106 protein-coding genes, 1 tRNA gene and 2 pseudogenes (1 of these 109 only partly in view) are annotated in these 114581 nt (G+C 68.8%); 55 read left to right on the forward strand and 54 right to left on the reverse strand.

The genetic code is table 11. From position 1 onward, the window contains the following. The 6 genes from AWC02_RS12225 to pth all read left to right on the forward strand — a co-directional run. Nucleotides 1-428, forward strand: the 3' portion of a protein-coding gene (locus tag AWC02_RS12225; RefSeq protein WP_085129026.1) for an LpqN/LpqT family lipoprotein. Its footprint begins 232 nt before the window's first position; the window shows 428 of its 660 coding nt (coding positions 233-660); its start codon lies beyond the left edge, outside the window; the stop codon is at nt 426-428. A 58-nt stretch (nt 429-486) separates the two neighbouring features. After that, nucleotides 487-846, forward strand: a complete 360-nt coding sequence (locus tag AWC02_RS12230; RefSeq protein ID WP_085129027.1) for a heme-binding protein — start codon at nt 487-489, stop codon at nt 844-846. After that, nucleotides 846-1115 (forward strand): hypothetical protein, encoded by a 270-nt coding sequence (locus tag AWC02_RS12235; protein WP_085129028.1) that lies wholly within the window; start codon nt 846-848, stop codon nt 1113-1115. Before AWC02_RS12230 ends, AWC02_RS12235 begins: the two co-directional genes overlap by 1 nt. Before the next feature lie 28 nt (nt 1116-1143). After that, complete coding sequence (locus AWC02_RS12240; protein WP_085129029.1) at nt 1144-2016, forward strand: oxidoreductase; 873 nt, start codon at nt 1144-1146, stop codon at nt 2014-2016. A 137-nt stretch (nt 2017-2153) separates the two neighbouring features. Beyond that, entirely contained in the window at nt 2154-2771 is a 618-nt protein-coding gene (locus tag AWC02_RS12245; protein WP_085129124.1) for a 50S ribosomal protein L25/general stress protein Ctc, read from the forward strand. A gap of 12 nt (nt 2772-2783) precedes the next feature. Next, nucleotides 2784-3368, forward strand: a complete 585-nt coding sequence (gene pth / locus AWC02_RS12250) for an aminoacyl-tRNA hydrolase (protein WP_085129030.1) — start codon at nt 2784-2786, stop codon at nt 3366-3368. A 25-nt stretch (nt 3369-3393) separates the two neighbouring features. Here the strand turns inward: pth and AWC02_RS12255 are convergent, their stop codons facing one another. The 3 genes from AWC02_RS12255 to AWC02_RS12265 form a co-directional block, all read right to left on the reverse strand. Then, on the reverse strand, nt 3394-5028 hold the full coding sequence (locus AWC02_RS12255; protein ID WP_085129031.1) for a fatty acyl-AMP ligase: 1635 nt from the start codon (nt 5026-5028) through the stop codon (nt 3394-3396). 251 nt (nt 5029-5279) lie between these two features. Further along, nucleotides 5280-6248 (reverse strand): 4-(cytidine 5'-diphospho)-2-C-methyl-D-erythritol kinase, encoded by a 969-nt coding sequence (locus tag AWC02_RS12260; protein WP_109560988.1) that lies wholly within the window; start codon nt 6246-6248, stop codon nt 5280-5282. Nucleotides 6249-6292: 44 nt separating this feature from the next. Next, complete coding sequence (locus AWC02_RS12265) at nt 6293-7759, reverse strand: PE-PPE domain-containing protein (RefSeq protein WP_085129033.1); 1467 nt, start codon at nt 7757-7759, stop codon at nt 6293-6295. Between the two features lie 165 nt (nt 7760-7924). On the opposite strand from AWC02_RS12265, the gene AWC02_RS12270 reads away from it, so the two are divergent. Further along, nucleotides 7925-8761, forward strand: coding sequence for a serine/threonine-protein kinase (locus tag AWC02_RS12270; RefSeq protein WP_085129034.1), 837 nt, complete (start codon nt 7925-7927; stop codon nt 8759-8761). Here AWC02_RS12270 and rsmA read toward each other — a convergent pair. The 3 genes from rsmA to AWC02_RS12285 form a co-directional block, all read right to left on the reverse strand. Continuing rightward, a complete protein-coding gene (gene rsmA, locus AWC02_RS12275; RefSeq protein WP_085129125.1) occupies nt 8680-9627 on the reverse strand; it encodes a 16S rRNA (adenine(1518)-N(6)/adenine(1519)-N(6))-dimethyltransferase RsmA in 948 nt (315 codons plus the stop codon). The two genes, AWC02_RS12270 and rsmA, sit on opposite strands and share 82 nt — an antisense overlap. Continuing rightward, on the reverse strand, nt 9600-10718 hold the full coding sequence (locus tag AWC02_RS12280; RefSeq protein ID WP_085129035.1) for a resuscitation-promoting factor: 1119 nt from the start codon (nt 10716-10718) through the stop codon (nt 9600-9602). Before AWC02_RS12280 ends, rsmA begins: the two co-directional genes overlap by 28 nt. A 109-nt stretch (nt 10719-10827) precedes the next feature. Then, nucleotides 10828-11682, reverse strand: coding sequence for a TatD family hydrolase (locus AWC02_RS12285; protein WP_085129036.1), 855 nt, complete (start codon nt 11680-11682; stop codon nt 10828-10830). Nucleotides 11683-11700: 18 nt separating this feature from the next. On the opposite strand from AWC02_RS12285, the gene metG reads away from it, so the two are divergent. The 4 genes from metG (at nt 11701) to AWC02_RS12305 (ending at nt 16673) form a co-directional block, all read left to right on the forward strand. Beyond that, the gene (gene metG, locus AWC02_RS12290; protein WP_085129037.1) at nt 11701-13242 is read left to right on the forward strand and encodes a methionine--tRNA ligase; all 1542 of its coding nucleotides are present in this window, start codon (nt 11701-11703) and stop codon (nt 13240-13242) included. A gap of 87 nt (nt 13243-13329) precedes the next feature. Further along, nucleotides 13330-14508, forward strand: coding sequence for an NAD(P)/FAD-dependent oxidoreductase (locus tag AWC02_RS12295; RefSeq protein WP_085129038.1), 1179 nt, complete (start codon nt 13330-13332; stop codon nt 14506-14508). Beyond that, a complete protein-coding gene (locus AWC02_RS12300) occupies nt 14505-15410 on the forward strand; it encodes an RNA polymerase sigma-70 factor (protein WP_085129039.1) in 906 nt (301 codons plus the stop codon). Before AWC02_RS12295 ends, AWC02_RS12300 begins: the two co-directional genes overlap by 4 nt. 12 nt (nt 15411-15422) lie before the next feature. Next, a complete protein-coding gene (locus tag AWC02_RS12305; protein WP_085129040.1) occupies nt 15423-16673 on the forward strand; it encodes an aminodeoxychorismate synthase component I in 1251 nt (416 codons plus the stop codon). Here AWC02_RS12305 and rsmI read toward each other — a convergent pair. Continuing rightward, nucleotides 16643-17479 (reverse strand): 16S rRNA (cytidine(1402)-2'-O)-methyltransferase, encoded by an 837-nt coding sequence (gene rsmI, locus AWC02_RS12310; protein ID WP_085129041.1) that lies wholly within the window; start codon nt 17477-17479, stop codon nt 16643-16645. The genes AWC02_RS12305 and rsmI overlap by 31 nt on opposite strands. Before the next feature lie 24 nt (nt 17480-17503). Between rsmI and AWC02_RS12315 the strand changes: the two genes are divergently transcribed. Both AWC02_RS12315 and AWC02_RS12320 read left to right on the forward strand, forming a co-directional pair. Continuing rightward, nucleotides 17504-19063 (forward strand): dolichyl-phosphate-mannose--protein mannosyltransferase, encoded by a 1560-nt coding sequence (locus tag AWC02_RS12315; protein WP_085129042.1) that lies wholly within the window; start codon nt 17504-17506, stop codon nt 19061-19063. A gap of 26 nt (nt 19064-19089) precedes the next feature. After that, nucleotides 19090-19710, forward strand: coding sequence for an alpha-ketoglutarate-dependent dioxygenase AlkB (locus tag AWC02_RS12320; protein WP_085129043.1), 621 nt, complete (start codon nt 19090-19092; stop codon nt 19708-19710). Here AWC02_RS12320 and AWC02_RS12325 read toward each other — a convergent pair. Together AWC02_RS12325 and AWC02_RS12330 are read right to left on the reverse strand one after the other, a co-directional pair. Beyond that, nucleotides 19707-20363: a DUF5642 family protein gene (locus tag AWC02_RS12325; protein WP_085129044.1), complete on the reverse strand. Its 657-nt coding sequence runs from the start codon at nt 20361-20363 to the stop codon at nt 19707-19709. The two genes, AWC02_RS12320 and AWC02_RS12325, sit on opposite strands and share 4 nt — an antisense overlap. Before the next feature lie 42 nt (nt 20364-20405). After that, nucleotides 20406-21359 carry a GNAT family N-acetyltransferase gene (locus AWC02_RS12330; protein ID WP_165757903.1) on the reverse strand — a complete coding sequence of 318 codons (954 nt, stop codon included), beginning with the start codon at nt 21357-21359 and terminating at the stop codon, nt 20406-20408. A gap of 225 nt (nt 21360-21584) precedes the next feature. Between AWC02_RS12330 and gdhA the strand changes: the two genes are divergently transcribed. After that, the gene (gene gdhA, locus AWC02_RS12335; RefSeq protein WP_085129126.1) at nt 21585-22934 is read left to right on the forward strand and encodes an NADP-specific glutamate dehydrogenase; all 1350 of its coding nucleotides are present in this window, start codon (nt 21585-21587) and stop codon (nt 22932-22934) included. Nucleotides 22935-23025: 91 nt separating this feature from the next. Continuing rightward, the gene (locus AWC02_RS12340) at nt 23026-23355 is read left to right on the forward strand and encodes a DUF732 domain-containing protein (protein WP_085129046.1); all 330 of its coding nucleotides are present in this window, start codon (nt 23026-23028) and stop codon (nt 23353-23355) included. A 20-nt stretch (nt 23356-23375) separates the two neighbouring features. Here the strand turns inward: AWC02_RS12340 and AWC02_RS12345 are convergent, their stop codons facing one another. The 3 genes and pseudogenes from AWC02_RS12345 to AWC02_RS12355 form a co-directional block, all read right to left on the reverse strand. After that, entirely contained in the window at nt 23376-24407 is a 1032-nt protein-coding gene (locus AWC02_RS12345) for an EcsC family protein (RefSeq protein WP_133055637.1), read from the reverse strand. Between the two features lie 20 nt (nt 24408-24427). Beyond that, on the reverse strand, nt 24428-25396 hold the full coding sequence (locus AWC02_RS12350) for an SCO6745 family protein (protein ID WP_237160444.1): 969 nt from the start codon (nt 25394-25396) through the stop codon (nt 24428-24430). A gap of 25 nt (nt 25397-25421) precedes the next feature. Then, a pseudogene (locus AWC02_RS12355) lies at nt 25422-26216 on the reverse strand (metal-dependent hydrolase); the annotation flags it as partial. Nucleotides 26217-26497: 281 nt separating this feature from the next. Between AWC02_RS12355 and AWC02_RS12360 the strand changes: the two are divergent. The 7 genes from AWC02_RS12360 (at nt 26498) to AWC02_RS12390 (ending at nt 32962) form a co-directional block, all read left to right on the forward strand. Continuing rightward, complete coding sequence (locus tag AWC02_RS12360; RefSeq protein ID WP_085129048.1) at nt 26498-27502, forward strand: hypothetical protein; 1005 nt, start codon at nt 26498-26500, stop codon at nt 27500-27502. Between the two features lie 42 nt (nt 27503-27544). After that, entirely contained in the window at nt 27545-28180 is a 636-nt protein-coding gene (locus AWC02_RS12365) for a TetR/AcrR family transcriptional regulator (protein WP_085129049.1), read from the forward strand. 118 nt (nt 28181-28298) lie between these two features. After that, nucleotides 28299-28928: a TetR/AcrR family transcriptional regulator gene (locus AWC02_RS12370; RefSeq protein WP_085129050.1), complete on the forward strand. Its 630-nt coding sequence runs from the start codon at nt 28299-28301 to the stop codon at nt 28926-28928. Beyond that, entirely contained in the window at nt 28925-29749 is an 825-nt protein-coding gene (locus AWC02_RS12375; RefSeq protein WP_085129051.1) for a hypothetical protein, read from the forward strand. The genes AWC02_RS12370 and AWC02_RS12375 overlap by 4 nt, the downstream gene beginning before the upstream one ends. 140 nt (nt 29750-29889) lie before the next feature. After that, nucleotides 29890-30792: an SDR family oxidoreductase gene (locus AWC02_RS12380; RefSeq protein ID WP_419179248.1), complete on the forward strand. Its 903-nt coding sequence runs from the start codon at nt 29890-29892 to the stop codon at nt 30790-30792. After that, nucleotides 30789-31739, forward strand: a complete 951-nt coding sequence (locus tag AWC02_RS12385) for a DMT family transporter (protein WP_085129053.1) — start codon at nt 30789-30791, stop codon at nt 31737-31739. Before AWC02_RS12380 ends, AWC02_RS12385 begins: the two co-directional genes overlap by 4 nt. Nucleotides 31740-31894: 155 nt before the next feature. Next, nucleotides 31895-32962, forward strand: coding sequence for a MinD/ParA family ATP-binding protein (locus AWC02_RS12390; protein WP_419179251.1), 1068 nt, complete (start codon nt 31895-31897; stop codon nt 32960-32962). A 15-nt stretch (nt 32963-32977) separates the two neighbouring features. On the opposite strand, the gene AWC02_RS12395 is transcribed toward AWC02_RS12390, so the two are convergent. The 5 genes from AWC02_RS12395 to AWC02_RS12415 form a co-directional block, all read right to left on the reverse strand. Then, nucleotides 32978-33050 (reverse strand) — tRNA-Ala (locus AWC02_RS12395). A 49-nt stretch (nt 33051-33099) separates the two neighbouring features. Next, entirely contained in the window at nt 33100-34185 is a 1086-nt protein-coding gene (gene sepX, locus AWC02_RS12400; protein ID WP_085129054.1) for a divisome protein SepX/GlpR, read from the reverse strand. Nucleotides 34186-34335: 150 nt separating this feature from the next. After that, a complete protein-coding gene (locus AWC02_RS12405) occupies nt 34336-34998 on the reverse strand; it encodes a GNAT family N-acetyltransferase (RefSeq protein ID WP_085129055.1) in 663 nt (220 codons plus the stop codon). A gap of 10 nt (nt 34999-35008) precedes the next feature. After that, complete coding sequence (glp, locus tag AWC02_RS12410; protein WP_085129056.1) at nt 35009-36277, reverse strand: molybdotransferase-like divisome protein Glp; 1269 nt, start codon at nt 36275-36277, stop codon at nt 35009-35011. A gap of 32 nt (nt 36278-36309) precedes the next feature. Then, nucleotides 36310-37221, reverse strand: coding sequence for a UTP--glucose-1-phosphate uridylyltransferase (locus AWC02_RS12415; protein ID WP_085129057.1), 912 nt, complete (start codon nt 37219-37221; stop codon nt 36310-36312). 94 nt (nt 37222-37315) lie between these two features. Here AWC02_RS12415 and AWC02_RS12420 point away from each other — a divergent pair, with 94 nt between their 5' ends. The 3 genes from AWC02_RS12420 (at nt 37316) to AWC02_RS12430 (ending at nt 39054) form a co-directional block, all read left to right on the forward strand. Then, the gene (locus tag AWC02_RS12420; protein WP_207568053.1) at nt 37316-37915 is read left to right on the forward strand and encodes a 5-formyltetrahydrofolate cyclo-ligase; all 600 of its coding nucleotides are present in this window, start codon (nt 37316-37318) and stop codon (nt 37913-37915) included. A 74-nt stretch (nt 37916-37989) separates the two neighbouring features. Beyond that, the gene (locus tag AWC02_RS12425; protein ID WP_085129058.1) at nt 37990-38340 is read left to right on the forward strand and encodes an FmdB family zinc ribbon protein; all 351 of its coding nucleotides are present in this window, start codon (nt 37990-37992) and stop codon (nt 38338-38340) included. A 66-nt stretch (nt 38341-38406) separates the two neighbouring features. Beyond that, nucleotides 38407-39054, forward strand: coding sequence for an SAF domain-containing protein (locus AWC02_RS12430; RefSeq protein WP_085129059.1), 648 nt, complete (start codon nt 38407-38409; stop codon nt 39052-39054). 4 nt (nt 39055-39058) lie between these two features. Here the strand turns inward: AWC02_RS12430 and AWC02_RS12435 are convergent, their stop codons facing one another. The 6 genes from AWC02_RS12435 to rpmF form a co-directional block, all read right to left on the reverse strand. Beyond that, nucleotides 39059-39517 carry a large conductance mechanosensitive channel protein MscL gene (locus AWC02_RS12435; RefSeq protein WP_336385675.1) on the reverse strand — a complete coding sequence of 153 codons (459 nt, stop codon included), beginning with the start codon at nt 39515-39517 and terminating at the stop codon, nt 39059-39061. Nucleotides 39518-39721: 204 nt separating this feature from the next. Further along, entirely contained in the window at nt 39722-40216 is a 495-nt protein-coding gene (locus AWC02_RS12440; protein ID WP_085129061.1) for a MogA/MoaB family molybdenum cofactor biosynthesis protein, read from the reverse strand. 46 nt (nt 40217-40262) lie between these two features. Continuing rightward, nucleotides 40263-41624 (reverse strand): S1C family serine protease, encoded by a 1362-nt coding sequence (locus AWC02_RS12445; protein WP_085129062.1) that lies wholly within the window; start codon nt 41622-41624, stop codon nt 40263-40265. Nucleotides 41625-41681: 57 nt separating this feature from the next. Further along, a complete protein-coding gene (locus tag AWC02_RS12450) occupies nt 41682-43133 on the reverse strand; it encodes a HAMP domain-containing sensor histidine kinase (RefSeq protein ID WP_085129063.1) in 1452 nt (483 codons plus the stop codon). Further along, nucleotides 43133-43825, reverse strand: coding sequence for a response regulator transcription factor (locus tag AWC02_RS12455; RefSeq protein ID WP_085129064.1), 693 nt, complete (start codon nt 43823-43825; stop codon nt 43133-43135). Before AWC02_RS12455 ends, AWC02_RS12450 begins: the two co-directional genes overlap by 1 nt. 64 nt (nt 43826-43889) lie before the next feature. Continuing rightward, complete coding sequence (rpmF, locus tag AWC02_RS12460) at nt 43890-44063, reverse strand: 50S ribosomal protein L32 (RefSeq protein ID WP_046320862.1); 174 nt, start codon at nt 44061-44063, stop codon at nt 43890-43892. Nucleotides 44064-44288: 225 nt separating this feature from the next. On the opposite strand from rpmF, the gene AWC02_RS12465 reads away from it, so the two are divergent. From AWC02_RS12465 to AWC02_RS12505, 9 genes are all read left to right on the forward strand, one after another. Then, complete coding sequence (locus tag AWC02_RS12465) at nt 44289-46001, forward strand: acyclic terpene utilization AtuA family protein (RefSeq protein WP_085129065.1); 1713 nt, start codon at nt 44289-44291, stop codon at nt 45999-46001. A gap of 11 nt (nt 46002-46012) precedes the next feature. Continuing rightward, complete coding sequence (locus AWC02_RS12470; protein ID WP_085129066.1) at nt 46013-47161, forward strand: acyl-CoA dehydrogenase family protein; 1149 nt, start codon at nt 46013-46015, stop codon at nt 47159-47161. A 70-nt stretch (nt 47162-47231) separates the two neighbouring features. Then, nucleotides 47232-48827 (forward strand): acyl-CoA carboxylase subunit beta, encoded by a 1596-nt coding sequence (locus AWC02_RS12475; protein ID WP_085129067.1) that lies wholly within the window; start codon nt 47232-47234, stop codon nt 48825-48827. Between the two features lie 8 nt (nt 48828-48835). Then, nucleotides 48836-50830 (forward strand): ATP-binding protein, encoded by a 1995-nt coding sequence (locus tag AWC02_RS12480; RefSeq protein WP_085129068.1) that lies wholly within the window; start codon nt 48836-48838, stop codon nt 50828-50830. Further along, on the forward strand, nt 50827-51993 hold the full coding sequence (locus tag AWC02_RS12485) for an acyl-CoA dehydrogenase family protein (protein WP_085129069.1): 1167 nt from the start codon (nt 50827-50829) through the stop codon (nt 51991-51993). The genes AWC02_RS12480 and AWC02_RS12485 overlap by 4 nt, the downstream gene beginning before the upstream one ends. Next, nucleotides 51993-52895 (forward strand): enoyl-CoA hydratase family protein, encoded by a 903-nt coding sequence (locus AWC02_RS12490; protein WP_085129070.1) that lies wholly within the window; start codon nt 51993-51995, stop codon nt 52893-52895. The genes AWC02_RS12485 and AWC02_RS12490 overlap by 1 nt, the downstream gene beginning before the upstream one ends. A gap of 57 nt (nt 52896-52952) precedes the next feature. Further along, a complete protein-coding gene (locus AWC02_RS12495; RefSeq protein WP_085129071.1) occupies nt 52953-53552 on the forward strand; it encodes a DUF1707 SHOCT-like domain-containing protein in 600 nt (199 codons plus the stop codon). A gap of 118 nt (nt 53553-53670) precedes the next feature. Further along, nucleotides 53671-55149, forward strand: coding sequence for a biotin carboxylase (locus AWC02_RS12500; protein ID WP_109560989.1), 1479 nt, complete (start codon nt 53671-53673; stop codon nt 55147-55149). Next, the gene (locus tag AWC02_RS12505; protein WP_237160447.1) at nt 55146-56327 is read left to right on the forward strand and encodes a serine hydrolase domain-containing protein; all 1182 of its coding nucleotides are present in this window, start codon (nt 55146-55148) and stop codon (nt 56325-56327) included. The genes AWC02_RS12500 and AWC02_RS12505 overlap by 4 nt, the downstream gene beginning before the upstream one ends. Before the next feature lie 24 nt (nt 56328-56351). Here AWC02_RS12505 and AWC02_RS12510 read toward each other — a convergent pair whose 3' ends face one another. Then, nucleotides 56352-56987 carry a TetR/AcrR family transcriptional regulator gene (locus tag AWC02_RS12510; RefSeq protein ID WP_085129073.1) on the reverse strand — a complete coding sequence of 212 codons (636 nt, stop codon included), beginning with the start codon at nt 56985-56987 and terminating at the stop codon, nt 56352-56354. A 69-nt stretch (nt 56988-57056) separates the two neighbouring features. On the opposite strand from AWC02_RS12510, the gene AWC02_RS12515 reads away from it, so the two are divergent. The 6 genes from AWC02_RS12515 (at nt 57057) to AWC02_RS12540 (ending at nt 61326) form a co-directional block, all read left to right on the forward strand. Next, nucleotides 57057-57971: an oxygenase MpaB family protein gene (locus AWC02_RS12515; protein WP_085129074.1), complete on the forward strand. Its 915-nt coding sequence runs from the start codon at nt 57057-57059 to the stop codon at nt 57969-57971. Nucleotides 57972-58127: 156 nt separating this feature from the next. Further along, nucleotides 58128-58463, forward strand: coding sequence for a DUF2563 family protein (locus AWC02_RS12520; RefSeq protein WP_237160448.1), 336 nt, complete (start codon nt 58128-58130; stop codon nt 58461-58463). Beyond that, complete coding sequence (locus tag AWC02_RS22175; RefSeq protein ID WP_207568052.1) at nt 58460-59881, forward strand: putative alpha/beta hydrolase; 1422 nt, start codon at nt 58460-58462, stop codon at nt 59879-59881. The genes AWC02_RS12520 and AWC02_RS22175 overlap by 4 nt, the downstream gene beginning before the upstream one ends. Before the next feature lie 65 nt (nt 59882-59946). Then, nucleotides 59947-60183, forward strand: coding sequence for a hypothetical protein (locus tag AWC02_RS12530; protein ID WP_133055638.1), 237 nt, complete (start codon nt 59947-59949; stop codon nt 60181-60183). A 9-nt stretch (nt 60184-60192) separates the two neighbouring features. Then, nucleotides 60193-60699 carry an LpqN/LpqT family lipoprotein gene (locus AWC02_RS12535; protein WP_085129077.1) on the forward strand — a complete coding sequence of 169 codons (507 nt, stop codon included), beginning with the start codon at nt 60193-60195 and terminating at the stop codon, nt 60697-60699. Between the two features lie 21 nt (nt 60700-60720). Continuing rightward, entirely contained in the window at nt 60721-61326 is a 606-nt protein-coding gene (locus AWC02_RS12540) for a class I SAM-dependent methyltransferase (protein WP_085129078.1), read from the forward strand. On the opposite strand, the gene mnhG is transcribed toward AWC02_RS12540, so the two are convergent. From mnhG to AWC02_RS12580, 8 genes are all read right to left on the reverse strand, one after another. Then, entirely contained in the window at nt 61323-61670 is a 348-nt protein-coding gene (gene mnhG / locus AWC02_RS12545) for a monovalent cation/H(+) antiporter subunit G (RefSeq protein WP_085129079.1), read from the reverse strand. The two genes, AWC02_RS12540 and mnhG, sit on opposite strands and share 4 nt — an antisense overlap. 10 nt (nt 61671-61680) lie before the next feature. After that, a complete protein-coding gene (locus AWC02_RS12550) occupies nt 61681-61947 on the reverse strand; it encodes a monovalent cation/H+ antiporter complex subunit F (protein ID WP_085129080.1) in 267 nt (88 codons plus the stop codon). Further along, nucleotides 61944-62471, reverse strand: coding sequence for a Na+/H+ antiporter subunit E (locus AWC02_RS12555; RefSeq protein ID WP_085129081.1), 528 nt, complete (start codon nt 62469-62471; stop codon nt 61944-61946). The genes AWC02_RS12550 and AWC02_RS12555 overlap by 4 nt, the downstream gene beginning before the upstream one ends. Next, nucleotides 62468-64045: a Na+/H+ antiporter subunit D gene (locus tag AWC02_RS12560; protein ID WP_085129082.1), complete on the reverse strand. Its 1578-nt coding sequence runs from the start codon at nt 64043-64045 to the stop codon at nt 62468-62470. Before AWC02_RS12560 ends, AWC02_RS12555 begins: the two co-directional genes overlap by 4 nt. A gap of 17 nt (nt 64046-64062) precedes the next feature. Further along, the gene (locus tag AWC02_RS12565; RefSeq protein WP_085129083.1) at nt 64063-64512 is read right to left on the reverse strand and encodes a Na(+)/H(+) antiporter subunit C; all 450 of its coding nucleotides are present in this window, start codon (nt 64510-64512) and stop codon (nt 64063-64065) included. Beyond that, entirely contained in the window at nt 64509-67403 is a 2895-nt protein-coding gene (locus tag AWC02_RS12570; protein WP_085129084.1) for a Na+/H+ antiporter subunit A, read from the reverse strand. Before AWC02_RS12570 ends, AWC02_RS12565 begins: the two co-directional genes overlap by 4 nt. 222 nt (nt 67404-67625) lie before the next feature. Beyond that, nucleotides 67626-68297 carry a response regulator gene (locus tag AWC02_RS12575; protein WP_234808909.1) on the reverse strand — a complete coding sequence of 224 codons (672 nt, stop codon included), beginning with the start codon at nt 68295-68297 and terminating at the stop codon, nt 67626-67628. Next, nucleotides 68294-69313, reverse strand: a complete 1020-nt coding sequence (locus tag AWC02_RS12580; RefSeq protein ID WP_085129131.1) for a HAMP domain-containing sensor histidine kinase — start codon at nt 69311-69313, stop codon at nt 68294-68296. The genes AWC02_RS12575 and AWC02_RS12580 overlap by 4 nt, the downstream gene beginning before the upstream one ends. Before the next feature lie 328 nt (nt 69314-69641). Between AWC02_RS12580 and AWC02_RS22895 the strand changes: the two genes are divergently transcribed. After that, entirely contained in the window at nt 69642-71000 is a 1359-nt protein-coding gene (locus AWC02_RS22895) for a PPE family protein, SVP subgroup (RefSeq protein ID WP_085129086.1), read from the forward strand. Between the two features lie 28 nt (nt 71001-71028). On the opposite strand, the gene AWC02_RS12590 is transcribed toward AWC02_RS22895, so the two are convergent. After that, on the reverse strand, nt 71029-73038 hold the full coding sequence (locus tag AWC02_RS12590; RefSeq protein ID WP_085129087.1) for a vWA domain-containing protein: 2010 nt from the start codon (nt 73036-73038) through the stop codon (nt 71029-71031). Next, entirely contained in the window at nt 73031-74419 is a 1389-nt protein-coding gene (locus AWC02_RS12595; RefSeq protein WP_085129132.1) for a sigma 54-interacting transcriptional regulator, read from the reverse strand. Before AWC02_RS12595 ends, AWC02_RS12590 begins: the two co-directional genes overlap by 8 nt. Nucleotides 74420-74510: 91 nt before the next feature. Between AWC02_RS12595 and AWC02_RS12600 the strand changes: the two genes are divergently transcribed. Then, a complete protein-coding gene (locus tag AWC02_RS12600; RefSeq protein WP_085129088.1) occupies nt 74511-75542 on the forward strand; it encodes an alpha/beta hydrolase in 1032 nt (343 codons plus the stop codon). A gap of 10 nt (nt 75543-75552) precedes the next feature. On the opposite strand, the gene AWC02_RS12605 is transcribed toward AWC02_RS12600, so the two are convergent. Next, a complete protein-coding gene (locus tag AWC02_RS12605; RefSeq protein WP_085129089.1) occupies nt 75553-76140 on the reverse strand; it encodes a TetR/AcrR family transcriptional regulator in 588 nt (195 codons plus the stop codon). Nucleotides 76141-76143: 3 nt separating this feature from the next. Continuing rightward, nucleotides 76144-77919, reverse strand: a complete 1776-nt coding sequence (locus AWC02_RS12610) for an N-acyl-D-amino-acid deacylase family protein (protein ID WP_085129090.1) — start codon at nt 77917-77919, stop codon at nt 76144-76146. A 154-nt stretch (nt 77920-78073) separates the two neighbouring features. On the opposite strand from AWC02_RS12610, the gene AWC02_RS12615 reads away from it, so the two are divergent. Further along, a complete protein-coding gene (locus AWC02_RS12615) occupies nt 78074-79441 on the forward strand; it encodes a 13E12 repeat family protein (RefSeq protein ID WP_085129091.1) in 1368 nt (455 codons plus the stop codon). Between the two features lie 6 nt (nt 79442-79447). Here AWC02_RS12615 and purH read toward each other — a convergent pair whose 3' ends face one another. From purH to AWC02_RS12640, 5 genes are all read right to left on the reverse strand, one after another. Continuing rightward, complete coding sequence (purH, locus tag AWC02_RS12620) at nt 79448-81013, reverse strand: bifunctional phosphoribosylaminoimidazolecarboxamide formyltransferase/IMP cyclohydrolase (RefSeq protein WP_085129092.1); 1566 nt, start codon at nt 81011-81013, stop codon at nt 79448-79450. Continuing rightward, nucleotides 81010-81636 carry a phosphoribosylglycinamide formyltransferase gene (gene purN, locus AWC02_RS12625; protein ID WP_085129093.1) on the reverse strand — a complete coding sequence of 209 codons (627 nt, stop codon included), beginning with the start codon at nt 81634-81636 and terminating at the stop codon, nt 81010-81012. The genes purH and purN overlap by 4 nt, the downstream gene beginning before the upstream one ends. A 109-nt stretch (nt 81637-81745) precedes the next feature. Next, nucleotides 81746-82216: a hypothetical protein gene (locus AWC02_RS12630; protein WP_085129094.1), complete on the reverse strand. Its 471-nt coding sequence runs from the start codon at nt 82214-82216 to the stop codon at nt 81746-81748. Nucleotides 82217-82302: 86 nt separating this feature from the next. Further along, nucleotides 82303-83766, reverse strand: a complete 1464-nt coding sequence (locus AWC02_RS12635; protein WP_085129133.1) for a cell division protein PerM — start codon at nt 83764-83766, stop codon at nt 82303-82305. Nucleotides 83767-83811: 45 nt separating this feature from the next. Continuing rightward, nucleotides 83812-84714, reverse strand: coding sequence for a DUF5336 domain-containing protein (locus tag AWC02_RS12640; protein WP_085129095.1), 903 nt, complete (start codon nt 84712-84714; stop codon nt 83812-83814). A gap of 156 nt (nt 84715-84870) precedes the next feature. On the opposite strand from AWC02_RS12640, the gene AWC02_RS12645 reads away from it, so the two are divergent. Then, nucleotides 84871-85719, forward strand: coding sequence for an LLM class F420-dependent oxidoreductase (locus AWC02_RS12645; protein WP_085129096.1), 849 nt, complete (start codon nt 84871-84873; stop codon nt 85717-85719). Nucleotides 85720-85722: 3 nt separating this feature from the next. Here the strand turns inward: AWC02_RS12645 and AWC02_RS12650 are convergent, their stop codons facing one another. From AWC02_RS12650 to sucC, 3 genes are all read right to left on the reverse strand, one after another. Continuing rightward, entirely contained in the window at nt 85723-87255 is a 1533-nt protein-coding gene (locus AWC02_RS12650; RefSeq protein ID WP_085129097.1) for an acetyl-CoA acetyltransferase, read from the reverse strand. A 97-nt stretch (nt 87256-87352) separates the two neighbouring features. Then, nucleotides 87353-88255, reverse strand: a complete 903-nt coding sequence (gene sucD, locus AWC02_RS12655; RefSeq protein WP_085129098.1) for a succinate--CoA ligase subunit alpha — start codon at nt 88253-88255, stop codon at nt 87353-87355. 2 nt (nt 88256-88257) lie between these two features. Further along, nucleotides 88258-89433: an ADP-forming succinate--CoA ligase subunit beta gene (sucC, locus tag AWC02_RS12660; protein ID WP_046320253.1), complete on the reverse strand. Its 1176-nt coding sequence runs from the start codon at nt 89431-89433 to the stop codon at nt 88258-88260. Nucleotides 89434-89703: 270 nt separating this feature from the next. Between sucC and AWC02_RS12665 the strand changes: the two genes are divergently transcribed. Both AWC02_RS12665 and AWC02_RS12670 read left to right on the forward strand, forming a co-directional pair. Beyond that, entirely contained in the window at nt 89704-90726 is a 1023-nt protein-coding gene (locus AWC02_RS12665) for a M23 family metallopeptidase (RefSeq protein ID WP_085129099.1), read from the forward strand. 9 nt (nt 90727-90735) lie between these two features. Continuing rightward, a complete protein-coding gene (locus tag AWC02_RS12670) occupies nt 90736-91281 on the forward strand; it encodes a hypothetical protein (protein ID WP_085129100.1) in 546 nt (181 codons plus the stop codon). A 114-nt stretch (nt 91282-91395) separates the two neighbouring features. Here the strand turns inward: AWC02_RS12670 and pcrA are convergent, their stop codons facing one another. After that, on the reverse strand, nt 91396-93714 hold the full coding sequence (gene pcrA / locus AWC02_RS12675) for a DNA helicase PcrA (RefSeq protein WP_085129101.1): 2319 nt from the start codon (nt 93712-93714) through the stop codon (nt 91396-91398). Nucleotides 93715-93964: 250 nt separating this feature from the next. Here pcrA and AWC02_RS12680 point away from each other — a divergent pair, with 250 nt between their 5' ends. The 4 genes from AWC02_RS12680 (at nt 93965) to cysW (ending at nt 98363) form a co-directional block, all read left to right on the forward strand. Then, nucleotides 93965-94228, forward strand: a complete 264-nt coding sequence (locus AWC02_RS12680; RefSeq protein WP_085129102.1) for a chorismate mutase — start codon at nt 93965-93967, stop codon at nt 94226-94228. Between the two features lie 176 nt (nt 94229-94404). After that, nucleotides 94405-96069 (forward strand): glucose-6-phosphate isomerase, encoded by a 1665-nt coding sequence (pgi, locus tag AWC02_RS12685; RefSeq protein WP_085129103.1) that lies wholly within the window; start codon nt 94405-94407, stop codon nt 96067-96069. A gap of 579 nt (nt 96070-96648) precedes the next feature. After that, nucleotides 96649-97536: an ABC transporter permease gene (locus tag AWC02_RS12690; RefSeq protein ID WP_109560990.1), complete on the forward strand. Its 888-nt coding sequence runs from the start codon at nt 96649-96651 to the stop codon at nt 97534-97536. Beyond that, a complete protein-coding gene (gene cysW, locus AWC02_RS12695; RefSeq protein WP_085129104.1) occupies nt 97533-98363 on the forward strand; it encodes a sulfate ABC transporter permease subunit CysW in 831 nt (276 codons plus the stop codon). Before AWC02_RS12690 ends, cysW begins: the two co-directional genes overlap by 4 nt. 28 nt (nt 98364-98391) lie before the next feature. Here cysW and AWC02_RS12700 read toward each other — a convergent pair whose 3' ends face one another. The 5 genes from AWC02_RS12700 to AWC02_RS12720 form a co-directional block, all read right to left on the reverse strand. Next, entirely contained in the window at nt 98392-99141 is a 750-nt protein-coding gene (locus AWC02_RS12700) for an SDR family oxidoreductase (protein WP_085129105.1), read from the reverse strand. Nucleotides 99142-99189: 48 nt separating this feature from the next. Then, the gene (locus AWC02_RS12705) at nt 99190-100053 is read right to left on the reverse strand and encodes an Fpg/Nei family DNA glycosylase (protein ID WP_085129106.1); all 864 of its coding nucleotides are present in this window, start codon (nt 100051-100053) and stop codon (nt 99190-99192) included. 19 nt (nt 100054-100072) lie between these two features. Beyond that, on the reverse strand, nt 100073-100474 hold the full coding sequence (locus AWC02_RS12710) for a phage holin family protein (RefSeq protein WP_085129107.1): 402 nt from the start codon (nt 100472-100474) through the stop codon (nt 100073-100075). Nucleotides 100475-100547: 73 nt separating this feature from the next. After that, on the reverse strand, nt 100548-100838 hold the full coding sequence (locus AWC02_RS12715) for a hypothetical protein (RefSeq protein WP_085129108.1): 291 nt from the start codon (nt 100836-100838) through the stop codon (nt 100548-100550). A 35-nt stretch (nt 100839-100873) separates the two neighbouring features. Next, nucleotides 100874-103603, reverse strand: coding sequence for a LuxR C-terminal-related transcriptional regulator (locus AWC02_RS12720; RefSeq protein ID WP_133055639.1), 2730 nt, complete (start codon nt 103601-103603; stop codon nt 100874-100876). A 252-nt stretch (nt 103604-103855) separates the two neighbouring features. Between AWC02_RS12720 and AWC02_RS12725 the strand changes: the two genes are divergently transcribed. The 5 genes from AWC02_RS12725 (at nt 103856) to AWC02_RS12745 (ending at nt 111179) form a co-directional block, all read left to right on the forward strand. Further along, nucleotides 103856-104758: an AurF N-oxygenase family protein gene (locus AWC02_RS12725; protein ID WP_085129110.1), complete on the forward strand. Its 903-nt coding sequence runs from the start codon at nt 103856-103858 to the stop codon at nt 104756-104758. Beyond that, nucleotides 104755-105471, forward strand: a complete 717-nt coding sequence (locus AWC02_RS12730; protein WP_085129135.1) for a DUF4873 domain-containing protein — start codon at nt 104755-104757, stop codon at nt 105469-105471. Before AWC02_RS12725 ends, AWC02_RS12730 begins: the two co-directional genes overlap by 4 nt. Before the next feature lie 78 nt (nt 105472-105549). Then, nucleotides 105550-106419: a TIGR03619 family F420-dependent LLM class oxidoreductase gene (locus tag AWC02_RS12735; RefSeq protein ID WP_085129111.1), complete on the forward strand. Its 870-nt coding sequence runs from the start codon at nt 105550-105552 to the stop codon at nt 106417-106419. Nucleotides 106420-106825: 406 nt separating this feature from the next. Continuing rightward, nucleotides 106826-108937 carry a cellulase family glycosylhydrolase gene (locus AWC02_RS12740; RefSeq protein ID WP_237160449.1) on the forward strand — a complete coding sequence of 704 codons (2112 nt, stop codon included), beginning with the start codon at nt 106826-106828 and terminating at the stop codon, nt 108935-108937. 130 nt (nt 108938-109067) lie between these two features. Further along, nucleotides 109068-111179 carry a cellulase family glycosylhydrolase gene (locus AWC02_RS12745; protein ID WP_237160450.1) on the forward strand — a complete coding sequence of 704 codons (2112 nt, stop codon included), beginning with the start codon at nt 109068-109070 and terminating at the stop codon, nt 111177-111179. An 8-nt stretch (nt 111180-111187) separates the two neighbouring features. On the opposite strand, the pseudogene AWC02_RS12750 reads toward AWC02_RS12745, so the two are convergent. From AWC02_RS12750 to mdlC, 4 genes and pseudogenes are all read right to left on the reverse strand, one after another. Continuing rightward, nucleotides 111188-112135: pseudogene (locus AWC02_RS12750) on the reverse strand (fumarylacetoacetate hydrolase family protein); the annotation flags it as partial. A 66-nt stretch (nt 112136-112201) separates the two neighbouring features. Continuing rightward, the gene (locus AWC02_RS12755; RefSeq protein ID WP_085129114.1) at nt 112202-112405 is read right to left on the reverse strand and encodes a hypothetical protein; all 204 of its coding nucleotides are present in this window, start codon (nt 112403-112405) and stop codon (nt 112202-112204) included. 19 nt (nt 112406-112424) lie between these two features. After that, a complete protein-coding gene (locus AWC02_RS12760) occupies nt 112425-112850 on the reverse strand; it encodes a tautomerase family protein (RefSeq protein ID WP_085129115.1) in 426 nt (141 codons plus the stop codon). Nucleotides 112851-112853: 3 nt separating this feature from the next. Then, on the reverse strand, nt 112854-114470 hold the full coding sequence (gene mdlC, locus AWC02_RS12765; protein WP_085129116.1) for a benzoylformate decarboxylase: 1617 nt from the start codon (nt 114468-114470) through the stop codon (nt 112854-112856). Nucleotides 114471-114581 lie beyond the last annotated feature (111 nt).

The following is a 114581-nucleotide window of genomic DNA, read 5'->3' on the forward strand; positions in this document are numbered from 1 at the left end:
CGATCCCGACGCCACCGGGCTGGACCAGGAAGGAAAGCCCGATGCTGCCGTCGACCACCTTGGTCCTCGGCAAGGGCGAGAAGTTCCCGCGGGCGATCTTGACTGTGGTCAAGCTCGACGGCAACTTCGACTCGAAGGAGGCCATCCGGCACGGGGTGGTCGACGCCCAGCTCTCACCGAATTTCCGGCTGCTGGACGCCTCCAACGAGGACTACCAGGGTTTCCCGTCCTCGATGGTGCAGGGCACCTACGACATGGACGGTCAGCGCCTGCACAGCTGGTTTCGGATGGTGATCGCCACCGGTTCGGCCCCGGCCGACCAGCGCTACCTGGTGCAGCTGGCGGTCACCGCACCCGCCGACGAGGCACCCAAACACGCCACCGACGTCGAAGCGATCATGAACGGGTTCACCGTGGCCGCCAAGTGAGCGGCATCGACGTTCAGGTCTTGTTACAGTGCGACGCACCTGTTGAAGGGAGCCCACCATGTCTCTCATTCGCCGGTCAGCGCTGAGCCTTACCGGGCTGGCGGCCGTCACCGCCGGCCTGCTGGGGCCCACGGCGACGGCTGACCCCCAACCCGGCTGCACCGCCGCCGATATGGCCAACGTCGTCACCGGTGTCACCGCCTCGACGTCGGGCTACCTCTACGCGCATCCGGACGTCAACGCGTTCTACACCGAGCTGCGCGACCGGCCCGACGACGAGGTGCCCGAGGCGATCCGCAGCTTCTTCGCCGACCATCCGCAGGCCCACGCCGACCTGCGGGGGCTGCGCCAGCCCCTGACCGATTTCCGGGCTCGTTGCGGACTGCCCCAGGCCGAGCACCCGCTGCTGGACCAATGATGACTCGCCGGATCGGGGTCCTCGCAGCGCTGGCGCTGATGAGCCTGCCGGGGGCCGTCGTGGTGTTCACGCCGGCCGGCACCACCACCGCGCAGGGCTGCGTGAGCGTGGGCCGCCGGGTGTATGTCAGCGGTTGCGCCGACCCCGTGCCGCCACCGGCCTACTATGCGCCGCTGCCCGAAGACGTGCCGCCGCCCCCGCCGCCACCGCCACCCACCGTCTGCACGGGTTACAACGGTCGCTGGGTGCACACGGCGAACTGCCACTGAGCGCGCACCTGATCACTAGAGTGTGGCCATGACCTCTTGGACCGCCGGCGAGCTGCCGTCGTTCGCCGGCCGGTCCGTGATCGTCACGGGCGCCAACAGCGGATTGGGCGCGGTGACCGCGCGCGAGCTGGCGCGAGTGGGCGCCGCCGTCACCCTGGCCGTCCGCGACACCGCCAAAGGGCAGGCCGCGGCGGCGGGAATGCCGGGCGACGTGACGGTTCGCGCCCTGGATCTGGCCGACCTGTCCTCGGTGCGCCGTTTCGCCGACGACACGGCGCAGGTCGACGTGCTGATCAACAACGCGGGCATCATGGCGGTGCCTTACGCGGCCACCGTCGACGGCTTCGAAAGCCAGATCGGCACCAACCACCTGGGCCACTTCGCGCTGACCAACCTGCTGCTGCCCAAACTCACCGACCGGGTTGTCACGGTGTCCTCGTTCGCGCACCAGATCGGCCAGGTGAACCTCGACGACCTGAACTGGAAGTCGCGGAAGTATTCGCCGTGGCGGGCCTACGGCCAGTCCAAGCTGGCCAACCTGCTGTTCACCAGCGAACTCCAGCGCCGGCTCGTGGCAGCCGGATCCCCGCTGCGGGCGGTGGCCGCTCACCCCGGCTACTCGAGCACCAATCTGCAGGGCCACACCGGCAATCGGGTCGCCGACCTGCTGACCCGCACGCTCGGCAACTGGACCCTGGCGACCAGCGCGGACTTCGGAGCGCGGCAGACCCTCTACGCGGCGTCGCAGGACCTGTCCGGCAACACCTTCATCGGCCCGCGGTTCGGCCTGCTGGGCCGCAGCGGTCCGGTCGGCCGCAGCCGACCGGCCAAGAGCGGGTCCACCGCCGCCGGGCTGTGGACGCTGTCCGAGCAGCTCACCGGGGTTCAATTTCAGATCTGAGCTGCTGATGCGTTAGCCTGACCGGGCGTCACGGCGAGGGCGGCCCCGTTGGGCTGCCGTTATCGGCGAGGACCTCCTAGGTGGTTGTCGCGATCTGGCCGTGCCTGATGCCCACCCGTACCACCCAAGGAGTTCCCATGGCCAAGAGCCCGACCACCAACCAGCTGACTGCCTCCGTGCGGACCGAGATCGGCAAGGGCGCGTCGCGCCGGGCCCGCCGGGCCGGCCGGATTCCCGCCGTCCTCTACGGTCACGGCACCACCCCCCAGCACCTGGAGCTTCCGGCGCACGACTTCGCCGCCGTGCTGCGCCACTCGGGCACCAACGCGGTACTCACCCTCGACATCGAGGGCACCGAGCAGCTGGCGCTGACCAAGGCGCTCGAGATCCACCCGATCCGTCGCACCATCCAGCACGCCGACCTGCTGGTGGTTCGCCGCGGTGAGAAGGTCGTCGTCGAGGTCAACGTGGTCCTCGAGGGCGACGCCGCCCCCGGCACCCTGGTCACCCAGGACGCCACCGCGGTGGAGATCGAGGCCGAAGCGCTGTCGATTCCCGAGCAGCTGACCGTCTCCGTCCAGGACGTGCAGGCCGGTACCCAGATCACCGCCGGCGACCTGGAGCTGCCCCAGGGCGTGAGCCTGGTCTCCGGCCCCGAACTGCTGGTGATCAACGTGATCGAGGCCCCGAGCGCCGAGGCCGAAGAGGGCGAGGAAGCCGGCGGCGAAGGCGGCGACGCCGCCGCGTCCGAGTAGGCCGAGCGCGGCGTGGCCGAGTCACCCCCGATACTGGTGGTCGGCCTGGGCAATCCGGGCCCGAACTACGCCCGCACTCGGCACAACGTCGGCTTCATGGTTGTCGACCTGCTCGCCGAGCGGGCCGGGTCGGCATTCAAGCTGCACAAGCGCTCCGGCGCCGACGTGGCCACCGGGCGCCTGTGCGGGCGCCCGGTGGTACTGGCCCGGCCACGCTGTTACATGAACGAGTCGGGGCGCCAGGTGGGCCCCGTGGCCAAGTTCTACTCGGTGCCCACGAGCAGCGTCGTGGTGATCCATGACGATCTGGACCTGGACTTCGGCCGGATCCGGCTCAAGCAGGGCGGCGGCGAGGGCGGCCACAACGGGCTGCGTTCGATAGCCACCGTCCTGGGCAGCAAGGACTTTCAGCGGGTTCGGTTCGGAATCGGCCGTCCCCCGGGACGCCAGGATCCGGCCGCGTTCGTGTTGCAGCCGTTCACCGCCCGCGAGCGCGAGGTGCTGCCGACGATCTGCGAGCAGGCCGCCGACGCCACCGAACTGCTGATCGAGCACGGGCTGGAGCCCGCCCAGAACATCGTGCACGCCTGGGGTTAGTGGCACGAGCGACGTGGCCGAGGTTCTAGGTGACCAGGGCGATGGAGTTGGCTCGGCGCAGCTTGCCCGACGGGGTCTTGGGGATGCTGCCCGGCCCGAGCACCACCACGTTGCGGGGCCGCATGTCGACTTCGGTGACCACCTCGTGGGCAACCTGGTGCTCGATGCGGCGCACCTCGGCCGGATCCTGCCAGGCGTTGGATTCGACGGCGACCGCGAACGTCTCCCGGGAGTGCCCGGCATCGAGGCGCACCGCGACCGCGCAACCCGGCCGGACACCCTCGACCCGGCCGGCGGCCCGCTCGATGTCGGTCGGGTAGATGTTGCGGCCCGCCATGATGATGACGTCCTTGACCCGGCCGCACACCACCACGTGGCCGTTCTCCATCTGGTAGCCCAGGTCGCCGGTGTCATACCAGCCGTGCTCGTCCTGCGCCGGCAGGAAGCCCGCCATGGTCAGGTAGCCCGGGGTCACCGGCTCGCCGCGCAACTGGATGACGCCCACTCCGCGCTCCGGCAACGCGTTGCCGTGCTCGTCGACGATCCGGATCTCGATGCCTTCCAGCAGCGGCCCCAGCGAGGCCAGCCGGCGGGTGTTGCCCTTGGTGGCCGGAACCGCGCGGCGCAGGGCGGCCAGCAGGTCGGCGTCGACCTCGTCGACGACCAGACCCGCACCGCACTTGGAGAACGACACCGCCAGCACCGTCTCGGCCATGCCGTAGGCCGGCAGGATGGCTTCGGGCTTGAGGCCGAAGGGCCGGCCCGCGTCGATCAGGTCCTCGACATCGGCCGGCTCCACCGGCTCGGCACCCGAGAGCGCGAACCGCAGCGTGGACAGGTCGAACTGGCCGGGGGTGGCCTGCTTGCGCAGCCGCTTGGCGAACAGCGCGTAGGCGAAGTTCGGGGCCGCCGTCATGGTGCCCTTGTACTTGTCGATCAGCTTCGCCCACAGCAGGGTGTCGCGCAGGAAGTCCATCGGGGTGATCTTGACCAGCTCGGCACCGAAGTACATCGGCACGGTCAGGAAGCCGATCATGCCCATGTCGTGGAAGCACGGCAGCCAGCTGATCATGACGTCCTTTTCGACGTCGTACTCAGCGCTGACGAACATCGCCTCGGCGTTGGAGTAGATGTTGCGGTGGGTGATCTGCACGGCCTTCGGCGACCCGGTCGATCCCGACGTCAGCTGCATCAGCGCCAGATCGTCCTCGCCGGCCTCTTCCGGGTCGATCGGCTCGGCGGCCAGCAGATCGGCGACCGTGACCACCTTCAGGCCCTTGGCGGTCAACACCGGCTCCGCCGCCATGAAGGGCTCGGAGATGATGACGGCCTTGGCGTCGATCATGTCGACGACGGTCATGGTGTCCTCGGCCCAGACCGCCAGGTCGGTGCGCGGGGTGGGCTGGTGCAGCATGGTCAGGCTGGCGGCGCGCATCCAGACGCCCTGGGCCGTGGGGGCGATTTCGACCGGGGCACCGGCGAGCACCCCTACGGCGTCCCCGGGGCCGACTCCGGCCGCGGCCAGTCCGCCGGCAATGCGGCGGGCCCGCTCATGAACCTCGGCCCAGGTGTGCCGGACCGGTGCGTGCGGCTCGCCGGTGACCATCCCTTTGGTGGATTCCCGGGCACTACGGAACATGTTGTCGGTAAACCTGCTCACGACGGCCTCCTAGCCGGCACCAGTACTTTCCATACGGGCTCAGATTTCATGCTCCACCTGCTGGAGACCACTTTGCGAGAGGCACGCGCGCACAATTCGGTGGCGGTTAGATCTCGATACCGTAATGCGCGGCCCACCAGATCGCGAGCGTCTGGGTGGCAGGGATGTCCTGGCCGCAATTAGTCACCGCGGGCCATCTTAAACTCCTCTTAATCCACGGGGCAAATCTGCTCCCGCGTGTCGGGTCGCGGTCAGGCCCCGTTGACCGACGACGGCACCACCCGTGCCCCGTAGACCGGTCCGCTGGCCACCCGCACCGCCCGCCCCGCGCCCAGCGCCGACAGTTCCACGGCGACGTCGGCCGCCGACGCCGCCGAGCCGCACAGGAACGCACACGTCGGCCCGGAACCGGACACCACACCGGCCAGCGCACCGGCCTCCACACCGGCGCGCAGGGTCCGGCGCAGCGCCGGGTTGAGGCTGATCGCCGCCGCCTGCAGGTCGTTGCCGAGCAGTCCGGCCAATCGCTGCGGGTCACCGGCGGCCAGCGCGGCCAGCACCGGCTCGGGATCGCCCGACTCGGGCAGCCGGCGACCCGAGTCGCGCAGCCGGTCCAACTCGGCGAAGACCGCCGGGGTGGACAGCCCGCGGTCGGCGAACGCCAGCACCCAGTGGAACGTCTCCCGGGTGAGCACCGTCGCCAGTTCCTCGCCCCGGCCGGTGCCCAATGCGGTACCGCCGTGCAGCGCGAACGGCACGTCGCTGCCCAGCCGGGCGGCCAGCGCGTGCAGGTCGCGGCGCGGCACGCCGAGCTCCCAGAGCACATTCATCCCGACCAGCACCGCCGCGGCATCGGCGCTGCCGCCGGCCATACCGCCGGCCACCGGAATCGACTTGTCGATGCTGATCGCCACGTCCGGAGCCCGGCCCACGTACTCGGCCATCAGCTCGGCGGCCTGCCAGGCCAGGTTGCGCTCATCGGTGGGCAGCACGTCGGCGCCCTCGCCGCCGACCCGCAGCGACAACACGTCGGCGTCGCGGACCGTCACCTCGTCGACCAGCGACACCGCATGGAAAACGGTGGTCAACTCGTGATAACCGTCCGCCCGGCGGTCGCCGACGGCCAGGTAGAGGTTGAGCTTGCCCGGTACCCGAACGGTGACCGAACCGGTCGGGGACCACTCGGTGGCGGCAGTTCCGTCGGATGCGGTCACGCCGATGAGACTAACGGTCCAGGGCGGCTCGGTGACGGCGGTCGCGCCGGTCAGGAGAACAGATCGGCGAAGTCCTGCTCGATGGCGGCGAAGGCCTCCGCAAACACCGCCGCCTGGAACCCGGCCGCCATGGTGACCAGTCCGGTGGTGGCCGCCAACGGCATGCCGATCGCCCCGATCAGATCACCGGAGAGCAGCTCGTCGAAGAACAGGCTCACGTTGTAGGCCGGCAGACTGGTCACCAGGGAGTTGATGATGTCGGCGGTCGGCAGCAGGGTCGCGTAAAGCGAGGCCGCGGCGCTGCTGAACGCGTTGACGACCTCGCTCAGGCTGGGCAGGGAGAAGTCCGGCATGGCTACGGTGTCCAAGCCGAACCAGTCCGCCACACTGCCCGACGACATCTCCTGCAGGGCGTCGACGAAGTCGGCCCAGCCCTGCTGGGCGCCGTTGCCCAGGGCGGTGAGCACGTCCATCGGGTTGACGTCGGGGAACAGCCCGAACGGCGTGGAGATGTCGGCCGGACCCTGATCCCAGCCGTGCTCGATGCTGCCGTAGCCGAGGTTGACCAGCACCCGCAGCGCGGGCTGCAGCAGGTCGGCGAACGCATCGCCGAATGCGGTGAGACGCAACGGTTCCAGCAGCGGCAGGTTCTCCGCGGGGATCATGAAGTACCGGTTGCTGCCCGCGTAGCCCTCGGAGACGTCCAGCTCGATGGCGGCGGCCAGCTGCTCGTCGGTCAACGACGGGTAATTGCGGTGGATGAACAGGATACCCATGAAGGCGTTGAGGTCGGCCAGGATGTTCAGCGGGTACTTCGGGAAGTCGGCGAACCCGTCGTACTCCTGGATGTAATTGGCTGTCTCCCAAGGTGTCTGGGCGGGCGCGCCGCCACTGAACGTAACGCCCAGGCTGGCCAGGCTCAGCGGGACGCCGGGGATGTCGAAGCGGGGCAGCAGGCCACCGTTGGGGTTGGACGGACTTCCCAAAGTCACGAAGGACAGCTCGTCGGCGGTGGGCCGCAGCTCTTCGGGCAGCGCCAAGAGCTTGTCCATCACCACGCCGTTGATGATGCCGCTCTGCGAATACCCCGCCACGACAAGCTCATTGCCCTTGCGGATCTCCTCCATGATGGTGTGAAACAAGATGGTGGACCCTTGCTGCACCGAGGTGTCCAGCGGCAGCGTTTTCACGCCGGTCAGCGGATAGAGGCCCTCCGGGGTGAACAGTGCGTTGGTGGTGTCCACCGGAAAGATCGGCTGGCCGGGGAACTTGGGGACAACCGGTTCGAGATACCGCTCGGTGAGCGCAATCAGATACTGCGGTGTCGGGATCGGCAGTCCACTGCCACCCATGATCCACGACTCGGTGTCGAGCAGCGTGGTCTGCGCCACCACCGTCGTAGCGGTGGCGGCCACTCCGGGCGCCAGCACCGGCGCGACACCCGATGCGGCGAGAGCGGCCAGTGCCAGCGGCACCGCGCCGAGAGACCGGGGGTTGCGGGTGGCAAGAGATGTCATGGCCGCCTCTCAGGGTGCGGGGTGTGGTGCGGGGACTGGAGTCTGACCATTATTTTTACCAGCGAACCATCATGCTTTTCTACCGCCGCCATCATGTTTGTCTCAGTTATCTGGGGACCGGCGGTAACGGCACCCAACCGGGCCGGGCCGCCCTAGCCTGAGGCCATGACGGGAGCCGGAGTCGGCTACGGCGGCTATGTGATCGACCGCGAGGTCGGCCGCGGAGGGCACGCCGCGGTGTATCGGGCCCATGACCCCGGCAGCCCCGCCCCGCCCGTGGCACTGAAGGTCCTCGACGAGACGCACCGCTCCCCCGCGCAGCAGGCTCGGCTGAGCCGCGAGTTCGCGTTCGCCAGCGCGCTCAAGCACCCCCATATCGTCGCGGTGTATCGGCACGGGCCGTTCTGGCTGGCGATGCAGTACGTCGACGGGGGCAAGGCGACCGGCCTGCGCACGCTCACGGACCGGTTGACCGCGCTGGCCCAGGTGGCCGCGGCACTGGACTACGCGCACCGTCGCGGCATCGTGCACGGCGACGTCAAACCCGCCAACATCCTCATCCCCGCGGACTTCGGCCACGCCGGGGCGGTGCTGACCGATTTCGGGGAGGCCCACGCCGTCGTCGACGACGTCCGCCACCGGCCCCGGCATTCCGGCGCCCTCGAGGTCTCGCTGCCCTACACCGCACCGGAGATCCTGCACGGCAAGGCGCCCTCGGCCGCCACCGACGAGTACGCCCTGGCGTGCACCGCGGTCGAGTTGCTCACCGGGGCGCCGCCGTTCACCGCCCGCGACGCCGCCGATCTGGCCGACGCGCACCTGCGACTACTGGCCCCTGCCCTGTCGGCCAGCCTGGGACCGGGAGCCCGGGCCGCCGACGTGGTGGTGCAACGGGCGCTGGCGAAGTTCCCGGCGAGCCGCTACGACTCCTGCGCCGAGTTCTGCGCGGAGTTGTCGCGAGCGCTGCTGTCGCCCGCCGCCCCCGCCGCATCGGAAACCTGAAGCAGACGAACGAAGTCCGCGATCGCCAGAGTCTCGCCGCGGCGGGCCGGATCGATGCCGGCCGCCTGAAGTAACTCGGCCGAACGCGCTCCGGAGCCGGCCCAGTTCGCGAACGCGTTGCGGGAGGTCTTGCGGCGCTGGGCGAAAGCGACATCGATCAGTGCGAACACCCGGCGGCGGAAATCCTGATCCACCGGCCACGGGGCGGTGTCGTAGCGGTCGATGCGCACCAGCCCGGAGTTCACCCGTGGCACCGGCCAGAACACGCTCGGCGGTACGGTGCCGCAGCGGCGCACCGTGCCGAAGAAGCGCGCCTTGGCGCTGGGCACCCCGTAGTCCTTGCCGCCCGGCTCGGCGGCCAATCGCTCGGCGACCTCCAGCTGCACCATGACCGTCACGGTGCGCAGGGAGTCGAACTCCGACAGCAGGTGCAGCAACGCCGGAACCGCCACGTTGTAGGGCAGATTGGCGACCACCGCCGTCGGGCTGGTCGCGACATCGTCACGGCGCACCGTCAGCACGTCCGCGCCGAGCACCTGCAACCGGGCCGCGTCGGCGGGCGCGTATTCGGCGACGGTGCGCGGCAGCCGGGCGGCCAGCACCGGATCCTTCTCGACGGCGATCACCGTGGGGCCGCGCTCGAGCAGCGCCAGGGTCAGCGAGCCCAGCCCGGGCCCGACCTCGAGGATGTGGTCGTCGGCGGTGACGCCGGCACCGTCAACGATCCGGCGGACGGTGTTGGCGTCGTGCACGAAGTTCTGCCCCAGCGATTTGCGGGGCCGCAGGTCGAGTTCTTGCGCCAGGGCCCTGATGTCACCGGCCCCGAGTAGCCCGATGGTCAGCGCCTCCCGCTGCACACCGGCCAGGCGCCCCAGCCCTGCCGGGCCTGGGTGACCTCCGCAATGGCGATCTGCTCCTCGCGGGTGGCCAGGTCGGCCCGCGGCGCGTACTTCAGTCCACCGTTGGCCACCCAGGTGCCGTAGTCGAACTGCACACCGCCGTAGTAGCCGTTGCCGGTGTTGATCGACCAGTTGCCGTGCGACTCGCAATTGGCGATGCGGTCCCAGGCGGCACCGTAGACCGACGGCGGCACCTCGGTGCCCGGCTTGGCGCCGACCCGCAGCACCGAATCGCGGGCCGCGGCCACCACCGCGTTGGCGACCGGCAGGCGGCCGGTCTCGGCGCCGTTGACCGTGGCAACCGCGTAGGTGACGTCCTGCGTGCCGGGCGTGCCCGGGTCTTCGACCACCTGACGGCTGATGTTCATGGTCGGGTCTTCGATGCGCTGGGCGGTCGGGGGCAGCGGCACCCGCTCGGTGACTTGCTTGACCCGGATGCGCGTCACCTCGATGTGCATGCCCTCGGTGATCGGCGTCGACGCCGCGGGGATGACCTTGTCGGCCTGCTCCAGCGGGGCGCCGTCGGCGGCGAGCAGCTCGGCGACGTTCGGCGCGGCCAGGCGCACGGTGCGGACCTGGCCACCGTCGTCGATCGTGACGGTCTTGGCGCTGACGACCGGCAGCGCCATCCCGGCCAGCGGGACCCGGCTGCCACGAGACGCCGCGGCCGGAGCGGTGTCGGTCATCGACAGCTGGGCCAGCGCCTCGTCCACCGACAGTGCCGTCGTCCAGACCTGCTGCGGCTCGCGGCCGTCCAGGGACAGCTGCAACGGCCGGCCACGGCGGACCGTGATGGTGTCGGCGTCGTGCACCCGCGCGTCGCGGGCGGGGCTCACATCGTCGCGTTCGCCGAGCTCGAAGCCGTTCTCGGCGACCACGTCGATGACCCGCGACCGCATGGTGGTGACGGTGACGGGGGTGCCGTCGACGTCGAGCGTCAGCGTCTTGGCGCTGGCGACGGCGAAGCCGCCCGCGAAGGTCAGCACCAGCAGCAGGGCGCCGACCAGAACCCGCAGCATCGGCGACGGCGCCTGATGCAGTCTGGTCAAAGCGTTCAAAGCACAACCCTTACGACATGGGACTGGGGCCCTTGCGGCGCCCCAGGTTGATAACGAAACGGTAACGAAACTGCCGGCGGTCGGCAACCTCGTGTGACCTGCTCGACCCTCAGTCCAGCCCGTAGACCCGCCGGGCGTTGCGGTTCGTCACCTCCGCCAGCTCGACTGCCGAAGTTCCCAGCAGCTCGGCCAGCGCCCTCACAGTGTATGGCAGACAATAGGGCTCGTTCGGTGCACCGCGGTACGGGTGCGGAGTCAAAAACGGCGCGTCGGTCTCCACCAAGAGCTGCTCGCGCGGGACAACCGCGACAGCTTCACGCAGCTCACGAGCGTTTTTGAAGGTGACCGTCCCGGACAGGCTGACCATCCACCCGGCGTCGGCGCAGGTGTGAGCCATGTCCTTCCCCGAGGAGAAGCAGTGGAAGATCACCGTCTCCGGCGGTCCCTCGGCCCGCAGGACGTCCAGCACGGCGTCGTCGGCGTCGCGGTTGTGGATCATCAGCGGCTTGCCGGTGCGTTTGGCCAGATCGATGTGCCAGGCGAAGGCCTCGCGCTGGGTCTGCGGCGAGGCGCAGCCCTCCAAACGCCCCGGCCAATACAGGTCCACGCCGGTCTCCCCGACGGCCACCACCCGCGGGTGGGCGGCCAGTTCCGCGATCTCGGCGCGGGCGGCGTCGTCGAGCGCGTCGGTCCGGGTGGGGTGCAGCGCCACGGCGGCATAAACCCGCGAATCGGCGTCGGCGGCCCGGGTCACCCAGCGCGCCGACGCCAGATCGTCGGCGACGGTCACCGCCACCTGGACTCCCACCGCGGCCGCGCGATCCATGATCGCGCGCACCGCACCGTCGTCGGCGTCGCCACCGCGGAGGCAGGCATCCAGATGGGTGTGGGCGTCGACCAGCGGACTCAACGGCTCGGGCGCGGGCGGCGCAGCTTTGGCTGATCGTTGGGAACTCACCCGCACACAATAGGGTGAACGGTGATGAAGCCCTTCTACGTCACCACCGCGATCACCTACCCCAACGGTGACCCGCACATCGGTCACGCCTACGAGTACATCGCCACCGACGCGATCGCCCGATTCCACCGGCTCGACGGATACGACGTGCGGTACCTGACGGGGACCGACGAGCACGGCCTGAAGATGGCCGAGACCGCCGCGGCCGAGGGCATCGCAACCGCGGAGCTGGCGCGGCGCAACTCCGATGTCTTCGAGAACCTGCAGCGCAAGCTCAACATCTCGTTCGACCGGTTCATCCGCACCACCGACGCCGACCACCTGGAAGCCTCCAAGGCCATCTGGCAGCGCATGGTCGACGCCGGCGACATCTACCTCGACGCCTACTCCGGCTGGTACTCGGTGCGCGACGAGCGGTTCTTCACCGAGGGCGAGACCCGGCTGACCGATGACGGGTCACGGGTGGCGAACGAAACCGGGGCACCGGTCACCTGGACCGAGGAACAGACCTATTTCTTCCGGCTGTCGGCCTACGCCGACCGGCTGCTGGCGCACTATGCGGCCAACCCGGACTTCATCGCCCCCGACGTGCGCCGCAACGAAGTGATCAGCTTTGTCTCCGGAGGTCTGCGCGACCTGTCGATCTCGCGCACGTCCTTCGACTGGGGCGTGCCGGTGCCCGGGCATCCCGACCACGTCATGTACGTGTGGGTGGACGCGCTCACCAACTATCTGACCGGGGTCGGCTACCCCGACACCGACTCCGAGACCTTCCGCCGGTACTGGCCGGCCGATCTGCACATGATCGGCAAGGACATCATCCGGTTCCACACCGTGTACTGGCCGGCGTTTCTGATGTCGGCCGGTATCGAACTGCCGCGCCGGGTCTTCGCGCACGGCTTCCTGCTCAACAGCGGCGAGAAGATGAGCAAGTCGGTAGGCAACGTCATCGATCCGGTGGCGTTCGTCGACAAGTACGGCGTGGACCAGGTGCGTTATTTCCTGCTGCGGGAGATCCCGTTCGGCCAGGACGGCAGCATCTCCGACGAGGCCATGATCAGCCGGGTCAACGCGGATCTGGCCAACGAACTGGGCAACCTGGCGCAGCGCTCGCTGTCGATGGTGGCCAAGAACCTGGCCGGGGTGGTGCCCGAGCCGACCGCGCCGACCGCGGACGACGCCGAGTTGCTGGCACTGGCCGACGGCCTGCTGGACAAGGTGCGCGACGCGTTCGGCACCCAGGCCATGCACCTGGGACTCGAAGCGATCTGGCTGATGCTGGGCGCGGCCAACCGGTACTTCTCCGCCCACGAGCCGTGGAAGCTGGCCAAGAGCGAGGCCGCCGCGGACCAAGCCCGCTTCGGCACCGTCTTGTACACCACGCTCGAGGTGGTGCGGATCGCGGCGCTGCTGGTACAGCCGGTGATGCCGGACTCGGCGGCCAAGCTGCTGGACCTGCTGGGCCAGCCCGGCGAGCAGCGGACGTTCACCGCCGTGTCCGACCGGCTGACCGCGGGACGGCACCTGCCACCGCCGACCGGGGTGTTCCCGCGCTACCAGCCCTGAGCGCCGGCCGGCCGGCCGGCCCGTGTCACACTTTCGGGTTCCGCGGTGTCTTGAAGGCATAAACACCTTCAACGACAGGAGCCACTCATGACCCGCGTCCAGGTCGTCATCCTCGGCGGCGGCTACGCCGGCACCTTGGCCGCCAACCGACTGCGCCAGAATCCGGCCGTCGACATCACCGTGGTCAACCCGCGGCCGGTGTTCGTCGAACGCATCCGGCTGCACCAGTACATCGCGGGCACGGGAACGGCCACCGTGGACTACTCCGAGCTGCTCGGTGACGGGATCCGGCTGCTGGTCGACTCCGCCACCGCCATCGAGGCCGCGGACCGGCGCATCCGGCTGGCCTCGGGCACCGTACTGCGCTACCACTACCTCATCTATGCGGTCGGCAGCACCGGCGCGATCAGCCCGGCTGTCCCCGGCGCCGCCGAATTCGCGTACTCCATCAGCGAATTCGAGTCCGCTGCGCGGCTGCTGTCCCGGCTCGACGCGGTGGGACGGCAGGCCCCGGTGACGGTGGTCGGCGGCGGGCTGACCGGAATCGAGGCGGCGGCCGAGCTGGCCGCGCCGGGGCGGCCGGTGACCCTGGTCTGCGGCGGGCAGCTGGGACCGTCACTGCACGCCGCGGGCCGCCGCTCGGTGGCCAAGGCCCTGCGCAAGCTGGGGGTCGCGGTGCGCGAAGCAGCGGTGGTCGCCGAGGTGCGCCCCGACGCCGTGGTGCTGGAAGACGGCACGGTGCTGCCCAGCGCGGTGACCGTCTGGACGGCGGGCTTCGGCGTGCCGGATCTGGCCGCCGCCAGTGGACTGGCCACCGACGCGCTGGGCCGGCTGCTCACCGACGAGACCCTGACCAGCGTCGACAACCCGTGGATTGTGGCGGCCGGGGACGCCGTTGCGCCATCGGGCCGGCCACTGCGGATGAGCTGCCAGGCGGCGCTGCCGCTGGGCGCCCAGGCCGCCAGCACCGTGTTGGCCCGGATCGCCGACACCGCACCGGCGGCCCTGGACCAGGCGTTCTCCGCACAGTGCATCAGTGTGGGCCGCCACGCGGCGACGGTGCAGCTGTCGCACCGCGACGACACCCCGATCAAGGCGTTCGTGGGCGGCCGGCTGGGCGCCGTGGTCAAGGAGGCCATCTGCCGGTACACGCTGAAGTGGATTCGGGGTGAGGCGGTCGCTCCGGGCTCGTACCGTTGGATGAAGAGCGGCGCCCGGGCCGCAGCGCCGGTGAAGGGGCCGGGCCGACGAGAGGCGGCGGTGTGAAAGACGAGCACGCCCAACGGTTCACCGAGCTGCGGCCCCTGCTGTTCACCATCGCCTACGAGATTCTGGGCTCGGCGACCGAGTCCGACGATGTGCTGCAGGACAGCTATCTGCGCTGGGCCGAGGTGGACCTGGCCGGGGTCCGCGACGTCAAGGCCTACCTGGCCCGGCTGGTCACCCACCAGGCCCTCAATGCGCTGCGGGCCAGTAGCCGGCGCCGGGAGGAGTACGTCGGCCCGTGGCTGCCCGAACCCCTGCTGCTCACCGAGCAGGATCCCGCCGGCGACGTGGTGCTGGCGGAGTCGGTGTCGATGGCCATGCTGGTGGTCTTGGAGACGCTGAGCCCCGACGAGCGGGCCGTGTTCGTGCTGCGTGAGGTATTCGGGTTCGGCTACGACGAGATCGCGGCCGCGATCGGCAAAACCGAGGCCGCGGCTCGTCAGGTCGCCCACCGGGCGCGCGGCCATGTGCAGGCCCGGCGGCCGCGCTACACCCCGATGGACCCGTCCGAGAGCGCGCGGATCACCACGGAGTTCCTGACCGCGGCGGCGGGCGGCGACCTGACGACGGTGCTGTCGATGCTGGCGCCCGACGTGGCCTGGACCGCCGACAGCGGCGGCAAGGCCAGCGCGGCGAGACGACCGATCCTGGGCGCCGACAAGGTCGCCCGCACCGTCATCGGGCTGCTGCGCCACGGCGCGCAGATGCCCGATGCGCGCGTTGACATGGGGGTCTGCAACTCCGCCCCCGCGGTGCTGCTCTACCGCGCCGACCGCCTGGAGGGCGTGTTCACCGTCGAGATCATCGACGGGCTGATCACGAACTTCTACGCGATGCGCAACCCGGACAAGCTGGCCGCGGTGGCCGCCGCCCGCGAGATCACCCGCGGCGCGGACGTCTGACAAGCTAGTGCCGTGCGGATCGAGCGGCTCGGCGACCTGGGCGCGGCACCGGAGGTGCTGCGCGCGGTCGGTGACGCCACCGGCAGGCGGGGTCTGCCGCCGCCGGCCGCGCTGACCGGCGAATGGTTCGGATCCCAGGCGGTGATCGCGCCGAGCGTGGCCGCCGAACCGGTCGATCCCGATGCGGTGTTCGAGCTGCCCGAACCGGTCGCCGACGCCCCGCCCGGGGCGGTGGGCGGCGGCTGGATCGGCTACCTGTCCTATCCCGACGCCGGCGCCGACGGACGGGGGCCGCGTATTCCCCAGGCCGCCGGGGGCTGGACCGACTGTGTGCTCCGGCACGACGACGAGGGCCAGTGGTGGTTCGAGAGCCTGTCCGGCGCACCCATGCCGAGCTGGCTGGCGCAGGCGCTGAGCACCCCCGCCCCGGCCCGCGAATGCCGCATCTACTGGCAGACGCCGGATCGGCAGGCGCACCGCGCCGGGGTGCTGGCCTGCCTGGAGGCCATCCGGTCCGGTGAGGTGTATCAGGCCTGCGTGTGCACCCGCTTCACCGGAACCGTCAGCGGCGCCCCACTGGACTTCTTCGCCGACGCGGTGGCGCGCACCGGCCCGGCCCGGGCCGCCTATGTCGCGGGCGGCTGGGGCGCGGTGGCCTCGCTGTCTCCCGAGTTGTTCCTGCGCCGACGGGGACAGCTGGTGGCCTCCAGCCCCATCAAGGGCACCCTGCCGCACTACGCCCGCCCGTCGGCGCTGCGCGCCTCGGCCAAGGATGTCGCCGAGAACATCATGATCGTGGACCTGGTCCGCAACGACCTGGGCCGGGTGGCGATCACCGGGACCGTCACCGTGCCCGAACTGCTGGCGGTGCGGCCCGCACCGGGCGTATGGCATCTGGTGTCGACAGTTTCCGCCCGGGTGCCCGAACAGCTGAGCATGGCGGAACTGCTGGCGGCGACGTTCCCGCCCGCCTCGGTGACCGGGACTCCCAAACACCGCGCCCGTCAGCTCCTTTCCACCTGGGAGCCGTCACGTCGCGGGGCCTACTGCGGCACGGTGGGATTGGCGTCACCGGTGGCCGGCGCCGAACTCAACGTGGCGATCCGCACGGTGGAGTTCGACGCCGCCGGCGGCGCGGTGCTCGGTGTCGGCGGTGGGATCACCGCGGACTCCGACGTGGACGCCGAATGGCAGGAATGCCTGCACAAGGCCGCCCCGATCGTCGGCGCCGGTCAGTCCCGGGAACGCAGCACCGCGTCATAGAGCTCACGCCGGGACACCGGCGCCCCGGCAGCGGCGATCGCCTGCGCGCAGGCGTCCTTGACCCGCATACCGTCGGCGGTCAGCCGGTCGACCTCGGCCACCAGGGTCGGCAGATCCGCACGCGGGCTGGCACCGGCGAGCACCACGGTGATCTCCCCCAGCACCTCCTCGGACGCCCACTCGGCCAGCTCGGACAGCGTCCCGCGCAACACCTCTTCGTGGGTCTTGGTCAGCTCCCGGCACACCACCGCGCGGCGTTGCCCGCCGAGTTCGTCGACCGCGTCGCGCAGGCATTGCGCCAGCCGCCGCGGCGATTCGAAGAACACGCAGGTGCGCCGTTCGTCGGCCAGCGACGCCAGCCACGCCCGGCGCGCCGCCGGCCGGCGCGGCGCGAAACCCTCGAAGCAGAACCGGTCCGAAGCCAGCCCGGACACCGCCAGCGCCGTCGTGACCGCCGACGGGCCGGGCAGACACGACACCGGCAGGCCGGCCTCGGCGCAGGCGGCCACCAGGCGGTAACCCGGATCGCTGATCAGCGGCATCCCCGCGTCGCTGACCACCAGCACCGTGGCGCCGGCCTCGATGTCGGCGAGCAGCGCCGGCACCCGAGTCGCCTCGTTGGCGTCGAACAGACTGACCACCCGGCCGGCGATCTGCGCGCCGAGCGCCTTGGCCAGGGTCCGCAGCCGCCGGGTGTCCTCGGCGGCCACCACGTCAGCACTGCGCAGCGCCTCCAGCAGGCGCGGCGAGGCGTCGGCGGGCTGGCCAAGCGGAGTGGCCCCCAGCAGCAATCGACCATCGGGCATGGCGCACAGCCTACGATCGTCTGAATGAGCGCTCCGACCGCTACGAAGCCTGCGGCCGTGCCGGAGCGCGCCGCACCGATGATCAGTCCGGGATTGCTGGTGCCGGTCGCCGATTTCGGGCCGACCGACCGGGCCCGGGGTGTGGCGGTGACCGTGGCGGTGACGCTGTTGGCCGCGGTGACCCGCTTCGCCAACCTGAACACCCCGACCGACGCCGGAACCCCGATCTTCGACGAGAAGCACTACGCGCCGCAGGCCTGGCAGATGCTGCACAACCACGGCGTGGAGGACAATCCCGGCTACGGCCTGGTGGTGCACCCGCCGGTCGGCAAGCACTTGATCGCGATCGGTGAGGCCCTGTTCGGCTACAACGGGCTGGGCTGGCGGTTCACCAGCGCGCTGCTCGGGGTGCTCACCATCGCCCTGCTGGTCCGGATCGTGCGGCGCATGACCCGCTCCACGCTGGCCGGCGGAATCGCGGGGCTGTTGCTGGTGGGTGACGGGGTCAGCTTCGTCGCGGCGCGCACCGCGCTGCTGGACGGCTTCCTGACCTTCTTCGTGGTGAGTGCGTTCGGGGCGCTGATCGTCGACCGCGACCAGGTCCGCATGCGAATGCACACCGTGCTGACCGAGGATCGCTGCGGCGCGACGCCGTGGGGCCCGCGGCTGGGGGTGCGCTGGTGGCGGTTCGGCGCAGGAGTGCTGCTCGGGCTGGCCTGTGCCACCAAGTGGTCGGGCCTGTACTTCGTGGTGTTCTTCGGCGCCATGTCGCTGGCGTTCGATGTCGCCGCCCGCCGGCAATACCGGGTGCGCCGGCCCTGGCTGGGGACGCTGCGCCGCGACGTCTGCCCCACCGCCTACGCGATGCTGCTCATCCCGTTCGGGGTGTATCTGGCGTCCTACGCCCCGTGGTTCGCCTCCGAGACCGCGGTGGACCGCCACGCCGTCGGCCAGTCGGTCGGGTTCGAGAGCCGCTTCCCGGTGCCCGACGCCCTGCGCTCGCTGTGGCACTACACCTACCAGGCGTATCACTTCCACTCCGGGCTGACCAACAGCGCCGGTAACCACCACCCCTGGGAGTCCAAGCCGTGGACGTGGCCGATGTCGCTGCGTCCGGTGCTGTATGCGATCGACCAGCACGATGTCCCCGGCTGCGGCGCGGCGTCCTGCGTCAAGGCGGTGATGCTGGTGGGCACCCCGGCCATGTGGTGGCTGGCCGTTCCGGTCCTCGGTTACGCGTTGTGGCGCAGCCTGGTACGCCACGACTGGCGCTACGCGGCGGCACTGGTGGGCTACTGCGCGGGCTGGCTGCCGTGGTTCGCCGGTATCGACCGGCAGATGTACTTCTTCTATGCGGTGCCCATGGCGCCGTTCCTGGCGATGCTGTTGGCGCTGATCTGCATCGACATCGTCAACGACGGCAGATCCGGCACCATGGAGCGCTGGTCGCTCGGACTGCTCGCGGTGTCGTGTTACCTGGCGCTGGTCCTGACCAACTTCGCCTGGCTGTATCCGATTCTGACCGGCGTGCCGATCTCCCCGGCAACCTGGAACATGGAGATCTGGCTGCCCAGCTGGTCCTAGGGCGCCGGCGTCGAAAATTCGAACGGATGTGCGATAGACTGGGCGCCGTGGCGATACCGGTACAGGAGTCGCTGTTCGACTTCAGCGAGCGTCGGGAACTCGGCCGGGGAGCGTGGCTCGACGTCCGGCCCGGCTGGCTCAGCGATGCCAGCGCCGACCTGCTCGGCGAACTGCAGGCGGCCATTCCCTGGCGGGCGGAGCGCCGCCGGATGTACGACCGGGTGCTCGACGTCCCGCGACTGGTCAGTTTCCACGACCTGTCCGCCGGGGATGCGCCGCACCCGCTGCTGGCCAAGCTGCGCCGCCGACTCAACGACATCTATGCCGGCGAACTGGGCGAGCCGTTCACCTCGGCGGGGCTGTGCCTCTACCGGCACGGAGGCGACAGTGTGGCCTGGCACGGCGACACACTGGGCCGCGGCGCCACCCAGGACACCATGGTGGCCATCGTCAGTGTCGGCGCCACCCGCACGCTGGCGCTGCGGCCCCGCGGCGGCGGTCAGTCGCTGCGGTTGGCCCAACACCATGGCGACCTGGTGGTGATGGGCGGTTCCTGTCAGCGCACGTGGGAGCACGCGATTCCCAAGACAGCGGCGCCCACCGGCCCACGGATCAGCATCCAGTTCCGGCCCCGCGGGGTGCGCTAGTTACGGACCGCCTCCACCGCCGCCTCCAGCAGTTCACGCGCCCGGTCGGTGTCGACCGGGGTGACGGGCTTGCCCGACTGCACCAGGGGGTTGGCGGTCACCAGGACCTGGTAGGGGCCGAAGTATGCGGCGTAGTTGTAGAGCTCGCCGACACGGGGCTTGCCGGCCGCGACCGCCTCGATCACCCGGTGCACACCCATGGTCTTCACCCCGTCGATGCGCGGGGCATCGACCGTCTCGATCAATCCGCGCATCTGGCCGCCCGAGAAGCCGATCCGACGGCAGGTGCGTCCCGGTTCGTTGACCGCAACCGGCTCGGAGGTCTCCAAGGCGATGATGATGAACCGGTTGCCCTTGCCTTCGGCGGCCACCGCCGCCATGTTGCCCTGCATGCCCTGCGGCAACTGCTGGCTGACCGCGAACACCGAGCAGTCGGCCGGGTCGAAGGTCAGGCCCGGTGGCAGCGCGGTGCCCGCCAGCAGCTTGGGGTCGATCCCGGTGCGCGAGGTGGCCCGGACCTCGAACTCCGAACTGAAGGACGACTTCAGTTCGACGACCTTGTCGATGTCGGCGGAAACCTCCGCGGGACTCGGGCTGCAGGCAGCGAGCAGGCACACACAGCCGAGGGCCAGCACCGCACGAAGGGTCAACATCGGAGTCAATTTACCCAACGCCACCAGGGGTGACTGAAGCGGTCACCCTACGGCTTGGATCGCTTGGCGGCCAACCTCTTTGATCCGTTCAGCGGTGGCACGGTCGAACGGCAGCCGGTCGGGGCCCGGAACGTCGAGGACCGTGGTGACCACACCCGGATCGTCGCGCTGCCAATAGGCACCCAGCCGATCGAGGATGGCCCGCATGGATGCGTTCTCCGAGAGCACCCGCGCGGTGAACTTCTCGACGCCCTCGAATCGGGCGATGACCGACACCGCTCCCATCAGATAGGTGCCGATTCCACGGCCCTGATAGCTGTCGCCCACGATGAAGGCGACCTCGGCGATCGTCGGGTTTTGTGGGTCGCGGACGAATCGTCCGTCGCCGACGATCGAACCGTCGGGCTCGGTGACCACCCACACGAAGTGATCGACGTAGTCGACCTCGAACAGGTAGTGCATCAGCGCCGGACTCGGGGTGCGGGTGGTCTGAAAGCGCCGATACAGCGTCTCGCCGGAGAATGTGACATGGCCTCCAACCGTTCGCGCACTGTCGCCGGGCAGCACCGGCCGCAGCAGCAGGGCGGCGCCTTTGCGGTCGCGCATCGGCACGGCGTCGATGTAGGCGGCCAGACGCTGCCGCGCGATGCGCACCAACCGCCCCATCACTTCGGGCACGTGCACCATCTCGTGGAAGGCGTCCTCGTCGCCGATCCAGCCGGTCAGCGGGGTCACGGTGGTGACCGTCGCCGTCCGCAGGCCCTGGCGCAGCAGCGCGATCTCGCCGACCACCATGCCGGCGGTAACCTCGTTGACAACCACGGCGCCGTCGTCGCCGACATGCCTGACCTCGGCCGATCCCGAGGAGATCAGCAGAAACGACAGGGCCTGCTCGCCCTGGCGCATCAGCTCGGCGCCGGCGGGGGCCTCCAGCGCACGCAGCGCGGCGACCAGCGGAACCAGCTGGTCCGCCGAGCACCCGGCGAAGATCTCCATCTCCGCGAGGCCTGCGGCGGTGAACGCTCCATCGGGTGCTGTGGGCACCGGATCGGGGTGCGACTTCGCCATGGACTGCTCCCCCCTGTTCGCCTGTCCAAGGCTAGCCGGTGTGTCCAAAAGGTTAATGATTTAACAATGCCGTAACGGCCAGGATTCGGCGTTAACGATCTGGGCCGATACCCTGTGGCCGCGAGAGCGACACGCGAGGAAGAGATCTCCAACATGAGCGAACTGAACCCGAAGCTGCACGACATCTACGATGAGGTGCTGCGGCGTAACCCCGGTGAGGCCGAGTTCCACCAGGCCGTTTTCGAGGTGCTCAGCAGCCTCGGGCCGGTGGTGAACAAGCACCCCGAGTACGTCAACAGCGCCGTCATCCGGCGCATGTGCGAGCCCGAGCGCCAGATCATCTTCCGCGTGCCCTGGCTCGACGACAACGGCGCGGTGCAGATCAACCGCGGGTTCCGCGTCGAGTTCAACTCGGCCCTGGGTCCCTACAAGGGCGGCCTGCGATTCCACCCCTCGGTCTACCTGGGCATCGTGAAGTTCCTGGGCTTCGAGCAGATCTTCAAGAACTCCCTGACCGGTCTGCCCATCGGCGGCGGCAAGGGCGGGTCCGACTTCGACCCCAAGGGCCGCTCCGACAACGAGATCATGCGGTTCTGCCAGTCCTTCATGACCGAGCTCTACCGCCACCTCGGCGAGTACACCGACGTCCCGGCCGGCGACATCGGCGTGGGCGGCCGGGAGATCGGCTACCTGTTCGGCCAGTACAAGCGCATCACCAACCGCTACGAGTCGGGCGTGCTGACCGGCAAGGGCCTGACCTGGGGCGGATCGCAGGTCCGCACCGAGGCCACCGGATACGGCGCGGTGTTCTTCGCCGACGAGATCCTCAAGACGGCCAAAGACTCCTTCGAGGGCAAGCGGGCCGTGGTCTCCGGCTCGGGCAACGTGGCCATCTACGCGATCGAGAAGATCCACCAGCTGGGCGGCACCGTGGTGGCCTGCTCGGACTCCAGCGGCTACATCGTCGATGAGAAGGGCATCGACCTGGAGCTGCTCAAGGAGATCAAAGAGGTCAAGCGCGAGCGGATCGAGGCCTACGCCAAGGCCCGCGGCGGCACGACGCGGTTCGTCAACGACGGGTCCATCTGGGATGTGCCCTGTCAGATCGCGGTGCCGTCGGCCACCCAGAACGAACTCGACGACAGCCACGCCGCGTCGCTGGCCCGCAACGGGTGCAAGATCGTCGCCGAAGGCGCGAACATGCCGTGCACCCCGGCCGCGGTGAAGCTGTTCAGCGAGGCCGGTGTGACCGTGGCCCCGGGTAAAGCGGCCAACGCCGGTGGCGTGGCCACCAGCGCCCTGGAGATGCAGCAGAACGCGTCGCGGGACTCCTGGAGCTTCGAGTACACCGAGCAGCGGCTGGCGGCGATCATGCAGAGCATCCACCACCGCTGCCTGGTGACCGCCGACGAGTACGGCGCCCCCGGCAACTACATCCTGGGCGCCAACATCGCGGGGTTCATCCAGGTGGCCGACGCGATGACCGCACTGGGCCTGATCTGACGACCGTTGACTCTGCGGCTACCAGGCGATGTTCTCGCACTTGTGCCCGGTAGCCGCAGAGTCAATGTCGATTGGACGTAGCATCGCCGGTATGAAACGGACTCTGGGCGCAGCTTTGCTCGCCGGGACCGCCGCCCTCGCTCTGCTCGGCAGCGCACCGGCCCACGCCGACGACGCCAGCTACCTCGCATCCCTGGACGCCCACGGCGTCTTTCGATCCGGTCCGCCCAACGCGCGCCTGTCGGCCGGGCACCGGTTCTGTAACCAGTTGCGCGACGGCGCCACCGTCGACGACGTCGTGGCCAACTACGTGCGCCGGCCCTCGTTCGGCGGGCCCTCCATGGTCGATGACCTCACCAACAACCTGCGGCCGGTGATCGACATCGCCCAGCACGAACTGTGCCCTGACACGCTGCACTGATCTCCGCCCGGCCCGGCGTGTCAGTCCGGGGCGGCGGCGTCGCCCGGGCGGGCCAACAGCTCGTCGATCAGCGGGATGCCGATGGCGCTGCCCGACGGCACCGCCGGCGCCCACACCCCGGCGTCCAGCTCGTACTTCTCGGTGAGAAACCGCAGCCGATAGGCCCGTTGGGCACGCTCGAACGTTCGGTGGGCGATGCGCGCGTTGAGTCCGCCGTTGACCACCGCACCCAAGACCGGAACGGCCTGCGCGACCTTGTTCTTGGCCAGGCGGAATCCCAACGCCACCCAGACCTGCTGAATCACGTTGTCGGCCTGCTGCGGCGGGATGGGGCGCCACGATGCGCGCCGCATCATCTGCTGGGTCAACCGGGACAGTGACGCCAGGGCGGCGGCCTTCTCCGCGGAGTCGCCGGCGGCGCAATAGGCGATCACCCCGGAGGCGAACGCCTGTTCGTCCGGCTCGCGGACGTCGTAACCGTAGTGCGCCGCAACCAATGCCACGATCCGCCCCATCCCCACCAGCACGGCGGTCACATCCGCCACGACAGCTGAGGCGGCGACCGGCAGCGTGGAACCGGCGGTGACCGCGCTCGACACCGCCGAACCCGTCACCGCCAGCGATGACGCCGCGCCTTCGGCCACCGCCAAGGCGATGTAGCGCTCCCGGCGGCGGGGTACCGAGCGGTCGCAGATCTCCAGGTCCAGACCGCGAACCTGGCCATAGGACCCGACCGACGCGCCGTGCTCGGCGAACATGGCGAAAACGCTGTCCGGTGTGACCGAATGCAGCCCTCGTTGCACCAGCAGGGTGTGCACACCCTCGAGGGCCTTGGTGGTGAGCTGGTCCATCTTGCCGATGGCGGCCGTGGCGCCGGGGACCTGTTGCACCCCGGAACGGACCTGGGAGGCCACGTCTTTGGCTCGGCCGGCGACACCGCGCCGGAGCCCGTCGAACCAGCCGGCCGGCTCGCCGCCGGTCGTCGCGTCAAGCAGCGCGTCCCATTGCGTGCGTTCGTACGGGGACATGTCCGGCTGACCAGACGGGGCCACGAGGCAAATCCTACCGGCCGCTATCGGTCGAGGAAGGGGCGAAGATCGAGTCCCATCGGTGAGTCCAGCGGAATCTCACCGGCCGCCGCGACCGCCCGGGTCAACGGTGCCAGCGCCTGGATCATCTCGCGCAGCTCGGCCTCGGTCAGCGCGGCGTACGCCGGGGCGGCGAGCCGATCGGTCTGCTGCTCGACCTCTTCCTTGAGCCGAACACCTTCTGGCGTGAGTCCGCTTGCATCGGCTAAACCCTTGGCGCGCAGCGTGTCCACCAGCTGATTCCACTCGTCGTCGGCGAAGTCGCGGGCCGCCGCGTAGGTCTGCCGCGGCATCCCGGCGGCCAAGGCGTGCAACACATGCGCCTCGCGACCCGAAATCCCGGCAGCCAGAAGGGCCGCGATGTGGCCGTCGCCGCGATGTTCGCGAAGCACCGTCGCCGCGTGCCACAGCCGCGCCAGGGGTTGTTCCGGCAGTGGCAGAGCATGATTGGCGGCGCCCAGAACACGGCCGGGCAACGGTGCCGCGGCCGCCGCCCGGCAGGCGAGTTCGGCCGCGCGCTGCACCTGCGGACCGTCGGCCAGATCTGCCAGCTGGCGCCGCAACGCCGCGACGGCACCGGCTTGGCGCGCCCGCAGGGCGGCTTCGGGGGGCGCAAACCGCCATGCGGCGGGCAGCGCCCGGGCGACGCGGTCGAAGGCGAAGTTGTAGAACGCCGCGTGCACGACCTCGGCTCCGACCGCCCCCAGCGGCGCGGCGCGGCCCGCGAAGTAACCCATCCAGAAGCCGCGATAACCCGCGTCGCGCAGCGCCGCCAGTGGCTCCGGCGAGAAATAGACGACCGCGTGCAGCGGTTCCAGCAGCCGCCAGGCGTCGCGCACGGCCGACCGCGCGCCGGCGACCGGCGGGTCTGCCGCGGTCACGGCGTGTCCGCTCGGGAAGTCGTCACTGCGCGCATGGCCACTCATGGTGGCCTGCGGCGGCCGAGCGCTCAAGCGACGCGCCCACCGGCCCCGGGCCCTAGCGTTCTGGCGACCCGCCGGTGTACCAGCGCGCCGCGGTGGCTGGCTCCTCGGCGTAGCGGTTCAGCCATCGAGCGGCGAAGGCGGGAATGCTTTCGTGCGCCGGGTTGTGGTTCGGCGTCTGGGACCGGACGAGTCCGGCGAACATGGCCAGCATTTCCCGCCTGGGCACCCCGGCGTAGGTCGACTGACCGGGCGTGGTGAGTTCGCGCGCCGCTGACTGGGCGCCGCGCAGCGCCCGCAACGACAACCCGTCGGGCAGCAGCCTGCCGAACTCGCCGCCGTGGTCTGCCGGCACATGCCGGCGGAAGCCGCCGGAGATGATCGCCAGGATCTCGCTCATGTGCCGGATCACCCCGGGGATGGTCTTCGCCCGGTAGAGGTAACTGTCGTGCACCGCGTTATAGACGATCAGCGCGGAACTGCGGTGCTCGATCTCCTCGACGAAGTGCCAGAGAAACAGCGATGCCACCCGATCGTCGCCGGGCCGGAACAACTTGTCCTCGTGATCGAGAAAGACTTTGAAGTACGGCGTGAAGGTCGCCTCGATGACGGCGGGGTAGGCCAGCCGCCAGGCGATGGGTTTGGTGGCGGCGAGGCGGTCGTAGGAGGCGATCACCGCGTTCACGGTGTCTTGCAGTCCGGGCCAGCGGCGCACCAGCGCCCGGACGTGGGCCTGGTGGGCGGCGGAATGCTGCGCCTCTTGCCGCAGATAGGCCTCGGCTTCGGCGGCCGCGTCCGGGTCCCGTATCAGCGGGATGGCCTCTCGTGTGGCGTCGACGATCAGCTTCTCGAAACCGGGCGCGAAAAACTAGATGGCGTTGCACAGCAGCGCGAAGGCCGGCCGCTCGGGCTGCCACACGAACGGGACGTCGGCGCCGGCGAAGTCGAACCGGACTCGCCTGACCTGTAGATCCGTCACAGGGTCGAGGCTAGTGATGCACCCCCAATCAGACAAGACGTTTCATATAGAACGTATGCCGAGGCCCGCAATCCTCCCAGATATCCTTGACGGCGTCCCGGTGGCCACAATACGTTTAACGCCTTGTCGTCTATTCACTCCAGGTGGGCCGGATGAACCTGATCGTGTTCAACACTCCCGCCGGGCTCCCGTGGCAGACCAATCTCTGGGATGTCACGATGCTGGCGATGTTCGTGGCGGCGGTGGCCTACAGCATCGGTCAGATGCGGCGGGGCCGGCGAATCTACCTCGCGGTGCTGCTGGCGGCGACGGTGTACGGCCTGGTTCTGGAGCTGGCAGGCATGGCCACGCTCGACATGTATCAGCAGGGCGACTTCCTGGTGATGATCAACTGGCCGGCGTTACCCCTGTGGCGGGGCACCACCATGATGCCCGCCTACGTGCTGATCTTCTACCCGGTCTTCCTCTTCACCGGGTTCAAGATCGTCGAGGCATTCGGCATCGAAAAGCGTTGGCACGCAGCGGCCGCCGGCGGACTGTTCATGATCGCACTGGATGCACCGTACGTGATCGAGGGCACTCTCGAGCGCGTGGTGTGGTGGACCTGGGACCCGGGCTTCGAACTGTTTCAGTATTGGGTCGGATGGCCGCTGATCGACTTGTGCTGGCAGGGAATCTGGGATGCGCTGTTCCTCTACCTGATGATGTGGGCCCGGCCGCGAATCGACGGCGTCGGCGCCGCGGCGCGCTGGTCGCCTGCCAAAGCGCTGGGCGCGTTCCCCGCTCTGGCCGCCGTCGCCGTCCTGGTGGCGGGTCCAATACTGCTGGCGCCGGTGACAATCGTGACTTTGCTCGGCGGGCCGCAGTGGCCGCTGGCGGCCCTGCTGGCGGCGGGTTACGCCGCGGTCTCGCTGTGGGCTCTGCGCTCGGCCGCACCGCGGCCGGAGCCGTTCACGCTCGGGCTGGCGATCGCCTACGTCGTCAGCCTCGGAGCCATGGTGATCGCCAATGTGGGCTACGAGGGTGGGCTCACCGGCTACAGCGCGGTCCAGTCCGCCGGCCTGATCGCGGTCACCGGATTCGCCGTGCTGCCGTGGATCATGCGGCGCAGCACCGCACCCCGTGACCGACTACTCGCGCCTGCCGGTCGCTGCTAGACCGCGAATCGACCAGCCCCGTGCCCGCCCTACAGTTCGAACATGCGTAGTCACGGCTGGTCCGGAAACACCCCGTCCAGCGACCAGGAGGCCATCGACCGGATTCTCGACGCCGCGGACCGCATCGTCGCCGAGCGGGGTACGGCGCTGCGCCTCGCCGATGTGGCCCGCAGCCTGGGGGTGACCCGGCAGACGGTCTATCGCTACTTCCCGGGAACGGAAGCGCTGATGATCGCCAGCGCTATGCGGTCGGCGCATGGCTTCCTCGACCAGCTCGCTCAGCACCTCGGCGGCCTGACCGACCCGGTCGACGCCCTCGTCGAGGGGGTGGCTTTCGCCGTCGAGAGCCTTGCCGAGGATCGCCGGCTGGCCGATCTGCTCAACAGCAGGGCACGCGACGGCAAGGTGGTCTCGCTGACCTCGGACACCGCGCGCACATTCTCGCGCTCGCTGCTTCAGCGACTCGACGTCGACTGGAGCAAGCACGGATTCGACGGCCCCGCGCTTGATGAGCTGGCTGAGATCGGCTTGCGCACAACGCAGTCCCTGCTACTGGACCCCGGCGATCGGCACAACGACGGGGCGGCTCTGCGTCGCTTCATCGCCGGCTGGATCGGTCCGGCGATCGCCTACCCCCGCATCGCCGAGGCGATGAGCGCCCTGCGCGAGCGACTCTAGAGGCTCCCCTGCAACAGCACCGCCGGCCCGGCAGTGGGACCGGAGTCCGGCATTGCCATGCGGATTTCAATGACGATTGTCATTGACGCCTGTCAGTCAATGTTGTTAGCGTTCGGAGATGACCTCCGCCCGGGCCGTCAAAAGGACCCGAACCTCGGCCACCGGCGTCCGCGAGACCCGCAGACTCGAGACCCGGGCCCGGCTGTTCGAGGCCGCGGTGACCGAGATCAGCCAGTACGGACTCGCCGGCGCGGACGTCAGCGCCATCGCCCATGCGGCCGGGGTGGCGCGCGGCACCTTCTACTTTCACTTTCCGACCAAGGAACACGTGCTGCTGGAACTGCGCCGCAACGAAGAGCGCAGAATCGTCGACGAACTGCGCGCCGCACAGACCGGCCGCAACGATTTGACCGCGGTGCTCTCCCTGGTGACCGACCGCGTCCTGGACGCCGAGCAGCGGCTGGGCGAAGTCATCTTCCGGGACATGCTGGGCATGCAGTTCTCGACGACCCGGCCGACCGAGGATCAACTGACCGAGCACCCCCTGGTGGGGTTCGTGACCGCGACGATCGCCGCGGCACAGGCAGCGGGATCCGTTCCGGCACACGCCGACACCACCGAGCTGGGCGTGTTTTTCCTGACGGGCCTGTTCGCGTTGCTCGCCACCGGGGCGCATGACTCCCCCACCGCGGATGCCCTGTTCCGCCGGTATGTGACGACGATCGTCAAAGGAATGGAGAAACGATGAACAACACCGGCATTGCGGGCTACCGCGACTACCTGCGCCGACGCGACGGTGAGGCCGATCTGCTGAACCGGCGCCTGGCCAACCGGGAGGCCTTCTTCAACGACCTTGAGACGCATCCGGTTCGGTCTCGCCACATCGCCGACCCGGAGGTCTTCGTGCGCAACCTGCGCCGCCGCCGGCCCGAGGCCGACGTGGACCCCAAGATGCTGTTCCTGCTGGCCACCGCCAAGCTGAACCAGACCGAACGATTCGGCGTCGGCCTCGGCGAGACCTATGGGCTCAACAGCGACAAAGAACTGCCCCCCGAGCGGGTTTATCTGGAACTCGAGGAGCACTACCACACCCGGCTGTTGGCCTACGTGCTCGACATCTTCGATCTGACCTTCCAGGTGGTGCCGCCCGTCTTCGTGATGCGCCAGTTCGTCAAGATCGCGGTGTTCGTGCCGGAGCGGTGGGGCGCCATGTTCGTCGGGGCGGCAGAGATGGCCGGCTGCGTCATGTTCTACGAGCTGCGCCGGATCGGCAACGAGCTGTTCGCCGACGAACCCGAGGTGCAAGAGCGCATCGACCGGCTCTACGGCGAGATCCTGACCGACGAGGTGGGACACGTCGGCTACTGCGCCTCACGGTGCAGCGCTGCCGAACGCGCGATCATGCGGCGGCTGTACCCGCGCATCGGGATGCTGCTGGCCAGGCAGACCGCTGAGATCAGCCGATTGATGGACCCGAAGTGGCTGCGCGCGCGCCTGAACCGCCCCTTCGATGTGGACGAACTCACCGCGGGGCTGGCCAACGAGACCTACCTCGTCGCGCACCCCTAGACACCGGCGCCATTCCCGGGCCGTCGCCAGCGGACTCCGCCTTAGTGATCTAAAGTCTCCCGTATTCGCCGCCGGATATGGCGCGTGCCCCGATCACGGCTCGGCCGCGTGACGGTGCCGACCCGACTGGAGTGCCGCCCGTGATTCTCGAAGCCTTCACGAAGGCCATGCGACGCACGGGCATGCGCCCGATGCCCCGATGGCGCGGCGCGGCGCCGATCGAGCTGCGCGGCAAGCGCATTCTGTTGACCGGGGCATCCTCAGGGATCGGCGCGGTCGCCGCCCGCAAGCTGGCCGCCGAGGGGGCCACCGTGTTCGCCGTCGCCCGGCGCGGCGACCTGCTGGACGATGTCGTGGCACAGATCTGTCACGCGGGCGGCGAGGCCACCGCCATACGGGCCGATCTGGCCGATCTGGATCAGGTCGATGCAGTCATCGAGCAGGTTTCGCACGTCGACATCCTGATCAACAATGCCGCCAGGTCCATCCGGCGGCCGCTGATCGAATCGCTGGACCGCTGGCACGACGTCGAGCGCGTGATGGCGCTCAACTACTACGCCCCGCTGCGACTCATCCGGGGCCTGGCTCCGGGAATGATCGAGCGCGGCGACGGGCATGTGATCAACATCGCGACCTGGCGTGTGCTGCCGGAGTCGTCGCCGATGTTCGCCGTGTACAACGCCTCCAAGGCGGCGTTGAGCGCCGTGAGCCGTGTCATCGACACCGAGTGGGGCCGCGCCGGCGTGCACTCCACGACCATCTACTACCCGTTGGTGGCGACGCCGATGATCGCGCCGACCCGGGCCTACGACGGCCTCGTCGCACTCACCGCCGAGGAGACCGCTGACTGGATGGTCACCGCCTGCAAGCTGCGGCCGATCCGCATCGCGCCCCGCAAAGCGCTCGCGCTGCGCGCCGTCGACGTGATCGCACCGCGCGTCCTCAACAACATCCTGGAACGCGAGACCGACCGGCTCAACGCCCGGGCCGGCACGCCTGGCCAGCAGAGGCCCATGGCCGGCGAAAAGGACACAGCGCAATGACGGCGCCCGGCCGACGGCCCGAGAACCTGTTGCTGGGAGCGGGTTTGACCACAGCCGCCTTCTTCTGTGTGGCTCTGGTCGGGGCGTTGGCCAAGGTTTCCGGCCAGTACACCTCGACCGGCGTGTTACTGCTGTCGCAGAACTTCGTCGGGCTGTTGTTCGTGATCCCGGTCGCGGTGCGAGGCGGCTGGTCGTTCGTGCGCACCGATCGAATCGGCCTGCACGTGCTGCGCTCGGCCGCCGGAACCGGGTGCTGGTACGCCCTGTTCTTCGCCATCGGGCACATCCCGCTGGCCAACGCCACGCTGCTCACCTACAGCGCGCCGCTGTGGATGCCGCTGATCGCCTGGGCCGTTTCACGGCAACGAGTTTCGGCACTGACCTGGACGGGTGCCGGGCTCGGCTTCGTCGGGGTGATGTTCGTGCTGCAACCGCAGGCGGCCAGATTCAGCGTGGGCGAGCTGTCCGCACTCGCGGGTGCGCTGTTTTTGGCGATCGCCATGATGACGGTGCGCTGGCTCGGTGCCACCGAACCGATGGCGCGAGTGCTGTTCTACTACTTCCTGCTCTCAACGCTCATGGCGGTGCCGTTCGCCGTCGCAGATTGGCGGCCGCTGCAGGCCGGCGTCTGGATGTGGCTGGCGGCGCTGGGATTCGCCCAGGTGTTCTCGCAGGCGTTGATCGTGCTGGCCTACCGCTACGCCCCGGCGGAGAAGGTCGGTCCCTGTATCTACTCGGTGATCGTGTTCACCGCCCTGATCGACTGGATCGTCTGGCACCACCCGCCGGCCCTGATCACCTATGCGGGCATGGCACTGGTGATCGGCGGGGGCCTGATCGCCGTACAGGCCAGGGCCGCCACGCCCCAGATCGCGCCCACCCCACCGGCGGCAGCTGACGGCGGCGTCCCGGCGGTGCCGGAGCGCGACCCGTTGCCGCAGCAGTGAGCCGGGACTGCCACGGGGACCGTCGCCGTACCGGATCAGCCGCAGGACTGTAACGACCGGCAAACGGTTTCGTCGTGGCGCCCCAAATCGGCGATAGGCGCTCGACCGCCCGTGCTACTAATGGCACCGTGACCGACCTGCACCGATCGTCACCGATGCTGCCCGAGTGGAGCACGCCCAGCATGGAACGGGGCTCGCATCGGCGTCCGCATCAGGTCGGTGCCCACCGGATCGGAAACGAGGCGATTCGCCGTCCGCCACGGTATTACCCCATCTCCGAGATTCTGCACATTCCGGATCCGCCCGCGCCGCGAAAACCCGCACCGGCCTCCGGCTGGCGCCGGCTCGTTTATGAGGCCTCCTTCCGCGGCATCAACGTGGGGGAATCCCGGGTTGAACAGCGTTTCCGCGCACTGCGCGATCAGATCCGTCGGAACATGCCCAAACACTTGGTAGTCGGCGTGGTCTCCGGTAAAGGCGGCGTCGGCAAGACCACGCTGACCACCTGTATCGGCGGCATACTCCGGGAATGCCGCTCGGACAACGTGGTGGCGATCGACGCCGCACCGGGCTTCGGCACATTGGCCGACCGGATCGATTCCAGCGCCCCGGACGGTTACACCGAGATCATCTCCAAGACCGCGGTGGCAGGCTACACCGATATCCGGGAACATCTGGGCCAGAACAACATCGGTCTGGATGTGCTGTCGGGCAATCAGACCTCCGACCAGCCTCGTCCCCTGGTGCCCTCGATGCTGAACGACGCGCTGGACCGCCTGTGCCGCACGCACCAGATCGTCCTGATCGATACGTCGGACAACCTGGAGCATCCGGTGATGAGGGCGGTGTTCGACTCCTGCGACGCCTTGGTCTTTGTGTCCGGGCTCACCGGCGACACCGCAATGCCGGTCGCCCGTGCCATCGATCTGCTCCGCGCCATGGACTACCACGACCTGTTGGCGCGTTCGATAGTCATCCTCAACAACAGCCGCAAGCACGCCACGGCGAATGCGCGAGACTACTTGACCGATCTGTTCATCGAAGCCGAGATCCACGCCGAGTACATGCCGTATGACCCGCACCTTGCCAAAGGCGGCATCATCGATACGCAGTACGCGCTTCGCCCGCAGAACCGGCTACGACTGTTCGAGATAACCGCGGCGCTGGCGGATCACAATGCGCGCAGAGCCGATCGGCTGAGCGACCTGGGCTGGGACATCTGAACTACTCGAACTCTGTGGAGCTAAGGGGAATCGAACCCCTGACCTTCTCGATGCGAACGAGACGCGCTACCAACTGCGCTATAGCCCCTGACCGGACAGAGATTACCAGCCCCCGCCCGGACCTCTGAAACCGAGACCTACTGACCGGATGCGCGCGGCAGGTCGCCCCGCCAGTCGTAGCGGCCGCCGCTGGACGCGTACTCCAGGTGCTCGAACTCCGGGTCCTCGTCGTCGATCTCGAGCACCGCCACGCCCGGTCGCCGCAGCCGTGACGGCACCACCTCGAACGCGCCGGTGTGAGCGCCCTCGCGCTGCATGCGCGGCCGGTCGGCGCGCCGTGCGCGCCGAGCCCGCACCTGCTGTTCGATACGGGTCTGGCGACGCAGGTAGGCCAGATAGAGCACGGTTGCGCCCGCCGCGACCCCGCAGATCCACCAGGCGCTGGGCGCCACGGTGAAGGCGGTGAGGGCCGAGAGCACCAGGACCACCGCCAGCGACATCAGCACCCGCTTGCGGAACTCGTACTTGCGCGCGCTGACCGCCGCCGCGGTGTCGATACGGGGCCGCCGGGCCCGCGCGGACACCCCGGAAACGCCCGGTCGCCGCGGTTCCGCCTCGGGTTCCAGCCCGGAGGTGTCCTCGACGTATTCGTACTCGTAGCCCTCGGCGTCGGCTTCTGCCTCGGCGTCGGCCTCGTACTCGTCGTCGGCCTCGTTCTCAGGCTCGTATTCGGCCTCCGGCTCGGGCTGAGCCTCGGTTTCGGCCTCTGCGGCCTCTGCGGCCTCGTGCGCCTGCGCTTCGGTGGCCGCCTGCGCCAGCTCGCCGGCGTCGTCGCTGATGACATCGACATCCAGGTAGTCCAGCTCGGTCTGCTCACCGACCTGGTGCTCGGCGGCGACGAACACCGCGGCCGCGGCGACGAACACCCGAGAACCGCTCTCGGCGGGCGCGTCGTCAACGTCATCGACATCGTCGATGTCGTCGATGTCGTCGGCCTCGTCGTCACCGCTGTGCTGCCAGTGCGGGTCGCTGCGGTGCCCGGCGGCCGGGCCGCCTCTCTTGAGCAGGCGGGCGCTGGACCCGCTGGTCAGGACCCTGGTAGCCAACGCCACGTCACTGGTTCGACGCACCGCGTCACGCTTGCTGACCAGCATCGGCACCAGTACGAACAGCCAGAGAACGACCAGTGAGATCCAGAGCAATGATTGTGGGATGCTGGGCATGGTTGGCCTGCTCCTTTCCGAGCCAAGGCTAGGTGTGGGAGCCACACAGGCCTCGGATGACGCGCCGAACCAGTTACATCGATGTAATTTACTCTCTGACCTCGTCAGTCACAACTACCACACGGGTAACATTGGCCTGGTAATTGCGCGTCAGGCGCGGGCGGCCCGGCCGGACTGAATCAGGGCCGACGTCACCGATCCGGCCACCTCTTCGATGGTCAGCGCCACCAGCAGGTGGTCCCGCCACGCCCCGTCCACATCCAGGTAGCGCTTCAGCAGCCCTTCCTCACGAAAGCCGACTTTGGCCAGCACCGCCCGGCTGGCCGCGTTCTCTGGCCGCACAGTGGCCTCCACCCGGTGCAGACGAACCGGCCCGAAGCAGTGGTCGAGCCCCAGCGCGACCGCCGCGGTGGCCACTCCCCCGCCGGCCACCGCAGACGACACCCAGTAGCCGATCCACGCCGACCGCAGCGCCCCGTGCGCGATGTTGCCCACGGTCAGCTGGCCGCAGAACCGGCCGTCGAGTTCGATCACGTACGGCAGCATCCGACCGTAGCGGGCCTCCGAGCGCAGGCTGGAGCACAGCGGCGGCCACGCGGCGCTGCCATGCCGCGTCACCCAGTCCACCTCCACGCTGGGCTCCCACCGCTCCAGATAGGCCCGGTCGGCCAACCGGATGCGGCTCCAGGCCACGCCGTCTCGCATGCGCACCGGCCGCAGCCGAATCACTCCGGCCGGCACCCGCAGCGGGCCGAGCACACTCGGCCAGCCGGGATGCTCTACGGCTTTGAACGGCCACCAATTGACCAACATGGCCCCGGGCTCAACCGCGCTGAGCCAGGAAGGCGACGTCCACCAACTCGCCGGCGGCGACCTGCTCGACCTCTTCGGGCACCACCACCAGGCAGTTCGCCTCGGCCAGTGTGGCCAGCAGATGCGACGACGAACCTCCCGAGGACCCGAGCACCTGCACCAGGAACTCCCCGGTCTCCTCGTCGCGCATCAACTGGCCCCGCAGGAATCCCTTGCGCCCCGGCATGGAGCTGATCGGCCCCAGGGTGCGGGCGCGCACCATACGGCGCATCGGCTCGCGTTTACCCAGCGACAGCCGGATCAGCGGGCGGATCATCACCTCGAACACCACCAGCGCGCTCACCGGGTTGGTGGGCAGCAGGAAGGTCGGCACGCCTTCGGGGCCCAGCTGGCCGAAGCCCTGCACCGATCCGGGGTGCATCGCGATCCGGGCGACCTCCACGTCACCGAGTTCAGACAGCACGGCGCGCACCTCGTCGGCCGCAGCGCCGCCGACCCCACCGGCGATCACCACCACTTCGGACCGGTTGAGCTGACCCTCGACCACCTCGCGCAGCTTCTTCGGGTCGTTGCTGACGATCCCGACTCGGTTCACCTCCGCCCCGGCGTCCCGGCCGGCGGCGGCCAGCGCATAGGAGTCGACGTCGTAGACCTGCCCATTGCCGGGCGTGCGGTTGACGTCCACCAGTTCGCCGCCCACCGCCATGACCGACAGCCGGGGGCGCGGATGCACCAGCACCCGGTCGCGGCCCACGGCGGCCAGCAGGCCCACCTGGGCGGCCCCGACCACCGTGCCGGCGCGCACGGCGACATCACCGGGCTGCACGTCGTCGCCGACCCGGCGCACATAGTCGCCGGGGCGCACGCCGCGCAGCACCCGGACCCGGGAGTTGCCGCCGTCGGTCCAGCGCAGCGGCAGCACCGCGTCAGCCAGGGTGGGCATCGGGGCACCGGTCTGAATCCGGGTGGCCAGTTTGGGTTGCAGCCGGGTGGGGGTGCGGGCACCGGCTTCGATGACACCGAGCACCGGCAGCGTGACCACGGCCTCCTCGCGCTGCGAGCCGTCGGAGGTGTCGCCGATCGCCTCAGCACCCAGGACGTCGACACTGCGCACCGCGTAGCCGTCAATGGCGGCCTGGTCGAATGCGGGCATGGGCCGCTCGGCGACCACCTCTTCGGCGCACATCAGGCCCTGCGCCTCGGCGATCGCCACCCGCACCGGGCGGGGCGCCACCGCAGCAGCCGCAACCCGGGCCTGCTGCTCCTCAACCGAACGCACGTGTGCCTTTCTCCGTTGCAGCCTGACCTCGGTTAGCTTTGGGCCAAGCCCAGCCGCGCCACCAGCCACCGCCGCAGGTCCGGACCGTAGTCGTCACGGTCCAAGGCAAAGTCAACCGCAGCTTTGAGGTAGCCGCCCGGATTTCCCAGGTCGTGTCGCGAACCCCGATGAACGACGACGTGCACGGGGTGGCCCTCGGAGATCATCAGCGCTATCGCGTCGGTCAGCTGCACCTCGCCGCCGGCTCCGCGGTCGATGCGCCGCAGGGCGTCGAACACCGCCCGGTCCAGCACATAGCGGCCTGCCGCGGCATAGGTCGACGGCGCGTCTTGGGCCTTGGGCTTCTCGACCATCCCCTTGACCCGCATCACGTCCGGGTTGTCACCGTCGGGCAGCGGCTCGACGTCGAAGACGCCGTAGGCGCTGACTTCCTCCGGGCTGACCTCGATGGCGCACAGCACGGTGCCGCCCCGGCGGGCCCGCACCTTCGACATGGTCTCCAGCACTCCGGTGGGCAACACCAGGTCGTCGGGCAGCAGCACCGCGACGGCGTCTTCGTCGACAGACAAGGTGGGCTCGACGCAGCTGATCGCATGCCCGAGCCCCAGCGGCTCGGCCTGCACCACCGATTCGACCTTGATCAGTTGCGGCGCCCGGCGCACCTTGGCCAGCATGGCCTTCTTCCCCCGGGCCTCCAACGTGCCTTCGAGCACCAGGTCTTCCACGAAGTGCGCGACCACGCCGTCCTTGCCCTCGGAGGTGATGATCACCAACCGCTCGGCACCGGCCTCAGCGGCCTCGGCGGCGACCAGCTCGATGCCGGGGGTGTCGACGACGGGCAGCAGTTCTTTGGGCACCGTCTTGGTCGCGGGCAGAAAACGGGTGCCCAAACCCGCCGCGGGCACAATGGCAGTGCGCGGGATCGGAACCTTTGGCGTGGGCATTGTTCACACGATAACCGCAGTCGACTTCACCCCTTCGGCTGGCGGTGGGCGAGCCGAAGCTGACAGTCTGTTTGCCGTGACCGACGACGCGGTAATGGCCGCCAAGTCCGCGTTGCGGGCGCGATTGCTCGCCGAGCGGCGCGCGGTGTCCCCCCAGGTGCACGACGCCGAGGCCACCGCGTTGGCCGCCCATCTGGAGCACCTGGCCGGCACCGCCGGCACCGTGTGCGCCCATCTGCCGGTGGGCAGCGAGCCGGGGTCGGCCGAGATGCTGGACCGCCTGGCCGGCCGGGGCGTGCGGGTGCTGCTCCCGGTGGTGCGCATTGGGGAAGACGGCAGCCCGCTGCCGCTGTGGTGGGGCGATTACCGGCCGGAGGCGCTGACCACGGCCCGCTACGGGCTGCTCGAGCCGCCGCAGCCGTGGTTGGCCCCGGACACCATGGCGCAGGCGGACCTCATCGTGGTGCCGGCGGTGGCCGTCGACCGCCGGGGTGCGCGGCTGGGCCGCGGCGGCGGCTTCTACGACCGATCGCTGCCGTGGCGCGACCCGCGGACTCCGCTGGTTGCGATCGTGCGGGACGCCGAACTCGTCGATGAGCTGCCCGCCGAGGACCACGATGTGCCGATGACTCATGTGCTGACACCGGGCCTGGGCCTGGTGCCGCTGCAACCGCGCTCATGCGGCCAGGAATGAGAAAGGCCACATAGGCGTTCTAGCACTTGGCACGGTAGAGTGCTAACGCGATTGTTCGATCCACGGAGGTTTACGTGCCCACCTACAGCTACGCCTGCACCGAGTGCAGCAACCGCTTCGACGTGGTCCAGGCCTTCACCGATGACGCCCTGACCAACTGCGAAGACTGCAACGGCCGGCTGCGCAAGATCTTCGGGAAAGTCGGCGTGGTGTTCAAGGGCAGCGGCTTCTACCGCACAGACAGCCGCGAAGCGGGTAAATCGTCGTCGAACGGCAACGGCAGCAGCGCCTCTGCCGCCTCGTCCTCCAGCGACTCCGGCAGCAGTTCCGGCAGCAGCACGAGCGCATCGGCCGACAAGTCCAGCGGCAGCAGCAGCGCCACGTCCGGTTCCACCGCCGCCGCGCCCGCAGCCGCCTCCAGCTGAACCGTTATCCACAGTCGCCCGCCCGGGCGACGGCCCGGGGGCCCTTTGTCGGCCTAGCGTGACGCCATGGGCGACTCGCTCAACCCCACCCTGATCAGCCGGCTGTCGCAGACCCTGCGCCCGGACTGGGCCCGGACGGTGCGCGCCCGCCGAGTGACCGCGGGCGCCTTGGTCGTGCTGGCCGGCATCGCCGCATTCCGGACCGACCCACGAGACGACCTGGTGGAGGTCGTGGTGGCCCGCCGCGACATCGCCCCGGGCACCACCCTGACCGTCGAGGACGTCCAACGCCAAACCCGCCCGGCCCCCACGGTTCCCGACGGCGCCGCCACGGACATCACGGCGGTGCTGCAGGCGACACTGGCCGGCCCGGCCCGGCGCGGCGAGGTCCTCACCGACCTGCGGCTGTTGGGCCGCCGCCTCAGCGAGGCGGCCGCGGGGCCTGATGCCCGCATCGTGAGCGTGCACCCCGCCGACGCCGGGCTGCTCGACGTTGTGCGCCCCGGCGACGTCGTCGACGTCGTGACCGCCGCTCCGGACGATTCCGCCGGTTCGCCCGGCGCCGCCCGGGTGTTGGCCGGTGGCGGGATCGTGGTGCTGGTCTCCGGCCAGCACCACGACGACCGGGTGGTGCTGGTGGCGTTGCCGGCCACCGCTGCCGTCGCGGTCGCCGGCGCCACGCTGGGTCAGGCCGTGACGCTGACCCTGCGCTGAACCGTCACGCCGCGGCGGCCGGCTGCGGGCTGGCGCAGAACTTGCACTTTCTGGCGTCGGCGTCGATCTCCGACCGACACTCCGGGCAGGTCTTGGTGGGCGCCTCGTCGCCGAACACCGACTTGCCGCGCCGCTTCTGAATGTGCTTGTAGGGCAGCACGATAACGAAGTAGACGGTGGCCATGAACACGATGAAGTAGATGATCGCCGAGAGGAACGCTCCGAGGTCGACGAAGGTCGCCTCGTTGCCTTCCGCCCCCATTTGGTAACCCAGCCCCAGCCCTGCCGTGTCGGGCTGCGCGGCCGAGACCAGCGGGTTGACCACGCTGTCGGTGAAGGCCTTGACCAGGTTGGAAAACGCCAGTGCGACCACCAGACCGATGGCCACCGTGATGACGTCATCGCGCATCAGGAAATTCTTGAACCCCTTGAGCACCGCAACTCCCCTTCCGTACGGATGCACTGCGAAGCGGCGCCACGCCGCCTACGGCGAACCGTAATGGCCGCTGCGGAGTCGGTACGGGGGATTTCGAGAAGTCGAACCTCAACCGTGATGCGGCGGGATGTTGTCCCGCAACCAGCGCTCGCGTTCCTCGGCCTCACGGGCGTCGTCGGGGTCGCGTTCGTCCGACGACGACTGATGCTCTTCGAGTCCGGGCATGGCGGCTCAGATCTCCAGACTGGACAGTTGGCCGATGATCGCCGCGGCCAGCGGGTTCAGTGTCGCCATGCCGTCACGGACCGCCGCCCGCGACCCGGCCAGGTTGACCACCAGGGTGCTGCCCGAGACGCCGGCCAGACCACGCGAGAGCCCGGCCTCGGCGATCCCGGCGGACAGCCCGGACGCCCGCAGCGCCTCGGCGATGCCGAGGATCTCGCGGTCCAGCAGCTCGCGGGTGGCCTCGGGGGTGACGTCGCGCGGGGTGACCCCGGTACCGCCCACCGAAACGACCAGGTCGACCCCGCCGATCACCGCCGTGTTCAGCGCGTTGCGGATCTCCACCTCGTCGGCGGCGACGGCGACGACACCGTCGACCATGAATCCGCCTTCGGCCAACAGTTCGGTGACCAACGGGCCATTGTGGTCCTCATCGCCGTGGGCGGTGCGGTCGTCGACAACGACGACAAGGGCGCGGCCGGCGAGTTCTCGGGACTGCTCCATGGGTGCAACCGTATATCCGGAAAGCGTCGTCCGGGTCACCAACCCGTCACTGCTGTGCTTTGCCCAGGGTTACCTGCGCGGTCTTGGTCGCTCCGGAGGGGTCCAGATAGGTCAGCGTCACCTGGTCGCCGGGCGCCTTGGAACGCACCGCGGCGACCAGCGCGTCGGCGCTGCCGATGGGGCGCTTGTCGAACGCCGTCACCGTCGCTCCTTCGGGCAGACCGGCCTTGGCGGCCGCCTCGCCGGGCACCACCTCCACCACCTTGGCGCCGTGCAGGCTGCGCTCGCTGGTGACGCGCACCCCCAGGGAGGCGTGCGACGCCGTGTGGTCCGGCGAGTTGATGAGTTCGTCGGCGATCCGCTTGGCCTGGTCGACCGGGATGGCAAAGCCGAGGCCGATCGATCCGCCCTGGGCTTCGCCGGAATCGCCGCCCATCGTGGCGATCGCCGAGTTGACGCCCACCAGATCGCCGTTCATGTTGACCAGCGCGCCACCGGAGTTGCCCGGGTTGATCGCGGCGTCGGTCTGGATGGCGTCGAGGACGGTGTTCTGGTTGCCCGCCTCCCCCGTGGTGGAGACCGGCCGGTTGAGAGCGCTGACGATGCCCGTGGTCACGGTGCCTTCCAGCCCGAGCGGCGAGCCGACCGCCACGACGTGCTGGCCCACCCGCAAGTCTGCCGAGGAGCCGATCGTGATCGGGGTCAGCCCCGAGACACCCTGGACGCGCACCACGGCGATGTCGCTGGCCGGATCGGTGCCCACCACCGTGAACGGGGCGGTGCGTCCGTCGGAGAACGTCACCGTGGTCTTCGGCCCCGGCTTGCCGGCCGCGTCGGGTTTGGCGGCCGCTGCGGCCACCACGTGGTGGTTGGTCAGGATCATCCCGTCGGCCGACAGGACGATGCCCGATCCCTCCTCGGACTGGCGTCCCAGGTCGGTCTCCAGCATGACGACGCTGGGCACCACCTTCGCCGCGACTTTCTCCACCGAACCGTCCGGCAGATTCACCGCCGCCGGAACGCCCGGGTTCTGAAAGCCGGGAATGTGACCTCCAGCCGCGATCGGCCGCTGATCGGAGTTCAGCGCCGAACCGACCACCCCGCCCATGACGCCGGACATCACCGCGATACCGACCGCTCCCAGCACCAGCCCGCCCGTGCGGGACCGCTTCGGTGCCGGACCGCCCGGGCGCGGGCCCCCGCCGTTGGGGGCGTCATAGGCGGTGCGATAGCCCGAAGGCCTGCCCTGATGCTGGACGTAACGCCAGTCGTAGGGCGGCGGGTACGAGCCCGGCACGGGCCCGCCCGGATAACCGGTCTGCCCGCGTTGGTCCGCACCGGTGGAACCGGCCGGGTGGGGCCGTTCCGGTTGCGCAGGCGGCGGGAGGTACCCGGGGTAATTCGTCATGTTTGTTGTCTACTCCTAGTGACGCGAGGCGGCAGCGACGTTGCCTCACCACCATGCCTACGTGGACTGAGAAGCGCCTGTGACGGCTGTGGCCGAAGCGGGTGCCGCGGAGGTGGGACCGCCGGGCAGCACCATCCGAAACGACGTGCCGGGCGGCTTGCCCCCGGGGATGGTCTCTCCGATGGTGATCGCCCCGCCGTGTTTGAGCACCACCTGCTTGACGATCGCCAGCCCCAGCCCGGATCCGGGCATGGCACGCGCGGAATCCGAGCGGTAGAAGCGCTCGAACACCAACTCCCGCTGGCTCTCCGGAATGCCCGGCCCCTGGTCCGAGACGACCATCTCCACGTGCGTGGGGTCGAGCTGACGCATCCGCAACCCGACGACCCCGCCCGACGGACTCCACTTGGCCGCGTTGTCGAGCAGGTTGAGCACCGCGCGGGACAGGCCCGCGGCATCGCCGTAGACGTACCAGGGCACCACCTGGATATCGAACTCGATGTCGTTGCGGCGCCGCCGGACCCGCTCCATGCTGCGGTCGACGACCTCGGTGAGGTCGACCTGTTCGTTGGCGACCTCACGCTGATCGTCGCGGGTGAGGTCCACCAGATCGCCCACCAGCGTGGACAATTCCTCGATCTGCCCGATTGCGTCGGCACGCAGTTCGGCCATCTCCTCTTCGGGCAGCTGCGGGGCGCCCGGCGCCGCCGAGGCCATCAACAGCTCGACATTGGTGCGCAGGGACGTCAGCGGGGTCTTGAGCTCATGGCCGGCATCGGCGACCAGTCGGGCCTGGCGCTCTCGCGACTCCGCCAGCGCCCGCAGCATCGCGTTGAACGCCTCGGTGAGGCGGGCCAGCTCGTCGCTGCCATACACCGGTATCGGTCGCAGGTCGTCGGTGCGCGCCACGCGTTCGGCCGCCTCGGTCAACCGGCCCACCGGCCGCAGCCCGGCGCGGGTCACCATGCCGCCGGCAATCGCGGCCACCACGACGCCCACGCCGCCGACGACCAGCAGCACCCATCGCAGCTTCATCGTCACCGCCTGGGTGGGTGCCAGGCTCTTGGAGATCAACAAGGTGCTGCCGTTGGGCAGGTGCACGGCCAGCACCCGCTGGCCGGACGCGGTGCGGCGCGACAGGAACAGCTCGCCGCGGATGACGGCCTTCTCCTGCTGGCCCACCGGCAGCCGCTGGCCGGGCTGATTCGCGGTGTAGATCGACCGGCCCGGATTGACCAGCATGGCGTTGACGTCGGAATAGGCGGTGCCCTCGATCGCCTTGCGGGGATCGGCGGCCAGCGAGCCACTGGCGATCAGCATCTCGGCCCGGCTCTGCAGCTGATTGTCGATGTCGTTGTAGAGCGCAGCCGAAATCACGGCGTAGACGGCGACGGCCATCAGCACCACCACCAATGCCACCATCGACATCGCCAGCAGCATTACCCGCCAGCGCAGCGAGAGGGAGGTCTTCTTCGCCTCTTCACCCTGCCGACGGCGGAACGATTGCATCAGGGGGGCGTCTCGCGAAGCACGTAACCCACCCCGCGCACGGTGTAGATCAGCCGCGGCTCCCCTTCGGCTTCGGTCTTACGACGCAGGTACCCGATGTAGACCTCCAGCGCGTTGCCCGAGGTGGGGAAGTCGAAGCCCCACACCTCCTCGAGAATCCGGCTGCGGGTGAGAACCCGGCGCGGATTGGCGATGAGCATCTCCAGCAGGGCGAACTCGGTGCGGGTGAGACTGATCTGGCGGTCCCCCCGGGTGACCTCGCGGGTCACCGGGTCCAGCGTGAGGTCCTCGAACGACATCGCCACCGATTCGCTGAGCTCCTCGGCGGTGGTGCGGCGCAGCAGCGCCCGCATCCGGGCCAGCAGTTCCTCCAGCGCGAACGGCTTGGGCAGGTAGTCGTCGGCCCCGGCATCCAGGCCGGCGACGCGCTCGGAGACCGAGTCGCGGGCCGTCAGGACCAGGATCGGCAGGTCATCACCGGTGCTCCGCAGCTGACGGCAGACCTCCAGGCCGTCCAGCCGCGGCATCATGACGTCCAGGATCATCGCGTCCGGACGGTCGTTGGTGATGGCCTCGAGCGCCTCGACCCCATCGGTGGCCAACGAGACGGAGTAACCATTGAACGACAACGACCTGCGTAACGACTCGCGCACAGCGCGGTCGTCATCAACAACCAATACCCGGGTAGCCATGGGTGCTATCCAATCATCCGAGTGGCGATCTGGGGGGCCAGACGCCGGTCGTGTCGGATCCTAATTAGCGGCGATCGAGATCGATGAGACCCAGACGTGCGGCTTTGAGCAGACGGCGCGGCACCTTGTGGGCACGTCCGGCGACGGACACGGTGACCAGGCCGGTTGCCTCAGCCTTCCACTGTGCGCGGCGACTGCGAGTGTTCGCACGCGACATCCTGCGTTTCGGCACGGCCATGGTCGAGCCTCTCCTGTTGTTGGCATAGTGCCGCTCGATTCCAGCGGCGGGACTATCGCAAAGGATAGCCGGTGACCAGCGTCGGCTCCAAAATAGCGAACGCCCCACCACAGCGCGCCACAACATAAGGAGAGCCGTAGCTGCGGAGCGCGGGGGCAGCGCACCTTGACGCGACACCGCCGGTACCGGCTAACCTACCGGTTGGTTGAGGGATGGGATGTGGGGATGACAGCAACCGTTCGCATCGGTAACTGTTCGGGGTTCTACGGCGACCGCCATGCCGCCATGCACGAGATGCTCACCGGCGGTGAACTGGACTATCTCACCGGCGACTACCTGGCCGAACTCACCATGCTGATCCTGGGCCGCGACCGGATGAAGAACCCGCAGCGCGGCTACGCCAAGACCTTCTTGACCCAGCTCGAACAATGCCTGGGACTCGCCCACGATCGGGGCGTCCGCATCGTGACCAACGCCGGCGGGCTCAACCCGGCCGGCCTGGCCGACGCGGTGCGCGAACTGGCCCAGCGGCTGGGCGTCCCGGCCCGGGTCGCCCATGTCGAAGGCGACGACCTGCTGGACCGCGCCGCGGAACTGGGGTTGGGCGCTCCGCTGACGGCGAACGCCTACCTGGGGGCCTGGGGTATCGCCGAGTGCCTGGCCGGCGGCGCCGATGTGGTGATCACCGGCCGTGTCACCGACGCGTCGGTCATCGTCGGACCGGCCGCCGCCCACTTCGGGTGGAGCCGCACGGACTACGACCGGCTGGCCGGGGCCGTGGTGGCCGGCCACGTCATCGAGTGCGGCGTGCAGGCCAGCGGCGGAAACTACGCCTTCTTCACCGAGATCCCCACCGCCCAGATGCTGCACCCGGGGTTCCCGCTCGCCGAGATCAGCCCCGACGGGTCGTCGGTGATCACCAAGCATCCCGGCACCGGCGGGCTGGTCAGCGTCAACACCGTGACCGCGCAACTGCTCTACGAAGTCACCGGTGCCCGCTACGCCAACCCCGACGTCACCGTGCGCATGGACTCCGTCGAGCTGGCCGCCGACGGTCCGGACCGGGTGCGGATCTCCGGCGTGACCGGCGAGGCGCCGCCACCGACCTACAAGGTGTCGCTGAACTCGATCGGTGGGTTCCGCAACTCCACCAGCTTCGTGCTGACCGGCCTGGACATCGAGGCCAAAGCCGACCTGGTGCGCACCCAGCTGGAGGCGGCCCTGACCGTCCGGCCGGCCGAGCTGGAGTGGACGTTGTCGCGCACCGACCATCCCGACGCCGACACCGAGGAGACCGCCAGTGCCCTGCTGCACTGTGTGGTGCGCGATCCCGACCCCGCCAAGGTGGGCCGCGCGTTCTCGGCTGCCGGGGTGGAGCTCGCCCTGGCCAGCTACCCCGGGTTCTGCGCCACTGCCCCGCCCGGCGACGGTCAGGTGTACGGGGTGTTCACGCCCGGCTATGTCGACGCCGCGCAGGTGCCGCACGTCGCCGTGCACGCTGACGGCACCCGCGTCGACATCCCGGCCGCCTCGCAGAACGGCGAAGAGACGCGTGAACTGGCCCCCGTCGCCGAACCGGAGCTGCCCGAGCCGCTACCGGCCGGCCCGAGCCGGCGCGCCCCGTTGGGTTCGATCGCCGGCGCCCGCAGCGGCGACAAGGGCGGCTCGGCCAACGTGGGACTCTGGGTGCGCAGCGAGGAGCAGTGGCGCTGGCTGGCCCACACCATGACCGTGGAGAAACTGCGCGAACTGCTGCCCGAGACCGCGGCGCTGCCGGTCAGCCGCCACCTGCTGCCCAAGCTGCGGGCGGTGAACTTCATGATCGACGGCATCCTGGGGCAAGGAGTGGCCTACCAGGCCCGATTCGACCCGCAGGCCAAGGGGCTGGGCGAATGGTTGCGCAGCCGGCATCTGGAGATCCCCGAGCAGCTGCTCTGAGAAGGGAACATATGAGTATCTGGACCACCCCCGAGCGCCAGGCGCTGCGCGACACCGTGCGCGGATTCGTCGACCGGGAGATCCTGCCCAACGTCGAGGAGTGGGAACGCACCGGCGACCTGCCCCGCGAACTGCACCGCAAGGCCGCCGACATCGGCCTGCTGGGTGCGGGCTATCCCGAGGAAGTCGGCGGCAGCGGCGGCGACAGCGCCGACGCGCTGACCGTGTGCGAGGAGATGCACGCCGCCGGAGCCCCCGGCGGCGTGTTCGCCTCCCTGTTCACCTGCGGTATCGCGGTGCCGCACATGATCGCCTCGGGCGATGCCCGGCTGATCGAGGAGTACGTCCGCCCGACGCTGGCCGGCGAGAAGATCGGTTCGCTGGCCATCACCGAACCCGGCGGCGGTTCGGACGTCGGGCACCTGCGCACCACGGCGCGGCGGGAGGGCGATCACTACGTGGTCAACGGCGCCAAAACCTTCATCACCTCCGCGGTGCGCGCCGACTACGTCGTCACCGCGGTGCGCACCGGCGGACCGGGAGCGGGCGGCGTCTCGCTGCTGGTGGTCGAGCGGGGCACGCCCGGGTTCGAGGTGTCGCGCAAACTGGACAAGATGGGCTGGCGCTCCTCGGACACCGCCGAGCTGTCCTACGTCGACGCCCAGGTGCCGGCGGCGAACCTGGTCGGTGTCGAGAACACCGGCTTCGTCCAGATCGCCGGCGCCTTCGTCTCCGAGCGGGTGGCGCTGGCCGCACAGGCGTATGCCAGCGCACAGCGCTGCCTGGACCTGACCGTGGCCTGGTGCCGCGACCGGGAGACGTTCGGCCGGCCGCTGATCTCGCGGCAGGCCGTGCAGAACACCCTGGCCGAGATGGCCCGCCGTATCGATGTGGCCCGGGTCTACACCCGCCACGTGGTCGAGCGTCAGCTGGCCGGGGACTACAACCTGATCGCCGAGGTGTGCTTCGCCAAGAACACCGCGGTGGAGGCCGGTGAGTGGGTGGCCCACCAGGCGGTGCAGCTGTTCGGCGGGATGGGCTATATGGCCGAATCCGAGGTCGAGCGCCAGTACCGCGACATGCGGATCATTGGAATCGGTGGTGGAACTACCGAGATCCTGACCTCGCTGGCCGCCAAGACGCTTGGATATCAGGCATGATCACCGCTGCTGCGCACCGCCTCGCCGCGCGCCACCGCGCACGGCCGGGCGTCCTACGTCAGGCCCGGCTATGACGGTTCTGACCTCCACCCTCGATCCGGCCTCACCCGCCTACGCCGAGGCCGCCTCGGCACTGACCGACAAGCTCGCCGAGCTCGATGCCGAACTGGCCAAGGCCCTGGCCGGGGGCGGCCCCAAATACGTCGAGCGCCACCACGCCCGCGGCAAGCTCACCGCGCGCGAGCGCATCGAGGCGCTGGTGGACCCCGACTCGCCCTTCCTGGAACTGTGTCCGCTGGCCGCCTGGGGCAGCGAGTTCCAGGTCGGCGCCAGTGTGGTGATCGGGATCGGCGCGGTCAGCGGCGTCGAGTGCATGATCGTCTCCAACGACGCGACGGTCAAAGGCGGCACGTCCAATCCGTGGACTCTGCGAAAAATCCTGCGGGCCAACCAGATCGCCCTGGAGAACCGGCTCCCGCTGATCTCGCTGGTGGAATCCGGCGGAGCCGACCTGCCGACGCAGAAGGAAGTGTTCATTCCCGGCGGGCAGATGTTCCGCGACCTGACCCGCCTCTCGGCGGCCGGCATCCCGACCATCGCGCTGGTATTCGGCAACTCCACCGCCGGCGGCGCCTACGTGCCGGGCATGTCCGATCACGTGGTGATGATCCGGGAACGCTCGAAGGTGTTCCTCGCCGGTCCCCCGCTGGTGAAGATGGCCACCGGCGAGGAGTCCGACGACGAGTCACTCGGTGGCGCCGAGATGCATTCGCGCACCTCGGGACTGGGCGACTACCTCGCCAACGATGAGCTCGACGCGCTGCGGATCGGGCGGCGGATCGTGGCGCGGCTGAACTGGGTCAAGAAGGGCCCGAAGCCGGCCGCGGTGCTCGAACCCCGCTACGCCGCCGAGGAATTGATCGGCATCGTGCCCGCCGATCTGCGCATCCCCTTCGATCCGCGCGAAGTGATCGCCCGGATCGTCGACGACTCGGACTTCGACGAGTTCAAGGCGCTCTACGGTTCGTCGCTGGTCACCGGCTGGGCCCGCCTGCACGGCTACCCGGTGGGCATTCTGGCCAACGCCCGCGGTGTGCTGTTCAGCGAGGAGGCCCAGAAGGCCACCCAGTTCATCCAGTTGGCCAACCGCTCGAACACGCCACTGCTGTTCTTGCACAACACCACCGGGTACATGGTCGGCAAGGCCTACGAAGAGGGCGGCATGATCAAGCACGGCTCGATGATGATCAACGCCGTGTCCAACTCGACGGTGCCGCACATCTCGCTGCTGATCGGCGCTTCCTACGGCGCCGGGCACTACGGCATGTGCGGGCGGGCCTACGATCCGCGTTTCCTGTTCGCCTGGCCGAGCGCCAAGGCCGCGGTGATGGGCGGGACGCAGCTCGCCGGCGTCATCTCGATCGTCAGCCGCGCCGCCGCCGAGGCCCGCGGCCAGCAGGTGGACGAGGCCGCCGACGCCGCGCTGCGCGCCGCGATCGAAGCACAGATCGAGGCCGAGTCGCTGCCGACCTTCCTGTCCGGACGGCTCTACGACGACGGGGTGATCGACCCCCGCGACACCCGGACCGTTCTGGGAATGTGTTTGTCCGCCATCGCCAATGGCCCGGTCGAGGGGACGTCGAACTTCGGCGTCTTCCGGATGTGAGGACTCGGATGATCAGCACTGTTCTGGTGGCCAATCGCGGCGAGATCGCCCGCCGGGTGTTCGCCACGTGCCGCCGGCTGGGCCTGGGCACGGTCGCGGTCTACACCGACCCCGACGCGGGCATGCCACACGTGGCCGAAGCCGACGCCCGGGTGCGCCTGCCGGAGACCACCAGCTACCTGTCCGCCGAGGCGATCATCGGCGCTGCCCGGGCCTCGGGCGCCGACGCCATCCATCCCGGTTACGGATTCCTCTCGGAGAACGCCGAGTTCGCCGCAGCGGTCGAAGCGGCCGGGCTGACCTGGATCGGGCCGCCGGTCACCGCGGTCACCTCCATGGGCTCCAAGATCGAGGCGAAGAAGATGATGGCCGCCGCCGGCGTGCCGGTCCTCGAAGAGCTCGACCCCGCCACGGTCACCGCCGAGCAGCTGCCCGTGCTGGTGAAAGCCTCGGCGGGCGGCGGCGGCCGCGGCATGCGGGTGGTCGGCGACTTGTCGGCGCTCGCCGCCGAAGTGGCCGCGGCCCAGCGGGAAGCCGCCTCGGCGTTCGGCGACCCGACGGTGTTCTGCGAACGCTATCTGCCGACCGGGCATCACATCGAGGTCCAGGTGATGGCCGATGCCTACGGCACGGTGTGGGCGGTGGGCGAGCGGGAATGCTCGATTCAGCGCCGCCACCAGAAGGTCATCGAGGAGGCGCCGTCGCCGTTGGTGGAGCGCACACCCGGGATGCGCACCAGGCTGTTCGAGGCCGCCCGGCTGGCGGCGAGCGCGATCGGCTACACCGGCGCCGGCACAGTGGAGTTCCTGGCCGATGAGCACGGCGAGTTCTACTTCCTGGAGATGAACACCCGGCTGCAGGTGGAGCATCCGGTCACCGAGGAGACCACCGGCGTCGACCTCGTCGAGCTGCAGATCGCGGTGGCCGACGGGGCCCGGCTCGACCCCGCGCCGCCGCCCGCACAGGGACATTCCATCGAGGCGCGCCTGTATGCCGAGGACCCCGCGCAGGGCTGGCAGCCGCAGGCCGGGACGGTGCACGCCCTGGAGGTCGCCGGGGTTGGCGCACAGTTCGAGTCGTTGTCCCGGCGGACCGGTGTGCGGCTGGACTCCGGCATCGTCGACGGCTCGACGGTCTCCATTCACTACGACCCGATGCTGGCCAAGGTGATCAGCTACGCCCCGACGCGCCGTCAGGCGGCCGCCGTGCTCGCCGGGTCGCTGGCACGCACCCGCCTGCACGGCCTGCGCACCAACCGGGACCTGCTGGTCAACGTGTTGCGCCATCCGGCGTTCCTCGACGGCGCCACCGACACCGCGTTCTTCGACACCCACGGGCTGACGGAGTTGTCCGCGCCGCTGGCCGACGCCGCCACGGTGCGCGCCAGCGCGATCGCCGCGGCGCTGGCCGACGCGGCCCACAATCGAGCCACCGCCGAGGCGTTCGGCTCCCTGCCCAGCGGTTGGCGCAACCTGGCGTCGGCATTCCAGTCCAAGGGCTACACCGACGACTCCGGCACCGAACACCGGATCGAATACCGCTTCACCCGCACCGGGGTGATCGTCGACGACGGCCTCACCGTGGTGTCGGCCACCCCGGACGAGGTGGTTCTGGCCGATCCGGCGGGGGTCGCGCGCACCTTCGCCGTCGCCCGGTACGGCTCGGACATCTACGTCGACTCCCCGGCCGGGGCGGTGCACCTGGTGGCGCTGCCCCGTTTCCCCGATCCCGAGTCGGCGGTCGCCCAGGGATCACTGCTGGCACCCATGCCCGGCAGTGTGATCCGGCTGGGCGCCGCCGCCGGAGACGAGGTGACCGCGGGACAGCCGCTGATCTGGCTGGAGGCGATGAAGATGGAACACACCATCAGCGCACCCTCCGACGGTGTGCTCACGCAGCTCAACGTCCAACCCGGTGACCAGGTGGAGGTCGGCGCCGTGCTGGCCCGTGTCGAAGCGCCGGAAACACGTCTTGAAACATCAGCAGAAGGAGATGCCCCATGAGCGACACCAGCTTCATCGAGAGCGACGAACGGCGCGCGCTGCGCGAGGCGGTCGCCGCGATGGCCCGCAACTACGGCCAGGACTACTACCTGGAGAAGGCCCGCGCCGGCCAGCACACCGACGAACTGTGGAGTGAGGCGGGCAAGCTCGGCTTCATCGGCGTCAACCTGCCCGAGGAGTACGGCGGCGGCGGTGCCGGCATGTACGAGCTGTCGCTGGTCATGGAGGAGATGTCGGCCAATGGCTGCGCACTGCTGATGATGGTGGTCTCCCCGGCCATCAACGGCACCATCATCTCCAAGTTCGGCACCGACGAGCAGAAGAAGCGCTGGATCCCCGGCATCGCCGACGGCTCGCTGACCATGGCCTTCGCCATCACCGAACCCGACGCCGGCTCGAACTCGCACAAGATCACCACGACCGCGCGCCGCGACGGCTCCGACTGGATCATCAAAGGGCAGAAGACCTTCATCTCGGGCATCGACCAGGCGCAGGCCGTGCTGGTCGTCGGCCGCAGCGAAGACGCCAAGACCGGCAATCTGCGGCCCGCACTGTTCGTGATCCCCACCGACACCCCCGGTTTGAGCTGGACTCCCATCGAGATGGAGCTGATCAGCCCCGAGCGCCAGTTCCAGGTGTTCCTCGACGACGTCCGGCTGCCCGCCGATGCGCTGGTGGGCTCCGAGGACGCCGCCATCGCGCAGCTGTTCGCGGGCCTGAACCCGGAGCGCATCATGGGTGCGGCCAGCGCGGTCGGCATGGGCCGCTTCGCGATCGGCAAGGCCGTCGACTACGTCACCACGCGCCAGGTGTGGAAGACCCCGATCGGCGCCCACCAGGGGCTGTCGCACCCGCTGGCTGCGAACCACATCGAGATCCAGCTGGCCAAGCTGATGATGCAGAAGGCGGCGACGCTGTATGACGCCGGCGACGACTTCGGCGCAGCGGAGGCGGCCAACATGGCCAAGTACGCTGCCGGCGAGGCGTCGACGCGGGCGGTCGACCAGGCCGTGCAGTCCCTGGGCGGCAACGGCCTGACCAAGGAGTACGGCATCGCCGCGGCGGTCACCGCGTCCCGGCTGGCCCGCATCGCGCCGGTGAGCCGCGAGATGATCCTCAACTTCGTCGCGCAGACGTCGCTGGGCCTGCCCCGGTCGTACTGATGGACACCCTGGTTACCTACGCGGGGCCGGAAGACACCGGCGACGGGTCGGCCCGTCTGACCCTGGACTCGCCGCACAACCGCAACGCGCTGTCATCGACGTTGGTCGCCCAGCTGCACGCGGGGCTGCGCGATGCCGCGGCGGATCCGAACGTGCGGGTGGTGGTGCTGGGCCACACCGGTAAGACCTTCTGTGCGGGAGCGGATCTGAGCGAGGCCGCCGGCGGCGATCCCGGCGGTTCAGCGAGCCTCGACGGAGGAGAGGGGAAGCTGGAACCGCCGCGTGGGCCCGGCGGTTCAGCGAGCCTCGACGGAGGAGAGGGGAAGCTGGAACCGCCGCGTGGACCCGGCGATCTGGCTGCGGATCGGGCCCGCGAGATGGCGGCGCTGCTGCGCGCGATCGTCGAGTCGCCGCGACCGGTGATCGCGGCGGTGAACGGGCACGTGCGGGCCGGCGGCATGGGCCTGGTCGGTGCCTGCGACCTCGCCGTCGCCGGTCCGGCCAGCACGTTCGCCCTGACCGAGGCCCGGATCGGGGTGGCGCCGTCGATCATCTCGCTGACCCTGCTGCCCAAGCTGGCGCCCCGGGCGGCTGCCCGCTACTACCTGACCGGCGAGAAGTTCGACGCCGCCGAAGCCGCGGCGATCGGACTGATCACCGTGGCCGTGGAGGACCCGGACGGGGTCGATGCCGCCGTCGCGGACCTGGTCGCCAACCTGCGGCTCGGGTCCCCGCAGGGCCTGGCGGCGTCCAAGGCGCTGACCACCGCAGCGGTGCTGGCCGGTTTCGACCGGGATGCGGAGCCGCTGAGCGTGGCCTCGGCCCGGTTGTTCGTCTCCGACGAGGCGCAGGAGGGGATGCTGGCGTTTCTGCAGAAGCGCCCGCCCCGCTGGGCCGGCTAGCACGGTTTGACCGACCCCGCTTGCGGCCGCTGCGGTTCGTCGTAGGCTTTATAGGCGATGAAAAATTCAACCCGGCGCGGCGACGACACCGACGGCACCCCGTCGCGCGCCGCTGACACCGACCGGATCCAGCTGGCGCAGGTGCTCGGCGAGGCCGTCGCGCAGGGCCAACTGCCGATGAGCGAATACGAGGCCCGGCTCGCCAAGGCGTACGCGGCGCAGACCTACGACGAGCTTGACGGCCTACGCGCCGACCTGCCGGGCTCCTCGGTGTGCCCGCACCGCGGCGGTGACTGCAAACCCGCTCCCTCCACGCTGCTGCTGGGAATCTTGAGTTCCTTCGAACGGCGCGGCCGGTGGAACGTGCCCAAGCGGCTGACCACCTTCTCGCTGTGGGGCGGCGGGGTCATCGACCTGCGCTACGCCGACTTCACCTCGCCGGAAGTCGAGATCAACGCCTACTCCATCATGGGCGGGCAGACCATCCTGCTGCCGCCCGAGGTCAACGTCGACATCCACGGGTATGGGGTGATGGGCGGTTTCGACCAGCGCGTCGAGGGCACCGGCAGCCCCGGCGCCCCGCGGGTCAAGGTTCGCGGGTTCTCCCTGTGGGGCGGCGTCGGCATCCGGCGCAAGAACCGCAAGCCGCGCGGCTGACGTCCCAGCGCAGCCGCCGCGGGCCCAGCGGCCGGTGCGGGCATACTTCGACATCCGCGCCGCAACAGGCGCACACTTTCACTATGCAAGCACGTGACGTCACCGCTGCGCTGATTGCCTGATCGTGGCCGCGCGCCCTGAGTCCGGACCGCGGCGCCGCCTGACCGGCATCTCCGACCTGCGCGCGTTCTTCCACACCAACACCGCGCCGCTGTACTTCATCTCCCCGACGCCGTTCAACCTGCTGGGCATCGACCGCTGGGTGCGGAACTTCTTCTATCTGACCTACTTCGACTCGTTCGAAGGCGCCCATTCGCGCGTGTTCGTTCCCCGGCGCCGCGATCGCGTCGATTTCGACTCCATGGGCGATGTGTGCAACCACCTGCTGCGCGACCCCGAGACGCTGGACTTCATCGCGGGCAGGGGCCCCGGCGGGCGGGCCTGCTTCGTGATGCTCGACGAGGAGACTCAAGCCCTGACACACCAGGCCGGACTCGGCGTCATGCATCCGTCGGCGGAACTGCGCCATCGCCTTGGTTCCAAGATCATCATGACGCGGCTGGCCGATGAAGCGGGCGTGCCCAGTGTGCCCCATGCGATCGGCAGGGTCAGCTCCTATGACGACGTGGCGGCGCTGGCGAAAAGCGCGGACTTGGGCGAGGACCTCGTGATCGAGGCGGCCTATGGCAACGCCGGCAGCGCCACATTCTTCGTGCGCGGCCGCGCCGACTGGGACCGCAGCGCGGGCGGGTTGCGCGAACAGGAAGTCAAAGTGATGAAGCGCATCCGCAACGTCGAGATCTGCATCGAGGGCGCCGTGACCCGCCACGGCACCGTGATCGGCCCGGCGATGACCAGCCTCGTCGGCTATCCGGAACTGACACCCAACCGGGGCAGCTGGTGCGGCAATGACATCTGGCGCGAGGCGCTGCCCGCCGCCCAGAAGCACACCGCCCGCGAGATGGTGCACAAACTGGGCGGCGTTTTGAGCCGCGAAGGCTACCGCGGATCCTTCGAGGTGGACCTGCTGCACGATCTGGACGCCGACCAGCTCTACCTCGGCGAAGTCAATCCGCGGCTGTCCGGCGCGAGCCCGATGACGAACATGACCACCGAGGCCTACGCCGACATCCCGCTCTTCTTGTTCCACCTGCTCGAATACATGGACGTGGACTACGAGGTCGACATCGACGAGCTCAACGCACGCTGGGAGCGCGGCTTCGGCGACGACGAGGTCTGGGGCCAGATGATCATCACCGAGACCGCACCCGAGGTCGAACTGTTCACCGCGACCCCGCGCACCGGGGTGTGGCGCCTCGACGACGAGGGCCGCGCCAGCTTCGCCCGCCAGGGCAATGACTGGGCCACGCTGCTCGACGAATCCGAGGCCTTCTATATGCGTGTCGCGGCTCCCGGCGACCTTCGCTGCCAGGGCGCTCAACTGGGCGTGCTCGTCACCCGCGGTCACCTGCAGACCGCGGACTACCAGCTCACCGAACGCTGCCGACGCTGGGTCAACGGGATCAAGGCGCGATTCAGCTCGACTCCCCTGACCCCGGCCACGCCCATCGTCGCCCGGCTCGTCGCGCGGGCGTGAGCGCCGGCGCCGCGGGCCGCATCCCGGCCGGAATCTCCCTGGACAACTGGTTGTCGGAGCCTTACTCGCGGTGGTCGTTTCAGCATGTCGAGGATTTCGTTGCGACCGCGCTCATTTCACGCGGCACGGGTCCCGTCGCGGTACTGCCCGCCGCCGGCGCCGAGCTGTCCGCGACCCCGGTGACCGCCACCGACGGGTCGCGCACCACGGTCGGCGCGATCATGGCCGCCACCGCGACCGACGGGTGGGCGGTTGCCCACCGCGGCACGCTGGTGACCGAGGCCTACCTGGGCACCCTCGGGACGCACACCCGGCACTTGCTGTTCTCGGTCAGCAAATCGCTGGTGGCCGCCGTCGTGGGCGCGTTACACGAAGAGATCGACCTCGACGCCGTGGTCACCACCTATGTCCCCGCCCTGGCCGACTGCGGGTACGCCGGCGCGACGGTGCGCCACCTGCTGGACATGCGTTCGGGAATCGCCTTCTCCGACAACTACCTTCACCCGACCGCCGAGATACATCTGCTCGACGAGGCCCTCGGGTGGGCACCCAGGAGCCGGGCGGGCGGTCCGGGCACACTGCGGGAGTTCCTGCTGACGCTGCGGCAGAAGTCGGCGCACGGCGGTCCGTTCGAATATCGGTCGTGTGAAACAGATGTGCTCGGCTGGGTGTGTGAGGCGATCGCCGGGCAGCGGATGCCCGAGCTGATGTCGGAGCTGCTGTGGGGCAGGCTGGGTGCGCAACAGGACGCCACCATCGGGGTGGACGCCGCCGGCACCGGACTGTTCGACGGCGGCATCAGCGCGTGCCTTACCGATCTGATCCGGTTCGGGATGCTGTTTGTGCGCGAGGGTGTTGCGTTGACCGGTCACCAGGTGGTGCCGGCGGCGTGGATCGCCGACACACTCGCCGGCGGGCCGGATTCGCGCCAGGCGTTCGCGGCCAGCCCGGACGACACCGGAATGCCCGGCGGGATGTACCGCAATCAGGTGTGGTTTCCCCACCCCGGCAACAATGTGGTGCTCTGCCAGGGCATGTGCGGCCAGATGATCTACGTCGATCGCGCTGCGGAGATGATCGCCGCCAAGTTGTCCAGCCAGTCGTTCGCGGCGGACTCGCGCATGCTGTCGGACACGCTGCGGGCCTTCGCCGCGATCGCGCGCGAACTCGCGGCCTGACCGGATCCCCGCGGCTGTCGGCCCCTAGCCGCGGAACAGGGCCGGGTCGTCGAGTCGGCCCAACAGCGCGACCAGTTGGTCCACCAGTTGTTCGGGTGCCAGGATCACCTCACCGGCCAGCCACGCGCTGATCGTCTGGCCCACTCCGCCCACCATGAAATGCGCGGCCGCCTTGAGCCGGTCGTTGCCCGGCACCCGCAGGACGTTTTGGACGTGGCGTCCGGACAACATGGCGAACAGCGCGCTGGACTCGGCGCGCTTGCGCACCAACAGCGCGTTGGCGAGCTTGGCGCTGAACAGCATCCTGCCGATGCGGGCGTCGCTGGCGATGACCGCGACCAGGTGGGCGATGCCCGCCCGCGTCTGCTCGGCCAGGGGCACCGCGGCCACCGCGGCCTGGGTGCTGGCAGCCAAGTCCCCCACCACCCAATCGAACACGGCGGCCACGAACTCGTCCTTGTCGGCGAAGCTCTCGTAGAAATACCGCGACGCCACCCCGGCCCGATGACAGATCCCGCGCACGGTCAACTCGGTCGACTCACGAGCCCCCAGCAGGTCGAGCCCGGCCTTGAGCAGGCGTTCCCGGCGCTCGGCCAGCCGGTCCGCGGCCTGCACTCCCCGGTAGGGGCGCTCGGGCACGGCGGAAACCACGTTCACCATCTTGACACCGGGTACCCGGCTTGGGCAATATCAGGAAACTCACGTTCTCACAATTAGCGAGGTGCAGGGATGACGATCAGCGAACCGATTCCGTTGGTGGAGCGTTCGGTGAACGATTCGCTGAGCACGCACCCCACTCCCCGACGGCGTTCGTGGCTGCCGAAGATCTCCTGCGAAGACAACGGGATGATGGGCGTGGCGTTGCTGGCCGGGCCGGCCAACGTCATCATGCAGCTCGCGAACCCCGCCGTGGGTTACGGCGTGATGGAGAGCCCGGTGGAGAGCGGCCGGGTGGACCGGCATCCCATCAAACGGGCCCGGACCACGTTCACCTATCTGGTGGTCTCCACCCAGGGCACCGAGGTTCAAAAGGCCGCGTTCCGCGAGGCGGTCAACAGCGCCCATCGCCAGGTCCGTTCCACCAAGGACAGCCCGGTCAAATACAACGCGTTCGACCGCGATCTGCAACTGTGGGTGGGCGCGTGCCTGTACAAGGGCAACGTCGACGTGCACCGCATCTTCCTCGGCGAGATGGACGACGAGCACGCCGACCGGCATTACCACAACGAGGGCAAGGCCATGGCCACCATGCTGCAGGTGCCCGAGGACATGTGGCCCGCCGACCGAGCCGCCTTCGACCGGTACTGGCAAGAGCAACTGGACAAGCTGCACATCGATGACGCCGTCCGCGCATACCTGATGCCGCTCGTGCAGGGCCGGCTGCGGGGTCTGACCCTGCCCGGCCCCTTGCACAACGTCAACGAACGGATCGCCACGCTGATCACCACCGGCTTCCTGCCGCAGCGCTTCCGCGACGAGATGCAGTTGCCGTGGGACGCCGACAAGCAGCGTCGGTTCGACCGGTTGATGGGCGGGCTTCGCTCGGTCAACACTGTGCTGCCGCAGTTCCTGCGGGGGTTCCCGTTCAACCTGATCCTGTGGGACCTTGACCGGCGCATCCGCGCCGGGCGCCCGCTGGTGTGACCCAGGGGTAGTTCCGGGGGCTCTAGGGCGGCCCGGCCCGGTGCCGAAACAGGGATTTCCCTTGCACCGATGGCACAGCGGGAGCGCCGTCAGCATCCCCGCGCGCCAAGGTGAATTGACGGCTCCGGGCCCGTCGGTAGGCTCTGACCTCGACACATGCCGACGGAAGGGGGACCGGCCATGCACGTCAATCCCGAGGTGTTACGCACCGGAGCCAGCGTGTCCGACGACGCCGGCTGCCACGCTCATGCCGGCGCCCAGCGCCTCGACGTGGCCGGCGTGAGTGCCTCGATGTTCGGCGACTTCGATGACGCCCACGGTTTCCACACCGCCCTGGGCAGCGCGAAAGACCGGCATCGGGACGCTTTGCACACGCATCACCAGGACCTCACCGGCATCGCCGAGAAGGTCCGCACCGCCGCCGACTGTTTCACCCGGATGGACAACCACAGCGCCGCCCAATTGCGAGACGTCGCCGGCCCACCGCAGTGAGCCGCCCCCACCTGCAATACCTGTCCGTCGACGACCTCGTCGCACAGGCCGGCGGCGACCCGTGGTCGGTCGATGAGAGCCTGCAGGCCGGCAGCCCCGCCCAGATCAACTTCCTGGCCCAGGCCTTTCACGATGCAGCCGGTTCGGCGACCGCCGCCGAGGGAGCCTTCCGCACCGCCGGCGAGCACTTCGCGCAGTACAACCGGGAAAACGGCGAGCAGCCGATCAACAACGCCGCCGAGGTGGCCCGGGTCAAAGACCAGCTGCACGCCACCAATGAGCGGCTCGGCCGGATCGCCGCCGACCTGGCGGGTATTGCCGCGGCCCTGGCACAAGCCCGCGCCGCCTCGCAGGCCAACGTCACCGCCCTCAACGCCAACCTGATGGTCCTCGACGCTCGCATCGGCGGCTATCTGAACCAGGGCCGCAACCACGATGCCGAGATCGAGCAGGCTCGTCAGTTGGCACTGGCCGACACCGAGACCGCGCTGCACAACGCCACCACCATTCGCAGCGGCTATTCGCAGCAGCTGCGCAAGGCGCTGGCCGCCCTGCAGGGCACCGACGGCTACGACGCCGGCGAGGCCGTGCGCAGGTACGGCGCTGAGCAGGAACCGGCAGCCGGCACCGACGAGGGGCAGCGGGACGGCACCCCGGCCAACGGCCGCGCCGCCCGGGACCAACCGACTCCGGCCGCAGGCGCTGCCCCGGCGGGCGCTGACGGCGGCGCCGGCGGCAACGGCGACATCGCCGGGGGCAACGCTTCCCGGGCGCCGGAGGGTGGCGCAGGGCAGGGGGCCGACGGTGGCTCGGGGGCCGAACCGCCCTGGCTGGCGCCCGGCACGCCCGTGATGACCCGACCGCTGGGACCGCCGCCCGCCCCGAGCAAACCCACGGCGATCGACGGGAAATGGGGCAACGTCGGCGACGGCCTTTCCGCGGCGGGCAGCCGGGCCAACGCGCCCTGGGTCCGCCCGGATCTGCCGGCCTTCGCTCCGGGCGGGTCACCGACGCCGGCCGTTCCCGGCGGGATTCCGGTGTCGCAAGCCATGGACAGTGTCGGGAAGTTCGGCAAGCACCTGGGTGTCGCGGGCAACGTGTTCACCGGCGTGAACGGAGTCATGGAAATCCAGCACGACGTCGACAACGGCGTCCCCTTGAGCACCGCCCTGGTCGATGTCGTTCCCAAAACCGCGGGGGATATCGCCGGAGGCCTGGTGGGCGCGGGCCTGGGTGCGCAGACCGGGGCTGAGATCGGCGCCGTGGTCGGCACCTTCTTCGGCCCGGGTCCGGGCACCGCCATCGGTGCGGTCCTCGGCGCCGGCACGGGGGCGGTGGTCGGCGGTTTCGTCGGCAGCGAGTTCGGCAAGGGTGTCGGCGAAGGCATTTCGGATGTGTGGCGCGGCCTGTTCGGCTGACCACAGCACACAAAGGGAGATCGATCACCATCGCTGACGCAAACGGCATTATCGGGGTCGCCTTGGTGGTGATGCTGGTGTTCGCCATCCCCGTGGACCCGCGCAAGGGCACCACGGCGAAGTGGCTGTATTGGCTCATCGGACCGCTGATGTGTACGGCGTTATTCGCCGTTGCGATCTACGGCTCGGTACACGACCCCGCGACAACCGACCTGATCGGCGCGGTCGCCGGCGCAGCGCTCATCTCCTACCTCAGCTTCGGCGGCGTGTATCTGCGCAAGCTGTGGCGGCCCGGGCGGTAAGGACTGGACATGGACAATTCGGATCTGCAATCCGGCACCGGACCGATCCGGCTGGGCAGCCGCGACGCCGACGCCCCGACGATCACCCTCCCCCGGCCGCCGGGCTGGGAGTTCCTGCCGGGCGACGACTCGACCGCGGTGCGCGGGGTGCTCTACAACCGGCAGCTGCGACAGCACGGCTTCACCCCCAACGCGGTGGTGACGCTGGAAGAAGTCACCGGCCAGGTGGGCCTGCCCTCGCAGGCCCTGGCCAAAGAACGCGCCGCGGTGACCGCCGTCGTCGGCGAGCTCGACACCGACATGCCCGGAGCGGTGTCGGGCTTTCCCAGCAGAACGATCACCTACAACCTGCAGGGCCGCCCCGCGACCAGTGTGATCATCGCCGTGCAGAACGCCCGCGACCGGATCTGGGCCATCACCGTGACCATCCAGACCACCGAGGCCGACAACCCGCACTACCTCACCGCCTGGCAGACCGTGCTGGATTCGCTGGAAGTCCACCTGCCCACCCGGTGACGGCCCTGCGAGAATGCACCCATGGTGGAGCAGAGCCTCTGGATGCAGAAAGTCGCCGCCGACCCCGGACATTCTCAGTGGTACATCGAACGCTTCCGCGCGATGGCCCGGGCCGGTAAGGACCTGGCCGGCGAAGCACGCCTCATCGACGCCATGGCCAGGCGCGGCGCCCGTATCCTCGACGCCGGTTGCGGACCGGGCCGGGTCGCCGGCGTACTGGCCCGGGCCGGTCACCAGGTGGTCGGCGTCGACGTCGACCCGCAGCTGATCGAGGCTGCCGAGCAGGACTACCCGGGCCCGCGCTACCTGGTGGGCGACCTGGCCGAACTCGACCTGCCCGCCCGCGGCATCCAAGAACCGTTCGACATCATCGTGGCCGCGGGCAACGTCATGGCATTCGTCGCGCCGAGTACGCGAGTGGAGGTTCTGCGCCGGCTGCGGGCGCACTGCGCCGCCGACGGCCGGACCGTGATCGGCTTCGGCGCCGAGCGCGACTACGGCTTCGACCAGTTCCTGCGCGACGCCGCGACCGCCGGCTTCGCGACCGATCTGTTGCTGGCCACCTGGGACCTGCGGCCCTTCACCGAGGACGCCGACTTCCTGGTGGCGGTGCTGCGCCCGGCCTAAAGCAGCATCTGGTCCTCTTCGTTGAGCTCGCCCAGCTCGTCGATGATCAGCATCTTGTCCATGTCCTGCTCCTGGTAGGCCAGGCGGCCCACCCGGTGCGCAACCACCGGCGCGGTGATCAGGGTGAACAGGATGCTCACGGTCACCATCCCGGCGTCGTGGCTGCCCCGCAGCCGGATCAAGGCGCCCAACAGCACCAGCAACAGGCCCAGCACCTGCGGTTTGGTTGCCGAGTGCATGCGGGCCAGGGTGTCCGGGAAGCGCACCACTCCGACCGCCGCGGTCAGGGCCAGCACCGAGCCGGCGAGCACCAGCACACCGGCGAGCACGTCGAGGGCAATCATGGCTGTCTCCTCACTTCGGGCCGTCGTCGGGCACCCGGAAACGGGCCACGCTCACCGAGCCGATGAAGCCGACGAGCGCCAGGGCCGCCAGGCTGTAGGTCACGGTGGTGTCCCGGCTGACCGCGGCCCAGATGCCGATACCGCACATCGTCATCGCCGCCAACGTGTCCAGCGCCACCAGCCGGTCCAGGGTGGTGGGACCGAGCAGCAGTCGGCACATGGTGATGACCGCGGCAATACCCAACAGCACACCTGCCGTACCCCAGATGACATTCATGCGCTTTCCTCCGCGGACAGCCACTCGTCGTCGCGTTCGAAGGCGGCGATCAGCAGACGCTCCACCTGCGCGGCCTGGTGATGGAAACGTTCGACCGCCTGCGCCGATCCGACATCGATCACATGGCAATACAGGATGCGGCGCACCTGGTCGATCTCCAGCACGACCGAGCCGGGCAGCAGCGTGGTGATCGCCGAGGCGAGCACCAGCACCAGGTCGGATTTGATGCTCAGCTGCACCCGCAGCACGCCCATCTTCGGTGGGGGGCCGGGTTTGACCGCCAGCCACATCAGCTGAACGCTGGACGTCACCAGATACCAGCAGAACAGTCCAAGCAACTTCAGCAGCGGCACCGGATGCACCCGCCCCCGCACCGGGACCGGCGGGACCGGCAGCAACACCATGATCGCGACCGCAACCACGACACCCATGACGATGTTGGGGATGGTCACGCGGCCCCACAGCAGCACCCACACCGTGGCCAGCGCAGACACCGAGAACAGCCGGAGCGCGACGGCCCTCATGGTGCACCCACCGACAGCACGGCGGAGATGTACTCGCCCCGGTCGAGGACCTCCGCTGCGGCCCGCTGCGTGTAGGCGAAGACGGGTCCGGCCAGCACGCTCAGCGACAGACCCAGTGCGATCAGCGCCAGCGTCGGGACCACCATCCACGTCGGCATCCGTCCGACGTCGTCTCGGTCGGCGTAGGCCACGTCATCGACATCGTCGAGCAGCACCGGCGGGGCGGCCAGCGCCAGGGCACCCTCGGGGGCGTCGACCCGCCGGCGCCAGAACGCCTTGGTCCAGATCCGCGCCAGCACATACAGCGTCAGCAGACTGGTCACCACCGCGCCGCCAACCAGGCACCAGGCCAGCACCGATCCGTCGCCGACACCGGCCTGCAACACCGCCGTTTTGCCGATGAAGCCCGAAAAGGGCGGGATACCACCGAGGTTGAAGGCGGGGATCAGGAACACGAGAGCCAGCAACGGGTTGGCGATCAAGCCGCCCAGCCGGTGCAGAGACGACGCGCCGCCCTGACGTTCGATCAGTCCGGCCGCCAGGAACAGCGTGGTCATCACGATGATGTGGTGCATCACGTAGAAGATGGCGCCGGCCATGCCCAGCTCGCTGGACAACGCGATGCCGAACACCATGAAACCGATGTGGCTGACCAGCGTGAAGGACAGTACCCGCTTGATGTCGCTCTGCGCGATGGCACCGAATATGCCGACCAGCATGGTCAACAGGCCCGCGACCAGCAGCACCGAGTCCAGGCCGCCATCGGGAAACAGCAGGGAGTGCGCCCGGATGATCGCGTAGACACCGACTTTGGTCAGAATCCCGGCGAACACCGCGGTGATCGGTGCCGGCGCCGTGGGGTAGGCGTCCGGGAGCCAGGCCGACAGCGGGAACACGGCCGCCTTGATCCCGAACGCCACCAGCAGCACCGCGAACACCGCGCTTCGGGTGCCGCCGGGCAGTGCTCCGGTGCGCGTCGCCAGCTCGGCGAGGTTCAGCGTGCCGGTGGCCGCATACACCAGCGCGATACCGAACAGGAACACCATCGACGAGGCCATCGAGACCATCACATAACCGATGCCGGCCCGGATCCGTTCGGCGCTGGCGCCGATGGTCAGGAGCACGAAGCTCGCCGACAGCAGCATCTCGAACCCGACGAACAGGTTGAACAGGTCACCGGCCAGAAAGGCCAGCGACACACCGGTGGCCAGGGTCAGGTAGGTGGGCAGGAAGATCGACACCGGCTGGCGGTCGTCGCCGTCGCGCACCCCCTGCCCGATGGCGTAGACCATGACCGCCAGCAGCACGATCGCGGACACCACCAGCATCAGCGCCGACAGCCGGTCGACGACGAGGCTGATCCCCAACGGCCCCAGGCCCTGCTCGGTGGGACCCCAGCCGCCGACGTGCAGCACCAGGGTCCCGTCCCGGTCGGTCAGATACAGCAGCGCCGCGCTGACCGCGGTCACCGCACACAACACGGCGATGGTGATCGGCCGCTGCAGGCGCGGACGCCGGCCGACGATCAGGGTCACCGCGGCGCCCAGCGTGGGCAGCAGCACCGGCATCGGCATCAAAACGGCGGCGAGACTCACCGGAGTTCCTCACTTTCCGGCACGGCATCGAGGTCACCGGCCGAGACCGGAACGCCCTGGTCGGGCTCGGCGGCGATCACCTCTTCGTCCGAAAGCTGCAAAACCCGCATCGCCTCTTCGTCATCGCCGACATCGTCGGTGGTCGTCAGGTTGAACGAGCGGTAGGTCAGCGCAAGTACGAAAGCGCCCACTCCCATGGTGATCACGATGGAGGTCAACACCATGGCCTGCGCCAGCGGGTCGGCGTCCGTTTCTTTGCCGGAGTTGGCCCAAAAAATCGGCGGGTTGCCGTCGGGACCGCCGACATCGATGATCAGCAGATTGATGGCATTGCCGATCATCATCAGGCCCAACAGCATCCGGGTCAAGCTGCGTTCCAGCAGCATGTAGACGCCGCAGGAGGTCAAGCCGGCCGCCATCAGCAGCGGCACCAGATGCGCGATCATGACACCCCCGCCAGTGGTCGAGTCGAGTGCTGGGACTCCAGTTCCTGGTCCAGTCGCACGCCCAGGCTGCGCAGCACGTCGAGCACCATGCCGACCACCACCAGGTACACGCCCAGGTCGAAGAACAGCGATGTCACCACATCGACGTGGCCCAACACCGGCAGCGTGAAGCTCAGCACCGCCGAAGACAGCGCCGGGGCCCCCAGGAACAACGAGCCCAGCGCGGTGCCGCCGACCAGGGCCAGCCCGACTCCCAGGATCTTGCTGGAGTCCACCGGCAGGGTCTCGCCGAGCTCGTACTGCCCCCCGGCGAGGTAGCGCAGCGCCAACCCCAGCCCGGCGGCCAGCCCGCCGGCGAAGCCGCCGCCGGGATAGTTGTGTCCGGCGAACAGGAAGTACACCGAGACCACCATGATCAGCGGGAAGATCATCCGGGTCGCCACCTCCAGCACCAGCGAACGCTGGTTCGGGTCGTGATATGCGCTGCCCCGCAGCCACGTGGTCGAGCCGATCGCCGGACTGTAGGGGGTGGCCACCCCCGGGGACCGCTGCGCGGTGCCGGCGTCGGTGATCCGTGGGGCACGGCCGAACCGGCGGTTGCGGAACACCATGGAAGCGACACCGGTCGCTGCGACCAGCAGCACCGAGATCTCCCCGAGGGTGTCCCAGGCCCGCACGTCGACCAGCAGGACGTTGACGGTGTTGGCCCCGTGGCCGCGGACGTAGGCAGCCTGGGGCAATGCCTCGGCAACGCCGTCGGTGGTGCGTGCCGCCATCGCGAACGCCCCCAGCACGGCGACCGCGAATCCGGACGCCACGGCCACCAAGATCCGCGGCAGCCGGTTCAGCGCCATGGTCGGCCGTTCCGCCTCCGCGGGCAGGGTGCGCAGCACCAGCACGAAGATCACCAAAGTGACTGTCTCGACCAGCAGTTGAGTCAACGCCAGGTCCGGCGCGCCGTGGAAGGCGAAGGCCGCGGCGCAACCGTAGCCGGTCACCCCGACCATCAGGACCGTGGACAGCCGGTTGCGCGTCATCGTCGCACCGATGCCGCCGGCGACCACCAGTACCGCCACCATCAGTTGCAGCGGCGTGTCCCAGAGTCGTACGTCGACATGATCACGCGCCCCCAACGCCAAGGCGCTGAGCGGAAGCACCACCAGCGTCGTGAAGATCACGCCCTGGTTCAGCGGCAGGGAGCCGCGCTGGGTGATACGGGTCAGCCGCACGGCCGCCACGTCGAGAAGCCGCAGAGCCTCGTCGTAGATCCGGTCGGCCTTGCCCACCGGCAGCCGGCGCAACCGGGACAGCCCCAGCAGATCGCGGGCGGCGAAAACACTGGTTCCCGCCACCAGCACCAGCGCCGAGAGCACCACCGGAAGTCCCACGCCGTGCCACAGCGCCAAGTGGTAGCCCGTTCCGCCCGGCATGGTGTCGGCGTAGGTGCTCAGCACCGTGTCGAGGGTCAGGGCGCCCAGCCCCATGGCCAGGCTGGCGGCGGCCAGCAGCGCCGGCGGGGCCAGGAAGGCCACGCCCGGCCGGTGCAGGTCGGCCACCGCGGCACTCGGCGTGAGCTGGCCCTTGCGGGCGAATCCTCCCCACACGAACCGCACGCTGTAGATCACGGTGAACATCGAGGCGACCACCCCGGCGGCCAGCACGTACGGACCGGCCCAACCCAGGACCGGCGACTGTGCCTCGGCGCCGAAAATCGTCTCCTTGGCGACGAAGCCCACGAACGGCGGCACTCCGGCCATGCTCGCGGCGGCCGCGGCGGCGATCAGGAACAGTCCCGGACACCGGCGGCCCAGCCCGGCCAGTTCGCGCAGGTCGCGGGTGCCGGTGGAATGGTCGATGATCCCGACCACCATGAACAGCGTCGCCTTGGCCGCCGCATGCGCACACATGGCGGTCAGCCCGGCGAGCATGAAGTCACCGGTGCCGACCCCGACCAGCACGATCATCAGGCCCAGCTGGCTGACGGTGCTGTAGGCCAGCAGCAGCTTCAGGTCGTATTCGCGGATCGCCCGCCAACCGGCCAGCAAGGCGGTGGACAGGCCCAGGATCACCAGCGTCGGCCGCCAGCCGGGCGATTCGGCGTACCCGGGCGCCAGCCGCGCCACCAAGTAGATCCCGGCCTTGACCATGGCCGCGGCATGCAGATAGGCACTGACCGGTGTCGGTGCCGCCATGGCCCCGGGCAGCCAGAAGTGCAGCGGCACAATCGCGGATTTGCTGAGCGCGCCGACCAGGATCAGCAGGACACCCGCGGTCACCGCGGTTCCGGTCGGCGGGTGGGCCACCAGCTCCGAGAGCAGGTAGGTGCCCGCGGCGTTGCCCAGGCAGATGATTCCGACCAGCATCGCCAGACCGCCCGCCGTGGTCACCAGCAATGCCTGGGTGGCGGCACGGCGGTTGACGGCGCGTTCGGCGTAGTGACCGACGAGCAGAAATGACAGCACCGTGGTCATTTCCCAGAACACATAGAGGACCAGCGCGTTGTCGGCGACCATCAGGCCGAACATCGCTCCGGCGAAGCCGACCATCTTCGCGGCGAAGCTCGGCAGCCGCGGATCGTCGGTGTGCGACCCGACCGGCCGGAAGTAGGCGGCACAGTAGAACAGGATCAGCGCGCCGATCCCCAACGCCAGCACGCACATGATCGCGCTCAGGGCGTCGAACCGCAGCGCGATGTCCATCGACAGCCCGGGCACCCAGGACACGGTGGCGCGGTGGTCGACGGCCGGACCGCTCGGCCAGTTCGCCACCACCCAGCCCAGCGAGACCAGCGGGATCGCGCCCAGCGGATAGAAAGCCGCTCGTCCCCATCGACGTACCATCGCCGGGGCCACAGCCGTGCCAACAATATGGGCAAGCAATATCGCCAGCATCACGCTCCACGTGCCGTTTCGTTTAAGTCGATGCGTTCAGTTACGCGTTCAGTTACATCCAGGTAACGGCTAGAGGATAACCCGGACGCGTTTCGGCACGGCTCCGTAGTCTCTCGCCACAACTCTTTCAATTCAGTCTGTGAGCCGCAGCGATACCGCGCCATGGAACGCAACCCCCATTCGGCCGGGGGCCGAACCCTCATGGGCATCTGGGGGCGGTGGTTACGGTTCGATCAGCCCGGTCCTGATGGCGTACCGGGTCAGCGCCAGGCGGTCACGCAGGCCCAATTTCTGCAGCGTGTTGGTGCGGTGGCGGTCGACGGTCTTCGCGCTGATACCCAGGGTCTTGGCGATCTCACGCGCCGAGAGGCCCTCGGCGATGAGCTTGAGCACTTCCTCCTCGCGCGGCGTCAGAATCGTCTCCGGCAAGGTGGTGCCGTGCCGCGCCCGGTGCAGATAGTCCCGGATCAGCGCTGTCACCGCACCGGCGTACAGAAACGGCTCACCGCGTATGGTCGCCCGGCAGGCCTCGAGCAGGTCGCGGTCGGCGACCGACTTCAGCACGTAGCCCGAGGCGCCGGCCTTGAGCGCCTCGAAGAAATACTGCTCGTTGTCGTGCATCGACAGCATCAGCATCCGCACGTGGGGAAAGTTGCGGTTGATCTCCCGGGCGGCCTGCAATCCCGTCATCCTCGGCATGGCGATGTCCAGAATGGCCAGGTCGACGGGCGTTTCCTGGAGCGCTGCCAGCGCCTCGGCACCATCGGCGGCCTCGGCGACGACGGACAGATCTGGCTCGGCGTCGAGGATCATCCGCAGCCCGCTACGGACCAGGGCGTGGTCATCGGCGAGCAGGATGCGCGCCGCCTGGGTTGTCGGCTGGGTCGGCATCATGACGGCGCCGCCCCCGGTGCCGCGGGCGCCACCAGCTGGATCTCGGTGCCCTGGCCGGGCGGGGAGGTGATGGTCAGGGTGCCGTGCACCAGCAGGGCACGCTCGCGCATGCCGGTGATGCCGGCGCCTTCGGCGCTCACCCCCCCGACGCCGTCGTCACGGATCCGCAGCGTCAGCTGCCCGGCGGGGTCGACGTTCAGGTCCAGCCAGACCTTGTGGGCGCCGGCATGCCGGGCGACGTTGGTCACGCTCTCCTGCACTATGCGGTAGCACACCAACTCCACGTTGGGGTCCAACCGTTGCGACTGGGGGGCGATGTCTTTGACCACATCGATCCCGGTCGCCTGGGTGAATTGGTTGAACAGCGCCTGCAAAGCGCTGAGCAGGCCGAGGTCTTCCAGTGCGTCCGGGCGCAGCCGGCGGGCAATACCGCGCACCTCGTCGAGGCTGGCGCGCACCGTCTCCTGAGCCTCGGCGAGGTCGGCGCGTATCCCGCTGGGCGCGGCATCGACGGCCCGTTTGAGGGTGAGCAGAGCCACCGTCAACGTTTGGCCGATCTCATCGTGCAGCTCCCTGGCGATTCGTTGGCGCTCGTTCTCCTGCGCGGCCAGCACCAGGGCACTCGAGGCAGCGCGTTCGGTCTCCAGCCGGTCCAGCATCGCGTTGAACGATGCCATCAGGTCATGTAGATCGCCGGCCCCAGGGTCGTCGACCCGGTCGGTGCGCCGCAGCAGGTCGACCCGCCGCATCGACGCGGCCAGCCGATCCAGCGGGGCCAGGCTGGATCGCAAGAGCAGCGCGTTGGCCCCGACCACGACGGCCAGCCCGACCACCAGGACGGGGATCTCGGCCAGTTGCGCGGGCCCCGACACCGTGGCCGGCGACATCGCCAGTACCAGGGTGCCGAACGTGAAGACCAGACCGTTGATCGCAACGACCCGACGAAACAGTCCCCGCGCGGGCGGCGCACTCGCTCGTCGCCCGAACCGGTCGACGAGCCCCGTCCAACGGCCCATATCACCACCCTGTTCTGCCCGGCCCACGTTGTCCATACGGGTTGCCGCAGCCCCCGAATGGGAGTCAAACACCATGGCGAGGCGTCGGCTCGAACGGACAATGGAGGAAAGCCCAGTGCGCCGGTCTTGGCCGCATTGTCGAGACGTTTGCCACCCCGGAGTGTCGAGCGTACTGGCGAAGCGCCCGGCGGGTTAGATCGATCGTCACACCGCCAACGACCCGCGACCGGAGGGATTCGACTGCCATGGACCGCTGTACCCGAGCGCGGCGTCCCGCAGCGCCCGGCTCCGCCGCGCTTACGAACGCCGCAACCGGCGTGCCTAGCCAATGAATTTCGCGGCATTGCCTCCGGAGGTCAACTCCGGCCTGATGTACACCGGTCCCGGCGCGGGGCCGATGCTTGCCGCCGCGACGGCCTGGAGCGGGCTGGCCGCCGAACTGCATGCGGCGGCCGCCGCCTACGAATCGGTGATCGCCGAGTTGACCAGCGCGGCCTGGTGGGGTCCCTCGGCCACCGCCATGGTGGCCTCGGCCACACCCTTCACGGCCTGGTTGAACACCACCGGCGGTCAGGCCGAGCAAGTGGCGATGCAGGCCAAGGCGGCGGTGGCGGCCTACGAGGCGGCGTTCGCCTTGACGGTGCCCCCGTCGGCGGTCGCGGCCAATCGTGCGCAGTTGATGACATTGCTGGCCACCAATGTGCTGGGCCAGAATGCCGCGGCCATCGCGGCCACCGAAGCCCAGTACGCCGAGATGTGGGCCCAAGACGCCACCGCGATGTACAGCTACGCCGCGCTGTCGCAGTCCGCCCGAGAACTGGAGCCGTTCGCCCCGCCGCCGCAGACCGCCAACCCCGCGGGGCCGCTGAGCCAGAACGGAAGTTCCGCGGCCAACATGGCACAGACGTTGGGCGCCCGGCTGGCGTCCGCCCTGCCGGCGGCCGGTCCGGCGGAGTCCCAGACGCCGCTGCCCGCTCTGGCCGGACTGCTTGGGGAGAGTCCCCCGGAAATCTTCCAGTGGCTCAGTGTCATCGCCGACGAGACCGCCCTGGGGATCGCTCTTCCCATGTCGGTCCTCGGCGTGTGGCTGTCGGGTGCCGCGATGCACTTCTCCGAGCAGGACTCGCGCGAGATCTTCGACACCCAGGACATCCTCCGTGCTGGCCAACGAACCATATTGGAAGCCCTGGACCAGCTGGGCGCGCACGGCGAACTGCCCTCGATCGACAACCTGCGCGTTCCCCACGTTCCGGTGGTGTCGGCCATTGGCGAGGGTTTCCCCCTTGGCGCGCTCTCGGTGCCGATCAGCTGGGCCGAGATGGCGCCGGAGATCCGCCACGCCAGCTTCTCGACACCGCTGAGCAGCGCCGCATCGGCGGCCTCGCCGGCCGGTCTGGGAGCGGCATTCGGGCAGATGGCTCTGGCCGGCATGGGCGGCAGTGCGTTGGCCGGCGCGATGAACCAGCGCCGCGGGGATTCGGCCAAACCGCCCGCGGAACCCGCCGCCGCACGGGCGGGCGCGCCGTCCTCGGATTCGGCGGCCCAGCCGGCGAGTCCGTCGCACACCCCGCTGGCCTCGGTGGCCGAACTGGCGGCCGGGATCCGTGAACTGGGCGAACTGCACGACGCCGGTTACCTGTCCGGTGAGGAGTTCGCCGAACAGAAGCGCCGGCTGCTGAGCCGGTGACCGGGCCCGGCCACCGGCCGGCCGCGCGCTATCGGCGCCGGGACCTGAGGTAGTCGCCGACCACCGCTGCACCCAGTCCCCCGAGCTCGGGCACCACCACCCGGCCCTCGACCCGCCGCGCCACCTGATCGATGAAGCGGGCCAGGCCGGGGTCGTCGCCCAGCCGGAAGATCGTCACCTGCGCACCGAGCCGGGCGACGTCGTCGAAGCCCCGGACGGTGTGGGCGATGGTTCGTGGGTGCGGCGGGTAGTCGAAGAACACCGCGGGACCGGCCGTGCCGCGTCCGTCGTAGTCCTCCAGGTGCGCCGTCGGTTCCCCGTCGGTGACCACCAGCACCACCGGCTGGGCGTTGGGGTGCCGGCGCAGATGCCGGCTGGCCAGCGCCAGCGCGTGGTGCAGGTTGGTGCCCTGCTCGTAGACGCCCTCCAGACCGGTCAGCTCGGCTGCGGTCACGGTGCGTGCGTAGCGACCGAATGCGATGATCTGCAACGCATCTGACCGGAACCGGGTGCTGATCAGGTGGTTCAGCGCCAGCGCGGTGCGCTTCATCGGCAGCCAGCGGTTGTCCATCACCATCGAGAACGACGTGTCCACCAGCAGCGCCACAGCCGACTGGGTGCGGGTCTCGGTCTCGGAGACTTCGACGTCTTCCACGCTGATCGACAACCGACCCCCGGCCGAACCGCCGGACCTGTGCGGCGGCGGTTGGGCGACCTGCCGAAGCACCGAGTTGGTCAGGGTCCGGGTGACGTTCCACGGCTCGGTGTCGCCGAACTGCCAGGGCCGGGTCGCACCGGTCAGCTCACCGGCCGCCCCGGCCCGGCGGTGGTCGCGTTCGCCCCGGCGCCCGGAAAGCTGGCGGGCCACATCGCGGAGCGCGGTCTCGCCGAGCCGGCGCATCGCTTTGGGCGACAGTCGCCACTGCCCGTCGGAGCTGCGGTCGAGGAATCCCTGATTGAGCAGGGCGCGTTCCAGCTCGGCGAGGGTTCGCGCGTCGACCGCGGCCTGGTCGCCGAGCTGGCGGGCCAGTGCGTCGAGGTCGACGTCCTCCATGCTCGCACCGGGATATGCCTGGGACAGCTGCTCGGCCAGCTGTTCGAGTTCGGCGATGTCGGCCAGCGCCTGGGCGCCCTCCCCCATGCCGAGCGGGTCGTTGCCGGAGAACTCCGCCGAGCCGGCCCAGTCCTCGCCGGGCCGGGCCGCCTGCAGGTGTGCGTCCAGACGTCCGAGCGCCTGCTGCAGCGCCGGGGAGCCGAAGGCCTGCTCGGCCAACGCATCCAGCTCGGCGCGCTGCTGCTCACTGAGGCTGTTGCGGAAGCGCTGTGCCGCCGCCGCACGCTTGGCCAGCGAATCCAGCAACTCCTCGACGTTGCGGGGGTTCTCCGGAAAGAACTCGCCGTGTTTATCCATGAACTGCTGGAAGTCCTGCGGGGTGTCTTCGCCGCGCGAATGCTTGTCCAACAGGTCGTTGAGATCGTCGAGCATGTCGGTGACCCGTTGCCGATCGGCATCGGTCGCGCCTTCGAGCGCCTGTTTCATGCCGGCGAAACGCTGGTCGAGCATCTCGCGGCCCAGCAGGTCCATGATCTTCTCGTAGGACTCCCGGGCCTGACTGCTGCGCCAGTTGTAGTCCGCCAGTTCCTGCACCGCTTTGGCCGGTGACGGCGACAACGCCTCCAGCTGCATCTCGCCGAAGCGGGCATCGTCGTCGAGCGCGCGGGCCAGCTCCTTGCGCTCGGCCAGCACCGCTTCGTCGAGCAACTTCTTGACCTCGGCCAAGGTGCCATCCAAATTGTTGCGGCGCAACAGTTCCCGGCGACGCCGTTGTGCCTCGGCGGCAAGCCGGTCAGCCCCGGTCAAGTTCTTGGTGCCCCGGCGCAGGAGCTCCTGCAGCGCTCGCCGTGGCGACGTCCCCTCCATGACGTCACGGCCGATCTCCTCCAGCGCCTCGGCCAGATCTACCGGAGGCGCAAGCGGATCCGGCCCACCGCTGTAGGCCGAATACCGTGAAGCCCGAAAGGGATGGCCTTTAGCCATAGACGGTTTCGCCCTCGTCAGACGTTTTGTCGATGCGCTTGGCCAAATAGAGTGCTTCCAAAGCCAATTCGAGTGCCGCGGCGCGTTCGCCGTCGGATTCGGCTCCCAGGCGCTGCGCGACGGCGTCGATCACCGGCAGATCCGGCAGCGCCGCCAGCACTGCCTTGGCCGAGATCCGTTCGCCGGTGGTCACCGCGGTGTTCTCGACCGCCGCCACCAGGGGCCCCACGTCGATCCCGCCCAGCACCCGCGATGCGGTATCGGCGGTCGCCCGGCGCAGCAGGTGCTCCAGCACCGCCTGTTCGCGGCCCTCTTCGCCGGATTCGAACTCCAGCTTTCCGCGCAGCACGTCGATGATGGTGCTCAGGTCGACCACCCGGGCCACCGGTTCGGTCTCGCCCAGCACCGCGCCGCGATGCCGCGCCGAGGCGGCGACCGTCTCCGCGGCGGCGATCGCGAAACGCGCTGAGACGCCGGAACGCTGGTCCACCGAGCGGGACTCACGCAGGTAGCGCGCAAAGCGGGCCAGCACCGCCAGCAGGTAGTCGGGCACCTGGGCGCTCAGGTGCGCCTCCTGGGCGATCACGCCGACTTCGGCGTCGAGTTCCAGCGGATAGTGCGTGCGGATCTCCGCGCCGAAGCGGTCCTTGAGCGGCGTGATGATGCGGCCGCGGTTGGTGTAGTCCTCCGGGTTGGCGCTGGCGACCACCAGGACGTCCAGCGGCAGCCGCAGTGTGTAGCCCCGCACCTGGATGTCGCGCTCCTCCATGACGTTGAGCATCGCCACCTGGATGCGCTCGGCAAGGTCGGGCAGCTCGTTGACGGCCACTACCCCGCGGTGGGCCCGCGGGATCAGCCCGTAGGCGATGGTCTCGGGGTCGCCCAGGCTGCGGCCCTCGGCCACCTTGATGGGGTCGATGTCGCCGACCAGATCGGCGACGCTGGTGTCGGGGGTGGCCAGTTTCTCGGTGTAACGCTCGTTGCGGTGCCGCCAGGCAACCGGCAGGTCGTCACCGAGCTCCGCGGCCCGCCGGATCGACTCCGGCGTGATCGGCGAATACGGATGCTCACCGAGTTCGGCTCCGGCGATCACCGGCGTCCACTCGTCGAGCAATCCGGTCAGGGCACGCAGCAGCCGGGTCTTGCCCTGCCCGCGCTCACCGAGCAGGACGATGTCATGACCGGCGATCAACGCACGCTCCAGCTGCGGCAGCACGGTCTCGTCGAAGCCGAAGATTCCGGGCCAGATGGCCGCGGCGTCGTCCCCGGCGCCGAGGCGCGCCAGCAGGTTCTCGGCGATCTCCTGTTTCACCCCCCGCTGACGATGGCCGGCGGCACGCAGCTCGCCGACAGTTTTGGGCAGATCGTGCGGGACATTCAGCGCGGTCACCACTCCACGCTACGACGGGCGCGAAGGTCCGTCACGACCTCCCGGCTTATCGCCGAATCAAGTACCCGGTACCATCGGTTCTGTGAACCTACCGGATTGGCGTGAACGACCGGCTCAGACGTATTTCGGTCCGGCTTCCTGGCAGGCCCGCGTACTGGCGGTGGCCGCCGCAATCCTTTTGCGCACCTCGATCGCAGCGCTGACGCTGATCGGTCTGGTCGTCAACCGGTTCTGGCCGGCCGCATTGCAACGGGCCCGGCTGGACCTCATCGACCAGCCGCTGCGCTACATCCGCGCCCTGCCCGGAACCGAGGTGACACCGCTGCGGCTGACCGACTGCCCGGCGGAGTGGGTGGTGGCCCCCGGCGCCCGCGACTCGGACCGGGCGATCGTGTACTTCCACGGTTCGGCGCTGGTGACCCTCGGCCTCAACTCGCACCGCCGCTTCGCCAGCAAGCTCTCCGAAGCCACCGGCGCGAAGGTGTTCAACGTCGGCTACCGGCTGGCGCCGCTGGCCGGCATCGACGAGGCCGTCGCCGACGGGCTGTGCGCCTACCGGCACGTGCTGGAGGCTGGATTCACCGCGGATCGCATTGTGGTGGCCGGGGATTCGGCGGGCGGACTGATGGCGGTCAACACCGCGCTCGCCGCCCGCGACGCCGGGCTCCCCGCGCCCGCCGGTCAGGTGCTGATGTCACCGCTGACCTCGGCGGACATGGAGATCAAGCGCCAGGCCGCGCGCACCCACCGCGACCCGTTCTTCCCGTTCATGGCATTCATGTTCATCTACCGGGTGTTCGCCACCGTGAACGGCACCCGCGAGCTGCCGGTGATGCCGCCCGAGGCCGAGCTGCGCGGACTGGGACCGTTCCTGCTGCAGGTCGGCAACGACGAGATGCTGCGCAACGACACCTTTGTGCTGGCCGACAAACTCACCGCCGCCGGTGTGCCGAACTGGGTTCAGATCTGGGATCGCGCGTTGCACATGTTCCAGCTCAGCTTCGACGTCAACCCCGACGCTCGCCGGGCGGTCGAAGAGATCGCCGACTTCGTCGGCTACGTCACCGACTGCGCGCAGCCCGGGTCGAGGTGGGCCGACCCCGAAAGCGCCTGACCGGCGGTTTCTAGGCCTCGCCTCCCAACAGGGTGAGCAGCAGCGGAATGCGGTTGGCGTCGATCTCCGGCTGCGGCAGTACCGCGCCGACGATCGCCGCCCCGTCGAACGTATTGGTCAGCAGGGCAACCACGTTCGGGAAGACCTCCGGCGGAAACGCGTCGGCGGCGGGCAGCGCCCTGGCGGTGTCACAAATCTTGTCGCCGTACTCGGCCAGCACGTCGCGCAGCACCACGCGCAGCTTGTCGTCGGTGCGCGCGGCGATCAGCAGTTCGTAGAGCACCGCGTTGGTGGAGTTCGCGGTCAGGTCCCGCAGCACCGCCAGCACCGCTTCCAGTGCGGGCACCTCCGCCGAGATCTGCGCCACCTGCTTGTCGAACTGCTCGAGCTGACGCCGCAGTACCTCCTGCGCGGTGGCCGCCATGAAGTCACCCATGGTGCCGAAATGCCGAAACAGCGCCCCGTCGGACACCCCGGCCCGCGCAGCGATCACCTTGGCCGACGCTCGGGCGTAGCCGATCTCGGCGATGGTGGCGATGCTGGCATCGAGTAAGCCGGCGACAGTGGCTTCGCGGCGCTCCTGCTGGGTTCGTGCCATGCGCTAGACCGACTGCAGCTGCGGGGATCCGGCGCGCAGAAAGTGGCCAGACTTCACCGTTGTGCCGTAGCCGTCGCAGAACTGCCCGTTGCGGAACACGACGGTGCCACCCACGCCGGTCGCGACCACCGCGTCGTCGTTGCGGTTGACCATCCGGCTCAGGTCGCCGTAGAACGGCACCTTCTCCTCGTTGTAAGCGTCGACGGCGTCGGTCAGACCGGCCGGGTCGATCACCACGAAGTCCGCGCGGTCGCCTTGACGCAGTGTGCCGGCGGCGAACCCGAACCAGTCGGCGACCTCGGAGGTCAGCCGGTACACCGCCCGTTGGACGCTCATGAACGGCCGCCCGGCCGCCTCGGCGTCGCGGACGCGCTTGAGCAGGCGCAGCGCGAAGTTGTAGAAGGCCATGTTGCGCAGGTGCGCCCCGGCGTCGGAGAACCCCATGTGGATCGTCGGCTCATTGGCCAACTTGTCCAGTTGCTTGGGCCGGTGGTTGGCGACGATGGTGGTCCAGCGGACATTGCGCTCACCGTTGTCCACCAGAACGTCGAGGAAGGCATCCAGCGGGTGCAACCCCCGCTCGTCGGCGATCTGGCCGAAGCTCTTGCCGATCAGGCTCGCGTCGGGGCACTCGACGATCACCGCGTCGTGGAAGTCGCGGTGCCACAGGCTCGGTCCCAGTTTCTTGCGGTCGAACGCCTTGCGGAATCGGCGACGGTACTCGGTGTCGGCCAGCAACTCGTTGCGCTCCAACTGATCACGCAGGTGAAGCGCCGCGGTTCCGGCGCCGAACTCCTCGAACACCGGCAGATCGATACCGTCGGAATACAACTCGAACGGCACCGGGAGGTGCTGGAACCGCACGCTGGATCCGAGCACCGCGTTGAGCAGCCGGGCTCCGGAACCTAAGACCCGCGCCGCACCCGGCGACGACTTGGCGTCGGCGGAGACCAGCAGACTCATCCGTACGCCCCGGCGACGGCCGAAGAACCCACTGCTGGACACGAAGAAGTTCAACGCGGTCAACGGGTTACGAACGTCGGGGGCGCTCTGCAGCATCCGGCCGCGCTTGCGCAGCACCTTGATCAGCCGGCGCCGCTCGCGCCAAGTGGCGAAAGTCGACGGCAGTGCCCGTGACCGGAACCGGTCGCCGTCGAGCTTGTCGATGGGTGAATCCATCCCGGACATGCCCAACAGGCCGGCCTTGAGACCCTCGTCGAGCAGCGCGGCCATCTGCTCCAGTTCGGCGTCGGTGGGCACCACGCCCTCGGTGGTGGCGCGGTCCAAGCCGAGCACTGCGGTCCGCAGATCCGAATGTCCTAGCATGGAGCCGATATTGGGCCCCAGCGGTAACTCCTCGAGGGCGCGAACGTACTCGGCGGGCGTCGACCAGGTCTTCTTGGCCTGCAGCGCGTCCAGCACGAATTTGTGTGGCACCGCCTCCACCCGGCTGAAAAGGTCGGCGGCGTCCTCGGCTTCGGCGTAGACCGTCGACAGCGAGCAATTGCCCAGCAGTACCGTGGTGACGCCGTGCCGCACCGATTCCCGCAGGCCGGGATCCAGCAGCACTTCGGCGTCGTAGTGGGTGTGCACGTCGATGAAGCCCGGCACCACCCACTTGCCGGCCGCGTCGATCACCTCCGGGCAGCCGCTCTCGTCCAGCTCCCCCGCGACGATGTCGGCGACGACACCGTCGCGAATACCCAGGGTGCGGACCTGGGGGACGTTGCCCAGCCCGTCGAACCACAGTCCGTTACGAATGATCACGTCATAGGCCACGACGTCTCCCCACTTCGAAGTTGAGATAGATAGTGAGCGCCTACAATCTTTCTGTCAAGGGTTGCCGCTCGGGCAGTTATCCCCAATTCGGATTTGATCCACAGATCCGCGTTCTACCGGCGCCAAGGCACCACGGACGCCGTAGAGTTAGAACATGCGTTCGATTAGCCGGGAAGATGCCGTCGCGGTTTTCGACGCACTTTCGGCCGACCTGGACCGGGCGCTGGATCTGGACCTCGAGGCGCTGAGCCCGCGGGAATGCCTGGCATTGCTGCGGCGCTGCGAGGCGCTGCGGCGGCGGCTGCCGGCAGTGGAGCATCCGATGGTCAACCGGGTCGCCGTCACCGACCCCACCGAACTCGGGGGCAAGCCCCGCTGGGTGCTCGCCGACGAACTGCGCATCACCCGGGGTGAGGCCGGGCGCCGCATCACCGAAGCCGCCGAGCTCGGTGCCCGCCGCTCCCTCACCGGCGAACCGCTGGAGCCGGTGCTGCCCGCGGTGTCAGCCGCCCAACGCGCCGGCCAGATCGGGGCGACCCACATCGCGGTGATCCGCTCCTTCTTCCACTACCTACCCGACGCCATCGACCCTGGCACCCTCACCCAAGCCGAACAACACCTCACCGAACTGGCCACCGGATGCCGGCCCGACGAACTGGCCAAACTCGCCCAACGCCTCGCCGATCACCTGCACCCGGACGGCAACTTCTCCGACGACGAACGCGCCAAACGCCGCGGCATTACCCTGGGCCCCCAAGGCCGCGACGGCATGACCCCGATCAAGGGTTATCTGGATCCCGAGGCACGCGCCACCTGGGATGCGGTGCTGGCCCGGTGGGCCGCCCCCGGCATGTGCAACCCCGACGACCCAACCCCGTGCACCGGCGGCACGCCTTCGCAGGCCGCGATCGATACCGACCAACGCACCGCCGCCCAGCGCAACCATGACGCCCTGACCGCCATGGGTCGGGCCCTGCTGGCGTCCGGAAGCCTGGGCCAGCACAACGGATTGCCGGCCACGATCATCGTGTCCGCCGCCCTCGCTGAGCTGGAATCCGGCACCGGAAAGGCCCACACCGGCGGCGGAACCTGGCTGCCCATCCGCGACGTGCTGCGCTTGGCCGGCCACGCACACCATTACTTGCGCATCTTCGACCGCGCCAAAGAAGTGGCGTTGTTCCACACCAAACGCCTGGCCTCGCCGGGACAGCGGATCGTGCTCTACGCCAAAGAACGCGGCTGCAGTCACCCCCACTGCACCGTGCCCAGCTACCTCTGCGAAGTTCACCACGACGACAACTACGCCCGCACCGAACGCACCCACATCGATGAGCTGAGCCTGCGCTACGGCCCGCATCACGAGCTCATCACCACCGGCGGCTGGAAAACCCGCAAGCGCCACGACGGCACCACCCTGACCCTGCCGCCACCACACTTAGACCGCGGCCAACCCCGCACCAACAGCTACCATCACCCAGAAAAATTACTGAGCGACAACAGCTCCGGAGATGACGGACCCTAGCTGAACCTAGTGGGCGAAGTGCCGCGCGCCGGTCAGATACAGGGTGATGCCTGCCTCGGCGGCCGCCGCGGTCACCTCGTCGTCGCGCACCGAACCGCCCGGATGCACAATCGCCTTGACCCCGGCCGCGGTCAGGGTCTGCAGCCCGTCGGGGAACGGGAAGAACGCATCGGAGGCCGCGACCGCACCGGCCACCCGGTCACCGCCGCGCTCCACGGCCAGCCGGGCCGCGTCGACCCGGTTGACCTGTCCCATGCCCACGCCGATGGTGGCTCCGTCACCCGCGACGACGATCGCGTTGGACTTGACCGCACGGCAGGCCCGCCAGGCGAAGACCAGGTCGGCCAGCGTGGCCGGGTCGGCGGGCGATCCGGTGGCCAGCGTCCAGTTCACCGGGTTGTCGCCGGCGGCGTCGAGGCTGTCGCGGCTCTGCATCAGCATCCCGCCGCTGATCTGGCGCCATTCGACGCCGCCGCGCAGCGGTTCGGAGGCCAACAGCACCCGAATGTTCTTCTTGCGGGCCAGGATTTCGACGGCACCCGGCTCGTATGCCGGCGCGACGATGACCTCGGTGAAGATGGTGCTGACGTACTCGGCCATCTCCACGCTGACCGTGGTGTTGGCCGCGATCACCCCGCCGAACGCGCTCAACGGGTCGCACTCGTGGGCCTTGCGGTGCGCGTCGGCAACCGAGATCGCCGAGACCGCGATACCGCACGGATTGGCGTGTTTGATGATGGCCACGCACGTCTCTTCGTGATCGAACGCGGCCCGCCACGCCGCGTCTGCATCGGTGAAGTTGTTGTAGGACATCTCTTTTCCGTGCAGCTGCTCCGCCTGGGCCAGGCCCGGCCAGGCGCCGCCGTCACAGTAGAGAGCGGCCTGCTGGTGCGGGTTCTCGCCGTAGCGCAGCTGCGCGGAGCGGCGGTAGGTGCGCCCGAACCATTCCGGCAGGTCCTGCTGCGGCTCCTCGGGCGCCAGCGTCGAGGTCATCCAGCCGGCGACCGCGACGTCGTATTCGGCGGTGTGTCGAAACGCCAATGCCGCCAATCGCTTGCGCTGCTCCAAGGTGAATCCGCCGGCCTTGACCGCGGCCAGCACCCCGTCGTAACCCAGCGGCTCGACGACCACGGCCACGCTCGGGTGGTTCTTGGCCGCCGCCCGGATCATCGAGGGACCTCCGATGTCGATCTGCTCGACGCAGTCGTCTTCACCGGCCCCGGACGCGACCGTCTCGCTGAAGGGGTAGAGGTTGACCACCACCAGCTCGAACGCCTCGATCTCCAGCTCGTCGAGCGCCGCGGCGTGCTCGGGCTTACGCAGGTCGGCGAGCAGTCCGGCGTGCACGCGCGGGTGCAGCGTCTTGACTCGACCGTCGAGCACCTCCGGGAAACCGGTCACCTGCTCGACCGGTGTTACCGGAATACCCTTGGCCGCAATCGACTTGGCTGTCGATCCGGTGGAGACGATATCCACGCCGGCGGCGTGCAGGCCGGCGGCCAGCTCGACCAGTCCAGTCTTGTCGTAGACGCTGATCAACGCCCGACGAATCGGTCGCTTGCCGTCGGTCATCCTAGGGTTGCCTTTCGTCCGTTCCATGTCACGCCACCGGTCGCCAAGGCGGCCAGCACGTCCACCAGGAGCTTGCGCTCCACTGTCTTGATGCGTTCATGCAGGGTGTCTTCGTCGTCGCCGTCGAGCACGGCGACAGGCTCCTGGGCCAGCACCGGCCCGGTGTCGGTTCCGGCGTCCACCAGATGCACGGTGCAGCCGGTGACCTTGACCCCGTAGGCCAGCGCGTCGGGCACGGCGTGCGCACCCGGGAACGCCGGTAGCAGCGCCGGGTGGGTGTTGACGGTGCGCCCCAGAAACCGGGACAGGAAGTGCGACCCGAGGATCTTCATGAATCCGGCCGACACCACCAGATCGGGGCTGTGCGCCGCGGTGGCCTCCGTCAGGGCCAGGTCCCATGCCGCCCGGTTCGGATAGTCACCCATCCGCACGGTGAACACCGGCAGGCCGGCTGCCTCGGCGATCTCCACCGCCCGGCAGTCCCGGTCGGTGCCGACGGCGACCACCCGCGCGGGATAGTCGGCCACCGCCGCGGCCAGCAACGACTCGAGTAGCGACCCGGTGCCCGACGCCAGCACCACCAGCCGGGCGGGGACGCTGGGAGCCACATGGATCGGTTGCACGGTGACTGAGCCTAATGGTTGCGCCGCCCTGCGCTGACGACGCGGCCCCGCACCGCGGCGGCGACGCGGACCGGCGCGTTCCGGCCAGCCCGGACCCCGATCCCTGCCGTCAGGGCCGGTGCTGCACCCGCCGGCGGGCGACCCGCAGTGCGGCTGCCACACCGTCCGTCCAGATCTCGGCCAGGTCCCAGGTCACCTCGGGATGGCCGATCGGCTGGACGGCCTTGGCGAGCTTGCTGACCCGGCGGTATGCCAGTTCCTCAAAGTCGGGGTCGTCCAGCTCCGGGAACTCGGCGTATCCGCTGCAGAACCCCGCGCCCGCCAGCTCGTCGTAGAGGGCCTCCGCCAGGTCATCGGTCAGGCCGAAGTTCCCTGCCGGCGGCTCGATCATCGTCAACCCGGTCTCGACCCCGTCCACCCAGATCAGCGCGACGACGTCGAGCACCGGCTCATGACTCGGCGGCACAATCAGCCCGGCCAGCATCTCCGCCCGGGCACCGGCCAGCATGCGCAGGCTGGGCCGCCCGGTGCTGCGCGAGAGGTTCGCCTCGGCGGGCTGCGTACTGACGACGTCGGTCATGTCGACCCCTGGATGGTGGCGGGACGGGCGGCTCCATCCATCCGATCAGCCCGCGGCCCCATATATAAGGGACCGAAGTCCTCTTTTTAGCGATCGTATCCGTCGTCGTCGGTGAACATGAGGTCTTCCGGGTCTTCCAGCGGCCCGGGCGGTTCCGTCGGCGCATGGGCCTGGACCCTGCGCGACGGCTCCGGGGCCGGCGGCCAATTCACCTCGACGTCCTGCGCCACCTGCTCCGGTGCGAACTCCGGTTCAAAATCGGCGTCGAACATCTCCTCGGGTTCGAAGAGCTCCCCGGGCGGGCCGGGGTCCTCGGCAGGCGGCGCCGGAGCCGGTTCGGCGACTGGGCCGCCCGGTTCGGCGACCGAGCCGGCGGGGCGCACCGGGGCCGGCGGCAGCACTCGCTGCGGCGCCACCACCGCGTCGGCCCGGACGCCCCCGATCATCACCACCGTCAGCGCGCCGATCCCGGCGAACCATCCGAACACCGCCGGCCCGAAGGTCAGCTGATCCACTCCGACGTCACCGAAGTTGCCCAGCGGTCCCCCACCGGCAAAGCCGAGCAGCGCCATCACCACCGCCGCGATGAGGGCCGCCGCAGCCACCTTGGCCAGCGCCGGGCCCAGCGGCAGCGGCCGGCGGGCGCACTGCTGCCCGACGGCCACCCCCGAGGCGGCCCCGATGATGAGCAGCGCCACCCACGCCGGCCCCAGGGGAGGCGTGGGCGCTGCGGCCAGGATGGGCAGCGCCGGAATGTCGCCACCCAGCACCGTGAAAGCGCTGAACATCGCGGGCCCGATGTGCGCGCTGGAGCCGACCGCCATCGCGGTCGCGCCGACCAGAACGTTGGGCACGTACAGCACCGCCAACAGAGTCAGGCTGAGCTGACCGAACAGGGAATCGGTGATCGCGTAGAGCTCGTCCATGGTGCCCCAGTGCCAGATCAGCGAGAGCACCGTCACCACCCCGGCCAGGCCGAACAGTGCCAGCATGCCGGCCACCGCGGCCCGCACCGAGTCCGCCAGCCAATCCGGGAGACGCAACTCCACCAGCGCTCGCCGGCCCAGCCGAGTTCCCACACCGAGCGCCGCGCCGATCGCGTGCACAACGAGCACGTGGGCGAAGGCGTCCAACGCGTTCGGGGTCTGCAGTTCGGTGATGACCGACGCCGCGTCGTGGATAATCGCCAGCGACACAGCCGCGATCAGCAGCGGGCCCCCCAGCGCCGAGGCCACGATCCAGCGGGTGACGAACCATGACGCGCCCGGGGCCGTCGCCTGCGCCGTGGTGCGCGCGGTTCCGGCCACCATCAACAGCACCGGCATCAGCGGCAGGACGCCCAGTTCACGGCCGCCGATGGAGATCGGCACCTGGTGCACGCCCAGCCACATGCTCGCGATGGCGCCCGACGCCCCGGTCATGTCGCTGTTGGCGATCAGCAACTGCAGCAGCGTCACCGCTGCGATGACCGTCAACGCCACGACCGACGGGCCGAAGGCGACCCGCAACAGGTCGCGCGTCGGGTTGGAGCCGGGTTTGCCGCCGATCACCGATGTCACGCTACGAGCACGATCAACTCGGCGCGCGGGAGCGGACTAGGGCTGCGACGGCCCCGACGAGGCGGAGCCGCCGCCCTGCGACTGCTGGCCGCCCGTCGAACTCTGACCCGAACCGGATGCGCTCTGGCCGCCGGTGGAGGAGCTCGCCGAACCGCCGGTCGAAGGCGAGTTGTAGGACGGGAATCCGGTTGGCGGGGTGGGCGGCCCGTGCTGCGCGGACTGCTGGCCGCCGGAGTTGAACGGACCCGACGACGGCGCCTGCTGCGCGCCGAAGCCGCCGCTGCCGGGCCCCGACGGGTAGCCGCCGCCGTAGGACGGGTAGCCGGACTGCTGCGGCGCCTGCTGGCTCTGGGGACCCTGATGGCCCTGATGGCCGTAGCCCTGCTGGCCCGGCTGGCCGTAGTAGCTACCGCCCGGCGGCAGCCCGTACTGGGCGTAGGGGTCGTACTTGGGGCGCGGTGTCGGCGCGGTCACCACACCGGCTTCCAGCAGCAACACGCCCGTCGCGGCGGTGGCCTGCAGGACGCTGAAGACCAGGATCAGCCACAGCCCCCAGCCGATGGTGTAGCTGCCGCTGGCCTCGGCGATGGTCGAGATGGCCAGCAGGGCGCCCAACGCCGCGACCACGGCCACCACCGCGGTGAAGTTCTTCGCCTTGGGCAGCAGAGCCACTCCGGCCAGCAGCGCGGCCAGCACAGCCAGGGGCACCGTGTTGCCGGCATCGCTGAGCACCAGCGGGTAGTCGACGTCGGTGATGGTCACGATCGGCCCGAAGTTCGCCAGGTAGACACCCAGCCCCAACACCACCACCGCGATCTGGAGATACTGCGGCAATCTGCTCTCCTGCTCGCCCGTCTTGGCAAACGACGGGGTCGCCGGCCCAGAGGGGCCCGACGGTTGAGAAGGCTGGAATCCGGGAGTCCCGGGCGAGTAGGTCATGACCTCTCCTGTGCTTGTGGGCAGGACGCTTCTGGGCGGTGCGGCGCGCTTCGACCATCCACGCTAGCGCACTTGGGGGTTTTCCCGGTGGCTCAACGCCGTGCGATACCGACCCCCCCATTGCCCGGGAAACAGGAACACGTTCTAATCACGGATATGGATTACGGGCTCGTGCTGTTCACCAGTGACCGCGGAATCGACCCGGCGGCGGCCGCCAAACTCGCCGACGATCACGGCTTCACCACCTTCTATGTGCCGGAGCACACGCACATTCCGGTGAAGCGGCAAGCCGCTCACCCGACCACCGGGGACGAGTCGCTGCCCGATGACCGCTACATGCGCACCTTGGACCCGTGGGTCAGCCTGGGCGCCGCGAGCGCGGTGACGTCGCGAGTCCGGCTGTCTACCGCGGTGGCGCTGCCGGTCGAGCATGATCCGATCACGCTGGCGAAATCCATCGCCACGCTGGATCACCTGTCCGGAGGCCGGGTCAGTCTCGGTGTCGGATTCGGCTGGAACACCGATGAATTGGCCGATCATGGCGTGCCGCCCGGGCGGCGGCGCACCATGCTGCGCGAGTATCTGGAGGCCATGCGGGCCTTGTGGACGCAGGAGGAGGCGTCCTATGAGGGCGAATTCGTGAACTTCGGCCCGAGCTGGGCCTGGCCCAAGCCGGTGCAATCGCACATTCCGGTGCTCGTGGGTGCCGCCGGAACGGAGAAGAATTTCAAGTGGATTGCCCGCAGCGCCGACGGCTGGATCACCACGCCGCGTGACTTCGACATCGACGCGCCCGTGAAGCTTCTGCAGGACACCTGGGCTGCGGCCGGCCGTGACGGAGCGCCGCAGATCGTGGCGCTGGACTTCAAGCCGGTGCCCGAGAAGTTGGCGCACTGGGCCGAGTTGGGTGTCACCGAAACACTGTTCGGTTTGCCGGACAAGTCCGAGTCGGAGGTGGCGGCCTACGTCGAACGGCTGGCCGCAAAGCTGGGGCTCAGCAGCTGACCGTCAGCGCAGGGAGCAGCGGTTGCCGTAGTCGAAGGCGTGCACGGTCACCGCGGCACCCAGCGGCTCGCCGTCGGACAACAAGGCCACCAGGTCTTCGTCCTCGGTCGTCGCCAGGAACCGGCTGCCGTCGCCATCCAGGCGGCCGATGACGATCCCGGTGCGGGTCTCCCAGTCGTAGCGAACGCTGTAGGTCTCGATGGTGGCCGGTCCTTCGGCGCGCTCGACGACGGGGACCGCCGGCGCGGCATCGATCTGGGCCTGCAATTCGGCGCTGCGATCTGGCGTCCACGGCACCGCGGTAGTCGAGTACACCCCGGCCGCGTACTTGCTCATCATGCCGCCGTTGGCACCCACATAGGCGAATTGCCCTGGGGCACTGCGAGCGAAGGCGACGGCCTCGGCGATCGCGTGCATCGAATAGTTGTTGCCGGCGCCGCCGAAGAAGGGCAGGCCGCCGGTCAGGGTCAGGCCGCGCGGGTCGTCGGCGGACAGACCGAAGGCGTCGCACAGGGCGAAGACCGGCACCGGGAAGCAGCTGTAGAGGTCCATGGCCGCCACATCGTCGAAGCCGATGCCCGCCATCTCAAGCGCCTCGGTTGTGGCTGTCACCGCCGCCGGATAGGCACTCAGATCGGGGCGATCCAGCAGACGCTGCGAACGCAGCGCGGCATGCCCGTGCAGGTACACCCAGCGGTCTTCGGGCACGCCCAGGCGCCGAGCGGCCTCCACCGACATCAGCAGCACCGCTGCGCCCTGGTTGACCTGGTCGCGCGCCACCAGCAGCCGTGGGTAGGGGTCGCAGATCATCCGGTTCTCGGCGCTGATGGTGGTCAGTTGATCGACCGAACGCTCCACCGGCGAGGCCGAGAACGGGTTCTTGGCGGCGATCTTGGTCATCGGGGCGAACAGCTCCCCCATGGCCTGCAGATAGTCGGCGGTGCTGCGACCCAGCCGGGCCCGCCGGGCGTTCTCCAACAGGCCGTACTGCACCGCCGGACTGGTCAGGCCGTGCAAGACCGTGTAGCGCTCGACGAACTCCTCCAGGCCGTAGCCGCGGTCCTCGAGCTGACCCTCGACGGTCTCGCTGAAATCCGGCTTGTCGTCTGCCTTGGCGAAGTGACGCAGGGTCGACGTCGCGTCGGATCCGCACAGCAGCACCACGTCACAGGCGCCCGCGGCGATCTCGCCGCCGAATTCGGTGAGTAGCGCCTGGGGCCCCTGACCACCCACCTTGTCCAGAACCGCTCGTGCCGGCTCCGCGCCGATCAGACGCGCAACAGAGCGCGGGAAGTTGTTGGACTTGCCCAGCGGCGCAGGAGCTTTCGGAATCGAGATCTCGAACTGGCGGGTGGCCACCACCGCGTCGATCGCCGACGCGACCTGCTCTGAGCTCGCCCCGCAGTCGGCCAATGCTGCCTGCGCCGCGGCTGCGGCCAGCTGCACCGGCGACATCGCCCGGTAGTCGGCGTCGTCGAGGCGCTCAGCAGCCTGGCCGACACCCACCACGACGGGAGTGCGGGGATCAATGCTCATGGTTTTACCTTCCTAAGGCGAGCAGAGGCGAGCAGACGCGAAAGCCCCCAATTCAGGGGCTGAAATGGGGGCTTTCACGTCTGCTCAGCAGAAACTGCTACAGGCTCTCGAGGATCTGCCGAGCCAGCGCCGCGGTGGCCGACGGCGTCTTGCCGACCTTCACCCCGGCGGCCTCCAGCGCTTCCTGCTTGGCGGCCGCGGTGCCCGAGGAGCCCGACACGATGGCACCGGCGTGGCCCATGGTCTTGCCCTCCGGCGCGGTGAAGCCCGCCACGTAGCCGACGACCGGCTTGGTGACGTTGGCCTTGATGTAGTCGGCGGCCCGCTCCTCGGCGTCGCCACCGATCTCACCGATCATCACGATGACCTTGGTGTCGGGGTCTGCCTCGAACGCCTCGATGGCGTCGATGTGGGTGGTGCCGATGACCGGGTCGCCGCCGATGCCGATGGCGGTGGAGAACCCGAAGTCCCGCAGCTCGAACATCATCTGGTAGGTCAAGGTGCCCGACTTGGACACCAGCCCGATCGGGCCGCTGCCGCTGATGTTGGCCGGGGTGATACCGACCAGGCACTCGCCGGGGGTGATGATGCCCGGACAGTTCGGCCCGATGATGCGGGTCTTGGTGCCCTTGTCGACGTTGTAGGCCCACGCGTAGGCGCTGTCCTGCACCGGGATGCCCTCGGTGATGACGACCAGCAGCGGAATCTCGGCGTCGATGGCCTCGATCATCGCGTCTTTGGCGAACTTCGGCGGCACGAACGCGATCGACACGTCAGCGCCGGTCTTCTCCATCGCCTCAGCCACGCTGCCGAACACCGGCAGCTCGACGTCGTTGCCGTCGGAGTCCTTGTGCCCGACCGTGGTGCCGGCCTTGCGGGCGTTGACCCCGCCGACGATCTGGGTGCCGGCGGCCAGCATCCGCGCGGTGTGCTTGGTGGCCTCCGCACCGGTGATGCCCTGGACGATGACCTTGCTGTCCTTGTTGACAAAGATCGACATGCTTACGCGTCCTTTCCAGCGTTGGCCAGCTCCGCGGCCTTGTCAGCGGCCTCGTCCATGGTGGGGACGACGGTCACCAGCGGGTGGTTGGCCTTGGCCAGGATCGCCCGGCCCTCCTCGACGTTGTTGCCGTCCAGACGCACCACGAGCGGCTTGGTCGCGGCGTCGCCGAGAATCTCCAGCGCCGACACGATGCCGTTGGCCACCGCGTCGCACGCGGTGATGCCACCGAAGACGTTGACGAAGACGCTCTTGACCTGCGAGTCACCCAGGATGACGTCCAGACCGGCGGCCATCACCTCCGCGGAGGCGCCGCCGCCGATGTCGAGGAAGTTGGCCGGCTTCACGCCGCCGTGCTTCTCACCGGCGTAGGCGGTGACGTCCAGCGTGGACATGACCAGGCCCGCACCGTTGCCGATGATGCCGACCTCGCCGTCGAGCTTGACGTAGTTCAGGTCGTGCTGCTTGGCCTTGATCTCCAGCGGGTCGGTGGCGTCGAGGTCGGCGAACTCGGCGTGGCCGGGCTGGCGGAACTCGGCGTTGCCGTCCAGGGTGACCTTGCCGTCCAGGGCCAGGATCTGGTCGTCCGGGGTGCGCACCAGCGGGTTGACCTCGACCAGGGTGGCGTCTTCGGCGACGAAGACCTCCCACAGCTTTTGAATCGTCACCGCGGCGGCGTCGAGCACCTCAGCGGGCAGGTGCCCCTGCTCGGCGATCGAGCGGGCGAACGCCAGGTCGACGCCCTTGACCGCGTCGACGGGCACCTTGGCCAGCCGCTCCGGCTTAGTGGCGGCGACCTCTTCGATCTCCATGCCGCCCTCGACCGAGCACATGGCCAGGTAGGTGCGGTTGGAGCGGTCGAGCAGGAAGGAGATGTAGTACTCCTCGGCGATGTCGCTCGCCTCGGCCACCAGCAGCTTCTTGACCACGTGGCCCTTGATGTCCAGGCCGAGGATGTTCTGCGCATGCGTGAACGCGTCGTCCGGGGTGGCGGCGTACTTGACGCCACCGGCCTTGCCACGGCCGCCGACCTTGACCTGCGCCTTCACCATGACCGGCCGACCGATCTCGGTGGCGATGGCCTTGGCATCCTCGGCCGAGGTGGTTACCCGACCGGGGGTGGTGGGCACGTTGTGCTTGGCGAACAGCTCCTTCGCCTGATACTCGAAAAGATCCATGGGCTCACTGTCTTATTGCGGGTCGCCGGCAAGCCGGCGCTGTCGGATTGTCAGAGATCTAGCTCCCGAGGCACTGTATCGAGCCTGCGGCGAGGTTCCCTCCTCGCCTACCGCTGCTGTGGCACATCTCACCGCGGAAAAAACGTGATTAGGTTCACATTCCCACGCGTATTTGACCGATAGCTTGCCAGGCTCCGACAGGAGTGGTTACGGTCACCAGGTCCAGCTGTTTATAACGTTCTGATCACGACCAGAGGAATTTCCAGGCTGATGCAGCACGGTGTACCGATGCGTCCGGTTTCCGGGGGACCTGCTCCCCGTCGTAGAAACGGCGCGCGGTCTTCGGTGCCAGGCCCGGCCGAGGTCACCGACATCATTGCGTTCAACGAATTCGACTGGTCCCCGGTAGCCGACTGGTCCGCCGAGGCGGTCGACGACGGTTTCGACGAGATGTCCGAGGTGCTGCTGGCCCCCGAGCTGGACGACCTCACCGACACCGACAACATGCCCGTCCTGCGGCTGGTTATGCCCCCCGAGGGCTACCCTGACCAGGGCTATTACCACCCGGAGCAGGCGGCCCCGCGGCCCGCGCGCCGCGGCAGGCACCGCAGTCAGCCCACCAGTGCCGTCAAGAGCCGCGTCATGATCGCGGCCATGGCGGCCGGCGCTGCCGCCGCTGCGGCACACGCCGCCACCCACCCTTCGGGAGACCCCGTCGCCCGGCCCGCCGTGCTGGCGGCCAGCAATACGGCCCTCAACGACGGGACCACAACCACCTCCAGCCACGGCTTGCAGATGATCACGGTCAAAGCCGCCTCGAACGTCGTCGTGCACAACGAAGAGCTGGCCAAGGGGATGGCGTTCGCGCAGGAACGCGCCGAGCGCGAGGCCCGGCTGCAGCGCCCGCTGTTCGTGGCACCCACCCAGGGCGCGTTCACGTCAAACTTCGGCTACCGCTGGGGTGTGCTGCACGCCGGTATCGACATCGCCAACGCGATCGGGACTCCGATCCTGGCGGCTTCGGACGGTGTGGTCATCGAGTCGGGCCCCAGCGGCGGCTACGGCATGCTCGTCAAGCTGCGCCACTCCGACGGCACCGTGACCCTCTACGGCCACATCAACCGCTCACTGGTCAGCGTCGGTGAGCGCGTGATGGCGGGCGACCAGATCGCCGAGATGGGCAACCGCGGTTACTCGACCGGCCCGCACCTGCACTTCGAGGTGCTGCAGAACGGCACCACCCGCATCGACCCGACTTCCTGGCTCGCCAAACGCGGGATCAATTTCGCCTAACCTGGAAGAGTGAGCGACCGCCACCAGCCCGCTGCCGGCGCGACCCCTGCTCCTCAACCTCCGACTGGTTCGCCCAGCCGCATCATCCGCCGGGCACCCACCGGTGCCATTCCGATCGTGACCGGCGCGCAGCCGATACCTCCGGTGATCCAGCCCGGACCGGCGCCGTCGCCGTCCCCGCGCTACCCCAGCGCAGCCGCCGCGATCGGCACCTGCGTACTGGCGTTGCTCGCCTGCTGGGCCACCTCGGTGGTGTCCACCGACCTCATCGCCAGCTGGTGGCACACCGACCGGCTGTTCTGCGTCGCGGTGGGCTTCCTGACCCTGGTGTTCGGTGGCACCACGGTTTCCGGAGTGATCATGCTGCTGCTCCGGCGCCCGCTGGGCCGCTTGCTGATCGCGGTCGGGATGGTGGTCGCCCTGTTGACGTTCGGGAGCCTGTTCCTGGCGGGAGCCCGGGTGCCGGCCATCGTGCACGTCATCCCGGTGTTCCAGCTGGCCACCATCGCCGCGGCACTGCAGCCGGCCACCCGACGCTGGTTGTTCGGGATCTGAGCCGCTCGATCGTTGGCGGCGACCCGCGGCGCCCGGCTCCGCCGCGCTTGCGATCGCCGCTCGATCGTTGGCGGCGACCCGCGGCGCCCGGCTCCGCCGCGCTTGCGATCGCCGCTAAAGCTTGGTCACCGGGGCGTGGTTGTGCATCAGTTTGACCCGCCCGGAGCTGCCGAAGTCGATCAGTGACATGGCGGACTCGCCCACCCCGGAGACTTCCTCCACCCGGCCCAGGCCGTACTTGTCGTGCGACACCCGGTCCCCCGGCGCCAGCACCAGCAGCGGCCGGTTGCCCGATCGGCTCGGCGCAGGCCGCGGCGTGCCGAACCGGCCGGCTCCGCTGACCGGTGCGCTCGGCGCGACGCTGGCCTCGGTACGCCGCCAGTCGATGAGGTGCTGCGGGATCTCCCGCAGGAATCGCGATTCCGGGTTCAGCATCGGCTGGCCCCACGACGAGCGCACCTTGGCCCGGCTCAGGTACAGCCGTTGGCGCGCCCTGGTCAGACCGACGTAGGCCAGCCGGCGTTCCTCGGACAGCTCGCGGGCATCCCCCAGCGAACGCATGTGCGGGAACATGCCGTCCTCCCAGCCGACCACGAAAACCACCGGGAACTCCAGCCCCTTGGCGGTGTGCAAGGTCATCAAAGTGACCATCCCGGCCCCGTGTTCGGGAATCTCGTCGGTGTCGGCGATCAGCGAAACCCGTTCCAGGAACGCCGCCAGCACACCGACGTCGGGCACGTCCTCCTCGACGGTGCCGTCCTGTTCGGCGAGCGCGTTGGCCCGGTCGATGCTGAATTCGTGTGCGACACTGACCAATTCGTTGATGTTGTCCAACCGAGCCAGATCCTGCGGGTCGGTCGAGACCTCCAGTTCCTTGCGGTAACCGGTCCGGTCGAGCACCAGCTCCACCAGCGAGCCCAGATCGTCGTCGCAGGTGTTCAGATGCGCCCGCAACTCCTCGAGCATCGCGACGAAAGCGGCGATGGCGTTCTGCGAGCGGCTGTTGAGCATCGGTACGGAACCCTCGGCGGCGGCTGCCAGTGCGGCCGCGAATCCCATGCCGGTGTTCTCCGCATGCACCGCCACACACGCCTCCGCGCGGTCCCCGATACCCCGGCGCGGGGTGTTGAGGATGCGTCGCAGGCTCACCGCGTCGCCGGGATTGTCCAGCACCCGCAGGTAGGCGATGATGTCGCGGATCTCTTTGCGTTCGTAGAAGCGCACACCGCCGACGACCTTGTACGGGATGCCGCTGCGGATGAATACCTCTTCCAGCGACCGCGACGAGTTGTTGGTGCGGTAGAACACCGCCACGTCGCTGTAGTTGATGGTGCCGGCATCGGTCAGGGCGTCGATCTCCTGCGCGACGAACCGCGCCTCGTCATGCTCGTTGTCGGCGACGTAACCGACGATCAGTTCGCCGTCGCCGGCGTCGGTCCACAGTCGCTTCTCCCGGCGCCCGGAGTTGCAGGCGATCAGCGCGTTGGCCGCCGAGAGAATGTTCTGCGTCGAGCGGTAGTTCTGCTCCAGCAGAATGGTGGTCGCGTCGGGATAGTCGCGTTCGAAATCCTCGATGTTGCGGATGGTGGCGCCGCGGAAGGCGTAGATCGACTGATCGGCGTCGCCGACCACGCACAGTTCGGCGGGCGGCAGTTCGGAGTTGCCCTCGCCGGCCTGCGGTCCGTGACCGGCGAGTTCGCGCACCAACATGTACTGGGCATGGTTGGTGTCCTGGTACTCGTCGACCAGGATGTGCCGGAACCTGCGGCGATAGTGCTGGGCGATCTCCGGGAAGGCCTGCAATATCGCGACCGTCTCACCGATGAGGTCATCGAAGTCCAGGGCGTTGGCCGAACGCAGCCGACGCTGGTACTCGGCGTAGACGGCGGCCACCACCCGGCTCAGTTCGTCGGAATCCTCGGTGAGGTCGGCCAGCGCCCGGTCCGGGTCGATCAGTTCGTTCTTCAGGTTGGAGATGGCATTGGCCAGCAGCCGCGGCGAGTGCCGTTTGACGTCGAGGCCCATGTCGCGGCCGATCATCAGCAGCAGCCGCCGCGAGTCGTCGGCGTCATAGATCGAGAAGTTGGAGTTCAGGCCGGGGACCACCGAGGCCTGGTTGCGCAGGATCCGCACGCAGGTGGAGTGGAACGTCGACACCCACATCACCCGGGCCCGGGGGCCCACCAGGCTCGACACTCGCTCGCGCATCTCGGCGGCGGCCTTGTTGGTGAAGGTGATGGCCAGGATCTGTCCCACCCCGACGTCCCGAGCGGCCAGCAGGTAGGCGATACGCCGGGTAAGCACCGCCGTCTTGCCCGAACCTGCGCCTGCCACGATCAGCAGCGGAGAGCCCTCATGCAACACGGCCCGGCGCTGCTGCGGGTTGAGGCCCTCGAGGAGATGGTCGGTGTGCGGACTGGCGTGCAAGGTCATAGCGTCCCCCAACGTACCGCCGCCGGGCGACAGTCTTTGCGCTGGCACTGCCGTTAGTGGCACACTCGGTTCGTGCTCGACACGCGGCGTCGATTTTTCTACGGGTACCGAACAGCGGTGCCCGTGGTTTAAGCGCAACGCCTGCGCCCCGCGGTCCGCTTCGCCGGCCCGGGGCCTCGTCTGTTGTGTGAGGCCGGATCGCCGAATGGGACCAGAAACCACCCAACAGCGAGAACCTGGAGTCCAGATCATGTCTGCCCAATCCCAACAGCTGCCCGACATCGAGGAACTGCGCCACGAGATCGACCGGCTCGACGCCGAGATCCTGGCCGCAGTCAAGCGCCGCACCGAAGTGGCCCAGGAGATCGGCAAACTCCGGATGGCCTCCGGCGGTACCCGCCTGGTGCACAGCCGGGAGATGAAGGTGCTGGAGCGCTACAGCGAACTCGGTGAGGACGGCAAGGACCTGGCCATGCTGCTGCTGCGGTTGGGCCGCGGCCGGCTCGGTCACTAGTACCCCGCGCCCGGCTCCGCTACCCCGCGCCCGGCTCCGCCGCGCCAGCGGTCGCCACGGGAACCTCCGCCGACCCGCCGCGCCCGGCTCCGCCGCGCCAGCGGTCGCCGCGGGAACCTCCGCCGACCCGCCGCGCCCGGCTCCGCCGCGCTAGCGGTCGCCGCTAATGTCGGAGAATGAGCTCCGTCCAGCAGATCGCCGACATCTCTGCCACACCGGCCTGGGACGCGTTGCGCAAGCACCATCGGCAGATCGGCGAGACGCACCTGCGGCAGTTCTTCGCCGACGATCCCGACCGTGGCACCACATTCACCGTGACCGTCGGCGACCTCTATATCGACTACAGCAAGAACCGGATCACCGGCGAGACCATCCGGCTGCTGCTCGAGCTGGCCCGCACGGCCGGCCTGGAGGACCGGCGCGACGCGATGTTCGCCGGAGAACACATCAACACCTCCGAGGACCGGGCCGTGCTGCACACCGCGTTGCGGCTCCCGCGTGATGCCGCGCTGAGCGTCGACGGCCAGGATGTGGTGGCCGATGTCCACGCAGTGCTGGACGCCATGGGCGATTTCACCGATCGGCTGCGCGGCGGCGAATGGACCGGCGCCACCGGCGAACGCATCCGCACCGTCGTCAACATCGGCATCGGTGGATCCGACCTGGGTCCGGTCATGGTCGACCGGGCGCTGCGGCACTACGCCGACGCCGGTATCTCGGCCCGCTTCGTCTCCAATGTCGACCCTGCCGACCTGACCGCGAAGCTCGCCGGCCTGGACCCGGCCAGCACGCTGTTCATCGTCGCCTCCAAGACATTCTCGACACTGGAGACCCTGACCAACGCCACCGCTGCCCGGCGCTGGCTCACCGATGCGCTGGGCGACGACGCCGTCGCCCGGCACTTCGTGGCGGTCTCCACCCACGAGGCGCGGGTCGCAGAGTTCGGTATCGACACCGCCAACATGTTCGGCTTCTGGGACTGGGTCGGCGGACGGTACTCAGTGGATTCGGCGATAGGGCTGTCGGTGATGGCGGTGATCGGCCGGGAGCGCTTCGCCGAGTTCCTGTCGGGCTTTCATATCGTCGACGAACATTTCCGCACTGCGCCACTGGAATCCAATGCACCGGCGCTGCTGGGACTGATCGCGTTGTGGTACTCCAACTTCTTCGGCGCACAGTCTCGTGCCGTGCTGCCCTACTCCAACGACTTGGACCGCTTCGCCGCCTACCTGCAGCAGCTCACCATGGAGTCCAATGGCAAGTCCACCCGGGCCGACGGCACACCGGTCAGCACCGATACCGGTGAAATCTATTGGGGCGAGCCGGGAACCAACGGGCAGCACGCGTTCTACCAATTGCTGCACCAGGGGACCCGTCTGGTGCCGGCCGACTTCATCGGCTTCTCGCAACCCGTCGACGACTTGGCCACCGCAGACGGGTCGGGCAGCATGCACGACCTGCTGATGAGCAACTTCTTCGCCCAAACCCAGGTGCTGGCATTCGGCAAGAGCGCGCAGGAGATCGCAGCCGAGGGAACCCCCGCAGATGTCGTGCCGCACAAGGTTATGCCGGGAAATCGTCCCACCACCTCGATCCTGGCGACCCGGCTGACCCCTTCGGTGCTGGGCCAGCTGATCGCGCTCTACGAGCATCAGGTGTTCACCGAGGGCGTGGTGTGGGGCATCGATTCGTTCGACCAGTGGGGTGTGGAGCTGGGCAAGGCGCAGGCCAAGGCACTGCTTCCGGTGATCACCGGCGACGCCGCCCCGCAGCGCCAGACCGACAGCTCCACGGACGCGCTGGTGCGCCGCTACCGCGCGGCGCGCGGTCGCGCCACCTAGGACCGTCCCGCGGCTTTCTCTCACCGTGACTTTTTCGGCGGGCCGGCGCTGCCGGGGTACCCGGGTCCGCCGCCGGCTCAGCGCGGGGACAGTGTCGGCACTCCGCCATCGGTGCGCATCACCGTGGCACGGACCGCCGCCCGCAGGAGTGAAACCGCGGCGAATACGTACCTGGTGAAGGAGTTTCCCCGCGTGGGCCCGCGCGGTCGGCTCCAGCATCCCTGGAGAAAGGTGCCGTTGCTCGCTGAGCTAACGACTGACGCCTCCGCAACGGCGAGGCGGGCCGCGCCGGCTGACCACCGATCGATAAACCATCGCACCACGACAGAGATTTCGGGATCGACGTTTTTTAGGCTACGCCGCATGCAGCTGCCAACCCCAGCTCGGCGACGCCCCTCGGTGGCGTTGGGCCGCGACCGCGATGCCGTCACCCGCGGCGCCGCGCGTTGCCTGCACTGTTGTCGCTGACCCTTCCGCGACCAGCTCATTCCCGGTAGTCACCACTTTGGTGACCGGTGACGAATCACCAGGCATTGATATGGGGAGGCCAGCCATGCATTCTTCTTTGGGGTTCACCCGATGACTGTCAAGCCCGCGCTGGAGCCGGCTCAGCACATCCCGGCCGCCTCGCCACGCCCGGAGGCCGCCGCACCCATTGGGGGCACCGCTGGCCGCCGAGGCCTGGTCACACCGCTTCGCATCGGCGTGACGACGTTGTGGCTGTCGGTGATCGTGCTTCTGCCGTTGCTCGCCATCGCCTGGAAAGCAGGCGGTAAGGGATGGCAGGGCTTCCGGCTGGCGGTGACCTCCCACGCGGCCCTCGAATCTTTCCGCGTCACATTGACGATTGCGGTCCTGGTGACGGTGCTGGACGTGGTGTTCGGCCTGGCGACCGCCTGGGTGTTGGTACGCGACGACTTCGCCTTTAAAGGCGTGATCGATGCGCTGATCGACCTCCCTTTTGCACTGCCGACCATCGTCACCAGCCTGGTGATGCTCGCCTTGTACGGCAGCTCCAGCCCGATCGGTATTCATCTGCAGCACACTCCACCCGGAGTGGCTATGGCGCTGGCCTTCGTCACATTGCCGCTGGTCGTCCGCGCCGTTCAGCCGGTGCTCTTGGAAATCGATCGCGATGTCGAGGAAGCCGCCGCAGCACTGGGCGCCTCGCGCCTTACCGTGTTCACGACGGTTGTGCTGCCGTCGCTGCAGCCGGTGCTGCTGACCGGTGCCGGACTCGCGTTCTCGCGGTGCGTCGCCGAATTCGGTTCGGTGGTGACGATCGGCGGCGCGATTCCGGGCAAGACCGAAGTGTCGTCGCAGTGGATCCGCGCGCTGGTCGAAAACGACGACCACACCAGCGCTGCGGCCATATCGATCGTGTTGTTGGCGATCTCGTTCGCCGTGCTGGTGCTGCTGCGGGCGGTGGGCGGGCGGGCGGCCAAGCGCGAGGAGGAGGCCGAGTGACGTCCCGGCCTAGCAAACGCCACCTCCTCCGGTGCGCTGTTCTGGGCTATGTCGGCATAATGCTCATCGCTCCGGTGTCGGTGATTCTCTATCGGACATTCGAGCCGGGGCTGGGTCATTTTTGGGCATGGGTGAGCACTCCGGCGGCCGTTTCGGCGCTGAACCTGTCACTGCTTCTGGTGATCATCGTGGTGCCACTAAATGCCCTTTTCGGGGTATCGACGGCGATCCTTCTGGTGCGCAATCGTTTTCGTGGACGTTCCATCCTTCAGGCGATTCTCGACCTGCCCTTCGCGGTCTCCCCCATCATCGTCGGTGTCGCACTGATCGCATTGTGGGGATCATCGGGGGCCTTGGGCTTCGTCGAGAGCAGTCTCGGATTCAAGATTATCTTCGGGCTGCCCGGCATGGTCCTGGCGAGCATCTTCGTCACGCTGCCGTTCGTGGTGCGCGAAGTCCAGCCGGTGCTCGTGGAGGTCGGAGTGGAACAGGAGCAGGCCGCCGCAACACTGGGATCCACTGCATGGCAGACTCTTTGGCGGGTCACGCTGCCATCGATCCGCTGGGGTTTGACCTACGGCATTGTGCTGACCACCGCTCGCACCCTCGGCGAGTTCGGTGCGGTCATCATGGTCTCGTCGAACCTGCCGGGACAGTCTCAGACCTTGACGTTGCTGGCCAACGACCGCTACCACCGCGGTGCCGAGTACGGCGCCTACGCGGTGTCCACGTTGCTGATGGGCGTCGCCGTAGCCTTCTTGGCCGCCAAGGCTGCCCTGCTGCTCTACCGCAAGCAGGCCAAGGCTCTGGACCGGGCGGTCCACTGATTCGCTCGCCGCGGCGCCCGGCGGCAGATCAGGAGAAGCGCTTGGTGTAGCGCGGAGGCAACCGGCGCAGCAGCCACACCAGCGGCATCCACGGCCAGGACGGGACCACAGCCCGGCCGGTCTCGCGTTCGATGGCGCGCACCATGGCCTTGACCCCGGACTCGTTGTCCACCATCAACGGAGTGGACGCCGTTCTGGCGGTCATCTCCGATTCGATGTAGCCCGGTTCCAGCACGGTGACCCTGATCGGGCCCTTCGCATACTCCGCGCGCAGCGATTCGCCCAGCGACGACACCCCGGCCTTGCTGGCGGCGTAGGCCGCCTTGACCCCGGGGACACCCTTGTTGCCCAGCACTGAGGAGATCAGCACCAGGTGGCCGCCGCCGGCGGATGTGAACATCTCGAGCGCGGTCTCGATCTGCACCAGGGCGGCGACCAGGTTCGTCTCGATGGTCGCCTTGTTGGCCCACAGCTTGCCCGAGCCCAGCCGGGCCCCTTTGCCGATACCGGCATTGACGATGACCCGGTCGATTCCGCCCAGTTCCGCGGCGAACTGCCCGAACACCTTCGGGATTTCGTCGTGGTCGTTCACATCGAGTGCGGCCACCGCGACGGTGATTCCCGGGAACTGCGCTGTCAGTTCGGCTTTGAGTTCTTCGAGCCGGTCGGTCCGGCGGGCGCACAGGGCAAGGTCACGACCACGCGCCGCGAACGCGCGGGCCATGCCCGCACCGAGGCCCGAACTGGCACCGGTGATCAGGATTCTCTGACGGGTCATCAGGGCAGCTTAACGGCGCTCGCCGGCGGTGCGGAATTGGTCGGGCCCTTACTTGAGCAGTCGCGACATCCGGCGGTCGGCCAGCACCTTTCCACCGGTTTGGCAGGTCGGACAGTACTGAAATGACTTATCGGCAAAAGATATTTCCCGAACCGTGTCGGCGCAGACCGGGCACGGCAGACCCGTTCGGGCGTGCACCCGCAGACCGGAGCGCTTTTCACCCTTCAGCGTGGCAGCCTGCTGCCCCACTGAGCGGGTGACCGCATCGGCCAGCACGGCGTGCATGGCCTCGTGTAATGCGGTCAGCTGATCGGTGGACAGCTTGCCGGCAGTTGAAAACGGCGACAGCCGCGCGGTGTGCAGGATCTCGTCGCTGTAGGCGTTGCCGATCCCGGCGATCACCTTCTGATCGGTGAGGACGTTTTTGATGCGACCGGTCTGGCCGGCCAGTAGCCGGGCCAGGTCTTCGGCATCGATCGCCAGCGCATCCGGCCCCAGGGTGGCGATACCCGGTACCTTCGCCGGGTCGTCGACCAGCCAGACCGCCAGCCGCTTCTGCGTTCCGGCCTCGGTCAGGTCGAAACCGGGGGCCTGCCCCGGGACACCCAGGTGCACCCGTAGCGCGATCGGTCCCTTGCCCGGCCGCAGCGGGGCAGCCGCCAACTGATCCGACCAGCGCAGCCACCCCGCCCGCGACAGATGCGCGATCAGGAACAGCTCCCCGGCCTGCAACCCCAGATACTTGCCCCACCGGTGCGCACCGGTAACCACCTGGCCGTGCAACGCCGATGGCGGCGGGTCGAAGGTTTTGAGCACCGACAGCGCCGCGACATCGATCCGGCCGATGCCGTTGCCGACGGCGTGCCGGCGCAGATGATCGGCGAGCGCTTCGACCTCGGGCAGCTCCGGCATGCTGTCGAGTCTGCCTGGACTACCTGGAGATGCGGCCCGGGTCGCGTACCACCAGGGACAAGACCCAGCCCACCAGCGACAACACGATCGCCGCCCAGATGGCGTCCCACCAGAAGTCCGCGATGTACAGGCCCCAGTGTTTGGCGGTCTTGTCGGTGATCCACGCGGTGATCCAGAGCATCAGTGCGTTGACCACCACGTGGAACAGCCCCAGCGTGAGGATGTAGAGCGGGATGGACAGCAGCTGAACCACCGGTTTGATGAACGCGTTGACCAGCCCAAAGATCAGGGCGACCACGAAGATGATGCCCACCTTTTGCGCCGTGGTGTCGCCACCGACGAACTCGATGCCGGGAACGATCTGGGTGACGATCCACAAGGCGAGGCCGGTCAGCGCGGCGCGGAGCAGGAAGGGTCCCATGCGCAGATCTTGCCACGGTGCAGGCGCCGAAGACCGGGCTTCGCCGAATGTGCGGCGGCGGAGCAGGAGCGGGCTAGAGCCAGGTCCCAGCGCCTCCAAAGCGGGCCCGCACGCCGGCTGTGATCCGGTCCACGTGCCAACCGGCCTGACGGCAGGCCGAGATCACCGCGTCCGAAGAATCGGCGGCCACCAACCCGAACAAGGTTTCGTCGCTGGGCGCGGTCAAGGCGACCACCAGCTTGGCCCGGACGGCGGCGGCAGCAGCCGCCAGCCGATCGATCACGGTGTCGACGGTCGATTCGGCCAGGTCCGGTTGGTACCACTCCACCAAGAAACACTGACGTGCCGCTCCGCTGTCGCCCATGCGCCCGACGCTAACGAAGCAGGCCCTGGACCGAATCAGGGTTTCCCCTGGACATCTCCTGAATTGAGCGCGGCGAACAGCCCGGCACGCGACCGGATGCCCAGCTTGCGATACACCGCGCTCAGCGTCATCTCGACGGTTTTCTCCGCGATGAACAGCTCCGCGGCGATCTGCTTATTGGTCAGCCCCGATGCGGCATGTTCGGCAACCCGACGCTCGGCGGTGGTGAGGCCGGTACCCGGGGACGCCGCAGCCATGCGGTCCAGCTCGGCGCGGACCCGCTTAGCCCACAAGGGGGTCCCCAGCTTCTCAAAGGTCGCGAGCGCGGCAGCCAGATTCCCCTGGGCGGCCTGTTTGCGGCGGCGGCGGCGCTGGACCTGGCCCAGCAACAGTTGGGTGCGCGCCGTCTCGAAAGGCATCGGCAAGCGCCCGTGGTGCACCAGCGCCTCCATGGCGGCCTGCTCGGCGGCGTCGAGTTCACCGCGGGCGGCTAACCAGTGGCTGCGGCCGCGGGCGCCCACGGCGAGCATCCACGGCCGATCAAACCGTGCCCCGTTGGTCTCCAAAGCGTCGATCAAGCGCTTCGCCTCGTCCAGCCGGCCCAGTGCGGTCAGGGCCTCCACGGCATCGGGAAGGTAGGCGCCGACCACGATCTCGGTGCCGTGCGCGGGGTCGAACGAAGCCAACGCCGGTTCCAGAACCGAAATCGCCGCCGCGTAGTCACCTCGTGACACCTCCAGAAATCCCAGCGCCGTCGCCGCCGACACCACCAGAAACTCTGCCCCGGTGGCCGACGCCGCGTCGATTGCCGCAGTCGCGACGCGACGTACCGTGCCCTCGTCACCCCGCAATGCCGCAATCGACGCTTGAGTGCACCAAGCATGGACGAGCATGTGCTTCCCGCCCAGTTGCTCAGCTCGCTGGACGCTGTCCTCGGCGAGGTCCGCCGCAACTGCCAGGTCTCCCAGCCACATATGGAACATGGCAACGTAGTTGGCCGCCCACAGGGTGTCGATTTCCGTCCCATGGGCTATGAAGCGCTGGTGAATGGCACGCATCTGGCGCTGCCCAGCGGGCACGTCACCGGTCAGGGCAGCCATTACAGGTACCGCTGCACTGGCCTGGAAGGTCGCCACCGCACCACTGTCGGCGTCTTCGATCTCCAACGCCATTTGCAAGGTCTGCTGATCAACCCCGAGGCCGTACAGAATGCGCACATGCGCTGCGATCGTCAGAGCCTGGCTGCGGAGCGCAGCTATGTCGAGCCTTTCAGCCTGCTCCACAGCGGTGTCCGCCAGATCGACGGATCTCTTCATGTCACCGATCAGTCCGACCAGCGGCACGAGCAGCAGCCTCGCCCGCAGCTGCAGAGCGGGGTGCTCGGCGGCTTCATCGACGGCCTGAGTGAGCAGTTCAGCGGCCGTCACCAGACTTTCGTCATAACCGGTGACAGCAGCGAGGAGCATCAACGCCAAGCATCGCAACGGATTCCCGGACGGCAGATCATCCAGAGCCGCCCGCAGAAGCGAACGCGCCCGGCCAATTTCACCGGCACGGAAGTGCTGCTCTGCGGCTTGAATTCGGCGTACTGGTGTGTCGTCGCCGAGTTTGATGGCCAACTCGATCAACTCGGCGGCCACCGCCGGCGCCCCCCGAATCCGGGTGGCGGCGACCGCTTCGTCCAGCGCCTGGAGTACGTCTGGGTCGGCGGAGGTTGCCGCCAGCGCCAGGTGCCGGGCCTTGATCTCGGGTTCGTCGACGATGCCGTTGAGCCGGTGGTGCATGGCCCGGCGCTCTGCCGGGCCCGCGGCGCTGTAGACACCGGCAGCGAACAGCGGGTGGCGGAACCGGATTCGGCTGCCGTCGACCTCGACCACGCTGCTTGCCTGTGCCGACTCGATCAGCTCGACGACCCGGTCGGGGGCGATGCCCGCAGCAAGACCCACTCGATTCACCGTCGGCAGTGCGGCGCTGGCCGCGGCCAGCAGCACCGCCCTGAGCTCCGCGTCGGGTTGCCCCAGGTGATCGTGCACCAGCGCCGCCAGCGTGTCGGGCAGACCGACCGCTGCCCGGTCCGGCTCCTCGTCGATGAACCGCGCCAGCTCGAGAGCGAAAAACGGGTTGCCGCCGGATATTTGATGGATCCTCGTGATGGCCGGACGGGGCAGGGTGCGCCCCAGTCGGGCCGCAATCAGGGCGTGCACACCGCCGAGCGTCAACGGGCTGAGCCGCAGGCGCTCAACCGATCCGGGCACGGTCGGGTTGAGCCAACTCAGGTCGGCGGAGCCCACCCCGCCGGTGCGAACGGCCAGCAACAGGCCGACGGGCCCGGTGAGCCGCCGTTGGGCGAACCCGACCACCATCCGGCTCGACATGTCCAGCCATTGCGCATCGTCGATGCACAGCAACACCGGGGCGGCCACGCTCAGCTTGCGGACCGCCGCCAGGAAAGCGGTCGCCACCATCCGCTCATCGCTGGCCGCTTCGTCCCCGCCGCCGCCGAGCAGGATTCGCTCCAGCGCCCCACGCTGTTCGTCGGGCAGCTGCGCCAGCGTCTCGGCGTCCACCCCGCCGAGCAGGTCGGCCACCGCGGCGTAGGCATAGCGCACCTCGGTCGCAGCCCCCAGCCCCGAGAGCACCCGGTATCCGCGCTGCGCAGCGGTTGCGGCCGCCTCCTGCAACAGCGTGGATTTTCCGATCCCGGCCTCGCCCTCGAGCAGCAGGGTCGCGGGTTCGGTCAGTGCCGCAGACAGAAAGGCACTCACGGCGGAACTCGGCCCGCCGGTCCGCCAACCCCCCTCGCACGTCCACAATTGTGGCAGGCGATGCCCTTTCGAGGAATGGTTGCGCAGCTGCTGAATTCGTCACTTTCAGCACGCTTGCCGAGCGGGAGACCGCCGCAGGACACAGATCCACCAGCCACCTTGGGCGAACCGCAGGTATCCGGTACCGGCGGTATTGACATCTTGGGTCGCGGCTCCTAACTTGAGAATCTCGGAGCGAGAGGGGATTGCGTCATGACGGCTAGCGTGCGACCGAGCGGACCGACCCGGGAGGAATTCGCCGAACGCCTCCTGAAGGGCTCGGTGAAGAAGTCCTACGCCCCGGTGGTCGACATCGACTGGGATGCACCGCTGGACGCCGACAAGTACTTCCTGCCGCCCCGGATGTGCACGCTCTACGGGACCCCGCTGTGGGACGCGATGACGCGCGAACAGCAGATCGAGATGTCGCGCCAGGAGCTGGTCAACGTGCTCTCCGCCGGCATCTGGTTTGAGAACATCCTCAACCAGGCCCTGCTGCGCGACATGATGCACAAGAACCCCACCGCACCCAGCATCCATTACTCGCTGACCGAACTGGGCGACGAAACCCGCCACATGCTGATGTTCGGCAAAACCATCGACCGGATCGGCGGCGTGCCGGTACGGCCACGACTGCACGAGCGCATCGTGATCAACGCGCTGCCCTTCGTGTTCCGCGGCCCCATCCTGTGGGGCGCCGCGCTGGTGGGCGAAGAGATCTTCGACGCGCTGCAGCGCCAGATCCTCGACGACCCGGACCTGCAGCCGCTCGTGCGGCGGGTGATGCGCATCCATGTGACCGAGGAGGCCCGCCACATCCAGTACGCCCGCGACGGGCTGCGGCGCACCGTACCGGGGATGCCCCGCTACCGCCGCGTGCTGCTGGCCAACCTGCAGGGCGTCGGCGGCCCGTTCTACCGGCACCTGTTCACGCTGCCGGTGGTCTACAGCCGGGTCGGGCTCAACGGTCGTGAAGCCCGCCGGGTGGCGCGGGCCAATCCGCACTTTCATGCAGCTGCCCGCGCTTCGTTCGCGCCGCTGGCCGCGTTCTTCACCGAAGTCGGCCTCATGGGCGGGTTGGCCCGGCGGATGTGGCGGCGGGCCGGATTCCTGTGAGCCGCGACCAGCTCATCGACGTGCTGGTGCTGGGCGACCCCGCGTCCCTGCACGGACTGATCGCGGGTGCCCGCGCCGTCGATCCGGCGCACGTCACCACCCGATTCGACAGCGGCACCGACACCTGGACGGTGACCACGGCCGACGGCGAACAGCTGAAAGCGCGGGTGCTGATCGGCACCGCCGGTTCACCCGATGGGGTCGTCGCACGGCACGGCATCCCGAACCGGTTTCAGGTTCCCGGCCCGCACACTCGCCGGCAGGCCCGGTACGTGGCCCGGCTCCTGGATACCATGCGGCGCAGCGGAGCCAGCCGCATCGAGTCGCGCGCTGCCCGGCTGCGGGTGCACCGGCTGCTGCCGACCCGGGGACCGGCCCGGTTCTACCTGACCGGCTCGGTGAGCGCCGATGCGGAAATCTATGACGGCCCGGCCGTGCTCACGCACGGCGGTGCCGATTACCCGACCCGCGTGCGGCTGAGCGGGCACTTCGATCCGATCGATGGCCAATATCACTGGCAGGGAATGTTTTACGCCGATATTCCCGGAACCAGCGTCACCGGCTCGCCGGTCAGCATCCGGATCGGCGAACACGCCGCGCAGGGGCGCATCTGCGAGCGGACCCCGTGGGGCACGCTGACAGTGCTCGGCGCTGCCGGTTTCCCCCCGTTTCTTCTGGAGGATGTCGAGATCGCGACAGCGCCGCAAAGGTAACCGGTCCCCACCCGGTCAGGCCGGCGCGTCTGCTATGCAGAGAGCTGCGTCCAGACCATCCGAAACCGAGGAGACGACGTGCGGTTCACCTACGCCGAAGCGATGACCGACCCGAGCTACTACATCCCGCTCGCCAAGGCCGCTGAGGCCGCCGGGTACCACAGCATGACGATTCCCGACAGCATCGCCTACCCGTTCGAGTCGGACTCCACATACCCCTACACCCCTGACGGCAACCGGGAATTCCTTGACGGCAAAGCCTTCATCGAGACCTTCGTCCTGATCGCAGCGCTGGGCGCAGTCACTTCCACGCTGCGGTTCACCCCCTTCGTGGTCAAGTTGCCCATCCGCCCCCCGGCCCTGGTGGCCAAACAGGCCGGGTCACTGGCCGCGATGATCAACAACCGGCTGGCCCTGGGGGTGGGCACCAGCCCGTGGCCTGAGGATTACGAGTTGATGGGAGTCCCGTTTGCCCGGCGCGGCAAGCGCATGGACGAATGCATCGAAATCATCAAGGGCCTCACCACGGGTGACTACTTCGAGTTCCACGGCGAGTTCTACGACATCCCGAAAACCAAGATGACCCCCGCCCCCACCCAGCCGATCCCGATCCTGATCGGCGGTCACGCCGACGCCGCGCTGCGCCGCGCGGCCCGCAACGACGGCTGGATGCACGGCGGCGGCGACCCGGCCGAACTCGATCAGCTGATCACCCGGCTCAAGCAGCTACGCGAAGAGGAGGGCCGGACCGGACCGTTCGAGATCCACGTGATCTCGCTCGACGGATTCACCCTCGACGGCATCAAACGCCTGGAAGACAAGGGTGTCACCGACGTCATCGTGGGCTTCCGGGTTCCCTACATCCTCGGGCCCGACACCGAACCGCTGGAGAACAAGATCCGCAATCTGGAGCGGTTCGCCGAGCACGTGATCGCCAAGGCCGGGTGACGCCGGTCACATACCGGTCTCGCGGCTGCTCACCTCACCGTTTTTGTCAGGCCGATCGGGATAGAACTGGGCATCCGGGGCGTTGAAGAATACGTGCCCGCGCCCGCCGGCGGGTACTGCAGTTCTCTTCGACCTGCAGGGGGGTTGTCGACATGACGCAACAGAGGTATCTGCCCGCCGCACCTGCGCCCGGCCATGTGGAGCGCCAGCGGCTTGTTCGCCTGCTTCGCGCCGCTGCGTCCAAGGCCGGGCAGAGCGATGCTCGACGCCAGTGGATCCGGGCTGCTACGCAGTGCTGACAAAACCGCGCCTTTTCCGCGGCGCCCTTGCGTCACGCTAAGCAGCTCATTTACCTTTCTCAGACAGGCTTCAGAAATCTGGTTGTCCGCGAGAAGGGTTGGTCGCGATGTCTCGTCGCCGCAGCACGGTTGTGGGCACCAAGGCCGCTGGAGTCGTCGCGTTCTTGGCGATCGCCCCGCTCTCCGCGCCCGCGCACGCCGATTTCGAGGACATGTGGGACGCGCTGGTAGAGCCGTTTGTCACCACCGAGGGCGTCCTCGACGGCGACGCCCTGTTCGACGCCTCAGCCTGGGATGCGTTCTTGTCCGCCGCCCACTGGGATGCCGCCTTCGGCGCACTGGCCGAGCCGGGCCCCGCCCTGGGCATCGACCTTTACGCGGCACTGCACGACGCCGGTCAGCAATGGATCGACAGTCAACTGGGCAGCCAGGTCAACGGCGTCATCAACACCCTGTTCGGATCGACGGTCATCGGCAACGGCGCCGACGGCACCGAGGACAACCCCGACGGCGGCAACGGCGGCTGGCTGTTCGGTGACGGCGGCACCGGCTGGAGCAGCACCACCGACGGCGTCGCCGGAGGCGCCGGTGGCGCCGCCCTGGGACTGTTCGGCAACGGCGGCGCCGGCGGCGACGGCGGGACCGGGGCCGTCGGCGGTGACGGCGGCGACGGCGGGTGGCTGTGGGGCCACGGCGGCAACGGCGGCGACGCCGGCGACGGCGCAGCCCTGACCGGGCTGCCCGCACTCGGCGGCGTCGGCGGCACCGCCGGACTGCTCTACGGCACCCACGGCGACGTCGGCCACTTCGGTGCCCTGCCCGGCGGCTTCACCGGCACCGTTCCACCGCCGGTGGAGGTCTCCAACGGCTGGCTCACCAACGGCGACGGCCAGGTCGTCATGCTGCGCGGACTCAACCAGGTCTACAAGATCCCACCCTACGAGCCGTCCGCGGCCGGTTTCGACGAAGACGACGCAGCCTTCCTGGCCGCCAACGGATTCAACGTCGTGCGCCTGGGCGTCATCTGGGCCGGCGTGCAACCCGAACCCGGCGTCATCGACTACGACTACCTGGCCTCCATCGAAAACACCGTCGAAATCCTGGGCCGGTACAACATCGTCGCCATCCTCGACATGCACCAGGACCTCTACGGTGGTGCTTTCGGCGGCGACGGCGCCCCGGAGTGGGCCACCTTCACCGGCGGACTGCCGAACTTCGACGTCGGCTTCCCGTTCAGCTACTTCGTCAGCCCCGCACAGAACTATGCCTGGGATGCGTTCTGGGGCAACACCCATGCTTCGGGGATCGGACTGCAGAATCACTACGGGGTGATGTGGCAGGCGGTCGCCGACTACTTCAAGGGCAACGAGAACGTCGCCGGCTACGAGATCATCAACGAGCCGTGGGCGGGCACGCACTGGCTGGGAAGCCTGCTGGGCAACCGGTACTTCGACACCCAGCAGCTGACCCCGTTCTACAACCAGATCGACACGGCCATTCGCTCCGTCGACCCCAACAAGCCGGTGTTCTTCGGGCCGACGACGCTGGAGGCAAGCCTGCCGGTGGCCACGCACCTGGGCAGGGTCGACGACCCGAACACGGTCTTCTCCTTCCACCACTACTGCATGGTCAATGCACTGTTCGCCGACTTCAGCTTCGGTTGCGACTGGAATGCCGATGTCGTGTTCGCGAACGCGATGGACTACGCGCAACGCAACAACATCCCGGCGTTGCTCAGCGAGTTCGGCGCCACCAACAACCTGCCGACCATCGGTGCGAGCCTGCAGGCGGCCAACCGGTACCTGTTCGGCTGGACCGAATGGGCCTACACCGGCAACGACATCACCAGCACGTCGCCGCAGGACCAGGCGCTGGTCTACGACCCGAGCCAGCCCCCGGTCGGCGACAACGTCAACTGGGACAAGCTCGACCTGCTGGCGCAGCCCTACCCCCAGATGATCTCGGGCATCCCCACCGGCTTGTCCTTCAACGACGGCGTCCTCTCGTTCAGTTACTCCACCGAACGCGCCGACGGCACCGGCGTCTTCGACGCCGGATCCGAGACCGTCATCTCGGTGCCTGCCGGCCAGTATCCCAACGGCTACACCGTCACCGTGACCGGCGGCGAGGTCACCTCAGGCGCTGACGCCCCCCTGTTGACCATCAGCTCCAGCGCCGGCGCCACGACCGTCAATGTGACCGTCACCGCCAAGGACTGACAGCACCGGGCCGGTGCGGTGACGACCGCCGCACCGGCCCGCGCCGCTACCTTGCGTAGGCTAAGTAAGTCGTTTACCTTTCTCAGACAGGCTTCAGAATCGGGTTTGTCCGCGAGAAGGGTTGGTCGCGATGTCTCGTCGCCGCAGCACGGTTGTGGGCACCAAGGCCGTCGGAGTAGCTGCATTCCTGGCGATCGCCCCGATCTCGGCGCCCGCACACGCCGATTTCGACGACATGATGGACATGCTGATCTCGCCGTTCGTCACCGCCGCAGGCGACCTCGACGGCGACGCCCTGTTCGACGCCTCAGCCTGGGATGCGTTCTTGTCCGCCGCCCACTGGGATGCCGCCTTCGGCGCACTGGCCGAGCCGGGCCCCGCCCTGGGCATCGACCTTTACGCGGCACTGCACGACGCCGGTCAGCAATGGATCGACAGTCAACTGGGCAGCCAGGTCAACGGCGTCATCAACACCCTGTTCGGGTCGACGGTCATCGGCAACGGCGCCGACGGCACCGAGGCCAACCCCGACGGCGGCAACGGCGGCTGGCTGTTCGGTGACGGCGGCACCGGCTGGAGCAGCACCACCGACGGCGTCGCCGGAGGCGCCGGTGGCGCCGCCCTGGGACTGTTCGGCAACGGCGGCGCCGGCGGCGACGGCGGGACCGGGGCCGTCGGCGGTGACGGCGGCGACGGCGGGTGGCTGTGGGGCCACGGCGGCAACGGCGGCGACGCCGGCGACGGCGCAGCCCTGACCGGGCTGCCCGCACTCGGCGGAGTCGGCGGCACCGCCGGACTGCTCTACGGCACCCACGGCGACGTAGGCCACTTCGGTGCCCTGCCCGGCGGCTTCACCGGCACCGTTCCACCGCCGGTGGAGGTCTCCAACGGCTGGCTCACCAACGGCGACGGCCAGGTCGTCATGCTGCGCGGACTCAACCAGGTCTACAAGATCCCGCCCTACGAGCCGTCCGCGGCCGGTTTCGACGAAGACGACGCAGCCTTCCTGGCCGCCAACGGATTCAACGTCGTGCGCCTGGGCGTCATCTGGGCCGGCGTACAACCCGAACCCGGCGTCATCGACTACGACTACCTGGCCTCCATCGAAAACACCGTCGAAATCCTGGGCCGCCACAACATCCTGGTCGTCCTGGACATGCACCAAGATCTGTACAGCGAGGCCTTCGGCGGCGAGGGCGCCCCCGACTGGGCAGTTCTGACCGGTGGACTGCCCCACATCGGCGTGGGCTTCCCGGGGACTTACCCGGTGAGCCCGGCGCAGAACTACGCCTGGGATGCGTTCTGGGGCAACGACAAGGCTCCCGATGGCATCGGCTTGCAGAATCACTACGGGTTGATGTGGCAGGCGGTCGCCGACTACTTCAAGGGCAACGAGAACGTCGCCGGCTACGAGATCATGAACGAGCCGTGGGCCGGATCGCAGGCTCTGGGCAGCATCTTGGGCAACCCCTACTTCGACACCCAGCAGCTCGTTCCGTTCTACGACCAGATCACCGCAGCCATTCGCTCCGTCGACCCGAACAAGACGGTGTTCTTCGAACCCAACACCCTGTTCGGCAGCCTGCCGGTGCCCACGCATATGGGTCCGGTGCAAGACGAGAACTCGGTGTTCTCCTTCCACCACTACTGCCTCACCACGTCGCTGATTCCCGGCCTGAGCATCGGCTGCGACTGGAACGCCGACATCGTGTTCGGTTACGCAACCGATTACATGGAGGAGAACAACGTTCCGGGGTGGCTGAGCGAGTTCGGGGCCACCAACAACCTCGGCGCCATCGACGCCAGCCTGCACTCCTCCAACCAGTACCTGTCCGGCTGGGCCGCCTGGGCCTACACCGGCAAGGACATCACCAGCGCCTCGCCGGAAGACCAGGCGCTGGTCTACGACCCGAGCCAGCCCCCGGTCGGCGACAACGTCAACTGGGGCAAACTCGACCTGCTGGCCCAGCCCTACCCGCAGATGATCTCGGGCACGCCCACCGCACTGTCGTTCGACAACGGCGAGTTCAGCTTCAGCTACACCACCGACCGCGTCGACGGCTCAGGCACCTTCGGAGCCGGATCCGAGACCGTCATCGCGGTGCCGCCCAACCACTTCCCCGGCGGTTACGCCGTAACCGTTACCGGCGGAACCGTCACCTCGGCACCCAATGCCCCCATCCTGACCATCGACTCCAACGGCGACACCTCCACCATCACCGTCACGTTGGTCCGGACCTAGCCCGTCGCGGGCCGCGGGCGCTCCGCCAGCGGTATCGGCGCAGCGCTGGCCCGTACCGTCTGGCGCAGCTCCCCCAGGCCCTGCACCTGCAGGGTCACGACATCGCCGTCACCAAGCCATCCTGGAAACTGTTGCGGCGCAGCCGGGTCCAGATGCTCCAGCAGCGTGCAGGTGGGTACGGTGCCCGATCCGAAGACGTCACCGGGCTCCAACGGAACCCCACGGGCGGCGTAGCTGATGATCTCGCCGAAGCTCCAGTCCATGGCGCCGGTCGATCCGGTTCCCACGATCACGTCGTTGACGGTCGCGGTGGCCTGCAGGCTGATCCTGCCGTTGCTGCGGTAGGGCTCCAGCTCATCGGGCGTGACCAGACAGGGCCCAAGCGTGACACCGCTGTCTTTGCCCTTGGCCTGCCCGATCGCCAAAACTCCCTCCTGCGCCTGCAGATCCCGCGCGGACCAGTCGTTGAAAATGGTGTAGCCGATGATGGCCTGCTCCGCCTGGGTCACCGACAGGTTCGCCCCGGCGGTGCCGATCACCGCGGCGATCTCCAGTTCGAAGTCCTGACAGACGCTGCCGGGGGCCATGGAGACATCGTCATAGGGACCCAGCACCGTTGCCGGGCAGGCAAAGTAGAAAGCCGGGATGCGGTACCACGCGTCGTCGAGGACGGGGCTTCGGCCGGTGGCCGCCAGGCAGTTGCGCATGTGGTCCAAGAAGCCCAGACTGTCGCGGATCGACGGCGGGCGCGGTATCGGAGCCATCAGCGACACCGCCGAGATCCGCTCTGTCGCCGCCGGTGCGCTCAGCGCCCGCTCGCCGGCCTCGTGCAGCCCGTCCGGGCCGAGCCGGATCAGCTCCAACAATGTCACGCCGGGCGCCACCGCATGGATCACGTCGCCGTTGAGTACGCCGGTACGCTGCCCGTCTTCGCTTCGATAGGTCACCCATCGCACCGGTCCATCGTCACCCATAACGAGCCCGAACGCAGCATCCGACGCCCCGCCGGTTGAGCCCCGCGGCTACGGTTTCACCGTCACCTTGAAAATCAACGAGGTCAGGGCACCGAAGGCGCCGTGACCGCTGATGTAGAGCCTTTTGGTGTCGTAGCCCGCAACGTCCTTCATCGTCTCGCCGCCGAATCGAGCCGGCATCTGACCGTCGATCACGGTGACGTCGCCGTGGTTCGCGACTGCCCCGGCGAATTGTTCCAAGGCAACACCCACAGCAACCACCGCGGTTTGCTCAGTGTCCGGACTCATCCGACTCGGTACCCTCCTGCTCTGCCAGCCACGCCTCTTCCTCGCCCGGCTCGGGTAGCACCCTTCCTCCCTCGATGGCGAGATGCGCGGGGCTGTTCTGAATGACCACCAACACCATCCGGGCCGGTATCCCGGTGATGCGGGTCGCCGCCGAGGCGATTTCCGCGACCAACTGACTACTTTGCGCGGCGGGATGTCCGGTCCGAACCCAGCCGTTGATCAGCAGTGGCCGTGCAGGCTTCCCATCGGTGAACACGTTCTCGGGCGCCGGTTCATGGAATACGACGTTGATATACGTACCGGGGACATGGTTGATCATGGAGTGAACCCGGGTGATCTCGGCGGCCAGCTCAGCCTTCGTCTCGACGCTCAGCGTCGATTGCGGCGTGGTGCACGTGTAGACCGGCACGTCTTAACCCAGGAATGGCAGTTGCGGCTGGGTGGGTACCACCAGAACGGTGGGACCGTCGGCTTCCAGGGCTGCCTTGAATTCCGAGACCAAGCTTTCGGTGTCCTCCACCGAAGCCGTACGGCAGCCGAAACCCCTTGCCAAGGAGCAGATATCGAGTCCGGGCAGATCCATACCCGGAACGTGGGGAGTCTCTTCCAGCAGCGCAAACGATTTGAGGACCGCGTATTCACCGTTGCGCTGCACCACGAACACGATGGGGAGGCTGTGCTGTGCCGCTGTCCAGAGAGCCTGTATCGAATACTGGAAAGAACCGTCGCCGATCGACGCGACAACGGTCCGCTTCACACCGCGCGCTCGATCTCCGAGCGCGATTCCCACAGCCGCCGGCACTCCCCAGCCGATACCGCCGCTGCCGGTGGCGAAGAAGCTCCCCGGCCTGCGCGTCGGCCACCACGTGATGAGGTCCGCCAGAGTGGATGTCGACTCCATCACGACCGCAGCGTCGTCGGGCTTGACCGTACTGAGGGCAGCGTAGACATCGCTGGGCAACAATGGCGCCGATGCCGCCGGCAGATCCCCACTCGAGGGTCTTTGCAACCCCGGTGACGCCTGCCGGTCACGGGGCATCTCGACGAGGTCCAGTAGTTGTTCGAGTACGACGCCCGCGTCACCGAGCAGGCTGTCACCCACCGGTGCCGTCGCGGCAAGGTGCGGGTCCGCCGTGACTTGCAGGAGATCGGTGCCCGCGGGCAGGTAATCACCGGGGACGAACGGGTAGTAGCGGAAAACCTGAGCGCCGATCACGATTGCCAGGTCGTGGCCGGTCAACACCTCGCTCACGCCCGCAATCGTCAGGGGCAGCGGCCCTCCGTACAGGGGATGATCCTCGGGGAACGAGCACCGGTCCGACAGCGGACCGCCGCGGACCGGCGCGCGCAGCTTCTCAGCGAAGGCGATGCCGGCAGCCCAGGCGCCGGCACGGTCCACCTCCGGTCCCAGCACCAGCAGTGGTCGACGAGCGCTGCTGATCCTGGCGGCGAAGGCGCGCAGCCGCTGTTCGTCGGGCTGCACACGGCGACTGACGGTCCGCACCACGGCCGGACCGAGCGCCGGTTTGTTCCAGTCGTCGAGTGGGATGGACAAGAACACCGGCCCGGCGGGAGGCTGGGTGGCCACCGCATACGCACGCATGAATGCTGCGGGAACATCCTCGGCGCGAGCAGGCTCGTAGGACCATTTGACCCACGGCTGTGGCATGAGCGTGGCATCGGGGTTGTTCAGATACGGGTCGCACAAGGACATTTCGCGGGTTTGTTGGCCTGCCGTGACGATCATCGGGGTGTTCGCCCGATACGCCGCAACGAGACTGCCCATCGCGTTACCGGTGCCGGCCGCGGTGTGCAGATTCACCAGCGCGGCGTTGCCGGTGGATTGAGCGAACCCGTCCGCCATCGCCAGCACCGACGCCTCCTGCAAGCCCAGCACATAGGTGAAGTCGTCCGGGAAATTCTGCAAGAAGGTCTGCTCCGTGGAGCCGGGGTTGCCGAATATCGTGGTCAAGCCCAGAGACCGGAGCAGGTCATAAGTCACCTCATGGACTGTCTTGCCGCTGACCATCACTGACTCCTCTCGTCGATCTCTGCGGGCACCGCGATTACCTATCTGACACCGCGCACCCTGGTCGCCGACCCCGTAGAAACCCCGGGATGTGACAACCCGGGGGCGCTC

The sequence above is a fragment of the Mycolicibacter engbaekii genome (genome assembly GCF_002101585.1).
In the GTDB taxonomy this organism is placed as follows: domain Bacteria; phylum Actinomycetota; class Actinomycetes; order Mycobacteriales; family Mycobacteriaceae; genus Mycobacterium; species Mycobacterium engbaekii.

Bases quoted from the DNA above. Each gene is read 5' to 3' on its own strand.
- sucD (WP_085129098.1), bottom strand. From the start codon at position 88,255: ATGTCGATCTTTGTCAACAAGGACAGCAAGGTCATCGTCCAGGGCATC.
- mnhG (WP_085129079.1), bottom strand. From the start codon at position 61,670: ATGATTGCCCTCGACGTGCTCGCCGGTGTGCTGGTGCTCGCCGGCTCG.
- metG (WP_085129037.1), top strand. From the start codon at position 11,701: ATGAAGCCCTTCTACGTCACCACCGCGATCACCTACCCCAACGGTGAC.
- AWC02_RS12590 (WP_085129087.1), bottom strand. From the start codon at position 73,038: ATGGCTAAAGGCCATCCCTTTCGGGCTTCACGGTATTCGGCCTACAGC.
- AWC02_RS12715 (WP_085129108.1), bottom strand. From the start codon at position 100,838: ATGGGCGACAGCGGAGCGGCACGTCAGTGTTTCTTGGTGGAGTGGTAC.
- AWC02_RS12330 (WP_165757903.1), bottom strand. From the start codon at position 21,359: ATGGAGATCTTCGCCGGGTGCTCGGCGGACCAGCTGGTTCCGCTGGTC.
- AWC02_RS12580 (WP_085129131.1), bottom strand. From the start codon at position 69,313: ATGGGCCGTTGGACGGGGCTCGTCGACCGGTTCGGGCGACGAGCGAGT.
- AWC02_RS12570 (WP_085129084.1), bottom strand. From the start codon at position 67,403: ATGCTGGCGATATTGCTTGCCCATATTGTTGGCACGGCTGTGGCCCCG.
- AWC02_RS22895 (WP_085129086.1), top strand. From the start codon at position 69,642: ATGAATTTCGCGGCATTGCCTCCGGAGGTCAACTCCGGCCTGATGTAC.
- purH (WP_085129092.1), bottom strand. From the start codon at position 81,013: ATGACCGACGGCAAGCGACCGATTCGTCGGGCGTTGATCAGCGTCTAC.
- AWC02_RS12390 (WP_419179251.1), top strand. From the start codon at position 31,895: ATGCTGCCCGAGTGGAGCACGCCCAGCATGGAACGGGGCTCGCATCGG.
- AWC02_RS12550 (WP_085129080.1), bottom strand. From the start codon at position 61,947: ATGAATGTCATCTGGGGTACGGCAGGTGTGCTGTTGGGTATTGCCGCG.
- AWC02_RS12560 (WP_085129082.1), bottom strand. From the start codon at position 64,045: ATGCCGATGCCGGTGCTGCTGCCCACGCTGGGCGCCGCGGTGACCCTG.
- AWC02_RS12725 (WP_085129110.1), top strand. From the start codon at position 103,856: ATGACGGCTAGCGTGCGACCGAGCGGACCGACCCGGGAGGAATTCGCC.
- AWC02_RS12230 (WP_085129027.1), top strand. From the start codon at position 487: ATGTCTCTCATTCGCCGGTCAGCGCTGAGCCTTACCGGGCTGGCGGCC.
- AWC02_RS12375 (WP_085129051.1), top strand. From the start codon at position 28,925: ATGAACAACACCGGCATTGCGGGCTACCGCGACTACCTGCGCCGACGC.
- AWC02_RS12640 (WP_085129095.1), bottom strand. From the start codon at position 84,714: ATGACCTACTCGCCCGGGACTCCCGGATTCCAGCCTTCTCAACCGTCG.
- AWC02_RS12740 (WP_237160449.1), top strand. From the start codon at position 106,826: ATGTCTCGTCGCCGCAGCACGGTTGTGGGCACCAAGGCCGCTGGAGTC.
- AWC02_RS12510 (WP_085129073.1), bottom strand. From the start codon at position 56,987: ATGGTGAACGTGGTTTCCGCCGTGCCCGAGCGCCCCTACCGGGGAGTG.
- AWC02_RS12465 (WP_085129065.1), top strand. From the start codon at position 44,289: ATGACAGCAACCGTTCGCATCGGTAACTGTTCGGGGTTCTACGGCGAC.
- pcrA (WP_085129101.1), bottom strand. From the start codon at position 93,714: ATGACCTTGCACGCCAGTCCGCACACCGACCATCTCCTCGAGGGCCTC.
- AWC02_RS12415 (WP_085129057.1), bottom strand. From the start codon at position 37,221: ATGCCCACGCCAAAGGTTCCGATCCCGCGCACTGCCATTGTGCCCGCG.
- AWC02_RS12745 (WP_237160450.1), top strand. From the start codon at position 109,068: ATGTCTCGTCGCCGCAGCACGGTTGTGGGCACCAAGGCCGTCGGAGTA.
- rpmF (WP_046320862.1), bottom strand. From the start codon at position 44,063: ATGGCCGTGCCGAAACGCAGGATGTCGCGTGCGAACACTCGCAGTCGC.
- AWC02_RS12325 (WP_085129044.1), bottom strand. From the start codon at position 20,363: ATGTTGACCCTTCGTGCGGTGCTGGCCCTCGGCTGTGTGTGCCTGCTC.
- AWC02_RS12690 (WP_109560990.1), top strand. From the start codon at position 96,649: ATGACTGTCAAGCCCGCGCTGGAGCCGGCTCAGCACATCCCGGCCGCC.
- AWC02_RS12605 (WP_085129089.1), bottom strand. From the start codon at position 76,140: ATGGCACGAACCCAGCAGGAGCGCCGCGAAGCCACTGTCGCCGGCTTA.
- sucC (WP_046320253.1), bottom strand. From the start codon at position 89,433: ATGGATCTTTTCGAGTATCAGGCGAAGGAGCTGTTCGCCAAGCACAAC.
- AWC02_RS12540 (WP_085129078.1), top strand. From the start codon at position 60,721: ATGGTGGAGCAGAGCCTCTGGATGCAGAAAGTCGCCGCCGACCCCGGA.
- AWC02_RS12645 (WP_085129096.1), top strand. From the start codon at position 84,871: ATGGATTACGGGCTCGTGCTGTTCACCAGTGACCGCGGAATCGACCCG.
- AWC02_RS12555 (WP_085129081.1), bottom strand. From the start codon at position 62,471: ATGAGGGCCGTCGCGCTCCGGCTGTTCTCGGTGTCTGCGCTGGCCACG.
- mdlC (WP_085129116.1), bottom strand. From the start codon at position 114,470: ATGGTCAGCGGCAAGACAGTCCATGAGGTGACTTATGACCTGCTCCGG.
- AWC02_RS12385 (WP_085129053.1), top strand. From the start codon at position 30,789: ATGACGGCGCCCGGCCGACGGCCCGAGAACCTGTTGCTGGGAGCGGGT.
- AWC02_RS12575 (WP_234808909.1), bottom strand. From the start codon at position 68,297: ATGATGCCGACCCAGCCGACAACCCAGGCGGCGCGCATCCTGCTCGCC.
- AWC02_RS12515 (WP_085129074.1), top strand. From the start codon at position 57,057: ATGACGATCAGCGAACCGATTCCGTTGGTGGAGCGTTCGGTGAACGAT.
- AWC02_RS12485 (WP_085129069.1), top strand. From the start codon at position 50,827: ATGAGCGACACCAGCTTCATCGAGAGCGACGAACGGCGCGCGCTGCGC.
- AWC02_RS12665 (WP_085129099.1), top strand. From the start codon at position 89,704: ATGCAGCACGGTGTACCGATGCGTCCGGTTTCCGGGGGACCTGCTCCC.
- AWC02_RS12565 (WP_085129083.1), bottom strand. From the start codon at position 64,512: ATGATCGCGCATCTGGTGCCGCTGCTGATGGCGGCCGGCTTGACCTCC.
- AWC02_RS12630 (WP_085129094.1), bottom strand. From the start codon at position 82,216: ATGACCGACGTCGTCAGTACGCAGCCCGCCGAGGCGAACCTCTCGCGC.
- AWC02_RS12450 (WP_085129063.1), bottom strand. From the start codon at position 43,133: ATGCAATCGTTCCGCCGTCGGCAGGGTGAAGAGGCGAAGAAGACCTCC.
- AWC02_RS12705 (WP_085129106.1), bottom strand. From the start codon at position 100,053: ATGCCGGAGCTGCCCGAGGTCGAAGCGCTCGCCGATCATCTGCGCCGG.
- AWC02_RS12235 (WP_085129028.1), top strand. From the start codon at position 846: ATGACTCGCCGGATCGGGGTCCTCGCAGCGCTGGCGCTGATGAGCCTG.
- AWC02_RS12680 (WP_085129102.1), top strand. From the start codon at position 93,965: ATGTCTGCCCAATCCCAACAGCTGCCCGACATCGAGGAACTGCGCCAC.
- AWC02_RS12710 (WP_085129107.1), bottom strand. From the start codon at position 100,474: ATGGGACCCTTCCTGCTCCGCGCCGCGCTGACCGGCCTCGCCTTGTGG.
- AWC02_RS12445 (WP_085129062.1), bottom strand. From the start codon at position 41,624: ATGACGAATTACCCCGGGTACCTCCCGCCGCCTGCGCAACCGGAACGG.
- AWC02_RS12480 (WP_085129068.1), top strand. From the start codon at position 48,836: ATGATCAGCACTGTTCTGGTGGCCAATCGCGGCGAGATCGCCCGCCGG.
- AWC02_RS12520 (WP_237160448.1), top strand. From the start codon at position 58,128: ATGCCGACGGAAGGGGGACCGGCCATGCACGTCAATCCCGAGGTGTTA.
- rsmI (WP_085129041.1), bottom strand. From the start codon at position 17,479: ATGCCCGATGGTCGATTGCTGCTGGGGGCCACTCCGCTTGGCCAGCCC.
- AWC02_RS12265 (WP_085129033.1), bottom strand. From the start codon at position 7,759: ATGACATCTCTTGCCACCCGCAACCCCCGGTCTCTCGGCGCGGTGCCG.
- AWC02_RS12440 (WP_085129061.1), bottom strand. From the start codon at position 40,216: ATGGAGCAGTCCCGAGAACTCGCCGGCCGCGCCCTTGTCGTCGTTGTC.
- AWC02_RS12360 (WP_085129048.1), top strand. From the start codon at position 26,498: ATGAACCTGATCGTGTTCAACACTCCCGCCGGGCTCCCGTGGCAGACC.
- AWC02_RS12240 (WP_085129029.1), top strand. From the start codon at position 1,144: ATGACCTCTTGGACCGCCGGCGAGCTGCCGTCGTTCGCCGGCCGGTCC.
- AWC02_RS12340 (WP_085129046.1), top strand. From the start codon at position 23,026: ATGAAACGGACTCTGGGCGCAGCTTTGCTCGCCGGGACCGCCGCCCTC.
- AWC02_RS12365 (WP_085129049.1), top strand. From the start codon at position 27,545: ATGCGTAGTCACGGCTGGTCCGGAAACACCCCGTCCAGCGACCAGGAG.
- AWC02_RS12455 (WP_085129064.1), bottom strand. From the start codon at position 43,825: ATGGCTACCCGGGTATTGGTTGTTGATGACGACCGCGCTGTGCGCGAG.
- sepX (WP_085129054.1), bottom strand. From the start codon at position 34,185: ATGCCCAGCATCCCACAATCATTGCTCTGGATCTCACTGGTCGTTCTC.
- AWC02_RS12405 (WP_085129055.1), bottom strand. From the start codon at position 34,998: ATGTTGGTCAATTGGTGGCCGTTCAAAGCCGTAGAGCATCCCGGCTGG.
- AWC02_RS12370 (WP_085129050.1), top strand. From the start codon at position 28,299: ATGACCTCCGCCCGGGCCGTCAAAAGGACCCGAACCTCGGCCACCGGC.
- AWC02_RS12650 (WP_085129097.1), bottom strand. From the start codon at position 87,255: ATGAGCATTGATCCCCGCACTCCCGTCGTGGTGGGTGTCGGCCAGGCT.
- AWC02_RS12490 (WP_085129070.1), top strand. From the start codon at position 51,993: ATGGACACCCTGGTTACCTACGCGGGGCCGGAAGACACCGGCGACGGG.
- gdhA (WP_085129126.1), top strand. From the start codon at position 21,585: ATGAGCGAACTGAACCCGAAGCTGCACGACATCTACGATGAGGTGCTG.
- AWC02_RS12320 (WP_085129043.1), top strand. From the start codon at position 19,090: ATGTGCGATAGACTGGGCGCCGTGGCGATACCGGTACAGGAGTCGCTG.
- AWC02_RS12315 (WP_085129042.1), top strand. From the start codon at position 17,504: ATGAGCGCTCCGACCGCTACGAAGCCTGCGGCCGTGCCGGAGCGCGCC.
- pgi (WP_085129103.1), top strand. From the start codon at position 94,405: ATGAGCTCCGTCCAGCAGATCGCCGACATCTCTGCCACACCGGCCTGG.
- AWC02_RS12615 (WP_085129091.1), top strand. From the start codon at position 78,074: ATGCGTTCGATTAGCCGGGAAGATGCCGTCGCGGTTTTCGACGCACTT.
- AWC02_RS12495 (WP_085129071.1), top strand. From the start codon at position 52,953: ATGAAAAATTCAACCCGGCGCGGCGACGACACCGACGGCACCCCGTCG.
- AWC02_RS12700 (WP_085129105.1), bottom strand. From the start codon at position 99,141: ATGACCCGTCAGAGAATCCTGATCACCGGTGCCAGTTCGGGCCTCGGT.
- AWC02_RS12475 (WP_085129067.1), top strand. From the start codon at position 47,232: ATGACGGTTCTGACCTCCACCCTCGATCCGGCCTCACCCGCCTACGCC.
- AWC02_RS12430 (WP_085129059.1), top strand. From the start codon at position 38,407: ATGGGCGACTCGCTCAACCCCACCCTGATCAGCCGGCTGTCGCAGACC.
- AWC02_RS12470 (WP_085129066.1), top strand. From the start codon at position 46,013: ATGAGTATCTGGACCACCCCCGAGCGCCAGGCGCTGCGCGACACCGTG.
- AWC02_RS12295 (WP_085129038.1), top strand. From the start codon at position 13,330: ATGACCCGCGTCCAGGTCGTCATCCTCGGCGGCGGCTACGCCGGCACC.
- AWC02_RS12420 (WP_207568053.1), top strand. From the start codon at position 37,316: ATGGCCGCCAAGTCCGCGTTGCGGGCGCGATTGCTCGCCGAGCGGCGC.
- AWC02_RS12245 (WP_085129124.1), top strand. From the start codon at position 2,154: ATGGCCAAGAGCCCGACCACCAACCAGCTGACTGCCTCCGTGCGGACC.
- AWC02_RS12270 (WP_085129034.1), top strand. From the start codon at position 7,925: ATGACGGGAGCCGGAGTCGGCTACGGCGGCTATGTGATCGACCGCGAG.
- AWC02_RS12535 (WP_085129077.1), top strand. From the start codon at position 60,193: ATGGACAATTCGGATCTGCAATCCGGCACCGGACCGATCCGGCTGGGC.